105 protein-coding genes and 2 other RNA genes (1 of these 107 running past the window's edge) are annotated in these 115,343 nt (G+C 61.3%); 35 read left to right on the top strand and 72 right to left on the bottom strand.

The window, feature by feature from the left end:
- The 5 genes from ASE94_RS20095 to ASE94_RS20075 all read right to left on the bottom strand — a co-directional run.
- Positions 1-475, bottom strand: the 5' portion of a protein-coding gene (locus ASE94_RS20095; RefSeq protein ID WP_062631784.1) for a GNAT family N-acetyltransferase. It extends 8 nt beyond the left edge of the window; 475 of the gene's 483 nt are visible here — the first part of the coding sequence; its start codon is at positions 473-475; the stop codon falls past the left edge of the window.
- A 3-nt stretch (positions 476-478) separates the two neighbouring features.
- A complete protein-coding gene (locus ASE94_RS20090; protein WP_062631783.1) occupies positions 479-1,492 on the bottom strand; it encodes a DUF4424 domain-containing protein in 1,014 nt (337 codons plus the stop codon).
- 70 nt (positions 1,493-1,562) lie between these two features.
- Positions 1,563-1,892 carry a hypothetical protein gene (locus ASE94_RS20085; protein WP_062631782.1) on the bottom strand — a complete coding sequence of 110 codons (330 nt, stop codon included), beginning with the start codon at positions 1,890-1,892 and terminating at the stop codon, positions 1,563-1,565.
- Positions 1,889-2,683 carry a thymidylate synthase gene (locus tag ASE94_RS20080; protein ID WP_062631781.1) on the bottom strand — a complete coding sequence of 265 codons (795 nt, stop codon included), beginning with the start codon at positions 2,681-2,683 and terminating at the stop codon, positions 1,889-1,891. Before ASE94_RS20080 ends, ASE94_RS20085 begins: the two co-directional genes overlap by 4 nt.
- A 9-nt stretch (positions 2,684-2,692) precedes the next feature.
- Positions 2,693-3,265 (bottom strand): DUF1003 domain-containing protein, encoded by a 573-nt coding sequence (locus ASE94_RS20075; protein ID WP_062631780.1) that lies wholly within the window; start codon positions 3,263-3,265, stop codon positions 2,693-2,695.
- A gap of 146 nt (positions 3,266-3,411) precedes the next feature.
- Between ASE94_RS20075 and ASE94_RS20070 the strand changes: the two genes are divergently transcribed.
- Positions 3,412-3,636, top strand: coding sequence for a YdeI/OmpD-associated family protein (locus ASE94_RS20070; RefSeq protein WP_200913719.1), 225 nt, complete (start codon positions 3,412-3,414; stop codon positions 3,634-3,636).
- A gap of 59 nt (positions 3,637-3,695) precedes the next feature.
- Positions 3,696-4,949 (top strand): hypothetical protein, encoded by a 1,254-nt coding sequence (locus ASE94_RS20065; protein WP_062631849.1) that lies wholly within the window; start codon positions 3,696-3,698, stop codon positions 4,947-4,949.
- On the opposite strand, the gene ASE94_RS20060 is transcribed toward ASE94_RS20065, so the two are convergent.
- Positions 4,946-5,482, bottom strand: a complete 537-nt coding sequence (locus tag ASE94_RS20060) for a thermonuclease family protein (protein ID WP_082461342.1) — start codon at positions 5,480-5,482, stop codon at positions 4,946-4,948. The genes ASE94_RS20065 and ASE94_RS20060 overlap by 4 nt on opposite strands.
- Positions 5,483-5,607: 125 nt before the next feature.
- Here ASE94_RS20060 and ssrA point away from each other — a divergent pair.
- From ssrA to ASE94_RS20045, 3 genes are all read left to right on the top strand, one after another.
- Positions 5,608-5,964: a transfer-messenger RNA gene (gene ssrA, locus ASE94_RS20055) on the top strand.
- Positions 5,965-6,076: 112 nt separating this feature from the next.
- Positions 6,077-6,574 carry an SspB family protein gene (locus tag ASE94_RS20050; protein WP_062631779.1) on the top strand — a complete coding sequence of 166 codons (498 nt, stop codon included), beginning with the start codon at positions 6,077-6,079 and terminating at the stop codon, positions 6,572-6,574.
- A 13-nt stretch (positions 6,575-6,587) separates the two neighbouring features.
- Positions 6,588-6,812, top strand: coding sequence for a ribbon-helix-helix domain-containing protein (locus ASE94_RS20045; RefSeq protein ID WP_062631778.1), 225 nt, complete (start codon positions 6,588-6,590; stop codon positions 6,810-6,812).
- On the opposite strand, the gene ASE94_RS20040 is transcribed toward ASE94_RS20045, so the two are convergent.
- Together ASE94_RS20040 and ASE94_RS20035 are read right to left on the bottom strand one after the other, a co-directional pair.
- Positions 6,793-10,410: an AsmA family protein gene (locus tag ASE94_RS20040; protein ID WP_062631777.1), complete on the bottom strand. Its 3,618-nt coding sequence runs from the start codon at positions 10,408-10,410 to the stop codon at positions 6,793-6,795. The genes ASE94_RS20045 and ASE94_RS20040 overlap by 20 nt on opposite strands.
- 170 nt (positions 10,411-10,580) lie before the next feature.
- Positions 10,581-12,755 carry an esterase-like activity of phytase family protein gene (locus tag ASE94_RS20035; protein ID WP_062631776.1) on the bottom strand — a complete coding sequence of 725 codons (2,175 nt, stop codon included), beginning with the start codon at positions 12,753-12,755 and terminating at the stop codon, positions 10,581-10,583.
- Positions 12,756-12,948: 193 nt separating this feature from the next.
- Here ASE94_RS20035 and ASE94_RS20030 point away from each other — a divergent pair, with 193 nt between their 5' ends.
- From ASE94_RS20030 to ASE94_RS20020, 3 genes are all read left to right on the top strand, one after another.
- On the top strand, positions 12,949-15,339 hold the full coding sequence (locus ASE94_RS20030; protein ID WP_062631775.1) for a UvrD-helicase domain-containing protein: 2,391 nt from the start codon (positions 12,949-12,951) through the stop codon (positions 15,337-15,339).
- Positions 15,340-15,397: 58 nt separating this feature from the next.
- The gene (locus tag ASE94_RS20025) at positions 15,398-15,715 is read left to right on the top strand and encodes a heavy metal-binding domain-containing protein (RefSeq protein ID WP_061911014.1); all 318 of its coding nucleotides are present in this window, start codon (positions 15,398-15,400) and stop codon (positions 15,713-15,715) included.
- A 66-nt stretch (positions 15,716-15,781) separates the two neighbouring features.
- The gene (locus ASE94_RS20020) at positions 15,782-16,651 is read left to right on the top strand and encodes a 50S ribosomal protein L11 methyltransferase (RefSeq protein ID WP_061911012.1); all 870 of its coding nucleotides are present in this window, start codon (positions 15,782-15,784) and stop codon (positions 16,649-16,651) included.
- Between the two features lie 392 nt (positions 16,652-17,043).
- On the opposite strand, the gene ASE94_RS21605 is transcribed toward ASE94_RS20020, so the two are convergent.
- Entirely contained in the window at positions 17,044-17,178 is a 135-nt protein-coding gene (locus tag ASE94_RS21605) for a hypothetical protein (protein ID WP_280137179.1), read from the bottom strand.
- Positions 17,179-17,284: 106 nt separating this feature from the next.
- Here ASE94_RS21605 and ASE94_RS20015 point away from each other — a divergent pair, with 106 nt between their 5' ends.
- Complete coding sequence (locus ASE94_RS20015; protein ID WP_062631774.1) at positions 17,285-19,099, top strand: aminopeptidase P family protein; 1,815 nt, start codon at positions 17,285-17,287, stop codon at positions 19,097-19,099.
- A gap of 319 nt (positions 19,100-19,418) precedes the next feature.
- On the opposite strand, the gene ASE94_RS20010 is transcribed toward ASE94_RS20015, so the two are convergent.
- From ASE94_RS20010 to rsmH, 28 genes are all read right to left on the bottom strand, one after another.
- A complete protein-coding gene (locus ASE94_RS20010; RefSeq protein ID WP_062631773.1) occupies positions 19,419-19,913 on the bottom strand; it encodes a hypothetical protein in 495 nt (164 codons plus the stop codon).
- An 85-nt stretch (positions 19,914-19,998) separates the two neighbouring features.
- Positions 19,999-20,457, bottom strand: coding sequence for a DUF3828 domain-containing protein (locus ASE94_RS20005; RefSeq protein WP_062631772.1), 459 nt, complete (start codon positions 20,455-20,457; stop codon positions 19,999-20,001).
- A 35-nt stretch (positions 20,458-20,492) separates the two neighbouring features.
- Positions 20,493-21,773, bottom strand: coding sequence for a hypothetical protein (locus ASE94_RS20000; protein ID WP_062631771.1), 1,281 nt, complete (start codon positions 21,771-21,773; stop codon positions 20,493-20,495).
- Positions 21,774-21,786: 13 nt separating this feature from the next.
- Positions 21,787-23,988 carry an NAD-dependent DNA ligase LigA gene (ligA, locus tag ASE94_RS19995; RefSeq protein WP_062631847.1) on the bottom strand — a complete coding sequence of 734 codons (2,202 nt, stop codon included), beginning with the start codon at positions 23,986-23,988 and terminating at the stop codon, positions 21,787-21,789.
- A 154-nt stretch (positions 23,989-24,142) separates the two neighbouring features.
- Positions 24,143-25,813, bottom strand: coding sequence for a DNA repair protein RecN (recN, locus tag ASE94_RS19990; protein WP_062631770.1), 1,671 nt, complete (start codon positions 25,811-25,813; stop codon positions 24,143-24,145).
- 319 nt (positions 25,814-26,132) lie between these two features.
- Positions 26,133-26,807, bottom strand: a complete 675-nt coding sequence (locus tag ASE94_RS19985) for a class I SAM-dependent methyltransferase (protein ID WP_062631769.1) — start codon at positions 26,805-26,807, stop codon at positions 26,133-26,135.
- Between the two features lie 50 nt (positions 26,808-26,857).
- Positions 26,858-27,295 (bottom strand): NlpC/P60 family protein, encoded by a 438-nt coding sequence (locus ASE94_RS19980; protein WP_062631768.1) that lies wholly within the window; start codon positions 27,293-27,295, stop codon positions 26,858-26,860.
- Positions 27,296-27,302: 7 nt separating this feature from the next.
- A complete protein-coding gene (locus ASE94_RS19975) occupies positions 27,303-27,602 on the bottom strand; it encodes a hypothetical protein (protein WP_062631767.1) in 300 nt (99 codons plus the stop codon).
- 71 nt (positions 27,603-27,673) lie between these two features.
- Complete coding sequence (locus tag ASE94_RS19970) at positions 27,674-28,000, bottom strand: type II toxin-antitoxin system YafQ family toxin (RefSeq protein ID WP_244484239.1); 327 nt, start codon at positions 27,998-28,000, stop codon at positions 27,674-27,676.
- Positions 27,978-28,250, bottom strand: a complete 273-nt coding sequence (locus ASE94_RS19965) for a type II toxin-antitoxin system RelB/DinJ family antitoxin (protein WP_200913716.1) — start codon at positions 28,248-28,250, stop codon at positions 27,978-27,980. Before ASE94_RS19965 ends, ASE94_RS19970 begins: the two co-directional genes overlap by 23 nt.
- A 163-nt stretch (positions 28,251-28,413) precedes the next feature.
- Entirely contained in the window at positions 28,414-29,259 is an 846-nt protein-coding gene (locus ASE94_RS19960) for an outer membrane protein assembly factor BamD (RefSeq protein ID WP_156352238.1), read from the bottom strand.
- A 136-nt stretch (positions 29,260-29,395) separates the two neighbouring features.
- Entirely contained in the window at positions 29,396-30,343 is a 948-nt protein-coding gene (lpxC, locus tag ASE94_RS19955; RefSeq protein ID WP_061910994.1) for a UDP-3-O-acyl-N-acetylglucosamine deacetylase, read from the bottom strand.
- Between the two features lie 119 nt (positions 30,344-30,462).
- Positions 30,463-32,139, bottom strand: coding sequence for a cell division protein FtsZ (ftsZ, locus tag ASE94_RS19950; protein ID WP_062631763.1), 1,677 nt, complete (start codon positions 32,137-32,139; stop codon positions 30,463-30,465).
- Between the two features lie 352 nt (positions 32,140-32,491).
- On the bottom strand, positions 32,492-33,058 hold the full coding sequence (locus ASE94_RS19945; protein ID WP_062631762.1) for an NAD(P)H-dependent oxidoreductase: 567 nt from the start codon (positions 33,056-33,058) through the stop codon (positions 32,492-32,494).
- 107 nt (positions 33,059-33,165) lie between these two features.
- The gene (locus tag ASE94_RS19940) at positions 33,166-33,549 is read right to left on the bottom strand and encodes a helix-turn-helix domain-containing protein (RefSeq protein ID WP_062631761.1); all 384 of its coding nucleotides are present in this window, start codon (positions 33,547-33,549) and stop codon (positions 33,166-33,168) included.
- A gap of 30 nt (positions 33,550-33,579) precedes the next feature.
- Positions 33,580-34,893, bottom strand: a complete 1,314-nt coding sequence (ftsA, locus tag ASE94_RS19935) for a cell division protein FtsA (RefSeq protein ID WP_082461340.1) — start codon at positions 34,891-34,893, stop codon at positions 33,580-33,582.
- Complete coding sequence (locus ASE94_RS19930; protein WP_062631760.1) at positions 34,890-35,771, bottom strand: FtsQ-type POTRA domain-containing protein; 882 nt, start codon at positions 35,769-35,771, stop codon at positions 34,890-34,892. Before ASE94_RS19930 ends, ftsA begins: the two co-directional genes overlap by 4 nt.
- Entirely contained in the window at positions 35,759-36,679 is a 921-nt protein-coding gene (locus ASE94_RS19925) for a D-alanine--D-alanine ligase (RefSeq protein ID WP_062631759.1), read from the bottom strand. The genes ASE94_RS19930 and ASE94_RS19925 overlap by 13 nt, the downstream gene beginning before the upstream one ends.
- Before the next feature lie 160 nt (positions 36,680-36,839).
- The gene (gene murC, locus ASE94_RS19920) at positions 36,840-38,258 is read right to left on the bottom strand and encodes a UDP-N-acetylmuramate--L-alanine ligase (protein WP_062631758.1); all 1,419 of its coding nucleotides are present in this window, start codon (positions 38,256-38,258) and stop codon (positions 36,840-36,842) included.
- Positions 38,255-39,370: an undecaprenyldiphospho-muramoylpentapeptide beta-N-acetylglucosaminyltransferase gene (gene murG, locus ASE94_RS19915; RefSeq protein WP_062631757.1), complete on the bottom strand. Its 1,116-nt coding sequence runs from the start codon at positions 39,368-39,370 to the stop codon at positions 38,255-38,257. The genes murC and murG overlap by 4 nt, the downstream gene beginning before the upstream one ends.
- On the bottom strand, positions 39,367-40,530 hold the full coding sequence (locus ASE94_RS19910; RefSeq protein ID WP_062631845.1) for a putative peptidoglycan glycosyltransferase FtsW: 1,164 nt from the start codon (positions 40,528-40,530) through the stop codon (positions 39,367-39,369). The genes murG and ASE94_RS19910 overlap by 4 nt, the downstream gene beginning before the upstream one ends.
- Before the next feature lie 185 nt (positions 40,531-40,715).
- Complete coding sequence (locus tag ASE94_RS19905) at positions 40,716-41,507, bottom strand: DUF4394 domain-containing protein (protein WP_244484237.1); 792 nt, start codon at positions 41,505-41,507, stop codon at positions 40,716-40,718.
- A gap of 302 nt (positions 41,508-41,809) precedes the next feature.
- Positions 41,810-42,895, bottom strand: coding sequence for a phospho-N-acetylmuramoyl-pentapeptide-transferase (mraY, locus tag ASE94_RS19900; RefSeq protein ID WP_061910978.1), 1,086 nt, complete (start codon positions 42,893-42,895; stop codon positions 41,810-41,812).
- Between the two features lie 29 nt (positions 42,896-42,924).
- Positions 42,925-44,316, bottom strand: coding sequence for a UDP-N-acetylmuramoyl-tripeptide--D-alanyl-D-alanine ligase (gene murF, locus ASE94_RS19895; protein ID WP_062631756.1), 1,392 nt, complete (start codon positions 44,314-44,316; stop codon positions 42,925-42,927).
- Between the two features lie 178 nt (positions 44,317-44,494).
- Complete coding sequence (locus ASE94_RS19890) at positions 44,495-45,937, bottom strand: UDP-N-acetylmuramoyl-L-alanyl-D-glutamate--2,6-diaminopimelate ligase (protein WP_244484235.1); 1,443 nt, start codon at positions 45,935-45,937, stop codon at positions 44,495-44,497.
- A 3-nt stretch (positions 45,938-45,940) separates the two neighbouring features.
- On the bottom strand, positions 45,941-47,677 hold the full coding sequence (locus ASE94_RS19885; RefSeq protein WP_061910975.1) for a penicillin-binding protein 2: 1,737 nt from the start codon (positions 47,675-47,677) through the stop codon (positions 45,941-45,943).
- A complete protein-coding gene (locus ASE94_RS19880; protein ID WP_061910973.1) occupies positions 47,674-48,057 on the bottom strand; it encodes a hypothetical protein in 384 nt (127 codons plus the stop codon). Before ASE94_RS19880 ends, ASE94_RS19885 begins: the two co-directional genes overlap by 4 nt.
- Positions 48,054-49,055, bottom strand: coding sequence for a 16S rRNA (cytosine(1402)-N(4))-methyltransferase RsmH (gene rsmH, locus ASE94_RS19875; protein WP_062631755.1), 1,002 nt, complete (start codon positions 49,053-49,055; stop codon positions 48,054-48,056). The genes ASE94_RS19880 and rsmH overlap by 4 nt, the downstream gene beginning before the upstream one ends.
- A gap of 197 nt (positions 49,056-49,252) precedes the next feature.
- Here rsmH and ASE94_RS19870 point away from each other — a divergent pair, with 197 nt between their 5' ends.
- Genes ASE94_RS19870 through ASE94_RS19860 form a run of 3 tightly spaced genes read left to right on the top strand, consistent with a single transcriptional unit; the run spans position 49,253 to position 52,224 of the window.
- Entirely contained in the window at positions 49,253-50,749 is a 1,497-nt protein-coding gene (locus tag ASE94_RS19870; RefSeq protein WP_062631843.1) for a CHASE3 domain-containing protein, read from the top strand.
- Complete coding sequence (locus ASE94_RS19865) at positions 50,742-51,185, top strand: response regulator (protein WP_061910967.1); 444 nt, start codon at positions 50,742-50,744, stop codon at positions 51,183-51,185. Before ASE94_RS19870 ends, ASE94_RS19865 begins: the two co-directional genes overlap by 8 nt.
- A gap of 4 nt (positions 51,186-51,189) precedes the next feature.
- Positions 51,190-52,224 (top strand): histidine kinase dimerization/phosphoacceptor domain -containing protein, encoded by a 1,035-nt coding sequence (locus ASE94_RS19860; protein ID WP_062631754.1) that lies wholly within the window; start codon positions 51,190-51,192, stop codon positions 52,222-52,224.
- 139 nt (positions 52,225-52,363) lie between these two features.
- Here ASE94_RS19860 and ASE94_RS19855 read toward each other — a convergent pair whose 3' ends face one another.
- The 11 genes from ASE94_RS19855 to katG all read right to left on the bottom strand — a co-directional run bounded on the left by ASE94_RS19855 (position 52,364) and on the right by katG (position 63,354).
- Positions 52,364-53,644, bottom strand: coding sequence for a saccharopine dehydrogenase family protein (locus ASE94_RS19855; protein ID WP_062631753.1), 1,281 nt, complete (start codon positions 53,642-53,644; stop codon positions 52,364-52,366).
- 45 nt (positions 53,645-53,689) lie between these two features.
- Positions 53,690-54,790, bottom strand: coding sequence for a carboxynorspermidine decarboxylase (locus tag ASE94_RS19850; protein WP_062631752.1), 1,101 nt, complete (start codon positions 54,788-54,790; stop codon positions 53,690-53,692).
- Between the two features lie 175 nt (positions 54,791-54,965).
- Positions 54,966-55,148, bottom strand: coding sequence for a hypothetical protein (locus ASE94_RS19845; RefSeq protein ID WP_062631751.1), 183 nt, complete (start codon positions 55,146-55,148; stop codon positions 54,966-54,968).
- A 191-nt stretch (positions 55,149-55,339) separates the two neighbouring features.
- The gene (locus ASE94_RS21085; protein ID WP_156352236.1) at positions 55,340-55,495 is read right to left on the bottom strand and encodes a hypothetical protein; all 156 of its coding nucleotides are present in this window, start codon (positions 55,493-55,495) and stop codon (positions 55,340-55,342) included.
- 187 nt (positions 55,496-55,682) lie between these two features.
- An RNA gene (gene rnpB / locus ASE94_RS19840) (RNase P RNA component class A) lies at positions 55,683-56,066 on the bottom strand.
- Between the two features lie 45 nt (positions 56,067-56,111).
- Positions 56,112-56,858 (bottom strand): DnaJ family molecular chaperone, encoded by a 747-nt coding sequence (locus tag ASE94_RS19835; RefSeq protein WP_061910957.1) that lies wholly within the window; start codon positions 56,856-56,858, stop codon positions 56,112-56,114.
- Between the two features lie 114 nt (positions 56,859-56,972).
- Complete coding sequence (locus tag ASE94_RS19830) at positions 56,973-57,797, bottom strand: hypothetical protein (protein ID WP_062631750.1); 825 nt, start codon at positions 57,795-57,797, stop codon at positions 56,973-56,975.
- A 123-nt stretch (positions 57,798-57,920) separates the two neighbouring features.
- Positions 57,921-58,817, bottom strand: a complete 897-nt coding sequence (gene metF / locus ASE94_RS19825) for a methylenetetrahydrofolate reductase [NAD(P)H] (RefSeq protein WP_062631749.1) — start codon at positions 58,815-58,817, stop codon at positions 57,921-57,923.
- 4 nt (positions 58,818-58,821) lie between these two features.
- The gene (locus tag ASE94_RS19820) at positions 58,822-59,772 is read right to left on the bottom strand and encodes a metalloregulator ArsR/SmtB family transcription factor (protein ID WP_211200319.1); all 951 of its coding nucleotides are present in this window, start codon (positions 59,770-59,772) and stop codon (positions 58,822-58,824) included.
- A gap of 72 nt (positions 59,773-59,844) precedes the next feature.
- The gene (locus tag ASE94_RS19815) at positions 59,845-60,975 is read right to left on the bottom strand and encodes a DUF2336 domain-containing protein (protein ID WP_062631748.1); all 1,131 of its coding nucleotides are present in this window, start codon (positions 60,973-60,975) and stop codon (positions 59,845-59,847) included.
- A 153-nt stretch (positions 60,976-61,128) separates the two neighbouring features.
- Positions 61,129-63,354: a catalase/peroxidase HPI gene (katG, locus tag ASE94_RS19810; RefSeq protein WP_062631747.1), complete on the bottom strand. Its 2,226-nt coding sequence runs from the start codon at positions 63,352-63,354 to the stop codon at positions 61,129-61,131.
- 93 nt (positions 63,355-63,447) lie between these two features.
- Here katG and ASE94_RS19805 point away from each other — a divergent pair, with 93 nt between their 5' ends.
- Complete coding sequence (locus tag ASE94_RS19805) at positions 63,448-64,362, top strand: hydrogen peroxide-inducible genes activator (RefSeq protein WP_062631746.1); 915 nt, start codon at positions 63,448-63,450, stop codon at positions 64,360-64,362.
- A gap of 75 nt (positions 64,363-64,437) precedes the next feature.
- Positions 64,438-64,947, top strand: coding sequence for a nuclear transport factor 2 family protein (locus ASE94_RS19800; protein ID WP_061910945.1), 510 nt, complete (start codon positions 64,438-64,440; stop codon positions 64,945-64,947).
- Positions 64,948-64,952: 5 nt separating this feature from the next.
- On the opposite strand, the gene rarD is transcribed toward ASE94_RS19800, so the two are convergent.
- The gene (gene rarD, locus ASE94_RS19795; protein ID WP_082461339.1) at positions 64,953-65,903 is read right to left on the bottom strand and encodes an EamA family transporter RarD; all 951 of its coding nucleotides are present in this window, start codon (positions 65,901-65,903) and stop codon (positions 64,953-64,955) included.
- Between the two features lie 185 nt (positions 65,904-66,088).
- On the opposite strand from rarD, the gene ASE94_RS19790 reads away from it, so the two are divergent.
- The gene (locus tag ASE94_RS19790) at positions 66,089-66,538 is read left to right on the top strand and encodes a host attachment protein (RefSeq protein ID WP_062631745.1); all 450 of its coding nucleotides are present in this window, start codon (positions 66,089-66,091) and stop codon (positions 66,536-66,538) included.
- Between the two features lie 67 nt (positions 66,539-66,605).
- On the opposite strand, the gene ASE94_RS19785 is transcribed toward ASE94_RS19790, so the two are convergent.
- The 6 genes from ASE94_RS19785 to ASE94_RS19760 all read right to left on the bottom strand — a co-directional run bounded on the left by ASE94_RS19785 (position 66,606) and on the right by ASE94_RS19760 (position 70,717).
- Positions 66,606-67,466, bottom strand: coding sequence for an alpha/beta hydrolase (locus ASE94_RS19785; RefSeq protein ID WP_061910940.1), 861 nt, complete (start codon positions 67,464-67,466; stop codon positions 66,606-66,608).
- Positions 67,466-67,789: a hypothetical protein gene (locus ASE94_RS19780; protein WP_062631744.1), complete on the bottom strand. Its 324-nt coding sequence runs from the start codon at positions 67,787-67,789 to the stop codon at positions 67,466-67,468. The genes ASE94_RS19785 and ASE94_RS19780 overlap by 1 nt, the downstream gene beginning before the upstream one ends.
- A complete protein-coding gene (locus tag ASE94_RS19775) occupies positions 67,786-68,124 on the bottom strand; it encodes a hypothetical protein (RefSeq protein WP_062631743.1) in 339 nt (112 codons plus the stop codon). The genes ASE94_RS19780 and ASE94_RS19775 overlap by 4 nt, the downstream gene beginning before the upstream one ends.
- A gap of 125 nt (positions 68,125-68,249) precedes the next feature.
- Positions 68,250-68,618 (bottom strand): response regulator, encoded by a 369-nt coding sequence (locus ASE94_RS19770; protein ID WP_061910935.1) that lies wholly within the window; start codon positions 68,616-68,618, stop codon positions 68,250-68,252.
- Positions 68,611-70,056: a PAS domain-containing protein gene (locus ASE94_RS19765; RefSeq protein WP_062631742.1), complete on the bottom strand. Its 1,446-nt coding sequence runs from the start codon at positions 70,054-70,056 to the stop codon at positions 68,611-68,613. The genes ASE94_RS19770 and ASE94_RS19765 overlap by 8 nt, the downstream gene beginning before the upstream one ends.
- Before the next feature lie 94 nt (positions 70,057-70,150).
- Positions 70,151-70,717 carry a hypothetical protein gene (locus tag ASE94_RS19760; protein ID WP_062631741.1) on the bottom strand — a complete coding sequence of 189 codons (567 nt, stop codon included), beginning with the start codon at positions 70,715-70,717 and terminating at the stop codon, positions 70,151-70,153.
- A gap of 51 nt (positions 70,718-70,768) precedes the next feature.
- Between ASE94_RS19760 and ASE94_RS21295 the strand changes: the two genes are divergently transcribed.
- A complete protein-coding gene (locus ASE94_RS21295; protein ID WP_062631740.1) occupies positions 70,769-71,029 on the top strand; it encodes a hypothetical protein in 261 nt (86 codons plus the stop codon).
- 100 nt (positions 71,030-71,129) lie between these two features.
- Here ASE94_RS21295 and ASE94_RS19750 read toward each other — a convergent pair whose 3' ends face one another.
- The 4 genes from ASE94_RS19750 to ASE94_RS19735 form a co-directional block, all read right to left on the bottom strand.
- Positions 71,130-72,344, bottom strand: coding sequence for a YeeE/YedE family protein (locus tag ASE94_RS19750; protein WP_062631739.1), 1,215 nt, complete (start codon positions 72,342-72,344; stop codon positions 71,130-71,132).
- A gap of 94 nt (positions 72,345-72,438) precedes the next feature.
- Positions 72,439-73,344: a sulfurtransferase gene (locus tag ASE94_RS19745; protein WP_244484227.1), complete on the bottom strand. Its 906-nt coding sequence runs from the start codon at positions 73,342-73,344 to the stop codon at positions 72,439-72,441.
- 179 nt (positions 73,345-73,523) lie between these two features.
- The gene (ettA, locus tag ASE94_RS19740) at positions 73,524-75,179 is read right to left on the bottom strand and encodes an energy-dependent translational throttle protein EttA (protein WP_062631738.1); all 1,656 of its coding nucleotides are present in this window, start codon (positions 75,177-75,179) and stop codon (positions 73,524-73,526) included.
- A 118-nt stretch (positions 75,180-75,297) separates the two neighbouring features.
- On the bottom strand, positions 75,298-76,386 hold the full coding sequence (locus tag ASE94_RS19735) for a methyl-accepting chemotaxis protein (RefSeq protein WP_062631737.1): 1,089 nt from the start codon (positions 76,384-76,386) through the stop codon (positions 75,298-75,300).
- 262 nt (positions 76,387-76,648) lie between these two features.
- On the opposite strand from ASE94_RS19735, the gene ASE94_RS19730 reads away from it, so the two are divergent.
- Positions 76,649-77,998 carry a pitrilysin family protein gene (locus ASE94_RS19730; RefSeq protein ID WP_062631736.1) on the top strand — a complete coding sequence of 450 codons (1,350 nt, stop codon included), beginning with the start codon at positions 76,649-76,651 and terminating at the stop codon, positions 77,996-77,998.
- Complete coding sequence (locus tag ASE94_RS19725) at positions 77,995-79,341, top strand: pitrilysin family protein (protein ID WP_062631735.1); 1,347 nt, start codon at positions 77,995-77,997, stop codon at positions 79,339-79,341. Before ASE94_RS19730 ends, ASE94_RS19725 begins: the two co-directional genes overlap by 4 nt.
- 113 nt (positions 79,342-79,454) lie before the next feature.
- Here ASE94_RS19725 and ASE94_RS19720 read toward each other — a convergent pair whose 3' ends face one another.
- From ASE94_RS19720 to ASE94_RS19695, 6 genes are all read right to left on the bottom strand, one after another.
- Complete coding sequence (locus ASE94_RS19720; RefSeq protein WP_062631734.1) at positions 79,455-81,626, bottom strand: FdhF/YdeP family oxidoreductase; 2,172 nt, start codon at positions 81,624-81,626, stop codon at positions 79,455-79,457.
- Between the two features lie 67 nt (positions 81,627-81,693).
- Positions 81,694-82,629, bottom strand: coding sequence for a polyphosphate kinase 2 (gene ppk2, locus ASE94_RS19715; protein ID WP_061910915.1), 936 nt, complete (start codon positions 82,627-82,629; stop codon positions 81,694-81,696).
- 132 nt (positions 82,630-82,761) lie between these two features.
- The gene (locus ASE94_RS21290; RefSeq protein ID WP_156352233.1) at positions 82,762-83,547 is read right to left on the bottom strand and encodes a hypothetical protein; all 786 of its coding nucleotides are present in this window, start codon (positions 83,545-83,547) and stop codon (positions 82,762-82,764) included.
- A gap of 342 nt (positions 83,548-83,889) precedes the next feature.
- Positions 83,890-84,813, bottom strand: coding sequence for a response regulator (locus ASE94_RS19705; RefSeq protein ID WP_062631732.1), 924 nt, complete (start codon positions 84,811-84,813; stop codon positions 83,890-83,892).
- Entirely contained in the window at positions 84,800-88,174 is a 3,375-nt protein-coding gene (locus tag ASE94_RS19700; protein ID WP_062631731.1) for an ATP-binding protein, read from the bottom strand. The genes ASE94_RS19705 and ASE94_RS19700 overlap by 14 nt, the downstream gene beginning before the upstream one ends.
- Before the next feature lie 112 nt (positions 88,175-88,286).
- The gene (locus tag ASE94_RS19695; RefSeq protein WP_062631730.1) at positions 88,287-90,215 is read right to left on the bottom strand and encodes a phosphatase PAP2 family protein; all 1,929 of its coding nucleotides are present in this window, start codon (positions 90,213-90,215) and stop codon (positions 88,287-88,289) included.
- 226 nt (positions 90,216-90,441) lie between these two features.
- On the opposite strand from ASE94_RS19695, the gene urtA reads away from it, so the two are divergent.
- The 5 genes from urtA (at position 90,442) to urtE (ending at position 96,220) form a co-directional block, all read left to right on the top strand.
- Positions 90,442-91,749, top strand: a complete 1,308-nt coding sequence (gene urtA, locus ASE94_RS19690; RefSeq protein WP_062631729.1) for an urea ABC transporter substrate-binding protein — start codon at positions 90,442-90,444, stop codon at positions 91,747-91,749.
- A gap of 178 nt (positions 91,750-91,927) precedes the next feature.
- Positions 91,928-93,532, top strand: a complete 1,605-nt coding sequence (gene urtB, locus ASE94_RS19685) for an urea ABC transporter permease subunit UrtB (protein WP_062631728.1) — start codon at positions 91,928-91,930, stop codon at positions 93,530-93,532.
- A gap of 40 nt (positions 93,533-93,572) precedes the next feature.
- A complete protein-coding gene (gene urtC, locus ASE94_RS19680; protein ID WP_082461334.1) occupies positions 93,573-94,766 on the top strand; it encodes an urea ABC transporter permease subunit UrtC in 1,194 nt (397 codons plus the stop codon).
- Between the two features lie 3 nt (positions 94,767-94,769).
- The gene (gene urtD, locus ASE94_RS19675; RefSeq protein WP_062631727.1) at positions 94,770-95,519 is read left to right on the top strand and encodes an urea ABC transporter ATP-binding protein UrtD; all 750 of its coding nucleotides are present in this window, start codon (positions 94,770-94,772) and stop codon (positions 95,517-95,519) included.
- Positions 95,516-96,220 carry an urea ABC transporter ATP-binding subunit UrtE gene (gene urtE, locus ASE94_RS19670; RefSeq protein ID WP_062631726.1) on the top strand — a complete coding sequence of 235 codons (705 nt, stop codon included), beginning with the start codon at positions 95,516-95,518 and terminating at the stop codon, positions 96,218-96,220. The genes urtD and urtE overlap by 4 nt, the downstream gene beginning before the upstream one ends.
- A gap of 55 nt (positions 96,221-96,275) precedes the next feature.
- Here urtE and ASE94_RS19665 read toward each other — a convergent pair whose 3' ends face one another.
- Complete coding sequence (locus ASE94_RS19665; RefSeq protein WP_062631725.1) at positions 96,276-96,632, bottom strand: hypothetical protein; 357 nt, start codon at positions 96,630-96,632, stop codon at positions 96,276-96,278.
- A 259-nt stretch (positions 96,633-96,891) separates the two neighbouring features.
- On the opposite strand from ASE94_RS19665, the gene ASE94_RS19660 reads away from it, so the two are divergent.
- The 12 genes from ASE94_RS19660 to ureG all read left to right on the top strand — a co-directional run bounded on the left by ASE94_RS19660 (position 96,892) and on the right by ureG (position 104,997).
- Complete coding sequence (locus ASE94_RS19660; protein WP_244484225.1) at positions 96,892-97,563, top strand: urease accessory protein UreD; 672 nt, start codon at positions 96,892-96,894, stop codon at positions 97,561-97,563.
- Between the two features lie 11 nt (positions 97,564-97,574).
- Positions 97,575-97,877: an urease subunit gamma gene (locus tag ASE94_RS19655; protein ID WP_061910895.1), complete on the top strand. Its 303-nt coding sequence runs from the start codon at positions 97,575-97,577 to the stop codon at positions 97,875-97,877.
- 10 nt (positions 97,878-97,887) lie between these two features.
- The gene (locus ASE94_RS19650; protein ID WP_062631723.1) at positions 97,888-98,466 is read left to right on the top strand and encodes a HupE/UreJ family protein; all 579 of its coding nucleotides are present in this window, start codon (positions 97,888-97,890) and stop codon (positions 98,464-98,466) included.
- A 7-nt stretch (positions 98,467-98,473) separates the two neighbouring features.
- The gene (locus ASE94_RS19645; RefSeq protein ID WP_062631722.1) at positions 98,474-98,779 is read left to right on the top strand and encodes an urease subunit beta; all 306 of its coding nucleotides are present in this window, start codon (positions 98,474-98,476) and stop codon (positions 98,777-98,779) included.
- A gap of 102 nt (positions 98,780-98,881) precedes the next feature.
- On the top strand, positions 98,882-99,301 hold the full coding sequence (locus tag ASE94_RS19640) for a hypothetical protein (protein WP_156352232.1): 420 nt from the start codon (positions 98,882-98,884) through the stop codon (positions 99,299-99,301).
- Between the two features lie 102 nt (positions 99,302-99,403).
- A complete protein-coding gene (ureC, locus tag ASE94_RS19635; RefSeq protein WP_062631720.1) occupies positions 99,404-101,113 on the top strand; it encodes an urease subunit alpha in 1,710 nt (569 codons plus the stop codon).
- Entirely contained in the window at positions 101,113-102,243 is a 1,131-nt protein-coding gene (locus tag ASE94_RS19630; protein ID WP_062631719.1) for a tetratricopeptide repeat protein, read from the top strand. The genes ureC and ASE94_RS19630 overlap by 1 nt, the downstream gene beginning before the upstream one ends.
- An 86-nt stretch (positions 102,244-102,329) precedes the next feature.
- A complete protein-coding gene (locus ASE94_RS19625; protein WP_061910885.1) occupies positions 102,330-102,770 on the top strand; it encodes an MliC family protein in 441 nt (146 codons plus the stop codon).
- A gap of 20 nt (positions 102,771-102,790) precedes the next feature.
- Positions 102,791-103,261, top strand: coding sequence for an urease accessory protein UreE (locus ASE94_RS19620; protein WP_062631718.1), 471 nt, complete (start codon positions 102,791-102,793; stop codon positions 103,259-103,261).
- 3 nt (positions 103,262-103,264) lie between these two features.
- On the top strand, positions 103,265-103,921 hold the full coding sequence (locus ASE94_RS19615) for an urease accessory protein UreF (protein WP_062631717.1): 657 nt from the start codon (positions 103,265-103,267) through the stop codon (positions 103,919-103,921).
- Between the two features lie 2 nt (positions 103,922-103,923).
- Positions 103,924-104,349: a DUF3995 domain-containing protein gene (locus ASE94_RS19610; RefSeq protein WP_062631716.1), complete on the top strand. Its 426-nt coding sequence runs from the start codon at positions 103,924-103,926 to the stop codon at positions 104,347-104,349.
- 15 nt (positions 104,350-104,364) lie between these two features.
- On the top strand, positions 104,365-104,997 hold the full coding sequence (gene ureG, locus ASE94_RS19605; RefSeq protein WP_062631715.1) for an urease accessory protein UreG: 633 nt from the start codon (positions 104,365-104,367) through the stop codon (positions 104,995-104,997).
- 70 nt (positions 104,998-105,067) lie between these two features.
- On the opposite strand, the gene glgX is transcribed toward ureG, so the two are convergent.
- The 6 genes from glgX to ASE94_RS21545 form a co-directional block, all read right to left on the bottom strand.
- Positions 105,068-107,068, bottom strand: coding sequence for a glycogen debranching protein GlgX (gene glgX, locus ASE94_RS19600; RefSeq protein ID WP_062631714.1), 2,001 nt, complete (start codon positions 107,066-107,068; stop codon positions 105,068-105,070).
- A 10-nt stretch (positions 107,069-107,078) separates the two neighbouring features.
- Positions 107,079-108,710, bottom strand: a complete 1,632-nt coding sequence (locus ASE94_RS19595) for an alpha-D-glucose phosphate-specific phosphoglucomutase (RefSeq protein ID WP_062631713.1) — start codon at positions 108,708-108,710, stop codon at positions 107,079-107,081.
- Positions 108,691-110,151 (bottom strand): glycogen synthase GlgA, encoded by a 1,461-nt coding sequence (glgA, locus tag ASE94_RS19590; protein WP_062631839.1) that lies wholly within the window; start codon positions 110,149-110,151, stop codon positions 108,691-108,693. The genes ASE94_RS19595 and glgA overlap by 20 nt, the downstream gene beginning before the upstream one ends.
- The gene (gene glgC, locus ASE94_RS19585; RefSeq protein WP_061910869.1) at positions 110,151-111,422 is read right to left on the bottom strand and encodes a glucose-1-phosphate adenylyltransferase; all 1,272 of its coding nucleotides are present in this window, start codon (positions 111,420-111,422) and stop codon (positions 110,151-110,153) included. Before glgC ends, glgA begins: the two co-directional genes overlap by 1 nt.
- A 56-nt stretch (positions 111,423-111,478) precedes the next feature.
- Entirely contained in the window at positions 111,479-113,677 is a 2,199-nt protein-coding gene (glgB, locus tag ASE94_RS19580; protein ID WP_061910867.1) for a 1,4-alpha-glucan branching protein GlgB, read from the bottom strand.
- Between the two features lie 86 nt (positions 113,678-113,763).
- Positions 113,764-115,343: glycogen/starch/alpha-glucan phosphorylase (locus ASE94_RS21545; protein WP_244484218.1), on the bottom strand; the 1,580-nt coding region annotated here is incomplete at its 5' end.

The following is a 115,343-nucleotide window of genomic DNA, read 5'->3' as shown; positions in this document are numbered from 1 at the left end:
TGCCGAGCGCCTCGAGCGCTGCCCCATCGATGCGCACCTTGGTCCACTCGTCCTGCATGACGCCACCCTGGCTCTTGTAGAATTTGATCGAAGGCTCGTTCCAATCGAGCACCCACCACTCGAAGCGCCCGAGCTTTTCGCTGACGCAGCGCTGCGCCAGATGGACGAGCAGCGCCTTGCCGAGACCTTTGCCACGCAGGTTTGGGTCAACATAGAGGTCTTCGAGCCAGATGCCGTGGCGACCCTGGAAGGTCGAGTAGGTGTAGAACCAGAGCGCGAAGCCGACTGGTTTTCCGTCCCATTCGGCGATGTCGCAAAAAACCTTGGGCGCTGGACCAAAGAGATCACGCGCCAAATCGGCTTCGCTCGCCTCTACTTCATGCAAGAGCTGTTCGTATTCGGCGAGATCGCGCACGAATTGCAATATGATGGCTTCGTCGCCGGGAATGGCGGCGCGGATGACGAGGTTGGTCAAGGCTTACTGGTCTTCCTGGCGGACAAGGATCAGGACGTTGATCTCGTCTTCGGGGAAGAAATCGGTTTTGACCATTTCGAAGGTGGTCGGGCCGATCTTCTTGATATCGTCGCCGCAGAAGGAGACGAGATTGTCTACGCTGCCCTTATCGACGACGAGGCGGAATTTGCCGATGCTGCCGCCGGCCCAATTGCCGCCCGTCGTCAGGATGTAGGAAATCCAGCTTTCGGTGAACGGAGCGGACCAAAGATCCTTGGGGTCATTGAGCGTCTTGCGGACGGCGGAGCGGAAGCCGTCATCGGTGCAATAGCGCTCGCGATATTCGGCGCCGGGATCATAGCCGTCTGACGGTTCGGCGAGCATGGAAACGCCGACCGTGCCGCCGACGCTGGGTTTATAGCGATGTTCGACGGTGACGGTTTCGCCGGCTGGGAAGGTGGCGTTCCAGGTATAGGTGGCGCGATAGGACCAGCTTGGCCAGAAGTGCTTTTCCCAGCCCTGCCCCGCGTCATATTCGTCCGGGATGACCATGCCGAGATAAAGCAGGTTTGCCTTGTCCTCCTCGCTGAGCGCGTCAGTGGCGCTCATGGCTTCGTCGGTGAAGGGAACGATGGGCAGATCAAGCTGACGCACGAGCTTGGTGCGATCGACGCCGGCGGAATAGGCATATTCGTGAAGTTCGGCGTCGACGGGTTGGCCGTTGAAGGTCGTCTGGAACTCGAAGAGATTATCGGCCGGGCCGGTCGGGTAGGAAACGGGCGAGAACGGGTTCGGCACGATCTCGGGCATCGGGAAGGCGACGAGCACATCCTGATCGGTGTCGGAATTGTTCTTGAACGTATAGGTGACGCGAATTTCGTCCATGGAGATGAAAAGCTCTTCGCTTTCCATGGAGATATCGCCGTGCTGGACGAAGTCGAGCCCGCCCGTGGTCAGCACCGCGGAGGTGTCGTTGGCAAGTGCCGGCAGGCTCAGGCAACCCAGCGCGATGGCACTGGCAAGGGGACGGATCAGCACTGTCTCTCTCCCGAAAATCAAAGGCTTAGCGGCAAGATCGGACTCTCGCCCACAACATCCGGCAAGGGTTTTAGCCGGTTTCGCCGTCGCGGCGAAGATAGGCAAACCATTTTCTATCAAGCGCTGCGTCGAGGTCGATGCCGTGGCGCTGGGCGTAGAGAAGGAGGAAGGCGAGGAGATCGGCGGCTTCGTCATCGCGGCGCGCGGTGATCTCCGCGTCGGTAAAATCCTTGCGGCGGCCGCGATTGGTCAGGCGCAGATGCTCGGCGATGAGTTCGCCCAGCTCTTCCTGCATCTTGAGCGCATACCAATCGTCATCGCGCTGAACACCGGTCTCGGCCGCATACATGTCCGAGACACGCGCGACGAGGGTCGTAAGTTCAGCGAGCGAGCGGGTCATACCGCGACGTCGCCCTTGATATGCGGATGGGGATCGTAGCCTTCGAAGACAAAATCCTCGTAGACGAAATCCTCGAGCCGCTTGCGCTCGGGGTTCATGATGAGCTTGGGGAGCGGCCGCGGCTCTCGCGTGAGCTGCAGGCGTGCCTGCTCGAAATGATTGTTGTAGAGGTGCACATCGCCGAAGGAGTGGACGAAATCGCCGACTTCGAGCCCTGTCACCTGCGCCATCATGTGCGTGAGGAGTGCGTACGACGCGATGTTGAAGGGGACGCCCAAGAAGGTGTCGGCGGAGCGCTGATAGAGCTGGCAGCTCAGCTTGCCATTGGCGACGTAGAACTGGAACAGGCAATGGCATGGCGGCAGCGCCATTTCATCGACTTCGGCCGGGTTCCAGGCGCTGACGATGTGGCGGCGGCTATCGGGCTTGGTGCGGATCGATTCGACGACATTGGCGAGCTGGTCGATATGGCGGCCATCCGGCGCGGGCCAGGAGCGCCACTGCGAGCCATAGACGGGGCCGAGGTCGCCGTTTTCGTCGGCCCACTCATCCCAGATCTTGACGCCCCGCTCCTGCAGCCAGCGCACATTAGTCTCACCACGGATGAACCAGAGAAGTTCATAGACGATGGATTTGAGGTGCAGCTTCTTCGTGGTGACCAGCGGGAAGCCCTTCGAAAGGTCGAAGCGCATCTGGTAGCCGAACAGGCTTCGCGTGCCGGTGCCGGTGCGGTCCGACTTGTCGGTGCCGTGTTCAAGGATATCGGAGAGGAGCTTGAGATAGGGCTGCATGACCCTACCCTACTTCGATTCCACCGCTTTGAGATGCCCCTCGACAAGCGTCGTCAACAGTTCGATTTGCTGCTGCTGCTTTTCGATCAGCTCGCGCATCTCGGCATTGCGCATCTGGTCGAGCTTTTCGTGAAGGGCCATGATCTCGATCTCGGCCTTCAGATTGACCTCGTAATCGTGGGCGGAGACCTCACGATCCTTCGCTGCCTGCCGGTTCTGGCTCATCATGATCACCGGCGCCTGGATGGCGGCGAGCATGGAGAGCATCAGGTTGAGGAAGATAAAGGGATAGGGATCGAACGCGTGGGACATCAGCGCGACGTTGAGCCCGGTCCAGAGCACGAGGAACACGCCGAAGCCACCGATGAAGGTCCAGGAGCCACCGAAGGCCGCGACGCCATCGGCGAGTTTTTGGCCAAGGGTGAGCCGATCATCGAAGGCAGCGTTTGGATCACGCGCGAGGGTCTGGCGGCGGATGGCCTTTTCGACGGCGCGGCGCTCGGTGGAGGTCAAGGCACTGAAGGCCTTGCCCATGAACGTCTCGGACGCATGATTGATCTTGGCTGATTTGTCGTTGGACATGGAAAGCTCGCTGCCATGGGCGGTAGGTGAATACCGCGCGATACGCTGACGCGGCATGTCAGCATATCCGTCTTAGGATCAACATGAACCTGTGAAAGGAAAGCATGATGAGCCCGGTTTTAAGACCTCTGCGCAAACGCGAGGACATGCCTGACTTCGTGCGGCAGGCGCTGGAGGAGCATGGGCCGATGGATGCCTATGCGGCGCGGCCGAATTACCAGCGCAACGACTATCTGCTCTGGATCAATAAGGCCAAGCTGGACGCGACGAAGGAGAAGCGGCTCAAGCAGATGCTGGACGAACTCGAAGGCGGCGGCGTCTATATGAAAATGTCCTGGAAGACGGAAAGCGAAAGCCCTTCGAAAGAATGAGAAAGACTTGCGCTTTCGCTTTCTGCCGTTAGGCTCCCTGGCAATAAGTGGAGGTAGGCATGCGGTGGATTCTGATTATGGCACTCCTCGTCAGCGCAGGAGGGCCGGCTATGGCCGAAGGCAATCGCATCGACATTCAGCGGCCAGACGCGCCTATGCTCGCGGCGCCCGGCGATCTAGCGATCGGGGTGCAGACGATCGAGCTGGTGCATGAGGGGCAGCCGGATGTTTTGACCGGCAATGGCGCGACATATGACCGGCCTTTGACGGTGGAAGTCTGGTATCCAGCCGACCTCAAAGGTGTAGCGCCGGGTGGCGACTATCTCAATGTGCAGATGGCCAATAGCGACCAGAAGATCACGCTGCATGGCCAGGCGGTTCGCGATGCGGAGCCGCTAAAAGCCAACGGCCCCTACCCGCTCGTCATTCTCTCGCATGGCTATCCCGGCAATCGCTTCCTGATCTCGCATTTCGGCGAGAACCTTGCGAGCAAGGGTTATGTTGTCGCCAGCATCGACCACTTCGAAAGCACTTATGAAAACCGGCTTGGCTTTGCCAGCACGCTGGCCAATCGTTCGCCGGACCAGCTTTTCGTGCTCGATCAAATCGCCGGTCTGTCGGCAGGATCGGATGGCTTCCTCAGCGGTCTCGTCGATGCCGATAATAGTGCAGTCATCGGCTATTCGATGGGCGGCTATGGCGCAGTTTTGACTGCAGGCGCTGGTTTGGCGGAAGCCGCCAATAATACCGGCATGGCGCCTGCCGAAGCGCTGGCGGGTCTGATGGCCGGATCGGAGGCTTTCACCGAAAGCCGCGATCCGCGCGTCAAGGCCGTCATTGCTATTGCCCCCTGGGGTGCGCAGGTTGGGCTTTGGGACGAGGCAGGCCTGGCAGGGATCAAGGTCCCTCTCTTTGTCATGGGCGGCACGCTCGACGAGGTGTCGAGCTATGAAAGCGGCATTCGCCAGATTTTCGAAGGCGCGACCAATTCGGATCGCTATCTGCTGACCTTCCAAGGCGCGGGCCACAATGCCGGAGCGCCCATGCCGCCACCTGACGAGGCGACGCAGGGCGGACCCGGCAGTCCCTTCGAGCACTATGCTGATTTTGTCTGGGCCAATGCGCGCATGAACAATATCGCTCAGCATTTCGCTACGGCGTTCCTCGGGCTACACCTTAAGGGCGACGCCGCGATGAGCAACTATCTGACGGTCGATGCGGACGACTGGACCATGCAAGCGGGCGATCGCACCTGGCCAGGCTTTACGGAGCGGACGACACGCGGCCTCGTGCTCGAGCACATGGCGCCCTAGCCGGCGCACCAATCAAGCCTGCGGCCTTGCCAGGGATGGGCGAGGCCTTCGGCAATAAGCGTGTTGCCGATGGAGGTTCCACCCTGCATGACTACGCGAAGTTTGCGGCCATAGCGATCTTCGTCGCGATCGGCGGCTGCGAGCGAAAAGCCGCCACTGCTCAATATCTGGCTGAGGCGCTCGGCTGCATGATGGCCAAGGCGCGCTTCAGCCGCACAAGAAGGACTGCCGGTCTCGGGCGTATTGATGTCGGCGATGCGGATTTTCTCGCCGTCGAGCCAGAACGTATCGCCATCGATAACGCAGGTTTTCCGAGGGCCGCTGCCGCAGAGCGGCAGGCTGCGCGCGGGAACTTCGGCGACGATTTCGGCCGGCGGATCGAGAAGAAACGAGGCCAGGCCCGTATCGCGAAGGCTTGCAGTGACGCCAAGCGCGATCAACGCGAGCGCGAAGGCTAGGACCGAGCCATCGGCCCAGCGCGGCAAGCGGCGACCGATGCGGATACCGCCGAGGATTCGCCTGCCTGTTGCCATCTGCCGCCAATCCCACGGAGAAAACTGCGTGGTTTGGCAGATGGCATCGGCGGGGTGTACTTTGGGTTAATGCGGAAGGGTCTCAGGCATCGGTGCGAAACCGGATGGGCAAAAAATCACTCCCGCTATTTGCATCGCGCGGACGGCTCGCCTATATAGGAACTGCCCTTCGGGGATATGGCGATAAATGGTCATTGTAATAAACCTTTCGGACCCGGGGGCAGTACCCGGCGTCTCCACCATCTCCCCTCGCTGAGAGGAGCCAATGGGGACGAAACAGGATCGACGAGGGCGTAAAGAGTGTGCTTTTGCTCGGTGAGGTACCACCGTTATCGGTCCAAAACTTATAGTTGCAAATGACAACAATAAGGCTCCAGTCGCTCTCGCTGCGTAAGCAGTGCTAGCATTGGGAAATTAAGTCCTCCACCCTTCGCCGGGTGACAGGCGGGGTTCGCAGGCACCTGGCAACAGAAGCCTGCACTTTCACCCTTTTCAGCACGCTCGTGGACGCCTTTGTTCTTGAAAATTTCCAGAACGTGGGGCTGATATGGGCCGTTCGGGATTCTCCTGGGCAGCGACGCGTTAGGAAGTAAAATGGCCGAAGACCACATGCGATATGACATTCTCGCTCAGGAAGCCCTGCGCGGCGTCGTGCGCAAGGTCCTTGCCGAAGTCTCCCGCACCGGTCTGCCCGGCGAGCACCATTTCTTCATTTCCTTTGCGACCCGCGCGCCCGGCGTACGCCTCAGCGAGAAACTGCTGACCCAGTACGACAAGGAAATGACCATCGTGCTGCAAAACCAGTATTGGGACCTCAAGGTCACCGAAACCGGTTTTGAAGTCGGCCTCAGCTTTGACGGTATTCCCGAAACGCTGGTCATCCCCTTTGCCGCCATCAAGGGCTTTTTCGACCCCTCCGTGCAGTTCGGCCTGCAGTTCGACCCGGCCACCGCCCCGCGCGAAGATGGCTCAGTCGAAGACGAAGCCGATGCAAAAGCAGAGCGCGCCGAACGCGGCGAAGGCGAAGCCGACGGCGCTGAACAGACAGGCGAAAAGGTCGTCAGCCTTGACGCCTTCCGCAAAAAGCCCTGATATCTAGCCGAGGATGCAGAAGCGCTCCTTCTCCATCGCCGGCCACCGCACCTCCATCGCGCTTGAGGCCGATTTTTGGACGGCCTTCGAAGAGATTGCGTCGCACCGCAAGCTGAGCCTTGCTGCGCTCGTGCGCGAAATCGACGAGACGCGAGAGGCGGCGAACCTCTCCTCCGTTATAAGGCTCCATATTCTGCGCTGGTATCGGGACCGCGCCGCTACTGCGCCGGCTGATTGACCGGACTGCCGCTGAAAATGTTGGGCCGGAAGGTTAGATCGAGCGGCTGGCTCGGCGTCGTTGTTTCTGGCGTCATGCTGAAGGGCGGGACCGGGTTAGTCGGCGTGGTCTGCGGCTGCTGGGCTTCCTGCGCCTGACGCGCCGCTTCTTCGGCGGCAGCCCGTGCAGCCGCTTCCGCCGCAGCCTGACGGCGCTGTTCCTCGATCAAACGATTGCGCGCTTCGGCTGCCTCGCGTTGGCGCGCTTCGTCTTCGAGGCGGAGTGCCTCAAGCCGGTCGACCTCCAGCTCATTGGCGCGAACCTGAATTGCGGCAACGAGTTCGCTTGTGTCCACGGTGACCACCGGAGCCGGCAGCGTGCCGCTCAGGCGGGCGATAACGCGCGCGGCGTCGTTCTCGATCAGACCCGATGGGTCGGTGAAGTTGAGCGGGGTCAAAACGAAGCTGCCGTTGAGCCCGAGGGTTTCGAGCGCCATATCGACGCCGCCGGCGAGGCGCGCATCGGTGCCATCGACGATGAGATTGGCGAGACGCACCGTGCCGCCGGCAATGGTGAAGGCCGTGGTGGCGGTGGGGGCGGTGAAGGCGCCCTGCCCCAGCGACTGATCGATGAGAATGTTGAGCGCATCGGCGTCGATATTGAGGACGTCGGTCAATTGGGAGAGCGCGGGGTAAACGCCAGGATTAAGGCGATCTGCCGAGAGACCGGCGACGGTGAAGTTTCCTTCGCCGGCGAGGCCCGCCATTACGTCGGCAAGCGACGCGCCGGTGCCTTCAAAACTGGTGCTGGCGGTCAAGCGCCCAGAAATGCCCGCAGTCGTTGCCGCGGGCGCAATGGCTTTGACATCGACATTGTCGAGCGAAACGCGGCCGGTGATGGTGCGATCGGTCAAGGGGCCGGCACAGCATTGGGAGAGAGCGGCCGTAACAGCGCCACCGCCGATCGAGCCGGTAAGGTTGGACATCGCCAGGTTCTGCTGGTCCCAGGTCAGATCGAACGCCGCATTGGCGAGCGACGCGTCGCCGAGGGTGATGGCGCCTGATGTAACCGCGATATTGCCCCGGCTTGGGCGCATTGACGTCGCGACCGCGAGCGGACCATCAGGCCATACACCACTGCCGGGTACAAGCGCTGCAGGGGAAAACAGCGCGGCGGCGAGACCTTGGCCGGAGAGACGATCAAACTTCAGCGCCCCATCGACGCTCATGCGTTGCGCGACCTGCGTCAGGGTAAGGTCACCCGAAAAGGCTGAACCCGTGCTGGAGCCGGCAATGCCTGAAATCGAGAGCTTCTGGAGGCCGGTAAAGGTGACCCCCGCACTTGCTTCCATACCGCCAAGTCCGACGCCGGTGGCGCCGACGAGGGCGGCGAGACCCGAACTATCGCTGAGCGACGCATCGATCGTCCCCGCCCCGCTCAATTCGCCTGGCGGCAAGGCGGACACCGAACCGGCATAGGCCAGCATTTCCTCGCCATGACTGAGAGAAACGCGTGTGTCATAGGCGCCGGCCTGGTTGCGCTCAGAGTATAGGCTGACAAAGGCAGGGCCATCCGTTGCAAAGAGCGGCACATCGGCGCCGAGAATTTGGTCGGACAGCGCTGTGCCATCGGTGGCATCGAGCGAGCCGATGATGCGGCTGGGCGCGGTTGAATTGGCATCAAAGTCGAGCGAGAGATCGAGCTTGCCGGCGCCGGCATCGCCATTGAGCGTCAGGCGCTGACTGCCGGCCTCATCGCCCGCAGCCAAGACGAAATCGAGCGCGGCAGGCGCGGAGCGGCCGATGTTGGGGCGCCAGGACGTCGGAACATTGAGATAGGAATAGAGCGCGTCGAGCGCTGGAGCTGTGGCCTCGGACACATCGACATGACCCGATCCGGTCAGCGATGGCGCGGTGAGCGTGCCGGCGAGGTCGCCTTTGGCATCCACCGCGACGCCGCCGAGATCGCTGCTGACGAGTTTAGAGAAACTGATGCCAGTCGGCGACCACGCGCCTTCGGCGACGAGATCGGATGCTTGAAGGCCCAAGACCCTGATGGTTTGAGTATCGAGCGAAAAGCTGCCTTCGGGGAAGCTGATGGCAAAGGTGCGGTCTGTGCTGGGATCGGGCAGCAAGGCGCCGAGGATAGCGCTGTCGCCTTGGCCCAGATCATCGAGGCGGCCGACGAGATCAAGCCGGGGCTCGGTGCCAAAACCGAGCCGGATTTCGAGCGCATGGGTCTTGCCGTTAAGCGCAAGGCGACCATGTGAGAACCCGAGGGCATCGCCAGCGAGCATCACCTGACCGGTCAATTCGGCCGGCACATTGAAGAGCGGCGTATTTTCCTCCGGCTTGCGCCAAAGCTGGCTCAGAGCATCAAGGCGCTGGGTGGCCAGGCTAAGATCGCCGTTGAAGCCGACAACGCCATTATCGTTGCGCAGCGCGCCGGACAGATTGAGCTTGGAATTGCCGGGCAGTTCGGCTTGAGCCCGGGCAATGGTCCAGATCGTGCCATTGGTGCTCGCGTCGATCCGCACATTGCGCAAAGCCGTGCCGCGAAGGCCGATCTCGGCAAGGTCGATCCCGACTTCGCCAGGGATGGGCGGCAGCGGTGGCGCGGGCAATTCGCCCAGGAGCCGCACCAGCTCATAGGGCATCTGGCTGCCATCTTCGTCGGCATCGCGCGGGGGAAGCGTGAATGCGCCGCCCGAGACCACCGCTTCGAACTTATTGCGCGCGCCAAGCTGGATGCTGGCCGCGCCGGTGAGACGCATGCCCGCCCGGTTTTCATCGAGCATGAGCGTATAGCCATTGAGAACGACGCGGTCCGTCGAGGCAGTAACCTTGCTCTCGAGCACGAGATTGCCGCGGATTTGCTCGGCATTTTCCGCGACCGGCGGCGCCTGCTTCAAGACCATCGTGCCATCGAACTTTGGCGCGACGCTGGCCGTGAGGGCGCCATCGAGGGTCAGCGATGTACCTGCAGCGCCATCGGATATGAAAGCGGAGACGCGAGCGGAGCCAGATTCGTCGACGGCGGCGCTATTGAGCCTCAAGCTATAAGACGCACCGTCGTGGCTGGCATTGCCCTGGAACTGGAACGGGCCAGCGAAACTTGCCAGCCGCAAATCGCCGGTGATGCTGGAAAGGACATAGCTGTCGCCGGAGCGCTGATCGGTCAGCGTCATGCGGCCGCCCTCGATCCGGGCCTGTTCGAGCGCCACACCATCGCCTGCGCCCGACAGGTCGATGCCGCTGACAAGAAGACCGCTCTCGTCGAGCGCCAGATCGATGGTCGGGTTCTTTAGCGTCAGCGCCGAGAGATTATATTGGTCGCGGAGAAATTCCATCAGCCCGAATTGGGCTTCGACGCTGCCTATGGTGGCGACAGGCTTATCGGCGGGGCCGATAATGACATCGGAAAAGGCAAGGCGCGGGGCGGGCAGCAGCGCAAAATCGATATCGCCGCGAATGGTGACTTCGGTGCCGAAAACACCTTCGGCGAGCAGTTCCATGCGATCGCGATAATCGCCCCAATGGATGAAGCGCGGCACGATGAAGGCGCCGGCAAGCGCCAGGATCAGGACCAGACCAACGATGATATAGATGCGGTTGAGCACGGCTTCTCGGACTGAATGTCAGATTCCCGCGGGAAGTGTAGGCACTTACCGCCCTTGCGCAAGTGGAGGTGCCATAAATCCTCTCGCAGAATCCAGCCTATCGAGCTGTCTCCCGCACAAATGATGATGGCCGGACCATTGCCCGGCCATCTCAGCAGTATTGCGGCAAACTATTCGAGATCGATGGACCAGAAGAGGGTCTCGCCCGAGGAGTCGTCGGTGCCGTCATTGTCGGTGATGACAAAGCCCTTGCCGGTCGAGTCGACGGCAAAGCTTTCGACCTTATCGAGGACATAGCCATTACTGGACGCGAGATCGGGGATCAGATCGCGGACCAGTTCCTTGGTGACAACCGGCAACTCGCCACCGAGTGCCGCACCCTTGAGATCGGCAACCGGCACGCGATAGATGGCCTTGAGGTCAGCTTTGTCGGCGATCTGGTTGTCGCGTTCGACAATGTAGGCATAGTCGCCATGGACGGTGATTTCGCTGAGGCCAACCCAGCCGCCTTCCGGCGCGGCTTCGAGCGGATAACGGACGGCAGCCCATTCCTTGGTGGCTGGGGTGTAGGACAGGAGCTTCACGAAGCCCTTTTCGTCGTCGCCCCATTCGCGCTGGACCGCGACCCAGAGGGTCAGGTCTTCGCCCGAACCGATCGCAGCGACGCCTTCGGCACCAAAGCGCTTCTGGCCGGCGAGGAGATCGACCGGGAAGCCGACTTCGGCCTGAATGGCGCCTTCGGCATCGACGTGGATCAGCGCATGCGGCACGAGCTTGTCGCTGTCGCCTTCATTGGCGAGCCAGAAACCACCTTCGCCGTCGAGCGTGATGCCTTCAAGATCGAGCTTCTGGGCAGTTTCGCCCTTGCGGGTGATGACGGTCTTCTTGACGATGCGGGCAGGCTGGGCGGTCGCGTCGATTTCGTAGATCGCCGGTTCGCCATAAAGCACGCTATCGCTGACGGCATATAGAATGCCGGGCTTTTCAGCATCGGCAACGGCGCCGGAAATGGCGGCCCAACCAATCGGCTGACCGTCAGCGTCGAGATCGGAGATGAGCTGCGGATAGGCGGGTTCGCCTTCGCCGAGCTCATAGATCATGACGTGCGAGCCGGCGAGACCATCTTCACGCAGATCGGCTTCGTTGGCCGTCGCGAGGAGATTGCGTTCCGGAATGGCGACGAGGCCTTCGGGAGAAATGCCCGAGTGGACGGATTGGACGAATTCGGGCTCGGCACCGGTGTCCTTGTAGATCGCGATCAGAGAGGCGCGTTCCTCGGCCACGAAGATGTACTTGGTTTCGCCGAAGGTAGCGACTTCCAGACCCTCGGGCTCGACGCCCTTCTTGTTGCGGAAATCGGGATAGTGGCCGAGCTGGGCGGCATTGACGTCGAGCGCATTGCCCGAGTCGAAGGCGATCGAACCATCGCGATTGAAAATGGTGAAGCCGCGTGAGCCGCCGTTCCAGTCGCCTTCATTGGCAATGATCAGGCGATCATTGTCGAGCCATTTAACGGCATCGGGCTCACGGGGAACGACCTTGAGGTCGGTCGAGAAGTCGATCTTGCCATCGTTCTTGGTATCGACACCGGCAACGCCGGTTTCGCCCGCTTCGAAGCCGCCAGTGACGGTGGCCGTCTTGGCGTCGACGATGACGACGTAATTGTTTTCCTGCATGGTGACGGCGACTTCGTCATTGTCGTTGAACGAGACGAATTCGGCTTCGGCATCTTCCGGCGCGATTTTAGAGAGGCCGGTGAGCTCGACCTTCTTGATCCCGGCTTCGGTTACAGCGCCGTTGTCCAGCGTGACGAGGGTCAGGTAGCCCGAGGGGGCCTGCGGGATAGCGCCGTCGTTCACGTCTTCATCGCGCTCGTTTTCGATGGCGATGGCAAGGACGGTGTTGTCCTTGTTGTGGGCGATGGAATCCGGCTGGCCGCCGAGCTCGAATTCGCCATCAACCGACTGGCCGGCGATATCGACGACAACGAGCTTGCCCGACGGTTCAGTGAAGGATTCAGAGGTGTTGACGGCCACATAGGCCTTGCCGCCGATGACGGTGACGGAGGTGGGCTCGCCACCCATGTCCAGATAGCCGGCTTGCTTCGGGGCCTTGGCGTCGGTGATATCGACAAAGCCGATGCCGCCATTGGGGCTATCGGAATAGATCAGCGTCATGCCGTCGTCGGTGGCGGTGATGATTTCGGCCGAAGTGGCTTCTGCTTCGGGCGCATTGAGCGCAACCGGGAAGCTCGAAACGCGATTGAAGTATTCGGCGGCGTGCGCGCCGGCTGTCGAAAGCAGCAGCGCTGCGGTCAGCGCGCCAAGATGCTTGGAAGCATGCATTTGCGGGTCCCCTGTAAGATGCCCGCTTCGCTTATGGTCGGCGCAAAACAAAGCCATGACGGGCTTGTGACGTTTGGGTGACGATCCCGGCTTCTATACATAGTCGCCTCGCATCCCTATATTGCGACGAGAACAAAATGAGATTCGTCAAGCTCGCCGCGCTGCCCCTTGCGACGGTCTGAAAGATTTGCCCATGGTCGAACCCGCCCCTCTGCCCCGCCCCGCCGGCGGGCCGATCACCAGTCAATTGAACCGGCAACTGCCGGATTATCTGCGCGGGCTGAACCCCGAGCAGAAAGACGCGGTGATGACGACCGAGGGGCCGCTGCTGGTGCTGGCAGGAGCGGGCACGGGCAAGACGCGCGTGCTGACGACGCGCATTGCGCATATTCTCAACCAGCGGATGGCTTGGGGCAGCCAGATCCTCGCGGTGACCTTCACCAACAAGGCCGCCAGCGAGATGAAGAAGCGCATCCATGAATTCGTGCCCAATTTCGAGGGCCTGCCGTGGATGGGGACCTTTCACTCGGTTTCGGCGCGAATCTTGCGAGCGCATGCCGAACTCGTCGACCTCAAGCCGCAATTCACCATTCTTGATACCGACGACCAGATCCGGCTGATCAAGCAACTTTTGGCGGCGGACAATATCGACGAAAAGCGTTGGCCGGCCCGGCAATTCGCCAACATGCTCGACGGCTGGAAGAACCGCGGTTGGCTGCCCAAGGACGTTCCCGCTTCTGAAAGCGGTTACTTCGCCAATGGCAAGGGCGGTCAGCTCTATTACGATTACCAGGCGCGACTGAAGACGCTGAACGCCACCGATTTCGGCGATCTGCTGCTCGAGTGCATCCGGCTGTTCCGCGAAAATCCGGAAGTGCTCGCCGAATATCACCGCAAATTCAAATACATGCTGGTGGATGAATATCAGGACAGCAACACCGCGCAGTATCTCTGGCTGCGATTGCTCGCGCAGGGGAAGCCGGCACCGGAGGCCAATATTTGTGTTGTCGGCGACGATGACCAATCGATCTACGGCTGGCGCGGGGCGGAGGTGGACAATATCCTCCGTTTCGAGAAGGATTTTCCGGGCGCCAAGGTCATCAAGCTCGAGCGCAATTATCGTTCGACGGCCAATATCCTGAAAGCGGCTTCGACCCTGATCGCCTTCAACGAAGACCGGCTGGGCAAGACGCTGCACACCGATATCGCCGAAGCGGGCGAGCCGATTTCCTTCACGCAAGTCTATGATTCCGAAGAGGAAGCGCGGACGGTTGGCGAGGAAATCGAACAATATCAGCGTGCCGGCGAGCCACTCAATTCCATGGCGATCCTGGTGCGCGCCTCATTCCAGATGCGCGAGCTCGAAGAGCGGTTCATCACCCTTGGGCTGAATTATCGCGTCGTTGGCGGCCCGCGCTTTTATGAGCGCAAGGAAATCCGCGATGCGCTGGCTTACCTGCGGCTTGTCGCGCAGCCGGCCGATGATCTTGCTTTCGAGCGGATCATCAATGTCCCCAAGCGCGGACTTGGGGATACGACAGTGAAAACGCTGATGGAAACGGCGCGCCATCAGAATGTGTCCCTCCTCTCGGCGACGCGCATGCTGACGGAAACCGAGGAGCTCAAACCCAAGCAGCGGACGACGTTGCGGTGTCTTGTGGATCAATTCGACAACTGGGCCTATCGCGCGGAAAGCCTCGCGCCCTATCAGCTCGTCGAGCAGATCCTCGAGGAGAGCGGCTATATGGATATGCACTTTAGGCCTCTGTCTGAAGAGGATGAGCAGGCTCAGCGGGAAGGCAGAGTCGTAAAGCGCGTTGTAAAATCCGTGGAAGATCAGGGTCGGCTTGAAAATCTAAAGGAACTCAGCCGATCAATGGAAGACTTCGACACGCTTGCTGGATTCCTTGAGCACATTTCATTGGTGATGGATCGAGACAACGGAGCCGCCTCCGACGCTGTTACAATTATGACATTGCACTCAGCAAAAGGATTGGAATTTGACACTGTCTTTTTGACTGGCTGGGAAGAGGTGACGTTTCCAAGCCAACGTTCTTTAGACGATAAGGGAAATGCTGGCCTTCAGGAAGAACGCCGACTTGCTTATGTGGGAATCACCAGAGGCAGGAAACGAGTTCGCATATCGTCTGCGCAGAACCGTCGGATTAACGGGCTTTGGCAAAATACAATGACATCCCGCTTTGTAGACGAACTTCCCCCGGATGTGGTTGAGGTGACTGACAAAGGCTCGGCTTATGGCGGATATGGCTATGGCGGCGGGGCCACCTCGCGGTTCAACAAGGCCGATCCTTTTGAAAGCCTTTATGAAACGCCGGGCTGGCAGCGGGCGCGGGCCAATCAGGCCAATCGCAAGGGCGGCGGGCCGATGACGATTGAGGGCGAACTCGTGGCGCGGTCCGTCGATCTCGGCGGGCAATCGAGCGGCTATGCCGTCGGCGAGCGCGTGTTTCACCTCAAATTCGGCTATGGCGACGTGAAAAGCGTCGAGGGCAACAAGCTGACTATCGAATTCGAAAAGGCCGGGATGAAGAAGGTGCTCGAAAGCTTCGTGCAAAAGGGCTGAGCCCATTGCAGGCCGGACCACCCTTCCCCATCTGACATCAATTCAGATGGAGGACCGCATGATCATCTCGACCACACCGACGCTCGAAGGCCAGCCGATCCGCGAATATCTCGGAGTCGCGACCGGCGAAGTCATCGTCGGCGCAAATATTTTCAAGGACTTGTTCGCCGGCATCCGCGACATCGTCGGTGGTCGGGCCGGCGCCTATGAATCGACTTTGCGCAGCGCGCGCCAGGAAGCATTCCGCGAGCTTGAAGCCGAGGCCAAGCGGCTGGGCGGCAATGCGGTGGTGGGCGTCGATATCGATTATGAAGTCGTCGGCCAGAACGGCTCGATGCTGATGGTTTCCATCTCGGGCACCGCGGTTCGCGTCTGATCCGTCAGGATTGACTCGGCCGCTTGGCTGCAGCAACTAGGCGGAAAGAATAAAGGAAACAGCACCATGTCCGTCGATCAGCTCTCCGCGACGCTCACCAAGGAACAGGCCTATGCGCTTGTCGATGCCGTGATGGAGCGGGACGATCTGGCGCTCACGGCATCCGCGCATGAGATCGAAGACACCGGCGAATGGGTGTTCGAGGCCACCTGCGACAGCCCGCCAGACGTCGAGGCTTTCGGGCGGCTGGCCGAGATGGTGCTGGGCGGGACGGTCGACTTCTCGGTCGACCCAATCGATCCAGAAATCAACTGGGTTGCCAAGTCCTTGGAAGGTTTGGCGCCAGTGATCGCGGGCGGCTTCTATGTCTATGGTAGCCATGAGACCGCGCCGATTCCCGAAGGCCTGATCCCGATGAAAATCGATGCGGCTCAGGCCTTTGGCACGGGGCATCATGAGACGACGACGGGGTGTCTCGAAGCCATCGAAATGCTCCTGGCGCATACGACGCCCAAGGCGATGATCGACATCGGCACGGGCACCGGCGTGCTGGCGATTGCGCTTGCCAAGCGGCTGGGCGGGAAAATCCTCGCAACCGATATCGATCCGATCGCGGTGACGACGACCATTGAAAATGCTCAGGAAAATGGTGTTGGCGACAATATCGACTCGATCGAGGCGACCGGGCTCGACCATGTCGAAATCGCCGCGCGCGCGCCTTATGATCTGATCGTCGCCAATATTCTGGCCGGTCCGCTGACCGAGCTGGCGCCCGGCGTCGGCGGCATTGCGCAATCGGGCGGGACGGCGATTCTATCGGGGATTTTGAACACGCAGGCCGATGGCGTCATCGCTGCCTATGAGCTTGCGGGGTTCCATCTGGTGGATCACCTCAAGCGCAAGGACTGGACGACGCTGGTGCTGCAAAAGCGCTGAAACCGGTAGCATTCCGCTAACATCGAGGGCGCTTCGGCGCCCTTTTCGTTATGCGGATGCCGAAAGGCGAACCCCAGAAAAGCAAAATCCCCGAAGCGGACTTCGGGGATCGAAACGATCGTCGTTTGGTACGAGCTGCCGTTATGGGCGCTTGGTAACAGCGCCGATCAGCTGGTGCTGCATGCGGTAGCTAACCTGGCGAGATGCTTCGCGACCACGAGCGTCAATCAGACCACCCAGTGCGTTGCGGAAACCATTCTTGCTCTCAGTCATCTTTCACTCCATGCGACGAGAGGTCTATTGCCTATCGTCTGGTAGCTTTTTACTCAATTCCGGCGAGGTGTGTTAGGGGGCTAGCGACAGACCTGCCATGCCGATCATGCAGGGCACGATTAACGGCCGTTTACCCTATCCCGGTTCTTTCCATAATCGCGCTCGAACTGCGCCACATAGCGCTCCGCGCGACGCGTGCGGCCCTCGACCAGGGCAGTGAGTGCGCGGGTAAAGAGATTGTCGGGCTTGCTCATTTTCGTCTCCATCATTCTATAGCTAAGATAGGAAACAAGACGGTGGCGACCACCGCCAATCCGACAACAGAGCCATGCCGGGAGCGCACCCGGCTGAGGTATATCCATGACCACTTCCGCCTTCCCGCCCGCCAAATTCCAGAGCTTTGACGAAAAGTCCGACCCGAGCCAGGTGGCGCCACGGCTAGCGGCGCTGCGCAAGGCGATGAAGGCAGCGGGCGTCGACTACTTCCTCGTGCCCCGCGCCGATGCGCATCGCGGAGAATCGGTGCCAGCGAGCGAAGCGCGGCTGGCCTATGTGACGGGTTTCACCGGCTCGGCCGGTCTGGCGCTGGTGGGCACCAAGGAGGCGTATCTCTTCGTCGATAGCCGCTATACGCTGCAGGCACCGGCGCAGACTGACACCGCACTGGTCACCGTGCACGAGGTGGCTTCGCTTGCCATCGACGCCAAGGACTACGTGAAGAAGGATAGCGTTGTCGCCTATGACCCGTGGCTGCATACGCCAGGCGAAGTGCGCGACCTCACCGAAAAGCTGAAGGGCCATGCCAAGGTCGTGGCGCATGACAATCTGATCGATGTCGTCTGGGACGATCGCCCAGCCCCACCTGCTGGCCAGATCGAGATTCTGGGCCACAATCGGGCCGGGAAATCGGCTGCTGACAAGATCGCGGACTTGCAGAAGACGCTGAGCGACGATGGCGCTGATGCGGTGGTGTTCACCCTGCCCGAATCCATCTGCTGGCTGTTCAACATTCGCGGCCGCGATGTACCCAATACGCCATTCGTCCTTGGCTTTGCCGTGGTGCCGAAAAAGGGGGAGCCGACGCTGTTTCTCGATCCGGCCAAGGTGACGCCGGAACTGGAAAATGCGCTCGATGGCATCGCGGAAATCGAACCGGCAAAGAAGCTGACCAAGACGCTCGAAAAGCTTGGCAAGAATGGCAAGGCCGTACTGGTCGATCCGGCTTCGGCGCCGATTGCCATCGCCGATACGCTTAGGGATGCCGGCGCTCAACTGATCGAAAAACGCGATCCCGTCCTGCTGCCCAAATCGCGCAAGAACGAGGCGGAGCTGGCCGGGATGCGCGAGGCGCATAAGCTTGATGGCGTGGCGCTGGCCAAGTTCCTGCACTGGTTCGACAGTGAGGCGCCAAAGTGCGAGCTGACCGAAATCGGCATCGTGACTGCACTCGAAGCGTTCCGGCGCGAAGAGGAAAGCTGCGTCGATGCCAGCTTCGACACGATTTCCGGCGCCGGGCCGAACGGCGCCATCGTCCACTATCGCGTTTCGACCAAGACCGACCGGCGGCTCAATGCCGGAGAAATCATGCTGGTCGATAGCGGCGCACAATATCTCTCGGGCACGACCGATATCACGCGGACGCTTTTCACCGGCTCAGCGACCGACGAGCAGAAGGACCGCTATACGCGCGTGCTCAAGGGCATGATCGCGATCTCGATGGCGCGCTTTCCCAGGGGCACGAGCGGGGCGCAGATCGACGTTCTGGCGCGACAGTTTTTGTGGGCCGATGGCGTGAGCTATAGCCACGGGACAGGCCATGGGGTCGGCGCTTATCTCGGGGTTCATGAGGGCCCGGTGGGCATTTCCTCGCGCTATACGCTGCCGATCGAGGTAGGCAATGTGCTTTCCAACGAGCCGGGTTATTACAAGGCGGGTGAGTACGGCATCCGCATCGAGAACCTGATCGTGGTCAAGGAATCGGACTTTGCCGGTTTTTTGGAATTCGAAACGCTGACGCTGGCGCCGATCGATAAGCGGTTAATCGATTTGAGCCTGCTGACGGACGCGGAGCGTGCTTGGCTTAATGCGTTCCACCAGCAGGTTTGGGCGGAGATTGGGCCGAAAGTGTCGGGCGATGTGAAGGCTTGGCTGGAAGAGGCGACGGCGGCGATTTGAGGGGCTTTGGCTATTTCGCGAAATTTCACTGTAAGGCAACAGAGATTCCCGCTTTCGCGGGAATGACGCCGTGGGTGGGGAGATTCTCGATAGCTAGTCTGCCCACGGTTTTCCCTCGGGCGTGACCCGAGGGTCTCTCGCGCAGGCTCAAACGTTTGTGGCTCCCGCACTGGCCCTCGGGTCGAGCCCGAGGGAAGAATGGTGAGTGGGGAGAGGTGTGCTCTGGGGCACGGGCATCGTGGCTCACTCACCCCCTCCCGGCCTCCCCCGTCGAGGGGGAGGTGTTGGGCCGGTGGGTGAAACAATCGCAAGCCAGACGTCACATAGCATAGGGGTCGGCGGCGAGTGCCCAGCTGAGGAGCCAGGGGACTTCGCTGCCCAGTGAGGCGACGTCGTCGACTTTCCAGGTTCCGCTCTCTTCGACGAGGGAAACCGACAAGAGACGGGGCTGATCGAAATTGTGGTAGGTGACGGTCACAACGGCGCGGTCATCGAGGCGCATCGGCTCGCTGATGACGAGATCGAAGAGCAACGCGTTATCGTCGGGCAGAAACGGATTGAAATTGGGGTCGGCGACCGGCTCCAGCTCGCTGCTTAAGGCGGGGTTCGCCCCGGTCCCCGTATCGGCTGCCAATTGCGCGATGCCTTTGAGACGCTCCGAGTAATGGACCGTTGGGTCGCCCTTGGCGGCGCCCGGTTTGTAGCCATCGTAGATCGCCTGAACCAAAGCCTTAGGATCGGCATAGTTTTCTTCGGCCATGGCGGATTGGGCCATTGGCGCCAGGATGATCAACAGGGAGAGAATCGCTCTCATCGTGCCCTCGAGAAATGTGCGAGGACACGATTGCTTGGCGCTGGCGGCTGAAATGCGGCTGGCGGATTAAATCTTGGAAAGCCGCCTACTCTTGCGCGGCGGCAAAGATTTCGCTGAGGCGATAGGCGAATTCGCCGTTCTGGCCCTCGAGATCGTCGATGACCCAGCCGCCGTTTTCATTGACGAGGTCATAGGTGATTTCTACCGGCTCATCGAAATTGGTAAAGCTGACGACGACAGTTGCCGTATCGCCACCATAAACCGGCTCGCCGATTTCGAGATTAGCGATCTGATAATCCTGGCCATCGATATAGGGATCGAAGTCGAGCGCCCCCATTTCGCCTTCCGGGGTGCTTTCCGCATCGGCCTCATAGAGGGCATTGAGCGCGGCGGAGCGGAAGCTCTCCTCGTTTTCGGGGAAATCGTCGGTGAGATAGGGCGCGTAAAACGCTTCGAGCAGCGCCTCAGGCGTATCGAAGGGCTGGGCGGCGGCTGGCGCAACGAGCGCGAGAACGAGGCCGGACAGGGCAAGGAGGCGACGCATGAAAAACTCCTGTGGCCGACGATCCGGCCTTTTTCTCAGTTAAACCACAGCGCGAAAAGCGGCCAGTTTTCGCCAAAGACACGGTTAGCGGCCGCAAAACTTTCCGCGTCGGCGATCGGGCCCGGCTTGATATAGGGCAAGGCGCCCTGTCCGATGAACATCATGACGATGTCGGTTTCGGTCGCCGTGTTGAAATAAGCGGCGAGATCGAACCCCTGCTTGAAGCGCCAATGGGGAAGCAGCAATTCGCCGGCAAAAACCTTATCGACCCCATCAAGCGTTTCGCGCCAGGCCGCAACCATCTCCTCGGTGATGTTCATATCGGGGAAAATGGAGGTCTGGCTTGGAGATGGCAGCAGTTCTCTGGTGTCATCAGTCTCGGCGAGAATCGCGTCCCAATTTTTGCGTGACAGCGCGGGGATGGACTTGAGCCGATCGAGTACGCCGGCGAGGCGCGCGCTATCGCTGACCGGGAAACTCAGCGTGTGGAGCGCCGCGACCATATCGGCAATGCCGGTATCGCTGTCGCCATCGAGAAACAGAATGCCGCCCCGATTGTAGGCCTGCATGGGCAGACCCGCCTCGGGGAAGAAGCGATGGAAATAGGCATTGTAGAATTCGGTGAAATCGTGGGCCATCAGCCAATCGACGGGCGAGGCGACGACTTGGGTATAGCCGGCAAGCCAGAAGGCATCGGCGCGATCGAGGCCGACCGAGGTATCGGGTGCAGCGCTTCCGGTCTTGTCCTTGGTCTTGTGGCCTTCCTCAACCGGCAGCATGCCGTACATGCCAAAGGCTTCGAGCGCGGGGCCGGACAGCGTTTCGGTTTCGCCAACCGTGCCATCGCCATCGATATCGAAGCGGAGGCGCAAGGGATCGAGGAGGATGACATAATCCCCGGTCTCGCCCGCTTTCTCGAAATAGCCGCGCGCGGTATCGAGGGAGGCGACGGTGGCATCGAGATAGCCACGGAACTGATCATAAGTGAGCGGCTCGGGCTTGGGATTGGCGGGCTTGGGCTGGGTTGGTCCCTCGACGCCAAGGCCAAAAATCAGCGCTGCGGGCGTATTGCCGGGCGCGACGCCGCCATGGCGATACATGGCCTGGGCCAACGATTCGTAGGCAAAGACCAGTTCGCCGAGGCCGGCGCCGAAGCACGCTTCGGTATCGCCGGTGGCGCAGATATTGGCAAAGACCTGGCGCCCTTCGGAGAGTTTGCCCTCATAGGCGGCGGAGACGATGGCATCGCCGGTTTCGCTGGCGAAGGCCGGGGCCGACAAGAGGGTCAGTCCCAGGGCGATCCATGTCTTTCTCATCGTCTCTCCAAACCTATTTTCCGACGCGCGCGAACCACTCGTCTTCAGTGATGACTTCGACGCCGTGCTCCTGCGCGGTCTTCAGCTTCGAACCGGCGCCTGGCCCAGCAACCAGGATATCGGTTTTGGCCGAGACAGAGCCTGCAACCTTGGCGCCAAGCCGTTCGGCCATAGCCTTGGCTTCGGATCGTGACATTTTTTCGAGCGTGCCGGTAAAGACCACGGTTTTTCCCGCGATCTGGCTATCGGCAGAAACCGTGACGACATAGGGCTTTGGATGGACCTGAGCCAGCAGAGCATCGAGCACGTCGTCATTGCGCTCATTGCCGAAGAAGCTGACCAGCGCCTCGATGACCGTGCCGCCGATGCCGTCGACGGAGGGAAAGACCGTGGTCGGGTCCTCGGCGGCGGCGGTCTCCTTACCGACGCGGATCAGTTCCTCGATCGTGCCAAAGGTGCGGGCGAGGACTGCGGCCGTGGTTTCGCCGATATGGCGTATGCCGAGGGCGAAGATGAAGCGGTCGAGTTCGGGCTCGCGGCGCGCGTCGATGGCGGCAAAGAGCTTGTCGAGGCCTTCATAGTTTCGATCCTCCACGCCGCGCACATTCTTGCGCGTCTTGCCGGAGGCGGCTTCGCGGGCCTTTGCCTGCACCTCGCGGCGCTCGGCGAGCGCGCGCTGCACTTCGGGTCGGCGGTCTCGAAGGGTGAAAATATCCGCGGCGGTGCGGACGAGGCCGGCATTGAAGAAGGTGTCGATGTTTTCCGCGCCTAGGCCTTCAATATCGAGGGCGCCGCGCGAGACGAAATGACGGAGGCCTTCGACGGCCTGGGCCGGGCAGATCAATTCGCCGGTGCAGCGACGGCGCGAATCTTCCTTGCCGGTCTTTTCATTGACCTCGCGGACGGCGGGCGAGCCGCAGACCGGGCAGGTTTCGGGCATCGCATAGGGTTTGGCATCGGCCGGACGCTTGTCGAGCAGCACATCGACGATCTGGGGGATGACGTCCCCGGCCCGCTGGATGGTGACGGTGTCGCCGATGCGGATATCCTTGCCATCGCGGATGGGGAGGCCATTGCTGTCGCGGCCGGCGATGTAATCCTCATTGTGGAGGGTGACGTTAACCACGGTGACGCCGCCGACGCTGACGGGATCGAGCCGGGCGACGGGCGCCAGGGTGCCGGTGCGGCCGACCTGGATTTCGATGTCGCGCACCTTGGTGGTGGCTTGCTCGGCGGGGAATTTGTGAGCCACGGCCCAGCGCGGCTCGCCGGTGACAAAGCCCCAGCGGCGCTGTAGTTCGAGCTGGTCGACTTTGTAGACCACGCCATCAATATCGTAGCCGAGCGAGGAGCGCTGGTCTTCGATGGCGTGATAGTGGGCGATCAGTTCTTCGACCGTTTTGGCGCGGGCCATGAGCGGGCTGATGGCAAAGCCCCATTCGGCGAATTTTTGCACCGCGTCATATTGGTTCGGCGCCGGATCTTCCGTCGTTGCGCCCCAGGCATAGGCGAAGAATCTCAGGTTTCGGCTGGCAGTGATCGACGGGTCTTTCTGGCGCAACGAGCCGGCGGCGGTGTTGCGCGGATTGACGTAGTTCTGGCCACCAGCGGCGGCGGACCGCTCCTTGAGGGCCTGGAATTCGGCATAGGTCATATAGACCTCGCCGCGGATCTCGATGCTTTTGGGCCAACCGGTGCCGTGGAGCTTTTCGGGGATATCCTTGATGGTGCGCAGGTTTGCCGTGATGTCTTCGCCCACGGCGCCATCGCCGCGCGTTGCGCCGCGGACGAAGACGCCGTCTTCGTAAAGGAGCGAGGCAGAGAGGCCATCGATCTTGGGCTCGGCGGTGAAGGCGATTTCGAGCCCTTCGTCCTGCTTGAAAAAACGGCGGCCGCGCTCGATGAAATCGACGACGTCCTCATCGGTATAGGCCTTGGCAAGGCTGAGCATCGGCACGGCGTGGCGGACTTTGGCAAAGCCCTCGGCCGGAGCAGCGCCGACCTTGCCGGTGGGCGTATCGGGCCGGACGAGTTCGGGAAACGCTTCCTCGATCTCGTTATTGCGGATGGTCAGCGCGTCGTATTCGGCGTCCGTCAGCTCGGGCGCGTCATTCTGGTGATAGGCAATGTCGGCAGCGGAAATGGCTGCAGCCAGCCGTTCGAGTTCCTGGCGGGCCTCGTCTTCGGTGAGATCGGCTACGGACTTTTGGGACAGGTCGGACATGGCTCACTCAACTCTGGCTGCAGAACGGTTCTAGCCACGGCGACATTCGCGCGAAAGCGGGAATGACGATGGGTCACCAGAGATTCCCGCTTTCGCGGGAATGACACCATGGTGGTGGGTGGCGCAGCGGCGACCCAAGCAGCGACTATTTCACCGCGCCGAGCAATTTCTTGGCAGCAGCTCGGGCTTCGGAGGTGATTTCGGCGCCGGCCAGCATGCGGGCGACTTCTTCCTGGCGAGCGCTTGGTTCGAGCAGGCGGACATGAGTGCGGGTGAAGGCGCCCTCCTCCACCAGTTGCTTTTCGATCAGCAGATGCCGATTGGCGCGGGCGGCGACTTGCGGGGCGTGGGTGACGGTGAGCACCTGCACGGTCTTCGCGAGTCGGGCGAGGCGGCGGCCGATGGCATCGGCGACGGCACCGCCGACGCCGGTATCGATTTCGTCAAAGATCAGGACGGGTGCGGAGCCGCGATCGGCGAGCACCACCTTGAGCGCGAGGAGGAAACGACTCAATTCGCCGCCAGAGGCGACCTTGAGGAGCGGGCCGGCGGCAGTGCCGGGATTGGTCTGGACGTGGAAGGCAATCTGGTCGAAACCGGCCGCTGCGACGCGATCGCGCTCGATCTGGTGATCGACGATGAATTTTGCCGCGCCAAGCTTGAGATCGGGCAATTCGGCTTCGACGGCCTTGCTCAGCGCCTTGGCGGCCTTGGTGCGGCCGGCGGTGAGCGTTTCGGCGGCTTCGCGATAGCGGGCACGGGCTTGTGCTTCGTCGGCCTCGAGCGCCTTGAGGCGGCTTTCTCCGCTTTGCAGCGTATCGAGGTCGCCCTGGTATTTTTCGAGCACGCCCGGCAGCTCGTCACAGGTCACCTGATGCTTGCGCGCAGCGGCGCGGAGGGCAAAGAGGCGTTCTTCGACGGCTTCGAGCTCGGCTGGATCATAGGCCATCTGCCGCTGCAATTCGATCAGCGCTTCGCCAGCGCGGTCGAGCGTGACGAGCGAGGCATCAAGCGCTTCGACGATGGGCTGGAAAACTTCGCCGCCATTATCGAGCTTTCGCAACAGGCGGCGCATCAGGCCGGCGAGCGCTGGCGACGGGGCATTGGGGCCATTCAGGATCTCGTCGATCTCGACGAGATCGGAAGCGCCCTTTTCAGCTTGCTGGAGCTGGATGCGGCGCTCGGCAAGTTCGCCCTCCTCGCCTTCCGAAGGCTTGAGCTTGCCCAACTCTTCGACCGTGTGGCGGGCATAGTCCTCAGCGGCGACGGCTTCGGCGACCTTGGCCTGCTGCTCCTTGACCGCCTGCTGAATTTCGACGAGATCGGCCCAGGCTTCGCGCACGGCGGCAGCCGGCGCAGCGAGTTCGCCGAAGGCATCGAGCGCGGCGCGATGGGTGGCGACATCGACCAGCGCGCGATCGTCATGCTGGCCGTGGATTTCAATGATCTGCGTGCCGATCTTTTGCAGCAGCGAGGCGGACACCGGCTGGTCGTTGATGAAAGCGCGGGTGCGGCCATCGGCAAACTGAACGCGGCGGAGGATGACCTCTTCATCATCGGCAATGGCATTGTCGCGCAGCAGCGTCCGCGCCGGATGGCTGGGCGGCAATTGCACCATGGCGACGACCTGGCCGATGTCCTGCCCCTGCCGCACCAGCGAGGCATCGCCGCGCCCACCAAGGGCAAGCGTCAGCGCATCGAGCAGGATGGATTTACCGGCGCCGGTCTCGCCGGTGAGAACGGTCATGCCCTCGTCGAGCGCCAGATCGAGCTGGTCGATGAGGACGATATTGCGAACCGAAAGCGCGTTCAGCATGCGGATCTATCCAGGGCCTATCGGGCTTGCCTCATAGCATTTGAGGATCGCCCGGCGTCTGCGGCAATTCACTTTCGCACAGCAATGCGAACGGCAGGCATGATATCGAAAAAGAACAAAATGGCAACTGGAAGGTGGAGAGATTTGTGGGGGTGTGGCTCAGGCTAATGAATGAGGGCGCGGTGGACACCCCCTCCCGCCTCCCCATCAAGGGGGAGGTGTAAGATCGAGTTTGTGGCTCGGTCGGTTCACGACCACCGGCTCGGCACCTCCCCCTTGATGGGGGAGGCTGGGAGGGGGTGACATGCCGACTTTGAGGCTATTCCGCATACGCCACCCAGCCCCGGAAACTGAAGGCAGAATAGAAAAGACTGATATCGGCAAATCCTGCCTCGCGGAGCATGGCCTCTTCCTCTTCCGGCGCGAGGATGGTGAGGCGCGTGCCGATGGCTTCGCGGGCCTTGGCTACCGTCGCGGGATCGACATCGTCGGCCTGGCCATAAGCGACGTGGCGGGCAATCCAGCGAGAGCGTTCGGGCTCGGTCTGCGGGAAGCTGATATGGGCAAGGATGAGCGGAGCGCCAGACTTGAGGCGGCGGCGGAGCTGGCGGAGCGTTTCGAGGCGCTGCTCGCGCGGGATAAAGTGAAAGACCAGGAGGCTTGTCGCCGCATCGAACCGGCCCTCGGGCGCTGCGTCGATATAGCCCTCGGTCAGCGTGATGCGGCCCATATGCGCTGCTGCCGCATGGCGCGCGAGGGCGAGCATATCGGCGGACGGATCGACACCCGATAGGCGCCAGCCCGAGCGGAAATCGGCCAAGGCCTTGAGTTCGAGACCACCCCCAGCGCCGAGCACGAGGATATTTGCGTCTTCCGGCACAGTTTCCGCGAGGAGGAGGTTCATCATGCGGTGGATGCCGGCAAAGCCCGGCACCTGCCGCGGCGGGCCATCGGCATAGTGGCGAGCGGCTTCGGCATCGAAGAGTGCGGGCATGATAGCGTCCTAGCTGAGGGTGACCAGAGATAGGCGTGGCGGTGACGAAGTCAAAGAGCAAGCGGCGGAGTTTGATCCACCGAGGCCAGTACGCGCTTGGCGCCGATGAAGACGCGATAGCGCTCTGTGGTGACGAACCTCTCGATCGGCCAGATAGCTGGTGTTCCGACTGCCTTTGACAGGTGGATGGCTTCGCCTTTGCCGAGATAAAGGGCGACATGCGCGCCGTAAGCATCGGCTGTGGGCCCGAACAGCAGGAGATCGAGCGGCTCTAGCTCGGCTACCATCCGAGTATGGATGGTGTCGTCCCACAAGTCACTGGAGCGCAACGGCGGAAGGTCGAGCCCGAAGTGCTTGAGGACCGCATAAGCGAAAACCTGGCAATTGGCGCCGGTTGATAGATCAGTTGGATGATCGACCCCTGGATGGATCGCGCCATTGTAGGGAATGGTCAGGAAGCGGGCGGGAACATGAATTCGCTCTGCCATCCGTGCCTCATGCCAGCTTGAACAGTGCCTTTTGCAGCTCGCTGAGCAGGAGGGCAATCATTGCGGCGGGGATCAGCGTCAGGGCCGTGTCTTCGAGGGCACCGGAGAGGCCGGCGCCGTTGAGATTTTCGATGAGGTCGATGATCTCGTTGGTGAGCTGGAGAGTGACGACGATCGCCAAAGCGAGGAAGGGCCGCCGGAGGGCGAGGGCAAGACCGAGATAGAGGACGGTGCCGACGAGGAGGTGCAGCACCGGGTCGGTGAGACCGGTGGTATCCTTGATCAGCAATTTGGCGAAGTGCCACATGGCAAGCTCGGCGCTAGAGATAAGCCGAGGATGGACCAGAGAGATAAATATGAAGTGTTCGACGCCGACGCTTATTCGTCGAAGAGATCGGCGTGGGTGCCGGCGCGAACGAAGATCACTAGGCCAGTCTTGCCGGCATCGTCCAGCTTATAGGCTAGCAGAAAGTCGCCGCCAATGTGGCACTCTCGATGCCCGGCCCACCCCCCCTTGAGCGGATGATCCAGCCACTCCGGAGGCATCGGCCCATCGTTGGCAATCAACAAGATCATCGCCTCTTTGAGCCGATTAAGGTCGTAACGACCGGACCGAGAAAGGCGCTCCCAATCTTTGAGGAACGCCCTGGTATAATCCGAAGTTCTTGGCGGCTTCGCGCGCTTACTTTCCGCTGTTCTTTTCAAGATCAGCCATCAGTTTGTCAGCACTCTCGAAGCGTCCGATCGCTATTTGGTCGGCTTCGCTCATAGCCGCGCGCGTTTCGGCATTCGGCACTTTCAACTCGAACGGAAAAGCCTGTTCGACCACGACGCGCTTTAGGAAAAGGCGGACGGCATCGGAAACAGACAGCCCCAAAGCGTTGAGCGTTTCGGTGGCTCGTTCCTTCGTGTCGTCATCGACACGCACGTGGATCATCGAACTATGAGTAGGCATATCAGAACTCCTTGCGATCAATATGTATCTCAAATGAGATACATTCAAGAAGGTTCTCATGCCCCGATGTCTGAGCGAGGGAGTATGGGCTCACTGGTGTAACGAGCGTCAAAAAAACAAAAAGGGCCCCGAAGGGCCCTCTTCAATTCAAAAAATGAAAATCTCAGCTTTGGTGGGCGGCGAGCCAGCTGCCGGAGTTGAGCTGGGGAGCGAGGCCTTGTTTGCCGAGGAGGGCGAAGGCGCGCTTGTACCAGTCGCTGGAGGGGTAGTTGTGGCCGAGGACAGCGGCTGCGGACATGGCTTCGTTGGTGAGGCCAAGCAGCAGATAGGCTTCGGTCAGGCGATAGAGCGCTTCTTCGATGTGGGTGGACGTCTGCCACTTTTCGACGACTTCGCGGAAGCGGTTGATGGCGCCGGTATAGTCGCCATTGCCGAGATAGTAGCGGCCGACCGACATTTCCTTGCCCGCGAGCTGGTCATAGCCGACCAGGAGCTTTTCCTTGGCGTCTTTGGCGTGCTCGGAGTTCGGATAATTCGAGATCAGAAGATTGTAGGTGTCGATGGCATCGCGCGAGAGCTGCTGATCGCGGGTGATGTCCTTGATCTGCGCGTAATAGGACGTGCCCTTGAGCCAGAGGACGTAGGGAACGTCCTTGCCATTGGGGTACAGCGCCATGAAGCGATCGGCCGCGAGAATGGCTTGGTCGAACTTGCCCATGCGATAGTTCGCATAGACCTGCATCAACTTGCTCTTCTCGGTCAGCGCATCGCGCGGATGCTGACGATCGAGCTGTTCAAGCTTTTTGACCGCGGTCTGGAAATACTGGCGATCCATATCGTCCAGCGCGCCCTGATAGAGCGAGGCTGCGGGAACGATCGGTTCTTCCTTGAGCTTGGGTGGACCAAAGAGCCCGCCGCCCGCACAGGCGGTGAGCACGGCGGCGAAAAGACCCATGGCGGCAAATCGGGCAATCCGACCTGTCATCTGGCTTACAACGTTAACAGTCACGCAGTGCCCCGTTCTTCATTCATCCACAATCGCTTGCGGCGTAATTAGCAATTGGATCAAAACTGTGGCGCAGGCTGAGCCGCCTGCCCCGATCACCCTGCCCTTTCGGGCGCGTTTTGCGACTATCTCGCTGCGGTCAGCGGACGGACCGGAGATAATGACGTACGCCAAGACCCTCGGGCTGATCGTCGAAATTCTCGACTTCCAGCGGCAGATCCTCGGCGTTGACTATCTCATAATTGGCTTCGCTCGCAAAGAGACCGGCAAGCACATGCGCGTTGAGCGCGTGGCCGCCCTTATAAGAGCGGAAGCGGCCCCAGATGGGCAGGCCACCGAGCGAGAGATCGCCGATGGCGTCGAGCAGCTTGTGCCGCACGAACTCGTCTTCGTAGCGCAGGCCATCGGGATTGAGGACGCGGTCCTCATCGACGGTGATGGAATTGTCGACGCTCGAGCCGAGGGCATAGCCGGCCTGGCGCAGCGCCTTGGCGTCTCGGGCGAAGCCGAAGGTGCGGGCGCGGGACACATCTTCGAGATAACGGCGCGGCGTCCAATCGAAGATCATGCGCTGGCGGCCGATGACCTTGGAATCGAAGTCGATCTCGAGATCGAGCGCGCGGCCATTATAGGGCTCGAGCGCAGCGAAGGCATCATTGTTGCGCACGGTGACGGCGCGGATGATCTTGAGGAATTTGCGGTGGGCCGGCTGGGTATCGAGACCGACGTCCATGATGGCCGCAGCGAAGGGATGCGCGCTGCCATCGAGGATGGGGCATTCCGGGCCATCAAGTGTGATGAGAGCATTGTCGACGCCCATGCCGGACAGGGCCGAGGTCACATGTTCGACAGTTGCGACGCTGACGCTGTCGCCGAGGTCGAGAGTGGTGCACAGTGTGGTGCGGCTGACGCGCGAAAAATGCACGGAGACCGGCTGGGTAATCCGGCCGTCGCCCATATCGCGGCGGATGAGAAAGCCACTATCAGCCGGCGCTGGCCCGATGGACAGATTGACGGGTGCAGCGGTGTGTACGCCATAGCCCGAAAAGGTCACTTCACCGGCAAGCGTGCGCTGGCGTGTGGACATTTTTTTCATACTCTATTTACTCCACCCCAAGGGTCTCACGCTCGCACGACTGTTAGCCAAAAAAAACTCGGCGCGGAAGTCGCGCCGAGTCACGTTTACAGACTTGAATTTAACGGGTTCTAACCGTGCTTGCGGAGGAAGGCCGGGATTTCGAGGCTATCCTTCTGGGGTGCAGCGGCTGGAGCACGACCATGGTTATCGAGGTTGCCACGGGCGCCTTCGGCAGCCGGGGGAACACGCGAAGTCCTTGCGCCGCCTGCTTCAATTGCGCTGCGGGCAGCTGCATCATCGGCGGTACGAGCGACGGGTTCCTGACGCTGTTCTGGCTGCTGCTGACCGATGTTCAGGCCGACATTGGAGGCCAGACGCTTGAAGAGCGCACGGGCATTGCGGGGCTCTTCGACCTGACGATCCTGAGCCTGCTGTGTCTGGCGTGCAACAACCGGAAGCTCCTCGGTGCGCGGCATACGGCGATAACCGTCCGGACGGGCAGCGTGCGAGGGCACATAGACGCTGGGAATCGGCTTATCTTCGGCCATCGGAGCTTCTTCCGGCTCGGCCATCATTTCGGCAGCCGGGACATAGGGCTCGACCAGGATGCCGTCGTCTTCAGCCATGTGGTGGCTGTGCGCGGAGGCAGCGGTACGGTCGGCGACGAAAGCCTGAGCGACAGCCGATTCGACCTCGAAGCCGATGTCTTCCATGGCGACTGGTGCCGGCTCGGGAGCTGGTGCCGGAACAGCGCGGGACGGCTCGACCGGCACATGGCGGCGAACGGCGAGCGGAGTGCGCGAGGCATGCGGCTTGGCGGGCTCGAGAGCCTGAACCATGGTCGCGTCGGTGCCGGTGGCAACGACGGACACGCGGATCGTGCCGGTGAGATCGGGATCGTAGGTCGCGCCAAGGATGATGTTGGCGTCTGAGTCGACTTCTTCGCGGATGCGGGAAGCGGCTTCGTCGACTTCGTAAAGTGTGAGGTCCGGGCCGCCGGTGATGGAGATGAGGAGGCCGCGAGCGCCCTGCATCGAGACATCATCGAGAAGCGGATTGGCGATGGCGGCTTCGGCGGCGTGGCGGGCACGGTCTTCGCCGGAGGCTTCGCCGGTACCCATCATTGCCTTGCCCATGCCGCGCATGACGGCGCGAACGTCGGCGAAGTCGAGGTTGATCAGGCCCTCTTTGACCATGAGGTCAGTGATACAGGCGACGCCCGAGAACAGCACCTGGTCGGCCATCGAGAAGGCGTCGGCAAAGGTGGTCTTCTCGTTGGCAACGCGGAAGAGGTTCTGGTTCGGGATGACGATGAGCGTATCGACATGGCGGTGCAGCTCGTCGATGCCGTCATCGGCCAAACGCATGCGGCGATTGCCTTCGAAATTGAACGGCTTGGTGACCACGCCAACCGTCAGAATACCCTGTTCGCGGGCTGCACGGGCGATGACCGGGGCAGAGCCGGTGCCGGTGCCGCCACCCATGCCGGCGGTGATGAACACCATGTGCGAGCCGGAGAGGTGGTCGTTGATTTCGTCCCAGCTTTCTTCGGCAGCGGCACGACCAACTTCGGGGTGCGAGCCGGCACCGAGACCTTCGGTGACGCCGACGCCGAGTTGGATGATGCGCTGGGCCTTGGAGAGCGAGAGAGCCTGGGCGTCCGTGTTGGCAACCACGAAATCGACGCCGCTGAGACCGGACTCGATCATGTTGTTAACGGCGTTACCCCCGGCGCCGCCGGCACCGAACACGGTGATGCGGGGCTTGAGTTCCTGGATATCGGGGATCGTCAGATTGATGGTCATTTATGGCATGGCCCCATAGGTGGCGTGGTTGATTAAGATTTACCCGCCTATTCGTTAACCAGAGCCTAACAAGTGTCCCGATTGCGTTAAGAATGGCGCAAATTGCGAGACAGCGGCGTTACGCGTTTACGCGCCATTAACCGGCAAAATCGCCGGAAAGCCGCTTGAGAGGCTGGTTTTCAAGGTTAACTGGCCAAGGTTAAACGAGCGTGTGCGTCATTAACCACCAACGCAGTTATGATCGCCCTGCCCTCGCTCGGTGACCGGAATGTCACGAGGGTGAATCAGCCGGTTGATACTCGGCCGATTCTCTTTTGGGGCGCGTCGCCTCCCCGAAGAAGGCTTTATGAGCCTACGCCGCTCGCGCCGTCTTGAGGGCGTTGGCCCACCAGACGAGCTGGTCGAGCATGACGTTGGCGGCTTCGGTCAGATAGGGGAAGTCGGCAAAGGTCTTTTCGCTCTTCATCAGCGGCACGAGTTCGTTGGCGTTGATGTGGACCGCATGCTTGAGCGTCGCAATCTGGAGTTCGGCAAGGATCAGGCGCAGTTGTTCGACGGCCCGGGCACCACCGACGCCGCCATAGCCGACAAAGGCGGCGGGCTTGCGATTGTATTCGGCGTGCGCGTGGTCGAGGGCGTTCTTGAGGACACCCGGGATCGAGTGATTATATTCGGCAGTGACGAAGATATAGCCATCGAGCTCGGCCATCTTGGTCGCCCATTTGGCGCCAGCGGGGCCATCATCGTGGACTAGCGATTCATCGAAGAACGGCAGCGGATAATCGCGGAGATCGACGATCTCGATATCGAGGTCGCTGCGGCTCTCGGCGATGGATTGGAGCCACTGGGTTGGCTTGTCGGCAAAGCGAGCGGCGCGGGTGGTGCTGATGACGATGCCGATGCGCGGTCTGTTGGTCACTTGAGAATTTCCTGACTGGTGTTCAACCAGATCGGAAATGGTCCCTGCCCCAACCCATCCTCAAGACCGGGAGATTTTTGTTCGGCACGAACAAAAATGTCGGCCGGTCACACCTCGCGTTCGTCGAAGAGGCGGCGCGACTCGACGATGCCGTCCGTGTGCTGGTGGGCCCACGAGTGGATCGCCGCCAGCGGCTCCATGACGCTGTGGCCGCGCTCGGTCAGCTCGTAGTCGACGCGCGGCGGGATGGAGGCGGTGATATGGCGCGTAACGAGGCCGTCACGCTCGAGCGTGCGCAGCGTCAGGGTCAACATGCGCTGGGAAATGCCGTCGATACCGTCTTCAAGTTCGGAAAAGCGCTTGGGGCCGTCCTGCAAGCCGCCGAGCACGTGGAGAAACCACTTGCTGCTGAATTGGGCGAGCACGTCGACCGTTGGCCGGCAGAAATCGGGAACGTGGGCGGCGCGGTCTTTGAAGATGTGTTTGCTCATGGAGGCAAACTTAAGAGCGCCGGCCCGAGATTAAAAGCTCGTTCGCAGCCAATTGCCGACGCGGGCGATGTAACCATCGGTACCGGTGAGCTTACGGGTGCTGCGGGGCTCGGTATATTCCTGGCTGCAGACCTGCGGATAGACGAGCATGCCGGCAACGGTCGAGAAGGCCGCGCTCTTGGCGATTTCGGGAAGGCCAGCAATGCCCATGGGGCGGCCATTGCGGACATTGCGCGCCAAGGTGCGGCGCGCGACTTCTGGCAGGCCGGTGAGCTCGCTGCCGCCGCCTGTGAGGACGAAACGACGTCCGCACACATCCATCATCCCGGTCGCCTGCATGCGATCGCGGATGGCGGTGAGAATCTCTTCGATGCGCGGACGCATGATGCGGGTGAGGACCGAGCGGGCCACCTGCCCCGGTGCCTCATCGAGCGCGGCGCCGACGGGTTGAATGGCGATCATGTCGCGCTCGTCGGCCTGGCCGGGCAGCACAGAGCCATAAAGCGTCTTGAGGCGCTCGGCATCGGCGACGCTGACGGACAGCTGGCGCGCGATATCGAGGGTCAGGTGATGGCCGCCGATGGCGATGGCGTCGGCATAGACGAGGTGTCCGTCGTTAAAGACGGAAACGGTGGTGGTGGCGCCACCGAAATCGAGGCAGGCGACGCCGAGCTGGGCTTCATCATCGACAAGGCTCGCAAGACCCGAGGCATAGGGCGTGGCAACAAGCGCTTCGATCTGCAGGTGGCAGCGATGCAGCACCAGTTCGAGATTGCGCATGGCGAGGGTTTCCGCCGAGACCACGGCAACATCGACACCTAGCTTTTCCCCGACCATGCCCTTGGGATCGCGAATGCCCTTCTGGCCATCGAGCGCGTAACCGATCGGCAACGCGTGGATGATGGAGCGCTCGGGACGAACCGAGCGGGAATTGACGGCTTTGAGCACGCGGACGATGTCGGTCTTTTCGACTTCCTGGCCATCGAGCGAGACGGCGGCGGAGAAGGTTTCAGAGCCGAGACGGCCCGCGGTGACGTTGACGAGAACCGACTCAAGCGTCAGCCCGGCGGCGCGCTCTGCCATGCCGACGACATTGCGGATGGCATGTTCGGCTTTTTCAATATCGGTGACGACGCCGCTCTTGACGCCCGAGGACGGTCCGTAACCAAAGCCGATCACTTCGGCCCGGTGCGAACGGCCACGCAGGGCCTTGCCCTCGGCACGCGGGATGAGACGCGCGATGACACAGCAGATCTTGGTCGAGCCAATATCAAGCACGGCCACGAGGGTGGTCTTGCCGGGCTGAACGGCGCGGAGCCGTGATGTCATCGCATCGGTCATCATGATGGTTCGGCGTCTTCACGTTTGGTCGGCCGCACGGCCACGACGGAATCGACGCGTAGGTCGATTACGGTGAGGTCGCGATCCAACAATTGGTATTCGGCTTGATAATTGGACAGCTTACCAAGTGCCTGAGCCACGCCCTGCTCCGGCAATTGGATGCGCAATCCGGTTTGGTAGATCATGTCCCAGCGGCGATCGGCAATGCGCGACAGCGCAACCAAGCCATTCTGCAATTGGGGATAATGGTCGAGCGCCCGGATCATAACGAGCGCATCGTCGGCCGCGCCATCACCGATGACGAGCGGCAGGTCGCCATAGGCGCCGCCATCCTCGCCGATCTGCTCGCCGCCAGCATCAATGACGAAAGTGACCCCATCGACGCGCCAACGCGCGACCGGGGTTTTTTCGGTCACGACGACGGAGACGTCGGCAGGATAGGTCTTGCGGACCGTGACAGTATCGATGGCTGGCAATTCGGCGATACGCGACCGCGCGCTCTCGACATCGAAGGCCAGGGTGGATGTGTCCGGCATGATGCCGAGGGAATCAAAGATCGCCTGCTCGGAGGTCAGCGTCTGACCGGAAATGGCAATCTTGCCCACCGATAGGCCGGCTTCCGCAAACTGCACCTGAGCAAGGGAGCCGAGGGAGCTGACGCCAAGCCCGATATGGTCGCGAACCTGATAGATCGCCGTTGCGGCCACCATCAGCGCGAGCACCATACCGGTGCGGCGAAGCCCCGTGCCATGCAGCACGAGGGCACGATTAAAGCGATTGTTCACCCGCTGCAGCGGCGAGCGGCGTGCGGGGACAGGGAGTGTGCGGGGATCGACGGGACGGGCCCCGGCGAAAAAGGCCTCGCTCTTTACCTGTTGCAACTCGCATCCTCCACCAGCCAGGCGCACAACTCTTCATAAGAGTGGCCCGCATGGGCAGCTTGTTCCGGGGCTAGCGACACCTCGGTCATACCCGGCTGGGTGTTGATTTCGAGGAGCACCAGTTCGCCATCCTCACCTGCCGCGTCATTGTAGCGGAAATCACACCGCGTCAGACCTCGGCAGCCGAGAGCCGCATGGGCGGCTAGACTGAATTGTTGCACTTTGTCGTAAATTTTCGGTTTCAACTGAGCAGGTAAGATGTGGCGCGCGCCACCCTGGCTGTACTTGGCTTCGTAGTTGAAAAAGGTCAGGTCGGTGACGATTTCGGTGACGCCAAGGGCAACATTGCCCATGACGGCGCAGGTCAATTCCCGGCCGGGAATGAAGCGCTCGACCATCAGTTCTTCGCCGCCATTCCAATCCTCGCGGAGGATTTCCTGCGGTGGGTGGCTGGCATCGCCCTTGACGACGAAGACGCCGAAGCTCGACCCATCGGCGATGGGTTTGACCACATAGGGCGGCGCCATGATGTGGCTGCGCGCGATATCGCCACGCGTCGCGACGGTGTGGTCGGTGACCGGAATGCCCGCGGCCTTGAAGAGGATCTTGGCCTGGTGCTTGTTCATGGCAAGCGCCGAAGCGAGGACGCCCGAATGGGTGTATGGAATCTGGAGGAGTTCGAGCACGCCCTGGATATAGCCGCCCTCGCCGAAGGGGCCGTGAAGGGCGTTGAAGGCCACATCGGGCTTGAGGGCCGCGAGAACTTCGGCGACGTCGCGGCCGACATCGACCTCGGTGACCTGATAGCCGGCGCGACGAAGCGCGGCAGCGCAGCCCGTGCCCGTCATGAGGGAGACGGGGCGTTCGTTATTCCAACCGCCCATGAGAACGGCGACATGCTTGGTCATGGGGTGGCTCCGTTGGAGTTGAGCGTGGGGAACACCCCCTCCCAACCTCCCCCATCAAGGGGGAGGTGCAGGGACGGAGTTGAAGAGCAGAACGTGCCAAAGACTGGATGCGGCACCTCCCCCCTTGTGGGGGAGGCTGGGAAGGGGGAATTGCCTGAGCTCACTCGGCCTTTTCCCCCATCAACGCTTCCAGTTCACCCGGGAGCGCTGCGGCCCATTGGGTGATATTGCCGGCGCCGAGGCAGACGACATAATCGCCATCCGCGACCCGCGAGGCCAGGAGTGGCGCAAGCGCTTCGGGGCGGTCGATGACGCGGGCGTCGCGGTGGCCGCGGTTGCGGATGCGGTTGACCAGTTCTTCGTGGGTGACGCCGGGGATAGGCTGTTCGCCCGCGGCATAGATGGGGGCGACGATGACGGTGTCGGCGTCGTTGAAGCAGGCGGCGAAATCGTCGAAGAGGTCGTTGACGCGGCTATAGCGGTGCGGCTGCACGACGGCAACGACATCGCGGCGAGCCGACTGGCGCGCGGCGCTGAGGACGGCGGCGATTTCGACCGGGTGGTGGCCATAATCGTCGATGACGGTGACGCCGCCGACTTCGCCGGTCTTGGTGAAGCGGCGCTTGACGCCGGTAAAACCCTTGAGGCCCTTGCGAATGGCTTCCGCGGGGACGTGGAGCTGATCGGCGACAGCGATGGCGGCCGTGGCGTTGAGCGCGTTGTGGATGCCCGGCATGGGCATTTCGAGCCCATCGATACGAAGCTGGGTCTGGCGGATGCGGTCGCGAATCTCGACCGAGAAATGCTGCACGCCGTCGCGATTCTCAAGATCGATGAGACGCACATCGGCCTGCGGGTTTTGCCCATAGGTGATGACGCGGCGATCGCGGATTTCGCCGACCAGCGACTGCACGACCGGATGATCCAAGCACATCACGGCAAAGCCGTAGAACGGCACGTTTTCGACGAACTGGTGGAAGGCGCGCTTTACGCCTTCGAAGTCGCCATAATGGTCGAGATGCTCGGGATCGATATTGGTGACGATGGCGACGTCCGCAGGCAGCTTGATGAAGGTGCCGTCCGATTCGTCGGCTTCGACCACCATCCATTCCCCTGCCCCGAGGCGCGCATTGGTGCCATAGGCATTGATGATGCCGCCATTGATGACGGTGGGATCAAGATTGCCGGCGTCAAGGAGCGTCGCGACCAGCGTAGTCGTGGTTGTCTTGCCATGGGTGCCGCCGATGGCGATGGCGGTCTTGAAGCGCATGATCTCGGCGAGCATTTCAGCGCGGCGCACGATGGGCAGCGCCTTTGAGCGTGCGGCGACGAGCTCGGGATTATCCTTCTTGATCGCCGAGGAGACGACGACGACTTCGGCCTTGCCGAGATTATCGCCGTTCTGGCCGATCTCGACCTTGATGCCCATGTCGCGGAGGCGCTGGACGTTCGGGTTGAGCGACGCGTCGGAGCCCTGGACGGTGTAGCCCTGGTTATGCAGGATTTCGGCAATGCCGCTCATGCCGATGCCGCCGATGCCGATGAAGTGGACCGGGCCGATATTGCGGGGCATTTTCATGAGGCGGATTCCAATGTGCTGGTGCCTTGACCGGCGAGGCTTTCGGCAAGGTCTGCCAGCTTCTCGACGGCGCGGGGCTGCCCGAGGCCTTGTGCGGCCTGGGCGGCTTCGATGAGTTGGGTTGGATCGTTGAATAGATCCGTGAGGCGAGTGGCAAGCGATTGCGGCGAAAGCGCGGCCTGTTCCATCACCCAGCCCGCTCCACCCGATTCGACCACAAGAGCATTGTTCTTCTGGTCGGCATCGAGCGATCCGGGCAGCGGAATGAGGATCGAGGGGCGGCCAATGACCGTGAGTTCGGCAATGGTCGAGGCGCCGGAGCGGCCGATGACCAGATGGCTTTGCGCGATGCGCTCGGGCAGATCGGTGAAGAACGGCGCGAGTTCGACGCTGACACGCGACTGGCGATAAATCTTGGTGACGCGGTCGAGATCTTCCTGCCGGCACTGCTGCACGAGACGCAGGCGCGACCGGATGGCATCGGGCAGCATCGCAATAGCGTCGGGGACGATATCGGAGAGCGCGCGGGCGCCCTGGCTGCCACCGAAGACGACGAGATTGATCGGATCGGTCGCCGAGAGAGGCGGATAGGGCTTTGCGGCAATGGCGCGGACGCGATCGCGCACGGGATTGCCGGTGAGCACCTTGTCGATGCCCTGATCGTCGGCGAAGCGCGTCTGGGCGAAGCTGAGGGCCAGGATATCGGCGAAGCGGCTGAGGGCGCGATTGGCGCGGCCCATGACGGCGTTCTGCTCGTGGAGAATGCCGGGCACGCTCAAGAGGCTCGCCGCGATGAAGGGCGGAAAAGTGGGATAGCCGCCAAAGCCAATAACGGCGTCGGGCTTCAGCGCACGCAGAATGCCGAAGGATTTGGCGACGCCGCGGGCGATGGTAAAACTGGCGCCGGCGAACTTGATCGGGTTGGACAGGCTCGGCGTGGCCGAAGGCACCATGTGGATTTTCCGTGCGGGAAAATCCTGGCCATAGCCTTCGACGCGATGATCGGTCATCAGCTCGACGACGTGGCCTCGGCGCAGCAATTCCTGAGCGAGGGCCATGGCCGGGAAGAGATGCCCCCCGGTACCGCCGGCCATAAGGACGAAGGTTTTCATTCGGCTGGCGCGACCACGGCGCTGCGGAAGGATGGAAGGCCTGTGGTCATGCGCTCCTCGGGTTTGGTTCTCGTCATGGCCAGCATCAACCCCATGCCGAAGGCAACGGCGAGCATGGAGGTGCCGCCATAAGACACGAAAGGCAGGGTCATGCCCTTGGGGGGAATCAGATTGAGATTCACCGACAGGTTGATGCCCGACTGCATGGCAAACTGGATGGCGAGTGTGGACGCAGCAAGGCGGGCAAAAAGGCTCTGCTGGCGCTGCGCACCCATCATGGCGCGAAGCACGATGAAGCAGATAAGCCCGACCAGCGCCATGCAGAACAAGATGCCATATTCGCCTGCAGCGGCGGAGAAGACATAGTCAGCGTGAGCGTCGGGAATGAGTTTCTTGGCGATCGACTCACCCGGACCACGACCAAACCAGCCGCCTTCGGCGACCGACTGCAGCGCGCGGTCGATCTGATAGGTATTGCCGCCGCCCTCGGGGTTGAGGAAGGTATCGATACGGCGCGCGAAGTGCGGGAAGAAGAGATAGGCGCCGAAGAGCAAGCCACCGGCCGCACCGGCGAGGCCAAAGATGATCCACCAGGAAATGCCCGAGAGGAACAGCAGGACGGCCCAGGTGGCGAGGATCAGCGCTGTCTGGCCGATATCGGGCTGCAACAGCAGGCCGCAGACGATGACGAGCATGATCGCGGTCGCGATGAGGCGCCCGGGCACGTTGCGATGGATCATATATTCGGAAAAGAGCCAGGCGCCGATAATGGCAAAGGCCGGCTTGACGAATTCGGATGGCTGCACCGATTGGCCGACAAAGGTCACCCAACGCCGGGCGCCCTTCACTTCCGTACCGAAGCGCAGGGTCGCGTACAGCAGCAGCGTCATGACGATCAATGTACCGAGGGCGGCAAAGCGCGCCTGACGATGGGTGAGCAGCGATGTCGCGAGCATGACGGGCACGGCGAGCCCGCAGAACATGGCGTGGCGAATGACGAAGTGCCACTCGTTGAGGCCGATGCGCTCGGCCACCGGCGGGCTCGCCGCCAGGCTCAATACGAGGCCACAGATGAGGAGAAGGATCAGCCCGCTGAGCAATTCGCGGTCGATCGACCACCACCACTCGGCCAGAGGCGTCTTTTCAGCACGGGAAAACATCATCGGCTGGGGCCACGTACTCGATACAGATTGAATCGAACTGTACCGGCTGGTGGTTACCGATTTGGTAAGGGTCTCGCGTTTTGCAAGTCATAGTGCTGAATGTGAAAGAGGCGACCCGTAGGTCGCCTCTCTTACAAGCCAGTGGAGGACTGTCGGGAGGCCCAGCCCTCCTACGGGCGAGATCAGTTCCAGACGGCGATATCGGAAATGGTGCCGTCTACGCCTTCAATGGCGCCCTGCTCGGTGGCAGCGCCGGTCTCGAGATCGACCGTGTAGAGCGTGCTGCCGATCACGAGATAAGCCGTGTTGGTCAGGTCTTCCGTCGCGTGAATATCGAACGCGTAGGACGAGCCGCCATCCACACCAAGCTTGCCAATGGCCGCGAGCGTGCCGTCATTTGGCTTGGTCTGCTGGATCAGCGCGACGATGGTCGCATCGATGTCGTACATGGCCGTCGCTTCGGGCTTGCCGAACGAGTTGGTGTAAGCCGCTGCGACGATGGCCGGGGTTTCGCCGGCATGCATGTCGCCTTCTTCAAAGGCGAGCGAACCATCGACGGTCACGGCGCCATCATCGACATTGACGCGATGATTGGTGCCATCGGTGCCCATCAGGCGGAGACGATCGGCCATCGGGTTGAAATCGACGATAGCGCCCTCATAGCTCGGGAGCTTTTCGGAGAGCGTCGACTTGGCGGTCGCCGCGCCGGTTGCTGGATCGATCGTAACGACCTCACCGGCAAGCGTGACGCCATAGAGCAGTTTATCGGCTGGACGCTGGTCGATGCCGGCGAGGCCATCGGCGCCCGTCACGTCAACCGTGGCGCTGACGGCGCGGGTTTCGGTGTCGAAAGTCACGAGCTTGGTGCCATCGACAAGCGCGATGGCTGTGGCGGCCTGAGCGGCGCCGAGAGCGAGGCCGGACGTTGCAAGAGCAAGGGCGGCGACAAGGGAAATGCGGGCGGTAGCAGGCAATTGAGGTCTCCTCGTTAGGACACGGCCGAGACGCGCGGAATGCACGCCGGGCCCCGTGAGCAATGGGGGGACGATTGCTATCGTCATGAGAAGATACGGGAGGAGGAGGCAGAAGTTTCAGAGGGTGGAGGGATTTGACGATCACTGAGGCGTGATGGGGTGTCATGCGGTGATCGCCGCCGCCGCGCGCACCGGCTGTCATCCCCGCGCAGGCGGGGATCCATCTTGAGATCTCAGGATGGGCCCCGGCCTTCGCCGGGGTGACAATCGAGAATGGAAAAGTTTTGTGTGAAGCGAGAAGCTCAGCGCAGCTTGAGGCTCGACAAACCGATCAGCGCGAGGACAAAGGAAATGATCCAGAACCGGATGACGACCTGGCTTTCGGTCCAGCCCAGATGCTCGAAATGGTGGTGGATGGGCGCCATGCGGAAGACGCGCTTGCCGGTCAATCGGAATGAGGTCACCTGCACGATCACCGAAACGGCTTCGAGCACGAAGAGGCCGCCGATGATGGCGAGGACGATTTCATGCTTGGTGGCGACGGCGATTGTGCCAAGCGCGCCGCCGAGTGCGAGCGAGCCGGTATCGCCCATGAAAATCTGTGCCGGTGGCGCGTTGAACCAGAGGAAACCGAGGCCAGCACCGATCAGGGCACCGCAGACGACGGCAAGCTCGGCCGTGCCCGGGACGGGATTGAGGAAGAGATAATCGGCGTAGTTCTGCGAACCGACGAGATAGGCGATGAAGCCGAAGCAGGCCGCAGCAACCATGACGGGGACGATGGCGAGACCATCGAGACCGTCCGTGAGATTCACCGAATTGCCGGCTGCGACCATGACGAAGCCGCCGAACAAAATGTAGAAATATCCAAGGTTTATCGCGAGGTCTTTGACAAACGGAAACTGCAGCGAGGTGCCGTAGGCGCCCGAGGCGAGCTGGGAAATGGCGAAGGCCGCGATGCAGCCGATGGCGGCTTCGAGGAGCAAGCGCTGGCGCGAGCCAAAGCCCTTGTGGCTCATCCGCTTGACCTTGAGATAGTCATCGTAAAAGCCGATGGCGCCGAAGCCGATGGTGACGAAAAGCACCACCCAGACATAGCCGTTGGAAAGGTTTGACCAGAGTAACGTCGAGATGACGGCGCCCGAAAGGATCATCAGGCCGCCCATGGTCGGCGTGCCCTTCTTGGTCAGCAGGTGGCCCTGCGGACCATCCTCGCGGATCGGCTGACCGCGGCCCTGCTTGAGGCGCAGAAGCGCGATCATGCCGGGACCGAACATGAAAACGAAGAACAGCGCCGTGATCACGGCCCCCGCAGTGCGGAAGGTGATGTACCGGAACACGTTGAACGCGGCGAGGGTGTCACCCAGCTGGCCGAGAAAATAGAGCATGCTGTTCTTGATGTCCTACTTGAGGCGTCTTAGCGCTGTTGGAACGTGTCCTTGACCGCGGCGACGAGGCGCGACAGCCCGACACCGTTCGACCCTTTGACCATAACTGCGTCCCCATAGGCAAGGGTGGCGAGCAGCTCCGGCGTTGCCGCGTCGACCCCTGTGAAATGCCGGGAAAAAATCTGTTGCGGCAGTGCATCGGCGAGATGTGCCATGTTTGCGCCCACAAGATAGACGGCATCGGGCTGGGCAGCGGCAACGGATTGGGCGAGACCGGCATGAAGCGATGGCCCCGCTTCGCCAAGTTCGAGCATATCGCCGAGGACGACGACCTTCTTGCCGCCGGGCGCAGAGACCGTACCGAACACATCGAGCGCGGCCATGATGGAGGCAGTATTGGCGTTGTAGCTTTCATCGATGAGCAGCAGCGGCTTTTCGGGATTGCCGAGTAGGATGCGCTGACCGCGCCCGGGCTGCGGACCGAAACCGGCGAGCGCCTTGAGCGCAATGGCTGGATCAACGCCGGCAAGCGTCGCGACGGCGAGGGCTGCGGTGGCATTGCTCAACATGTGCCGCCCGGCGACGCCAATGGCGAGGGCATATCGTTCATTGCTGTTGACGACGGTGGCAAAGCTACGGTCCCCGGCGGTTTCCGCTTCAAGGATTTGCCAATCGACGCCGCGCGAAAAACCGAAGGTGACTATACGTCCGACGTCAGCGGCCTTGGCTGCGTCGATTAGCAGGCCAATCTGCGGGTGGTCGGCATTGATGACGGCGGCACCGCCCGGCTCGAGCCCCTCGAAGATTTCCGCCTTGGCGCGGGCGATGGCTTCGAGACTGCCGAGCTTTTCGAGATGGGCGGCGGCCACGGTGGTGATGACGGCGATGTGGGGGCGAACGAGTTGGCTGAGCGGCCGGATTTCGTCCGGTGCGTTCATCCCCATTTCGAAGACGCCGAACTGCGTGGCTTCCGGCATGCGCGCCAGCATCAGCGGCACGCCCCAGTGATTGTTGAAGCTCTTGATCGAGGCATGGGTCTGGCCCGCTGCCTCAAAGACCATGCGCAGGGCTTCCTTGGTGGTGGTCTTGCCGACGCTGCCGGTGACGCCGACGATCAGCGCACGGCTGCGGGCCCGTGCAGCGCGGGCGAGATCAACGAGGCCATCGAGCGGATCGCCAACATGGACGCGCCCTGCCCCATCGCCGCGGCTGACAAGCGCTGCGACTGCGCCGTTGGACAGCGCCGTATCGACGAAATCATGGCCGTCGAAGCGGTCACCTTTGATGGCGACGAAGAGCGCATCGGGGCCGATTTCGCGGGAATCGATGGTGATGGAATCGATGGATTTTGCGCTGACGGATTCGGCACGGCCCATGGTGGTGGCGAGAATGGCGTCGAGGGTGAAGAGGGGTTGGGTCATGACGCCTTCTGCGAATGAGGTGCAGCTACAGAGGCGGTATATAGCGTAATTTCGGCGATGGGCACCCCCACCTAGCCTCCCCCTGGTAGGGGGAGGAATCTGCCGGTGGCGCACAGGCATCGCAGCGCGCCCGATGCGTCCCTCCCCCTTCCAGGGGGAGGTCAGGCGGGGGTAGACCTTAGCCCTTGACCGCCTCGGCCACGACTTCGTGGTCCGAGAAATGGTGCTTGGTCGTGCCGATGATCTGGTAGGTTTCGTGCCCCTTGCCGGCGACCAGCAGCACGTCGCCCTTTTGGAGCGATTTTACCGCCGTTTCGATCGCCTTTTTGCGATCGGCGATTTCCTTGGCGCCCTTGGCTTCGGCGAGGATCTGCTTGCGAATCGAGGCTGCATCCTCGGTGCGCGGATTGTCGTCAGTGACGATCACTTCATCGGCGAGTTCGCTGGCGATGGCACCCATTTGCGGGCGCTTGCCCTTGTCGCGATCGCCGCCGCAGCCGAAGACGACCCGCAACTTGCCTTTGACATAGGGCCGCAGCGAATTGAGCGCAGTGCGCAGGGCCTCGGGCTTGTGCGAATAGTCGATGAAGATCGCCGCGCCATTGTGCTCGGCGACCAGTTCGAGCCGGCCGACGGCGCCGACGAGCTTGGGCAAGGCAGCAAAGGCATCGGCCTTATCGACACCCGAGGACATTGCGAGGGCCGCAGCGATCAGGGCGTTAGAGACCTGGAATTCGCCCGGGATATTGAGATGGAAATCGACGAGTTCGCCGATGTGCCGGATCTGCACGCGCTGACCATAGCCCTCGGGCTTGATCGACATGATCTCGATATAGGCCCCTTCCCGGCCGACGGTGAGCAGCGTCGCGTTGCTCGACAGCGCGGCGAACATGAATGGTTCGTATTCGGGATCATCGACATTGACGATGGCAGCGCCGCCATCGACCAGGAGATCGGAAAAGAGCCGCAGCTTGGCGTTGCGGTACTCGTCCATATCCTTGTGATAGTCGAGGTGGTCGCGGCTGAGATTGGTGAAGGCGACGGCTTCGAAATGGATGCCATCGAGACGGCGCTGATCAAGGCCATGGCTCGAGGCTTCGACGGCGACGTGATCGACGCCCTGGGCGCGGAGAGCGCGGAGGGCCTGGTGCAGCGTGCGGGAATCGGGCGTCGTCAGCGCGCCTTCGATGGTGCGTGTCGCGGTCTGGACGCCGAGCGTGCCGACGCTGGCGCCGGGAACGCCGGAATGGTCCCAGATCTGGCGCACGAACGACGCGACCGAGGTCTTGCCATTGGTGCCGGTGACAGCAACCGAAATTTCAGGCTGCGGCTCGAAAACGCGCGAAGCGGCGCGGGCATAGGAGGCGCGCACATCCTTGACGACGACGACGGGCACGCCCGGATCGCCTACCGGCATGATGTCGGTGACGATGGCCAGAGCGCCGCGATGGACGGCGTCGGCGATGAATTCATTGCCATGAACCTTATGGCCCGGCAGCGCAAAGAAGATATCGCCCGGCTCGATCCGGCGGCTATCAGAATTCAGGCCGAAGACGGTGCCCAGGCCCTTTTTGGGGCGAGCGCCCGAACCTTCGAGCAGTTGAGAGACGCTGATAGACACGGCTTAATATCCTTCTGGAAAGATCCGCCGCACTTCTGGCGGGACGATCGACTGGTCGAGCACTTGCGAGAAATCGGGGGCGACGCCGAGCATTGGCGCAACGCGCTGCACCACGCGGCCGGTCAGCGAGCCGGCATTCCAGCCGGCCGTGGTACCCGATTGCGGATTCTCCGCCTTGGGTTCATCCACCATGATGACCATGGCATAGCGCGGATTATCGAGCGGGAACGCCGAGGCGAAAAAATTGGTCACCTTGTTGGAAGAGTAGCGGCCATCGACGACCTTTTCGGCCGTGCCGGTCTTGCCGCCGACACGATAGCCAAGCGCGGCCTTGTTCATCTGCGAGCCGGAGCCGCCTGAGGAAATGGCGTTGAGGCGCATCAGGTAGCGGATTTCAGCGCTGGTTTCGGGCCGAATGACGCGCTCGTAGAGCGGCTCGGCCTGTGCAACGCTGCGCTTGTAGAGCGTGGGCGCGATATAGTTGCCGCCGTTGACGAAAGCGGCATAGGCCGTGAGCATGTGGAGCGGCGACACCGAGAGGCCATGGCCGAAGGACGCGGTGGCGGCGCCGACTTCGGAGAAATCCTTGGGGACGCTTGGGACGCGCATTTCGGGCAGCTCGAACTGCACGCGCTGGTCGAACTTCATGCGGCTCAAGAAAGCGCGGTAATTTTCCTTGCCCATGGTCTGCATGATGCGGATCGTGCCGATGTTGGAGGAGTATTTGTACACCTCCGGCATGGTCAGAATGCGGTGCTTGCCGTGGAAATCGTCGATGGTGAAGCGGCCGAAACGGACGCCGTAGCGGGCATCGAACTCGTCGGTGATCTTGGCCGTACCCTCATCGAGCGCACCAGCGAGCGTGACGGTCTTGAAGATAGAGCCCGGCTCGAAAATACCCGAGGTCACTCGATTGAACGTGTCCTTGACGAGCGCCGAGGCGGGATCGTTGGGGTTGAAATCGGGCAGCGAGGCGAGTGCGATGATCTCGCCGGTATAGATATCCATCATGACGCCAGCCGCAGCGATGGCCTGATAGCGCGTCATGGCATCGACCAACTGGTCGTGGAGAACGTGCTGGACGCGCATGTCGATGCTGAGATCGACCGGGGTCAGCGCATTGCCGCGCGCGAGGCCGAGATCCTGCAGCAGCGAGATGGATTCGTTGTCCATGGCGCGCTCGATGCCGGCAATGCCCTGGTTGTCGACATTGGTTGAGCCCAGAACGTGCGAGGCTTCGTTCATTGCCGGATAGAAGCGCTTGGATTCAGTGATGAAATCGACGCCGGGAATGCCGAGGCGCATCACCTGCTCTTCGATGGCCGGCGTCAGCTCCCGCTTGATCCAGACAAAGCCCTGATCGCCGGAGAGGCGATTGCGCAACCATTTTTCGTCGATATCGGGGAGGACGGTGCGGAGCTTGGTAACGGCTTCTTCGACATCGATGATGCGGCGCGGCTCGGCATAAAGCGAGGGCACGCGGATATCGACGGCCATTTCGAGGCCGTTGCGATCGAGAATCGGCGGACGGGTCGCGGTAATGGCGTCGCGGGTCTGGCCTTCGATGGTCGTATCTGTCTCGACCATGCCGAGCTGCACGAGGCGCCCGCCGACGGCGGCAAAGCCGAGCACGACCGCGAGCACCATCCAGCGGATGCGGGCCTGGGTGAGATTGACGCGCGCCTTGCGGACGCCGTCGAGAGAAATGGTTTGCGGGAGACCGTCAGCCGTGATCGTCATTCGATCCCTTCCAGTTCAAGAATGGCATCGATCGGGTCGATGCCGGCGTCGATCGCCTGGAACAGCGCATCCATAGCTGCGGTGTCGGGCTTGGCGGGGCGCATGGGCAAGTCGGCAAAGGAGCCGAACTGCTCCTGCTTCACCTGATCGATCGCCAATTCGGCCTGATGGCGGCGCACGATGGGCTCGACATAAGCGGGTTGGTTGAGCACGGCCCAATCGGCCTTGAGCACCGTCAGCTCATCTTCCTGTTCGGAAATATGCGACTGCAGCGAGGTACGCTCGGTTGCCGTGCTCTCGATCGAGAATTTGAGCATATAGACGCCAACCAGCATGACGATGCTGGTGCAGATGAGGAAAATATTGATGCGCCGGATCATGCGGCACCTCGCACGACCGGAACGCTCAGTTGTTCATAGGATGCTTCGCGCGCCGGGACATCCGTGCGCACGGCGCTGCGGAGAACCGATGAACGCGCGCGCGGATTGCGATCGAGTTCTGCCGATCCGGGCTTGATGGCCTTGGCCACCGGGTCCCAGCGGCGCGGCTCAAGCTGAACCTGCGGCAGGTGTCGGGACTGTGCCGGACCGCCCTTGTCGGGATCGAAGAAGCGCTTGGCGATTCGATCTTCAAGAGAGTGGAAAGTGACGACGGAAAGAATACCGCCCCCGCCGAGGAGGCGTTCGGCGGCGAACAGGCCCTCAACCAACTGGTCGAACTCGCCGTTGACGGCAATCCGGAGTGCCTGGAACGAGCGCGTTGCGGGGTGCGCGTCGCCCGGTTTGCGGCCGATGGCCTTTTCGATGATGCGGGCAAGTTCGAGCGTCGTCGTGATCGGCGCCTGCTCGCGTGCCGCGACGATGAACTGCGCGATGCGGCGCGATTTGCGCTCTTCGCCAAAGGCATAGAGGAGATTGGCAAGCGCGTCCTGCTCAAGCCCATTGACCAGATCGGCAGCGCTTTCACCCGACTGGCTCATGCGCATATCGAGCGGCCCCTCGCGCATGAAGGAAAAGCCCCGCTCGCTTTCATCGAGCTGCATGGAGCTGACGCCGATATCGAGTACGACGCCATTGATGGGCCCGTGTGGCGCGGCGAGCGTATCGAGTTCGGAAAATGTCCCGGGCACGAATTGGAAACGGCCGGGGAATTCGCCAGTGAGTCGGTCTGCATGAACTTTGACCGATGGATCACGATCGATCGCGACGACATCGGCACCCGCGAGGAGCAGAGCGCGCGAATATCCACCCGCGCCAAACGTGCCATCGACGACACGGCGGCCAGCCATCGGCGCGAACGCAGCCACGACCTCGTCCAAGAGGACAGGCACGTGAGGCGCATCGGATACCGGGGATTCGGGCAGGTTACGCTTGCCCATACTGACCTTAACTCCACCTTCGGTCGCAGCAACCGACCTTGCAAACAGTGGCTAAACTTGCACGACGACGCTTAAGATTCTGTTTCCCATGGCAAATGTCACGGGAGAACAAAGGGAAACCGGCCGCGAGTTAATCTACTATATTGCCCTCGCCCCCCATTCGGGCGATGAAGGTTAAAGCGTCACCGGAATTTTTTATGCCAATCACCAGCAAGACCTTCATCAGGTCCACAGCCGTGCTCCTGCTTGTCGGGCTTCTCTCCCTGCTCGGGATCGTGGGCGCGAATGTGTGGCTGGTCGAGCGCTCGCAAGGGTATTTCGACGAAGTCATCGAAGGCCGGATTGCGCGACGCGTCATCGTCGACCTGCGCACACAATTGCAGGACATGGAAACGGGGCAGCGCGGCTATATCATCACGCTCGACGAGGCCTATCTCGAGCCATTTGAAGAGGCCCGTCCTCTGGTCGATGCGCAATTGGCTCGTTTGGGCGAAATTCTCGCCCCCTACCCTGAAGCCGCCGCGCCATTCGCCCAGCTCAAGACGGACGTGACTTTCAAGATCGACGAAATGAACCGCACGATCGCCGAGGCCCGCAGCGGCAATCGCGACGCTGCGGTTGCGCTGATCAATACCAATGAGGGCAAGGAGGCGATGGATCGCAGCCGCGCCTTTGTCGATGGATTTATCGAAGCCATCGACGCGCGCCTGACCGAGGGCGTCGCCAATCAACGCAGCACGATCGAAGCCTTGCGCTGGGTCTCGATCGGCGGCGGGCTTATCATTCTTGTCGTCGTTTCAGGCGCCATCTGGGCCGTCATTTCCTACACTGCCGAACTCGCCAAAGCACGGCGCGAGGTGCAGGAAGCCAATACCGGGCTCGAACAGCGCGTACGCGAACGCACATCCGATCTCGGCAAAGCCAATGAAGAGATCCAGCGCTTTGCCTATATCGTGACACACGATCTGCGCGCGCCGCTCGTCAATATCATGGGCTTTACGAGCGAACTCGAGACCAGCATCGGCTCGCTGCGCACCTATATGGAAGCTAAGCCGGCCGATACCGACCCCTACTTTGCCGAGGCCAAGGAGGCGGCGACCGAGGAGCTGCCCGAGGCCATCTCCTTCATCCGCGCCGCGACGCGGAAAATGGATGGCCTCATCAACGCCATTCTCAAGATTTCCCGCGAGGGCCGCCGCCAGCTCAAGCCCGAACAGGTCGATATCCGCGAGCTCGCCGAAAATTCGAGCGCTGCTCTCCATCATCAGGTGGCTGAGGGCGAAGGCAAGATCGATGTCGATATCCGCGTCGGCAAAATCATGACCGACCGGCTTTCGCTCGAACAGGTGCTCGGCAATCTCCTCGACAATGCCATAAAATATCAGGAGCCGGAGCGTCCGCTCAAGGTGACGATCCGCGCCCGCCATGTGCCGGGAAACCGCGTCGAGATCGAAGTCGAGGACAATGGTCGCGGCATTGCCGACACCGACCATGAGCGCGTGTTTGAACTGTTTAGACGCTCAGGCAAACAAACCCAGCCGGGCGAGGGCATTGGACTTGCCCATGTGCGCACCATGGTGCGAAGCCTTGGCGGCGACGTGACGCTGCGCTCGACGTTGGGCCAGGGCACGACTTTCATCATCAACCTGCCGCGCGACCTGCGTAGCCATTTGGGGACTTCCGGCAATGAATGACGCACGGCCAGTCACGATCATCATGATCGAAGACGATGAGGGCCATGCGCGCCTCATCGAGAAGAATATCCGGCGCGCCGGTGTCGCCAACCAGATCGTGCCATTCACCAATGGCACCGAAGCCCTGGCTTATCTCCTCGGCCCCGACGGCACGGGCGCGGTCAACAAGGGCCGGCAGCTCCTGGTGCTGCTCGATCTCAACCTGCCCGACATGACCGGCATCGACATCCTCGAAAAGGTCAAAGGCAACGAGCACACCAAGCGCTCTCCTGTCGTCGTCCTGACGACCACCGACGACCAGCGCGAGATCCAGCGCTGCTATGACTTGGGTGCCAATGTCTACATCACCAAGCCTGTCGACTATGACGGATTCGCCAATGCCATCCGCCAGCTCGGTCTCTTCTTCTCCGTCATGCAAATTCCCGAAGCTGACTGAGATCATGCCAAACCGCACGCCGCATGTGCTTTACGTGGATGACGACCCCGGGCTCGCCCGGCTGGTCGAAAAAGCCATGCAGCGACGCGGCTATAATTATGATCACGCGACGAGCGGCGAAGAAGGCCTGGCGCTGATCCACAATGGCGGCATCGACGTCGTCGTGCTCGACCATTACCTGCCAACCGGCACCGGGCTCGACGTGCTCGCGCAGATCGCCGCGCTCGAAGACCGGCCAACGGTAGTCTATGTGACGGGGTCCGCCGAAACTGACGTTGCCGTCGCTGCGCTCAAGTCCGGCGCGACCGATTATGTGCCGAAAACGCTGAGCGAGGAGTTCATGGAACTTCTTCTCACTGCGATCGACCATGCCATCGACCGCGTGCGTCTCAACCGTGCCAAGGTCAAAGCCGAACGCGATATTCTCGAGGCGCGAGAACGCGCGGAAATGCTGCTTGGCGAAGTCAATCATCGTGTCGCCAATTCGCTGGCAATGGTGGCGGCTCTTGTCGGCCTCCAAGCCAATGCAGTGACCGATGCAGAGGCCAAACGCGCGCTCTCCGAGACGCAGGCCCGCATCCACGCCATCGCAGGCGTCCACCGCCATCTTTACACCAGCGACGACGTCCGTTCAGTGCAGGTTGCCGACTATATCAAGTCGCTGGTCGATGAACTTGAAGCCTCGGTGCAGCTCGAGGGCCAGACGGCGACGCTGCAGGTCGATGTCGAGCCTTTTACGATGTCGACCGAGAAGGTCGCGTCACTGGGCGTGATGCTGACCGAGCTCGTGACCAATGCGCTGAAATACGCCTATGCCGGACGCGAAGCGGGCGAAGTGCGCATCCACATGACGCGGCGCGAGGGCGTCGTGGAAATGTGCGTCGAAGACGACGGCATCGGCTGGACTGGCACGGGCAAGCCGCAGGGCACCGGCCTCGGCAGCCGCATCGTTAAGGCCATGGCCCATTCGCTCGAGGCCGAGGTCGCCTATGAGACGGCCGGTGGCGGGACGTGCGTTCGGGTAACGTTCAGCGCTTGAGGGGTTCTGCGGGTGTTGGTCCCCCCCTCCCGGCCTCCCCCATCAAGGGGGAGGTGTCACATCGAGTTTGACGCAAAATCTACTGAAAGCCGCGGGCGCGGCACCTCCCCCTTGATGGGGGAGGCTGGGAGGGGGTGACTTACGACGCCCCGAGACGCGCCTTCTTGGGCACCGGCAGCTTCTCGACCGCAAAACTGCGATCCCCAGCCCCATCGCGCAAGCGCGTCGGCAGGCCCATGGTTTCGAGCAATTCGAGGAACGGCACCGGCGGCAGTTCTTCGATATTGGCCATGTGGTGGCAATCCCACTCGCCACGCGCGACGAGCATGGCCGCGGCAATGGCGGGCACGCCAGCGGTATAGGAAATCGCTTGGCTGCCGGTTTCGGCGAAGGTCTCTTCATGATCGCAGATATTGTAGATCAACATCTCCGTCTCAGCGCCGCCGCGATGGCCCTTGATCAGATTGCCGATGAAGGTCTTGCCGCTATAGCCGGGCGCGAGCGAGGCTGGATCGGGCAGCACGGCCTTGACCAGCTTGAGCGGCACGACTTCCTGGCCTTCGGCGGTGACCACTGGCTTTTCGGATAGCAGCCCCAGATTCTTCAGGACGGTAAACACGTTGATATAGTGCTCGCCAAAGCCCATCCAGAACCGGATGTCCGGCACGCCGAGATTGGCGGAGAGCGAGTGCACTTCGTCGTGGCCGGTCAGATAGGTCTTGTGCGTGCCGACCACCGGCAGATCGTCCTCACGGCTGACCTCGAACATCTGGTTGGGTGTCCACTGGCTGTTCTGCCAGCTCCAGACCGTGCCGGTGAATTCGCGGAAGTTGATCTCGGGATCGAAATTGGTCGCAAAATAGCGCCCATGGCTGCCGGCGTTCACATCGATAATGTCGATGGAGTCGATGGCATCGAAATAGTGCTGAGCGGCGAGCGCGGCATAGGCATTGACGACGCCCGGATCGAAGCCAGCGCCGAGGATAGCCGTAATGCCCTTGCGCTCGCACGTTTCGCGATGCTTCCACTCGTAATTGCCATACCAGGGCGGCTGCTCGCAGACCTTGGACGGGTCTTCATGGATGGCCGTGTCGATATAGGCAACGCCCGCTTCGATGCTGGCGCGCAGCACTGACATGTTGAGAAAGGCCGAGCCGGCATTGAGGACGATCTGGCTCTTAGTCTGGCGGATAAGCGCCTTGGTCGCCTCGATATCCATGGCGTCGAGCTGATGGGCTGCAATCAGCCCCGGGCGCTTCAGAGCCTTGCGCTCGACGATGCCGGCGACGATGGCCTCGCACTTTTCAAGCGTGCGGGAGGCAATGTTGATATCCCCGAGGACATCGTTGTGCATGGCAGCCTTAACGGCTGCAACCTGCGCGACACCTCCGGCACCGATGATCAGAATGTTCTTTTTCAATTGGCACGAAACACCTTCTTGGTGGTGGATATTGCCCAGCCCCGATCAGGAGAGGCTGGAGACGTAATCGGCGTAACCGAACTCGCGAATGAGTTCGACTGCGCCATTTTCTCGTCGAATGGCGATGGCTGGCATGGCGACGCCATTGAACCAGTTCTTTTTCACCATCGTGTAGCCACCCGCATTGAGGAGGGAAATACGGCTCCCCACTTCAAGCGGTTGCGGAAAATCGAATTCGCCGAAGATATCGCCAGCAAGGCACGACTTGCCGGCGATTATGTAACGATGCGCACCCGCGTTTGGTGCCACGGCTGCATCCTGTCTATATACGAGCAGATCCAGCATATGGGCTTCGACGGCGCTATCGACAATGGCGATGGCCTTTCCGTTGTCGACGACATCGAGCACGCTGACCTCAAGCGAGGTGGTATCGGTCACGACGGTATCGCCCGGCTCGAGATAGACCTGGACGCCGAAGCGCTCAGAGAAAACGCGCAACCGCGCGGCCAATTCCTCGATCGGGTAGCCGGGCTTGGTGAAATGAATGCCGCCACCGAGGCTGACCCACTCAAGCCGCTCGAGGAAGTGGCCGAGCTTTGCTTCGATTTCGTCCAGCAGAGCCGAAAAGGCTCCAAGCGAGTCGTTCTCGCAATTGCAGTGGAGCATGAAGCCCGAGACATTTTTCATCGCCGCTTCGATACGCCCATGATCCCATTCGCCGAGGCGACTGAAGGCGCGGGCAGGATCGGCGAGATCGAAATGGGAATGGCTGACGCCGGGATTGACCCGCAGCCCGATCGGCAGATACGCCGCGCGATCGGCATACCGCTTTAGCTGAGACGAGGAATTGAAGATGATCTTGTCGGCATTGGCGATCGCTTCGTCGATCTCGTCATCGGACCACGCGACCGAATAGGCATGCGTTTCGCCAGCGAACTTCTCGCGTCCGAGCTTTACTTCGTTAAGCGAGGACGAGGTCGTGCCGTCCATGTGCGGAGCGATTTGCGGAAAGGCGGCCCAGGTCGCAAAGCATTTGAGCGCAAGCAGGCACTTGGCGCCCGATGCGGCACGGAGTTGGTCGATCAGCGCCAGGTTTCTCGCCAGCGCAACTTCGTCGATCAGATAATGCGGGGTGGCCAGAGGCATCGCGCTCAACTCCAACAGCGTGTGCCGCCGGATATGCGGCGGAAACCAAAGGCATCGCCATAAAGCGATGATCCGTCATGTGCAAGAGTAAGGCCTGCCGCACCCTGCCCTGCACACAACGAAAAGCCCCCAGACTTTCGTCGAGGGGCTTCCAAGGATGAGACGTCGAACGACCTTAGACGACGTTGATGATCCTCACGGGTTCAGCGCCCGTCGTAGGCGATAGACTCTCGGTGGCGCAAAGCGATACGTCCTTGAAATAACAATTGCTCGGGTCCGACACCGACGCAGCAAAGCTCGGCGCGGCAACAGAGGCACCGAAGGCAACGGCGATCAGAGTGGCGAGAACGATTTTCATAGTTGTTAGACCCGTGTTTGACTTAAAGCCACACCTAGGGCCGTCAATTTTCTAAAACCTTACCGGCAATAGAAAAATTGTCCGAGACGGCCCAGATCAAGTGGTCATGGTAAACCAAAGATCGAGCCGCCAGCGGACAGTTTCGGGCAATTGCCCGAAGCATAGATCACGTCAGCCGAAGCTGTGAGGACTTACGAGTTGTAGTCGGTGGTCGGCGAGAGCGATTCAGTGACGCAGAGCGACTTGTCCTTGAACACGCAGTTCGGGCCGGAGGTGGCGGCGAAGGACGGGGTGGCAACGCCGGCAACGACGAGCGAAGCGATTGCGAGAGCGATGATCTTCTTCATTTGGAGGTCTCCGTTGGTGTGTTGTTCACGAGACAGAGAATGCGCCGCCAGCATTGCATGAACATTGCATGACAGAGAAAAAGATCATTAAAATCATGAACTTACGGTAATACGCTGCAATCTTCGCGCAATGTAGATTAAGCCCGGTTCAGCCCCGAGGCGAAACTGTGGCATGTATGGAAGAGGCAACGCCAGTTGACCTATAAGCCGGGTTCTGTAGGGCCGCGTTGCCGCGACGTGGTGACCATTCATCTGAGGCGCCTGTTGCCAGGCCACTCGTGCAACCAACCCGGATGACATGGCCTCAAAACCGGCTGGGGCTAGCCCCGCGTCATCCCTATTTGGTCTTGCTCCCGGTGGGGTTTACCGTGCGGCCCCTGTCGCCAGCGGCCCGGTGCGCTCTTACCGCACCCTTTCACCCTTACCCCGGCATGCCGGGGCGGTTTGCTTTCTGTGGCACTTTCCCTGGGGTCGCCCCCGGCGGCCGTTAGCCGTCACCGTGTTTCGAAGGAGCCCGGACTTTCCTCCAGCATGAAGTTACCCTCATGCCAGCGGCCACCCGGTCAACTGGCGCGCCGATGTAGAGGGGCGCCCTGCTCCGCGTCAAGCGCGAAGATCAGGCAATCAGCGGCTGGGGCTTTGGCTTGGTGATCGCCTGATAGGCAAGGTTGATTGCGGCCATGCGCGCTGTCGCAACATCGATCAGCTCGCCGGGTACGCCCTTGGCGATAAGCCGATCGGGGTGGTGCTCGGCCACGAGCAGGCGATAAACCCGGCGCACCTCTTCGGGCGGCGCATCATGCGACAGGCCGAGCACGATATAGGGATCGACGCCCTCTTCCAGCATGACGTGCTGGGACGCAATCTGCTCGAACCTTACTTCGTCGAAGCCAAAGATCGAACTCACAGAGCGCAGGTAATCGAGCTCGGCCTCATGCACGAGCCCATCAGCCGTCGCGATAAAAAAAAGGCCATCAAGCACGTGCTCGAGTGTTTCCGGAGAATCCGAGAAAAACCGGGCCACCTTTCGGGCGTAGGATTCGTAGCCCGAGACATCTTGCTTGGCGAGATTGAACAGCCGTTCGACCTGCGGCTCCTGGCCCTTGGTGATCTCGACGGTCGCGTTGAACGCGCGCACCTCGGATGCTGTCACGGCACCATCGGCAACCGCCATCTTGGCCGAGAGCGCGATCAAGGCCAGAGTGAAGGCCGCATCACGGCCGCCCGGCAGCCAAGTGTCCGGATCAAGAATATTGGCGATGTGACCGACAACGCCGGTGCGCTGCGAAAACGAGCCGAGGAAGCTCGCCAGCTTGTGCCAGATATCCCGATTTTCTTCCGCTTTGCGTACGCAGCACAGCATGGGTCTGCCTTTTGTTGTCGCCGAGTCCGCCTCGGCGACGAGCGCGAATATTAAACCCAAGCAGATTGCCGGTCCATTGCGGCGATTGCATGCAAGCTGACCGGCTAAGACAGATCAGTACGGGAGATAGATAACGTCGTCCTCATAACGACCAACCGGCCGATCGCCCTGCGGCACTTGATCGAGCCAGACGCCGTTCGAATCGTATCCATATGCAGGAACAGGGGCGGGCGGCACGTTCTGCTGCACGGTATAATTGGCGGTGCTGCGACGATTGCGGTTGGCTAGAAAATCCGAGAGGGGGCCGGACTCCCAAGTGTTGAGATCATCCGCGGTGACAAAGTCATTCTGCGTCTGCTGTGCCTGAGGCAGGCTCGCTGGCGGCAAATTTGCCGGCACGGTCGGCTGATCGATGATCAGCGGCTGATTGGAGGCCAAAGGCACCGTAACAGGGCGCGGACGCATCGAAAGCGGCATCGGCATTGGTGCGGTCTTGGCGGGCAAGGCTGCAACCTGCTGATCTGGCGTCGTGATCGTCGGGCGGGCCGGAGTCGCAGTCGGCGTCGATGCCTGGGCCGGCTGGCTCGGCTGCTGGGTCGCAGGCGCCACTGCAGCAGGTTTTGCTGGCGTTGCGGCAACCGGCTTCGCAGGCGATGCAGGCGCGTCGCCGCCAGTGATATAGCTCGGCAGTGGCTTGCCCGATTGCAGCATGCCGCCGACAGGATCGGCATTGGCAACAGACTGCGGTTTCGTCGTCGACGTCGCGGCGGGCTTGGCCACATTGGCCACCGGCGCTTCGGCCTCGGCATCAACGACGGCAACGCTCGGCCTGCCGGAATTGCCAAATGATCCCGTGAGATAATCGGCGGTCGGAACGCCAATAACAAGCAGGGCACCGGCCCAGGCGAGGCCATTGGTCAGGCGGCGATCCAGTTTCATAAGTCTCTACGGCTCCGAATTCCGTCGCGATTTGCTCGCCGTTCAAGGCGAACTTGGTGGCCATTTTATGAACCACTGCATCACAACATATTGCCCGACTTAAGGTGAACGCCGTCTGAACGATCAGTCTGGACGGCGGCCGAGGAGCCGAGCGAGCGCCAGAACCAGGTTGGAACGGTTTAGCGTATAGAAATGAAATTCCGTGACGCCTTCGTCCAAAAGCTCGGTCACCTGCTCGGCCGCGACGGCCGCCGCGACCAGCGCGTGGGTCTCCGGATCATCGTTGAGCCCTTCGAACCGCTCGGCCAGCCAATCAGGGATGGATGCCCCGCACCGGGCCGCGAAACCCGAGATCTGCTTGAAGGAATGGATCGGCTGGATACCCGGCACGATCGGCGCCGTGATGCCTGCCTTACGGGCCCGTTCGACAAACCGAAGGTAATCGGAATTGCGGAAGAACATCTGCGTAATGGCGCGATCGGCACCGTTGTCGATCTTGCGCTTGAGATTGTCGATATCGGCTTCCCAATTGGGGCTTTGCGGGTGCTTTTCGGGATAGGCGGCGACGGAAATGTCGAAATCGCCGAGCTTCTTGATCCCAGCGACGAGATCGGCCGCGTTCTGATAGCCATCGGGATGCGGCACGAAGGGCTGGCCGACGCCCTCTGGAGGATCGCCACGCAGCGCCACGATGCGCTTGACACCGACCTCCTGAAAGCCGCGGATGACCTCGTTGATTTCATCGCGCGTTGCGCCAACGCAGGTGAGATGCGCTGCGGCAGGCACGCCGGCATCCGTCGTGATGCGCCGCACCATGCGCAGCGTGCGCTCGCGCGTCGAGCCGCCTGCCCCATAGGTCACCGAGACGAAGCGCGGCTTGAGCGGGGCAAGCTTGCCGATCGATTCCCAGAACTTTTCTTCCATCGCATCGGTCTTGGGCGGGAAGAACTCGAATGAAATCTGCAGGTCCGGACGCTGGTCGGCGGTCTGGCGGCTGGCTCGGCTTTCGTCGGCAATCATGGCTCTATTCCGTTTTCTCGCGGTCCTGGAGGTGCCAGAGGCACACGGTCAGGCCGTCCTTTTTGTTTTTGCTGGGAAACTCGCGGACCGATCGAACCTCTAATCCCGTGGTTTCGGCCCAGCCCGTCATCTGCTCGCGCGAGAGGCCAAGGCGGCGATGGGCGTGTTCGGTGCGCAAAAATTCGAGATCATGGGGCGCGAAGTCGACGATAAGGATTTCGCCGCCCGGCGTCAGCATGCGTCGCGCCTGAGCCAGCATGCGGCCCGGATCATCGAAATAATGCAGGACCTGATGGATGACCACGACGTCGGCAAGACCGACGGATGGATCGAGCGAGCCAATATCGCCCAAGCGCACCTGAGCATGTGCGAGCCCTGCGGCGGCTAGGCGCGAGCGGGCGACAGCGAGCATTTCCCGGCTCGAATCAACGCCGATGGCGCGCTTATAGGCCGGTGCCAGCAGTTCCAGCATGCGCCCGGTGCCGGTGCCGAGATCGAGCAGCAGATCGACCACCCGCCCGGCCATGGCCTCGAGCAAGGCGGCTTCCACCGCTTCTTCGGGCACGTGGAGTGTTTTTAACAGATCCCAGCTATCAGCGACCTTGGCAAAGTACGCGGTTGCCAGTGCCTGTTGGTCAGCTAAAGCCACCGCCTGCCGGTTGCGATCGCGGCTATAGGCGGGGTCCGTCGGGTCGATTCGGGCAACGAGCCAACGCGCCAGTTCCGCGCCGTCGCCGTGGGGTGCGAGGCCATAATAGGCCCAGGCGCCTTCCGCATGGCGCTGCACCAGCCCGGCATCGGCCAGAAGCTTGAGGTGACGGGAAACGCGGGGCTGCGACTGGTCGAGAATTTCCGTCAGGTCCTTGACGGAATGGTCGCCATCGGCGAGCAAGGAGAGAAGCCGCAAACGCGTGCTCTCCCCCGCAGCCTTCAAGATATTGACCAGACTAGACACGCCAGACGAACTCCGGATGATATAAAGATATCTTTATATCCGGTTCGTGCGGCGGGTCCAGCAGATTTTGTGCTAGGCGGACAGTGCTTGCGGCTCGGGTGCGGCATTCCGACGGCGGAAACCATGCGTGCGCCAAAGTTCGAATATGTTGCGCGCTTCAGCCTCGTCGAGCACCTTGAACCGGCTCGCCATCATCGCCTCGTGCTCGGGCGTGGGCAGATCACGCCAAGGCAGCGTGGGGGTCAAGGCGGTAAAGAGCTCGGCAGTAAAGCCGGCAGATCGCAGCGCTACGGTGATAGCGGCATAATCCTGGCTCGCGAGCCATTTGACGACGATCTCGGGCTGCACCCGCAGCAAAACCGAGATGGATGCCGCAACGTGGTGACCATAACCAAAGCGGGCAAACCGGGCCAAAGCCCGATCATCGAGCTGCCGGCGTTCGCTGAGGGCGCGCACCTGATTATAGGCCTGCTTCCACTCCTGCGAATTGAAGCCGGCGCGATTGCGCATGCGCTTATAGACAACGGCATTGATCTTGTCGGCGGTGACCGGATCGAAGTGACCCTCGGATTCGGCCAGCGTTTCAAGGACCTTGTCCGCAGCACTCTCGATCTCGCCACGCAGCGATTTCCAATCGATGTCCGAGCGGTTGCGCAAATCCTCGGCCAGGTCCGCGTGGTCGGCCGCGAGCGCCACCAGCTTCTCGAGCGTTGCGCGTCCGAGTTCAGCCTTGGCGTTGCGGACAAGCTGCAGCACCGACTCGGTTTCGCCGTGCTCGACGATGGCGGCCCCTACCCGCTCGGCCACGACTGCGCGACCGGCTATAGCGGCGCGGTGTGCCTCGGATTGATTCTGGATGATGTCGATGAGATCATCATCGCAGAGCACGTTGGAGAATTCGAGCAGCGGCCTTGCGACCTCGATGTCGTCATTGGCAAGCTTCAAGACCACCGTCGACGGCGCGCGCTTGAGCGGGGCGAGAACGCGCGCGACATGGGCACGCGCTTCAAGTTCGACCAGTTCGGCGAGAAGACAGAGCGCCTCGTCATATTGGGCAAGCTGCTGGTCATCGCAGCGGTCGGAAACGTAGCTGAACAGCCGCGCCATATTGCGGAACAGCTTGTCGCGCTCCGACTTGCCGTTTTCGCCGTTCAGCCTGCGAATGTTCGCGACGGCACGGTGCCCTTCCTCGAATCCACTCATTCTCTTCTCCGGGAGGGAAATACGATGAGTAGAAACGATGCCGCCAAATCTCCTTGGGATGGCTGAAAGGCAAGTCCGGCAATTAATTCAAATTACCGGAAGCTGAATCAAAACGCCCCGGACCAAGCCGGGGCGTCGAAGATTTTCAGAGGCTTAGCGGAGGTCAAACCGATCCGCGTTCATCACCTTGACCCAGGCCGTGACGAAATCCTTGGTGAACTTCGGTGCCGAGTCAGCCTGAGCATAGACCTCGGCAAACGCGCGCAACTGGGAGTGCGAGCCGAAGATCAGATCGACGCGCGTGCCGGTCCATTTCTGGGTGCCGGTGGCGCGGTCGTGGCCGGTGTAAACGCCCTCCTCGCCCGCCTTCGGCTGCCAGACGGTGTCCATCCCGAGGAGATTGAGGAAGAAGTCGTTGCTCAACACTTCCGGACGATCGGTGAGGACGCCATGATCGTTCACGCCAACCTTAAGGACGCGGAGGCCGCCAAGGAGAACCGTCAACTGTGGGCCGGTGAGGCGGAGAAGTTGCGCCTTGTCGACCAGCGCTTCCTCCTGCTGCATGAAGCAGCGGGCCTTGTTGTAGTAGTTGCGGAAGCCATCGGCCCGCGGCTGCAGCGCCTGGAACGAAAGGACGTCCGTCTGCTCTTCCGAGGCATCCATGCGACCCGGCGTGAACGGCACGGAAATATCCTGGCCACCCGCACGCGCCGCCTTTTCGATGCCGACGCCGCCAGCGAGGACGATCAGATCGGCCAGCGAGATCTTTTTGCCGCCCGACTGAGCCGCGTTGAAATCGCCCTGCACGCCTTCGAGCTTGGCAAGAACCTTGGCGAGCTGGGCCGGCTGGTTGACCTCCCAATCCTTTTGCGGCGCAAGGCGAATGCGCGCGCCATTGGCACCGCCGCGCTTGTCCGAACCGCGGAACGTGGCAGCGGAGGCCCAGGCTGTACCGACAAGTTCCGACACGGAAAGACCGGTGTCGAGGATCTTGGTCTTCAGCACAGCGATGTCGGCGTCATCCACCAGTGGGTGATCGACGGCCGGGATAACGTCCTGCCAGATCAGGTCTTCTGCCGGCACTTCGGGGCCGAGATAGCGGACCTTGGGGCCCATATCGCGGTGGGTCAGCTTGAACCAGGCGCGGGCAAAGGCATCGGCGAACTCAGCCGGATTTTCGAGGAAGCGGCGCGAGATCTTTTCGTAGATCGGGTCGAAGCGAAGCGACAGATCGGTCGTCAGCATCGTGGGGCGATGCTTCTTCGCGGGATCGAACGCATCGGGGATAACGGCATCGTCAGTCTTGGCGATCCACTGCTTGGCGCCTGCGGGGCTGGCCGAGAGTTCCCACTCATACTTGAAGAGGTTCTCGAAGAAGAAGTTGCTCCACTGAACTGGCGTCTGCGTCCAGGTGACTTCGAGACCCGAGGTGATCGCGTCCTTGCCGATGCCTGTGCCGTGCTTGCTTTTCCAGCCAAGGCCCTGGTCTTCGAGGTCTGCGCCTTCGGGCTCAGCGGCAACGAGCGACGGATCACCCGCGCCATGGGTCTTGCCGAACGTATGACCGCCGGCAATCAGCGCCACGGTTTCTTCGTCGTTCATCGCCATGCGAGAGAAGGTTTCGCGAATGTCGCGCGCTGCCGAAATCGGGTCGGCATTGCCGGCCGGGCCTTCGGGATTGACGTAGATAAGGCCCATCTGCACCGCGCCCAGCGGCTCTTCGAGCTGGCGCTCACCTGAATAACGGGAATCGCCGAGCCAGGTGCCTTCCGGACCCCAATAGAGTTCTTCTGGTTCCCACACGTCGGCACGGCCACCGGCGAAACCAAAGGTCTTGAAACCCATGGATTCAAGGGCAACGTTGCCGGTCAGGATCATCAGGTCGGCCCAGGAAATCCGGTTGCCGTATTTCTGCTTGATCGGCCAGACGAGGCGGCGCGCCTTGTCGAGGCTGGCATTGTCCGGCCAGGAATTGAGCGGGGCAAACCGCTGCTGGCCCATGCCGGCGCCGCCACGGCCGTCGGTGATGCGATAGGTGCCGGCGCTGTGCCAGGCCATGCGGACGAAAAGGCCACCATAGTGCCCGAAGTCGGCCGGCCACCAATCCTTGGAATCGGTCATCAGCGCGGTGAGGTCGGCCTTCACTGCCGCGAGGTCGAGTTTCTTGAATTCTTCGGCATAGTCGAAGTCCGGACCCATCGGGTTCGACAGGTCCGAATTGTTGTGGAGCATGCCGATATCGAGCGAGGTCGGCCACCAGTCGCGGTTGCGATGGCCACGACCCTCGCCGCCCCGGCCCTTGCCGCCATTACCACCATGATCGACTGGGCACTTGCCGCCTGACGCGTCGGCGGGAGAATTGGAAAAAGTGTCGTCCATGAGGGGGCTCCTATGCTGCTGACCGGGTTATAAGCAGGTGACAACCATTCGGCCAATCGATAATTCTTTCTCCACCGATAGGAAAAAGTAATCGTGACGATTACGCTCAAGCAGATGAAATACGCGCTGGCTGTGGCACGGACAGGGCATTTCGGGCAGGCCGCCGAGGAATGCGCCGTCTCCCAACCGGCCCTCTCGCAACAGATCCTGTCGCTCGAAACGCTTTGCGGGACACAGCTTTTCGATCGGTTGAAATCAGGCATCCGCCTGACCCCGTTTGGGTGCGATTTCATCGAACGCGCCAAACCTGCGGTAGCTGCTGCAGAAGCGCTCGATGACTTCGCCTTGCGCCGCGGAGGGCGGCTTGATCGGCCGATCCGCTTCGGGCTCATTCCCACGGTTGCGCCCTATCTGCTGCCGGAGATTTTTCCGGCGCTGACCGAAGCCCTGCCGCAGATCAAATTCACCGTCAGCGAGAGCCGCACTGAAGCCATGCTCGAAAGCGTGCAGAGCGGCGCGCTGGACCTGGCGCTGATCGCCTCCCTGCCCCCGCCGGGCGGACCCAAGCTGACGCTCTTTCCCCTGTTCGAAGATGCATTCGTTTTGGCGACATCGCAGTCGGAAATGCCAGATGGGCCCGTTTCGCTCGAGGCTCTCGAGCCTGGGCGTATTCTACTGCTCGACGAGGGTCACTGCTTTCGCGACCAGACTATTTCGGCCTGCCGCCTTGAAGGGGGGCGCTCGACCCGCACTTTCGCCGCGACATCGCTCTCGACGATCGTCGAATTCGTCGCCAATGGTCAGGGCGTGACGCTGCTGCCCCAGACTGCGCTGCGCAAGGAAGCCAGCGACCCGCGCATTGCGGTCCACCGGCTCGACGACCCGCAGGCCGGGCGGCAACTGGCTCTGGTTTGGCGCGAGGCAACCCCGCTGACGGACACATTTGAGCAGATCGGCCGGGTGATCCGCGCGGCACGCACGCACCCTCAGGTTCCTATTAGCCGGTAAAGTGCCTCCTTAACGAAGCGCCTCGTCATATCTAATTCTCTGCGTGGGTCGACCAATGCCGACACGGAGAGAACGATGAATTTGAAAACCAGCATGATGGCCATTGCCCTGGCCGTCACGAGCATCACCGGCGTAACCGCACTCCATGCTCAGGAAGCAGTGGTGGAAGCCGCCGACAAGGATGCGCTCTTTACGAGCACCGATCCGCAGCTCAACGCCAACAAGCAGGTGGTCTACGATATCTTCCGCGTGCTGCTCGAAGCCAACAATTGGGACAAGGCCGGCGATCTGCTCACCGAACGCTATATCCAGCACAATCCCAATGCCGCTTCCGGCCTCGATGGCGTCGTCAAATTCTTCACCGAGACGCTGAAGGTTCAGCCGACTGCGGTCGAGGACAAGATCAAGTCACCGGTCGTCTTCGTGACGGCCGAGGGCGATCTCGTGACCGTCGGCACAGTGCGCACCGAGGACGATCCAGCAAATCCGGGCCAGAAATACACCACAACCTGGTACGACACCTGGCGCATCGTCGACGGCAAGGCCGACGAGCACTGGGATTCGGCAACCAAGATGGCGTTCTAAGACCGCTAAGCGGCGGCGCGGTTGGCACCGCGCTGCCGGAAACTGTCATAGGAAAAGACCGCCAGGGACAGCCAGATCAGCCCGAAGCTGACAAGGCGCGTGCCGTTGAGATGCTCGCCAAACAGCATGACCGCCACCAAAAACTGGATCGACGGCGCGAGATACTGGAACATGCCGATGGTCGTTAGACGCAGGCGGCGCACCCCATAAGCAAAGAGCAAGAGCGGCACAGCGGTCGCCGGACCCGTCAGCACCAGCAGCGTCATCATGGTCGGATCGGCATGCGGTCCCAAACCCTTGGTCGCGATATCGAACGCCACATAGGCCAGTGCAAACGGCGCGGCGACCATGGTCTCGGCGAAAAGCCCGGACGTCGGACCCGATGGCGCGGTCTTGCGGAAGAAGCCGTAAAACCCAAAGGTCAGCGCGAGGCTGACGGCGATGAACGGAAATTTCCCGAGCCCAACCGCTTGGATGCCGATCGCCACCACAGCAATTGCGATCGCGATTGTCTGCAACCGGTTCTGCCGCTCGCCGAGAAAGATCATGCCGATGGCGACATTGACCAACGGATTGATGAAGTAGCCAAAACTTGCTTCTAGCACCTGCCCGGTCTCGACCGCCCAAACATAGAGCAACCAATTGGCGACAAGGAGCGCTGTCGAAAGCGCGATGATCCGCAGCGTCTTCCAGTTGGTCAGAAGCTGGCGCACTTCTCTAAATCCCGCACCTACCGCAAGAATGATCCCAAGCAGCACCAGCGAAAACAGCGTGCGCTCCGCAACGATCAGCACGGACCCGACGGAATCGAGCGCGCGGAAGAGGATCGGCAGGAAACCCCAGAAGAGGTAAGCAGCCAGGGCGGCGAGGACGCCATTACGGGTCTGGATGGGATCTGCAACCAAAGGCGCGGCCGTAGTTGCGGCGACTTCGGGAGCCTGTTCAGGCAAGGTCATGGAAGGACTCCGCCCCACTTGGGCGCCAGGCACACCTAGCAGCCAAATAACTGAGCCGCCAATCATAGTTTGTGATCGCAGCAACCGCCTTTGCTGATCGGAGGCGCCAACCTTTTGCCGTTTGGCTGCGTTTGGTGAGTGGTCCGTGCAATGCGGATCACACCAGATACTTGCAGGAGCAGCAGATGAAAAAGACCGTCACCTGGATCTTGATCGCCGATGGCACCCAGGCCCGCGTCCTCGAACACCATGGACCAGGCAAGGGCCTGACGACCATCAAGGGGCTCGATTGGTCCATCGAACCGCTCCAGAGCCAGGACATCGATAGCGACAAGCCGGGCCGCGGCCATTCGTCGGGCGGCTCTGCCCGTTCCTCCATGGAGCCCAAGACCGATCCGGCTCAGCACCGCGAAGCCGAATTCGTGCGCTCCGTTGCGGCCGTGCTGGATAAAAAGGCCCTCGAAGGCGCCTACGACCGCCTCGTCGTCGCCGCAGCACCGATCGCACTCGGTAATTTCCGCAAGGTGATGTCGGACCATGTGAAGAAAACGATCGTCGCCGAACTGGACAAGGACCTGACCAACATCCCGACCCCGGGCATCGATAAACATCTCGACGGCATCATCGCCGTCTGACGCAAAAGGCCGGAGTAAAACTCCGGCCTTTTCTTTATCTTTCAATCTGTTGGCTGCATGGGCGGATTCATTCCGGCAGCGGCTCCTCGCCCTCTTCATCCACATCGAATTCGCCTTCATCGCCCGCCAACGCATCGAGAAACTCCTCGAGCATGCGGTTGATCATGGCGGGCTGTTCGATGCTCGGAATGTGCGCAGCGCCTTCGAGAACGGCCGCGAACGAATTGGGCATGGTTTCGGACAAATGCTCATGCCGCTCGATCAGTGCGGTGAAATCCTCATCGCCGACGATCAGCATGGTTGGCGCTGTGATTTCCTGAACGCGCGGCCAGGCCTCCGGCTCGCGCGCGATCTGGGTCAGTTCGGGCTTTGCCAGCGCCTTGGCGTTCATATCGAGAAAGAGCTTCCGCGCCTCCCCGCCGACACGGCCGCTCTGTGCGCGCGGCCCGTCGAGCCACTCATGCGCCTGCACCTTGTTCATGAACTCTAGATCGCCCCGCTCCCAGGCGTCCTCTTCCACCATCTCGATGGCGCGCTCTTCCTCGGTGGCGCTCCATGGTGCGCCGGTGACCGATGTGCCGATCAAGACGAGGCCGATGACGCGGCCGGGATGGCGCAGGGCAAAATCTATGGCGAGGCCACCGCCGAGCGAACAGCCGACAAAAATGGCGGCGTGAATGTCGAAGGCGTCTAGAAGAGCTTCGAGATCGTCGACATGGCTAAAGGGCTCGTCGGGGCTGGTGCTGTCGCCATAGCCGCGCCGATCATAGGCAATCGCGTGCCAGCCACTCTCGGCGGCCACACGCATCTGTTCGTGCCACATGCGATTGTCGCAAACGCCGGCGTGAAGAAAAACCACCGGCAGGCCATCACCAAGCTCGACGCCGGTCAGTTCGGCGCCATCGATCTCAATACTGAATTCGTCCATTACCACGCACAGATTTGGGTTTCGGTCGCATCGCTCACCCAGCAGGCTGGATCTTCTTCGGAGCGAAAATAAGTCCCCGGCAGCGAAACACTGCGACCACCCGGCGCAAAGACAGCACCGGCATAGGCCTGACCATCCTCGATGAACACCTCGAAGGTGGGCTTGCCATCGGCGGAAATGCGGAAACTGCCTGCATCATCGGTGGCTTCGAAGTCGCAATCATATTCGCCATCATCGGTGGTGAAACAGCGCGCGTCTTTGGCGAAAGCACCCGTCGCCCCAGCGACAAGAACCACGAGGACGCAGGCAATCCGGCCGATCATTCCGACACCGCGGCGCAGAATTTCGTCTCGTCCTTCTGGGACTGCCAGCAACCAGCCTCATTGGCGAGCGGCGCAAATTCGCCAAGCTCCTCTGGCCGTTGACCCGGAGAGGCATCGGCGGCGATCAGATAGCCAAGGCCTTCGTTCTCGCTTACGGCTGCAAAGGCAAATGTCTGCCCATCGGGAAGGCCAAAGGTCAGGCCGCTACCGTCGGTTTCGACGTCGCAATCGAAGGTGCCAAAGCCGGTGAGCGAACATTGGCCGGTGGCCGCGAGTGACGGTGACGCGAGGGCAAGGCCAAGTGCAAGCGCCACCCCCGTCAAATAGATGTTCATGCATTCCCCCAGAACGCCGGATCTTCAAGGCCCGTTGAGCCTTAACTGTCGAGCTTATGGCAGAAATGGCAGCAGAACCAATGGGTTTTCTTGGATTTTGCGTCGAACGGTAAAAGCGAAGGCGACTATTGCTTGTCGAGCAGCGGTCCGAGTGCGCGTTCGACATCCTGCGGCGAATAGGGTTTGACGATAACGGCATGGCCCTGCCACTCGTCGGGAAGCCCATCGCGGCCATAGCCGGTGGCGAACAGCAGTGGCACGCCCCGCTCCGCGAGGATCTGCGCCGCTGGAAACACCGTGGTCCCGCCGATATTGACGTCGAGAATGGCCGCGTCGACTTCGCCGACCGTCTTTGCCAATTCGACAGCCTTGTCGAGCCGCATGGCCTGCCCGGCTACTTCGCAGCCGAGATCGGTGAGTATGTCCTCGAGGTTGAAGAGGACCAGCGTCTCGTCTTCGACGACGAATATCCGGCTTCCAGCAAATTTAGCCAAGGGCCAACTCCTGAGCGATGTAGGCGGCCGGCGGAATGACGAGGCGCGCGAAGATACCCGTGGGCTCATAGCGGACATCGAGTTGCCCGCCAAGTTCACCGGTTACGACTGTGTCGAGAAGTCGCGATCCGAAGCCACGACGTGACGGGGCGGATACGGCGGGGCCGCCGTTTTCGGACCACTCCAGAACCAAATTCTTTTCAGGATCTTCCCGCCACGACACCGCCACGACCCCATCGGGCACGGAAAGCGCACCGTGCTTTGCCGCATTGGTCGCCAGCTCATGCAACAGCAGGGCCAGCGCGATGGTGCATTTGGAATTGACCACCAGCTCCGGCCCGGCATAGTGCACCTGGGCGCCTTCATAGGCGCTCAGTTCCTGACAGACGAGCCGGCCGATCTCGGTATCGTGCCAGCTTCGGTCGCTGAGCATGCTGTGCGCTTTTGACAATGCCTGGATGCGCGCCTGAAACGCTTCCCGCGCTTTGATCGTATCGGCGGTGCTGCGCAGCGTCTGCGCGGCGATCGACTGCACGGTTGCGAGCGTATTGTTCACCCTATGATTGAGCTCATCGATCAAGAGACGCTGGCGCCGTGCCGCACGCACGGATTCCGTACGGTCCGTGCCCTGCACGAACACACCGGTGATCTCGCCCGAGGGATCGCGAATAGGGTGATAGGAAAAATCGAGGAACGTCTCCTCTGGCGCTTTGCCCTCGTCGCGCACCAGCATGAGCCGCGCGCCTTCTGCCTGATGCACATAGCCTTCGACGAAGACCCGATCGAGCAATTCGATAAAGCCCTGATCGCGCACCTCAGGCATCGCCTCGCCGACAGAACAGCCCAAAAGGCGTCGTCCACCGACTAGGCGTTGGTAGGAATCCGATGCAAAGGTGAAAACGTGGGTGGGCCCGGACAGAATCGCGAAGAACGCAGGCGCTTGCTGAAACAGCCGGCGGAAATCGGCATTGGCCGCTTCGACTTCGCGCGTGCGCTCGATCAACCGCGTCTCGGCGGAGAGCGAGGTAAACGGCACCGTCGCGGCGGCGCGAATGCGCGCGAATTCTGTGACATCGACCGTGTTCTGCATCACGTATTTCACGGAACCATCGGCATCGAGCACCGGGACATGCACTGCCGTCCAATAGCGGTTCTCGACTTCCCCGCCAGAGCTCCGCGAAATGGGATAGGCCAGATAAGCGAGCGTATCGGGCTGGCCCGTGGCCATGACCTTATCGATCGATGCCCTTAAGCGATCGCCGCTCTCTCCTGGATTTGGAAAAAGTTCGAAAACCTTTTGCCCAGCGATTTCGTCGAAGCTGCGACCGGTTGTTTCGAGATAGGCACGGTTTGCCGCGATGTAGCGAAGTTCTTTATCGACGACCATGAACGGGCTGGGGAGCACGTCGAATATGCGTGCGTAGTCAACCTCGCCCATGTGTACCCCATCCCCAGAAAAGCCACGCACAAACCACGTAGCCATTCGACGAAACGCCGAATCCGCGCTGCGGTTCCGCCTAGCGCAAGATTAATTAGACGCTGAAAGAGGACGTGACTTCAAGACTGCGATCGTTATGCACATCGGCATTAGGATGCGCCGCAAGGACTCTATCGCGCTCATTCAGCAGCCCCTCAATCTCCGTCTTGTAAGCGACGAGCACGGCGGTCAGCCAGCGATTGACGAGGTAGGACGGGCTGGGCATGGCCATATCAAAGCGGTCGAGTAATCCGACGATGGTAACAGCATCCGCCCAATCGTCACCGACGACCCACTGGTTCACCGTGAAGAGCCGCAACATCTTGCCGTTCTGATCGACGCCGACGGCGATGAGATGATGGATTGGCCCTTGCGCACCCTTGGGGCGGATGAAGCAATGAAAGTGGCCGTGCTCGCTTGAGCCCTCTTCCGCAGGGTGACAATGATAATACCACTGCGACCCGCTGACGGGATCGAACACATCGCCTGGCGGATAATGATCCCAGGCGGAGATGTCCGATACGCCGCGAAAAAGATCACTGAGAACGGTGAGACCGCCCTTGGCGAGAGTGCTCTCGCAATAGGCGATCTCCGCCAAAGCGCGATCCCTCTCGCTGTCCATCAGTTTGCGTCCACGACGAGCTCGGGCGCCTCTTCACCCTCAGGCTTCACCTTGGGTGGCGGCGGCGGCGCAACTTTTGCCGGTTCGCTCGTCTCGGCAACCGGTCTTTGCGCTGGAGGCGGTGGCGGCGGCGCCTTCTGCGGTGTTGCCTGCGGCACGGCTGGCGGCGGCGGAGGCGCAGCCTTCATCGGCGCCCCCGCAGCGCATGGAGCAGCGGACGCCCCGGCTGCACAAGGCGCGACGGCACCCGCGGCGCACGGCGCCGCGCCGGCTGCACAAGGGGCAGCCGAGCCGCTGCTCGCAGCGACCTGAGCGGATGGTCGCGCCGGCACAGGATTGGTCACATGATCATAGGCCACGGCAGCGGTAGTGACTGCGAGAGCCGCGCCGAAAAGCAGAGTGTTGCGCGTGCTCATTTCTTGGCAAATCCATCAAGACCAAAAACCGGCCGCATCCACACACCCGCGAACGAGCCGACAAAGGCCGCAGCGAACCACAGCCAGCCATGAAGGCTGCCCGTCGCGATACCGGAGAAAAGCGCCCCGATATTGCAGCCGAAGGAGAGGCGCGCGCCGTAACCCATCAACAAGCCGCCGATGATTGCGGCGAGCAAGGACCCGAGCGGCAGCTTGGCCTTTGGTGCGAATTTGCCGGCAACCGCCGCCGCCAAGGCCGCGCCCAGAACAAGGCCGAAATCCATCACCGAAACGCTATCGGCCAAAACACTCGAATTGAGCGCCTGCACCTGTGCGGGCCAAGTCCAAAACTCCCAGGTGCCGACCGGAATACCGACGGCCGAAGCGATCTTGGCGCCCCAGAGCCCAAAGCCATAGGTGATCGACCAGGGGTGCCCGGCCAAGAGCAGCGTCGCGATATTGAGAAGCGCCAGCACCAGCCCTGCCCCCACCAGCGGCCATGGGCCATAAAGAACCCAGTTCCAACCCTGCCGCGCTGGCGCCGGTTCGGCTTCGATCGAGCCGTGGACGCGTTTTTCGATCAGCGCCGTAATCAGGGCGACAAGCGCCAGTCCGGCAATCGTCACGGCGAGAGCAAAGCCTACGCCGAGTTCCGCGCCAAGGCTGATCGCGGGCAGCGCCGGCTGCTGCAACCAAAACGGCAAATGCGCCGTGCCCATCAGTGCACCGATGATAAAAAAGATCAGCGTCACCAGCATGCGCGCCGAGCCGCCGCCGACAGTAAAGAGCGTGCCCGAGCCGCACCCGCCGCCAAGCTGCATGCCAAGGCCAAAAATACCGGCGCCCAAAAGTACCGAGACACCAACGGGCGCCATCGCGCCGACCATGGATTGGCCGCCGATATTGCCTGCTGCGACAAGCGGGATCATGGCGAGCGCTGCAACGCCGATCGTCAGCATCTGCGCACGCATGCCGCGCCCGCGCTTCTCGACAACCATCCGCTTCCAGCCGCCGGTAAAGCCGAACGAGCCATGGTAAAGCGCGACGCCCAGCCCGCCGCCGATCAGGAACAGCGCGCCCTGACGCAGATCCACCTGCCAGGTGATGAAGGCAAAGCCGACAAGCAGCATGGCTCCGGCGATGAACAGAGGAGATCGATCCACCGCTGCTGGCGGCAGAAACTTGGGCAGGGATGCGGAAATATCGCTCATGATTCTCGATTATTTCGGGTCGTCTAAAAGGTTTGGATGCTGCAGCCTTGCGGTGCAACATCCAAATCCCGATCAGTGATGAAGTGTCGCGATCTTACTGGATCGGACGGGCCGGATCGGCAGCCCATTCGGCCATCGAGCCATCATACATGGCTGTGTTCTTGTTACTGCCGACTTCATGGAGCGCAAACCATGCGATCGACGCCCAGTGGCCGGTATTGCAGAAGACGATATTCTTCTCGTCCTTGCCAAGGCCTATCGCCTGTTCGAGCGCAGCAACCGTTTCAGGCTGCGCAAAGCTCGCAAATTCAGCGCTGTAGAGCTTGGAATGCGGCAGGTTGATCGCGCCGGGGATCGTGCCTTCGATCCGCACGACGGGGCTCTTCGACTGGCCCAGATACTGCGCTTCCGGACGTCCATCGATCAGCTTGGTACCTGCAGCCAGCGCCGCTTCCACATCAGGCGTCGTGGCGCGCAGTTCCGGACGCACATTGACCGGGAATTCGGCCTTGGCCGGCACAGCCGCTTCGGCAACGCGCTCGCCGCCCGCCGCATCATACTGGCGCCAACCGCCATCAAGGATTGAAACCGCGTCGTGGCCAAGATATTTGAAAGTCCAATAGACGCGCGTCGCACCGCCGAACTCAGACGAATCCGTGCCCCAGGGCAGGATGATGACATGGTCGTCGCCATCGATGCCGAGATCGCCGATCAGTTTGCCGATCAGTTCGGGCGGCGGGATCTGCGCGGGCACGCCCTGCACTTCGGTACGCCAGCCATAGCTCGCATAAGGCGCCACCGCCGCACCCGCCACATAAGGCAGATCGCCGAGATCGGTGCCTTCGATTTCGTCACGGATGTCGATGATTTTCACATTCTCATCGCCCGCATGCTCAAGCAACCACTGAGCCGTCACCAGCGGGGTAACATCCTGAGCCTGAGCGAAAACGGGAGCAGCAACGACAAAAGCAGCAGCAGCGGCGAATGATGCGAAACGCACGGCAATCCTCCAAGACATGAATTGGCAGGATACTAGACAGGCCGGGTCGAGAAAGCGACGGAGGACGGCCCAAATGTCTCGGCGGTAAGACAAAATTGGCCTAATCGCGCAGCCGACGATAAAAGATTATCCTCAGGCGCCAAAGAAAAAGGCGCGGTTCTCACCGCGCCTCTTGGTCATTACCGCGTCAGCGGCTTGTATGTTGCCCGCTTCGGGTTCACCGCATCGGCGCCGAGGCGACGGACCTTGTCGGCTTCGTAATCCTGGAAATTGCCTTCGAACCATTCGACATGGCTGTTGCCTTCAAAGGCCAGCATGTGGGTCGCGAGGCGATCGAGGAACATGCGATCGTGGCTGATGATCACGGCGCAGCCGGCGAATTCCTCGAGCGCCTCTTCGAGCGCGGCAAGGGTTTCGGTGTCGAGATCGTTGGTCGGCTCGTCAAGGAGCAGCACGTTTGACCCCGATTTCAGCATCTTGGCGAGGTGCACGCGATTGCGCTGGCCACCTGAAAGATTGCCGACCTTCTGCTGCTGGTCGCCACCTTTGAAATTGAAGGTGGACGTGTAAGCGCGCGAGTTCATTTCGCGCTTGCCGAGCATCAGCACTTCATCGCCGCCCGAGATTTCTTCCCAAACGGTCTTGTTGGCGCTCAGCGTATCGCGGCTCTGGTCGACATAGCCGAGGTGCACGTTTTCAGCGACCGTGACTGAACCGCTATCGGGCTGTTCCTGGCCGGTCAGCATCTTGAACAGCGTCGTCTTGCCCGCGCCATTGGGCCCGATGATGCCGACAATGCCGCCGGGCGGCAGCTTGAAGCTGAGGTTTTCGATCAGCACGCGATCGCCGAATGACTTCGAGATGTTCTCGACGTCGATGACGTTGTGGCCGAGACGCTCGCCGGGCGGAATGATGATCTGCGCCGTATGCGACTGGGTGCGGGCGTCGTTGATCTTGACCAGTTCGTCATAGGCCTTGAGGCGGGCCTTGGACTTGGACTGGCGCGCCTGCGGGCTCTGGCCCATCCATTCGCGCTCGCGTTCGAGCACCTTGGCGCGCGCTGCGTCCTCGCTCTTTTCCTGCGCAAAGCGCTTGGCCTTGGCGTCGAGATAGGCTGAGTAATTGCCTTCATAGGGCACGCCGCGACCGCGATCGAGCTCGAGAATCCAGCCCGTGACATTGTCGAGGAAGTAGCGGTCGTGGGTGATGATCAGCACGGCGCCTTCGAATTCACGCAGGTGGCGTTCGAGCCATGCGGTGGTTTCGGCGTCGAGATGGTTGGTCGGTTCGTCGAGGAGCAGCAGGTCTGGCTTCGACAGCAGCAGCGCGCAAAGCGCCACACGACGCTTCTCGCCACCCGAAAGATTGGTGACTTCCGCATCGCCCGGAGGGCAACCGAGAGCTTCCATTGCCACTTCGACCTGCGATTCCAGGTCCCACAGGTTCTGCGCGTCGATCTGGTCCTGGAGCTTGGAGGCTTCGTCGGCCGTTTCGTCCGAGTACTCCATCATCAACTCGTTATACCGGTCGACGATCGCCTTCTTTTCCTTGACGCCGATCATGACGTTGCCGAGCACATTCAGCGTGGGATCGAGCTGCGGCTCCTGCGGCAGATAGCCGACCTTGGCGCCATCGGCCGCCCAGGCTTCGCCAGAAAATTCGGTGTCGATGCCGGCCATGATCTTGAGCAGCGTCGATTTACCCGAGCCGTTCGGCCCGAGAATGCCGATCTTGGCATCGGGGTAGAAGGAGAGGTGGATGTTATCGAGCACCTTCTTGCCGCCCGCATAGGACTTCGACATTCCGTGCATGTGATAGATGAACTGGCGGGCCATAGGCGAAGAACCTCTTCGACGGTGTTTCGGGAGTTGGCGCCTATGTAGGGCAAGCAGCATTCGGGAGCAACGGGCACGAACCTGTCATTCCGCGCGATGATGCTCTGTATGGCTGCTTTCAGCCCCGGTCCATCCCGAGCTGGCGCCTCAGCGCGTCTTCGGATTCAGTGCGCTGCACGATGACGCCCCACCAGCCGAGGCCATTATATTCCTGATAGCCAAGCGTCTGGGCGAAGGCGACAATATCGCCATTGGTCGAGAGATAACTGCCGCGCTTGGCGCCTTTGTTTTGGAGGGAAAATGTGCTGAAGCGGTTTTGCGGCCGCGTGGTCGCGATGACGCGGCCCTTGGCATCGAGCAGCATCACCTCGGTGCGTTCGGCGACCTGGGGCGGCAAGGCGGCTTCGGTCTCGACGATAGAGCGGCCCTGCGCCTGCCAATCGAAATAGACACCGAGCGCACCCACCGCAGATCCGTCATTGCGGCCATTGCTGCGCACGGCGGTCGAATAGACCAGCACTTCGCGCCGATCGTGGTGCGGGCTTTCCATCACCTCGCCCACGGCATATTCGTCGCCCGCCCGCGTTTTCATTGCCTCGCGGAACCAGGTTTCGCGCGAGAAATCCGCGCCAACGATATTGCGCGAAAAGGCGGCATTGGCGCTGGCGATCACCCTGCCCCGCGCATCGGTCAGCACCAGATCGGAATAGACAGAATAGAAGCGGTTTATCGCCGCGAGCCGATGACCGGCAAAATCGCGCGCCGCAGCATCGTCACCCGACAGCGCCTGCCAGAACGCTCTGTCCGTCGCCCACCAGCGCACGTCCGCCGTGCGCTCATAGAGATTGCGGACGATGAGCTGGACGAGGGTCTGCGCCAGATCAGTCAGCCGTGCGCCTTCCATTTCCTCAACAAGCGTACCTGACATGGTCCGGCCCATACTGAGCCTTCCAGCCAGCACATCTTGAAACCGCGCCGCGATATCGGCGGCGCTATCGGCGAGGCGCTGTACTTCATTGGCAACGACGGCGAACCCCTTTCCCGCATCGCCTGCCCGCGCTGCCTCGATAATGGCGTTGACCGCCAGGAGTTTGGTTTGTTTGACGATCTGCTGATTACCGACCGAATAAGTATGCAGCTCGCGGCTGATGCCATCCATCACGATGCGCATGGCGCGTGGAGAAGCGGGGACTTCCGGCTTGGACATGGAATTCTCGGAACAGCGCGATGGACTGCAATTGAGTCTAACAACTCATGGTAAGCATTGCGTAAATATTTGTTCTATCCCAAATATTTAGCACGTCCAAGCCTGCCCGTTATTTGATCATCACGCCCAATATCTGCGCTCGTACACGTTCACGGCGATCACACGTGATCGTTTCTTAAGCAACGGGATTGCCGGTTGCGCTTGTGCCCGATCTGGATAACCTCGCCGCCGCCAAATCCACCGACGGAGAACGCGCCGAACCATGCACCGCCCGATGATTGCCCTTGTGGCCGCCCTATTCACGGCCCTGCCCGTGGCAGCAGAGGAAACTCCGCCGCCTACGGTGAGCCACTTCATGCTCGAAAATGGACTTGAACTCGTGGTGATTCCCGATCGGCGCGCGCCGGTCGTGACCCATATGCTATGGTATCGCACTGGCGCAGCCGACGATCCGGCTGGTCAGTCGGGAGTCGCGCATTTCCTTGAACACCTGATGTTCAAGGGCACGGCGAAATATCCGGCCGGAACGCTCGAAAGCAAGGTCAACGAACTCGGCGGGGAAACCAACGCCTTCACCAATGCCGATGTGACGGTCTATTTCCAGACCGTCCCGCCCGATGCGCTCGTCGAGATGATGGATATCGAGGCCGACCGCATGCGCAACCTCGTGCTGGCGCCCGAAGTGATTGATTCCGAACGTGCCGTGGTCCTCGACGAACGGCGCCAGCGCGTCGATTCCCAGCCCCGGACCATCCTTTCCGAAGCGGTCAACGCCACGCTTTACCAGAACCATCCCTATCGCATCCCGGTCATCGGCTGGGAACACGAGATCGAAACGCTGAGCCGCGAAGACGCGCTGGCCTTTTACGATCGCTTCTACGCGCCCAACAATGCGCTCGTGATCGTCGCTGGCGATGTCGAAGCCGAAGCCGTTAAGGCAATGGCCGAGACCACCTATGGCAAGGTCGAACGCGGCCCGGACCTGCCACCACGCCACCGCCCCGAGGAGCCACCTGCCACCACCAGCCGCACCGTCACCCTCGAAGACGCCCGCGTCTCGCTGCCGAGCTTTGCGCGCTCCTGGCTCGTCCCGAGCTATCGCCAGGCCGAAAACGGCGAGGCCGAGGCCCTCGACGTGCTCTCCGCCATTCTGAGCGATGGACCGCAGAGCCGGCTTTATCAAGCGCTTGTCGTCAAGACCGGCATGGCCGCTCAGGTCGGCGCCGCCTATGGGGGCAGCGCCCTCGACGATGGCACCTTCACGCTCTATGGCGTGCCGCGCCCTGGCAATACACTCGACGATCTAGAAAAGGCCGTTGCTGCCGAGGTGGACGATCTCATCGCTAACGGAATTTCCGAGGCCGAACTCGAACGCGTCAAAACCCGCTTCATCCGCAGCACGATTTTCGCTCAGGACGACCAGTCTGCCATGGCCCAGACCTATGGCACGTGGCTGACGACCGATCGCTCGGTTGAAGACGTCGCGCAATGGCCCGATCGCATCCGCGCGATAACGGCCGAAGAGGTCAAAGCCGTTGCCGTCAAATATCTGCGCCCTGCCGTTGCGGTGACGGGCTACCTATTGCCTCCTGCCGCGGAGACCAAGCCATGATCGCGATTTTCAAGAACACCCGTCGCGCCCTGCCCGCATTGGTGGCGCCGCTTCTCGCGCTAGCCCTGGCCGTGCCGGCCCAAGCCGAAGTGGCCTTCAAGTCCATCACCTCCCCCGGCGGCATCGAAGCCTGGATGGTTGAAGACTATACGGTCCCCATCGTCACCATCGGCTTTGCCTTCGAGGGGGGTGCTGCGCAGGACCCGACCGATAAGGTGGGCCTTGCAACGCTGATGTCCTCGCTGTTCGACGAGGGCGCCGGCAATCTCGACAGCGACGCCTTCCAGATCAAGCTCGACGAAGCCGGCCTCGAAATGGGCTTTTCGGCCAATTTCGACTATTTCGCCGGCTTTGCCCGCATGCTGGCCGATCAGAAGGATGACGCGACCGATCTACTGGCGCTGGCCGTCAACGAGCCGCGCTTCGATCAGACTGCGATCGATCGCATGCGCGACCAGATCCTGGCCGGTCTCGCCGCCCGCAAGCAAGACCCCGGCTATGCCGCGGGCCGACTGTGGAACGAAACGCTCTTCGGCAATCATCCATATGCGCGCCCGATAGAAGGCACCGAAGCAAGCCTGCCCACGATCACGGCTGACGACCTGCGCCAGTTCCACAAGGATATCTTCGCCCGCAAGACGCTCAAGGTCGGCATTGTCGGTGCGCTCGATGAAGAGGCCGCAGGCAAGATGATCGACGCGATCTTCAGCAAGCTTCCGGCTGAGCCAAAACTGGCGCAGGTTCCGCCCGCCCCCCTCAGCTTCGGCCAGGAGGTTGCGGTGGACTATCCCCTGCCGCAGACCTCGATCAACCTCGCCTATCCCGGCGTGGTCGAAACCGACCCGGACTACTTCCCGGCCTTCATCATGACCGAGATGCTGGCCGGCAGCAGCCTCCTCTCCGAACTCAATGTCGAAGTGCGCGAAAAACGCGGCCTCAGCTATGGCGTGTCCGGCGGCCTCGTAAACCTCTCCGAGGCACAGGCCCTCACGATCGGCACCTCGACCCGTCCCGACCAGGCCAACGAGGCCATCGAGGTAATGCGGACAACACTCGCCAAGATGGCGGCCGACGGTCCCGATCCGGCAGCGCTCGAACGCACCAAGCGCTATCTCGTCGGCGCCTATCCGATCAACCAGCTCCGCTCGTCCGTCGCTATCGCGACGACCATGGTCAGCCAGCAGATCGAAGGCCTGCCCCTCGACTATGTGGTGGAGCGCCAGCAATCGATCGAGGCCGTCACGGCTGAACAAGTCCAGGCCGTCGCCAAGCGCATTTTCGAAGCCGAGCCAAGCGTCCTGATCGTCGGCCCCGGCGCCAAAGAAGAGGACGCTGCGAAGTAGCCCAACCATCGGCTGTCACCCCGACGAAGGCCGAGGCCCATCCTGAGATCTCAAGATGGATCCCGGCTCAAGGCCGGGATGACACCCGGTGGCTTAGTGATGGTTAGATAACTCTACGCCGCCACAACACTCACCGGCACCGACTTGAACGCCGGCGTTTTGCTACGCGGATCGACCTCGGTGCCGATCAGCACATTGGCCTCCGGATAATAGGCCAGCACCGAGCCTGCCGGCAGATCAAAGCGCGTCGCGACGCCCTCCATCTCGCCCACTGAAGAGCGAACCCGCACCCTTTGCCCCTCGCTCAGTCCGCGTGCCTCCATGTCGCCCGCACTGAGAAACACGGCATAGCGTCCCGCCTTGCCGCGATAGCTGTCGGTTTCTTCGTAGATGATCGAATTGAACTGCCCCTCGCTACGCACCGAGGCGAGCATCAACTCCCCGGCCTGCCGCTGCGGGATCGGTGTCACCACGAAATGCGCGCGCCCGTCCGCCGTGCCGAACTCGGGCACATGCAGCACGCGATTGCGGATGTGGAATTCGCGCTTGGCGACATCGATGTCCGCCAGCTCTTCCATGCCCGGTACGATCGCAGCGATGGCGTCGCGCAGTTTGGCATGGCCCGAGAAGGCATAGAAATCGATCGGTGAACCGGGCAGCATGCGCTTGCCCAACTGCCCCAGGATCCAGCTTTCCGGCCGCACCGTGCCGATGCGCTCGATACCGCCATCGGAGAGTCGGACGAAATTGAACATCGATTCCTGCGTCGTCGGCTCCCATTCCTCGTCGCGCGCCGTTACCGGCAGGATCATCACTTCGCCCTCGCCCAACCCATGCACATGGCCCTGATTGAGCGTCGTCGTGAGAAAGAGCTTGAAGCCGATAGCGCCCATGGCGCGGGTCGAAAAGCGGGTATCGGGGGTCGCCGCCCAAAGATTGCCGCCCATGATCACGGCCGCATCGACCTCACCGGCCTCAGCCCGCTTGAGACAGGCCATGGTATCGAGGCCCTTTTCTTCCGGAAACCTGACGTTAAAAACCTCTTCCATGCGCTTGAGCACATCTTTGGCCAGCACAGGCTTGACCCCGATCGTGCCGATTCCCTGCACATTGGAATGCCCACGCAGCGGCAAAAGCCCGGCGAACCGCTTGCCGATCATGCCGCGGACAAGCGCCAGATTGGCGATAGCCTCCACATTGGCCGTGCCATGCACATGGTGGGTCATGCCCATGCCCCAGGCAAAGACAGCCGCCTTCGAGCGCCCATAGGACGCCGCGACGCGCTCGATGTCGCTTTGCGCAAGACCCGTGGCGGCAACCACCTCGTCCCAAGTCAGCGCCGAGATATCCTGCGCGAACGCCTCAAAATCCGCCCCGTGCCGAGCGATAAAATCCGCGTCCTCCGTCCCCTGCTCCAGCACCGCCTTCACCAGTCCCTTGAGGAGCGCAATGTCCGAGCCGATGCGCGGCTGCAGATAATCCGACGCGATCTCGCTGCCGCCTTTGAGCATGGAGAGCGGCGATTTCGGCACGGAAAACTTCACCAGCCCCGGCTCCTTGGCCGGATTGATGACGATCACCTGCCCGCCCCGCTCGCGGCAGTTCTTGAGCATGTGAATGAAGCGCGGATGGTTCGATGATGGATTGGCCCCGATGACAAAGATCAGGTCCGCGCCCGTAAGGTCCTCAAGCTCGACCGTCGCCGTACCCTTGCCGATCGTCGTCGCCAGTCCCTCGCTCGTCGCTTGATGGCAATAATAGGAGCAGTTGTTGACGTTGTTCGTCCCATAGGCCCGCGCCAGAAGCTGGAACAGAAACCCCGCCTCATTGGACGAGCGCCCCGACGAATAAAAGAACGTCCGCTGCGGATCGGTCTCGACCAGCCGATGCGCGGCATGATCAAGCGCCGTTTCCCAATCCAATGGCTCAAACCGATCCGATCCCGCCCGCCGAAATAGCGGCGTACCGAGCCGCCCCAGACGCTCCATTTCGCGGCCCGAGAGTTCGGCCAGTTCCGCAATCGTGTGCTGAAACACCGGCTCGGGAATGGCCGGCTGGATATCGGTCGATTGTGCCTGCACCGACTTGTTGCAGACCGAGGGAAACTCATCGAGTTCGTTGGTCATGCCGCCGTGCTGGCCGCCCATGCCATAGGCACAGGCCTTGCAGGTGTTCTTGGCCGTCAGCGCTTTGGCCGCCTTGCCCACCCCGATCTTGCTGATGGTAGAAAGCGTATAAAGGACCTTTTTCGGGCCACCGCCCACGATATCGCTGGTTTCGGCCAAAACCGGTCTCCGACTTGCTGCGCCAGCATTTTCGACTGTTCAGCCGGCGCAGGCAAGCCGTCGCGCTTTAGTAGATCGACTTCACATACATATCCTGCGGCACGGGTCCGCGGTGATAGTCAGGATGGCGGATGCGCTCGGGCAGCACGACTTCCTGCTTGGGCACTTCAGCATAAGGAATAGCTTCGAGAAGATGGGCGATGCAGTTGAGGCGCGCGCGCTTCTTGTCGTCGGCCTGCACCACCCACCAGGGCGAATCTTCCGTGTGGGTGCGCGCCAGCATGTCTTCCTTGGCCTTGGTATAATCCTCCCAATGGCGGCGCGATTCCATGTCCATGGGCGAAAGTTTCCACTGCTTCAGCGGATCTTGGATACGCATGCGGAAGCGGAATTCCTGCTCTTCATTGGTGATGGAGAACCAGAATTTTATCAGGATGATCCCCGAACGGATCAGCATCTTTTCGAATTCTGGCACGGTGCGGAAGAATTCTTCCAGCTCGTCCGGATTGCAGAACCCCATGACGCGCTCGACACCCGCGCGATTGTACCAGGAGCGATCGAACAGCACCATTTCGCCGGCCGCCGGCAGGTGCGGCACATAGCGCTGGAAATACCATTGGGTTTTTTCGCGGTCGGATGGCGCGGGAAGCGCGACGACGCGGCAAACGCGCGGATTGAGCCGCTGCGTGATGCGCTTGATCGCCCCGCCCTTGCCGGCAGAATCGCGGCCTTCGAAAATGACCGCAACCTTCAGTTTATTATGCACAATCCAGTCTTGCAGCCGCACGAGTTCGTGCTGCAGGCGAAACAGTTCGCGGAAATAGACATTGCGGTCGAGGGACTTACGGCCGGCGCGCTCGCCGTCTTCGGCTAAGGCTTCAAGCTGGTCGTCTTCGAACTGTAGTTCGAGTTCTTCGTCGAAACTGTCGGTGATCTCGGCGCGGATGCGGTTGAGTTCAGCCTCGAATTGCTCGAAACGCGCGTTTTGGTCGAAGTCGTTCACAGCGGGTCCCTCCGGGTGCGGCTCCATTGGCCACAACCGGATTGCAGTTTTGTGACAAGCGCCGCGCAGAGCCGTTATGCGGTCTTTCGCACCACTTGAGAAGGTGGGCCGCGCACGGCCCACCTCGTCGGATCAGTAAACGAACATCGTCAACTGGTTGCCGCGCTGCTGAACCGCAAACACACGATCGGTGTTGTAGGACGAGCGATCGAGAGACGCGCTGAGTAGGCTGTCCGAAGCAATGGCCGACCGCAGGTTCGACCCCTGCAGGGCGGCAGCAAGCCAGGCCTGCAGTTCCGGACAAAGGTCGACACGTCGGATCGTGACATTGCTGGCGCTCTGCCAGCTGCCGCCGATCTGCGTGTTGCGGATCAGGCGTTCGACCTCGCGCGGGTTGGTCCCGCTGCAGCTCGGCATGTTCCCGCCATTGGATGCAGACAAAGAGGGCGGGAACATCGTGCCCGGTCCACCAGGGTTACCGGGATTGCCAGGGTTACCTGGGTTACCGGGATTGCCCGGGTTGCCAGGATTCCCCGGGTTGCCAGGATTCCCCGGCGTTCCCGGATTGCCGATCGTCACGCCCACATTTGCGAGACTGCTACCGCCCACAGTGGCATTGGCTTTCACAGTATCGTTCAACAGGCCCGCATTGGCATCGACTAGACTATTGCCACCGACCCCGACAGTGGTCCGCGCGATATCGGAATGTTGGCCACCGACTTGAACATCGAGGACCTGATTTCCCCCGCCAACGCCAACATTGACGAGGCCGGTATCTGACGCGTCGCCGGAGCCAATCGTGATGAGAGCATTCTCACCACTGGCCCCGATGACACCAAGCAAGTTCTGGCCGTGTGCAGGTACTACTGCACTCGCAAGCAAGACCAGAGGAAGCAACGAAAATTTGGATGTTTTCATAACTCGTCTCCATCTTAGCGACCAATTGCCGCATAGAAGGGACGATTCAAATCTCCTTCTAGTTCCGCACTAACACTTACACAAAAATGAACTGGTTAACGATTTTAAGTATTGGAAATTTTAAAGTAAGACGCCGAACAAAAAAGGCGCGGAACCGAAGTTCCGCGCCCCATCGGGAGCTACAAGAAGGAGCGTCAGCCTCCTCGCCGCAACCGATTTTCATGCCGCGATAGCGATCGCGACGATTTCCCGTCCCGCGTTAATGGCGGTTCGTCTGCACAACGACAGATGTGTGGTTGGGTTCCCGCTAAACCGTTCACATGAATGGATCTGCGCGGATCGTTAGAGGTCGAGCGCCTGCATGGCTTGGATCGCTTTGATCGCCGCAGAGGCGCGATTTTCCACGCCGAGCTTGGCGTAGACCTGTTCAAGGTGCTTGTTCACGGTGCGTGGGCTAAGGCCCAAAATCTCGCCGATATCGCGGTTCGACTTCCCTCGCGCGATCCAGAGCAAAACCTCGCTCTCGCGCTGGGTTAGGCTGAAATGCTGGCGCAGATTGTCCTCTTGTCCGGCCACCTGGGCGCGCGACAGCCGGAACAGATATTCGGCCCCGCCGACGAGACCCAGAAACGAAAATTGCAGATTTGGCCCGCTCTCGATTTCGAGATCGAAACCACTGCCGGGCGCGCCGTCGCCGTGGTCGAGCAGCCAGCGCAAAAATCCCGGCGAGAGTCGATCGGCGCGGCCAAGATCGAGGCTCGAGCTTTCGAGCAGTTTTGTAGCCTGCGGCGTCGACCACAACACGGTTCCACTGGCATCAAAGGCGACAAGATGGCGCCCGGCCGCATCGAGCGCGATGCGCGCGCTTTGCGCCCGCCGTGCATTGGCAAGATGGACCCGGATCCGCGCCCGTAATTCATCGACATTGATCGGTTTGGCCAAGTAATCGACCCCACCGCTTTCGAGCGCGTGAACGATATGCTCGGTTTCCGTCAGACCAGTCATGAAGATAACGGGGACATGCGCCAGCGGCGCCATGGCCTTGAGCCTCTGGCAAGTCTCGAACCCGTCGAGCCCCGGCATGACTGCGTCCATCAAGACGACATCGGGCACCACACGCTGCACGATGTTAAGCGCCATCTCGCCGCTGCGCGCGACCAGCACCGTAACGCCCGAAGCCTCCAGCGCTTCGGTCAGAAAGCCAAGCGATTCCGGCGAGTCGTCGACGAGAAGGACAATATCCTGGTCTTTCTCAATGCGGCTCATGACCGACCCGCTCCAAGATATCGGCGTAGCCGTCGAAGTCGAAGGTTTCCATCCGCTTGAGCAGCGCCGCGACCAGCGGTGCATTGTCCGGCTCTTGCGCCAATTCCGCCAACTTCGCCTCTATCCCTCGCACATGCCCGATTTGCCCCAGATTGGCCAATTCGCGCAAGTGCTCGATCCCTGGAGAGCGCAGGGGCTTTTCCGCCTCCTGCACTGCCGATCCAGCCCCGTCATAGACCCAGTCGAGCGCCAGGTGCGCGTTGATCTTGTCGAGCAGTTGCGCAAGATCGAATGGCTTTGCGAGCGTATCACTGTGCCCGGCATCGGCGCTTGCCGGCCCCGCCCCGTCGCCAATATTGGCCGAAAGCATGACGATCGGCGCGGCAATGGCGCGGGCTCTGAGGGCCGAAACCAGCTCCCAACCGCTCATCCCCGGCATCCGAATATCGACGAAGAACATATCAGGCTCCGCCGCATCCAGCATATCAAGACATGCCGATCCGCTCTCCGCCATCAGCACCACAAAGCCAAGCGGCGACAGCATTTCGCGCACCAGCTCGCGATGATCATCATTGTCATCGACAACCACCACCGTCCGCGCTGCGCCCGTATAGCCCGTGATGCGTCGCGGGTCCGCCCGCCGCAAAGCCGGCCGCTCGACCTTGGACAGCATCAGTCGCGCCTGGAACCGGGTCCCCTCACCCACAGCACTCCTAACGGTGATCTCGCCGCCCAGTGTCTCGGTCAGCAGCTTGGTAATGGTCAGCCCCAGGCCAAGCCCCGGCGTAAACCGGTTATGCTCCGCCTCGCCCCGCACAAAGGGCTCGAAAATATGGTCGATATCGTCAGCGGAAATGCCGCTGCCGGTATCGCTCACCGTAAACGTCGCCACCTGCATGCGATAGCCGACGTCAAAGTTCACATGCCCTGACTGGGTGAACTTGATCGCATTCGACAAGAGATTGACCAAAATCTGCCGCAGCCGCTTTTCGTCGGTCCGCACATAAAGCGGCAGCGCCTTGGCGCGCGCATGCCGGAATTCGAGCCCCTTGGCGGCGGCTTGCAGACTGAACATGTCGACGATCTGATCGAGAAAATCCTGGATGTTGATCTCGTTGGAATAGACGTGCAGCCGCCCTGCCTCGATCTTGGAAATATCGAGGAGCCCATCGATCAGCCCAGACAGATGCTCGGCGCTGCGCTTGATGACCTGCACAGATCCGCGCCGGTTCTCCGGCACTTCGGGATCGCGCTCGAGGATCTGCGCATAGCCCATCACCGAATTGAGTGGCGTGCGAAGCTCGTGGCTCAGGCCCACGACATAGCGCGACTTTGCCTGATTGGCCGCCTCGGCCTTCTCCTTGGCCCGCTGGAGTTCTGCGTCTGTCTTTCCGTGCGCATCGATTTCCTTGAGCAGCAGCGTATTCTGCCGCGTGCTCTCTTCTTCGGCGACCAGCCGGCTATCATGCGCCAGCACCAGGAACCAGGTCATTATCCCCGCCGCCACCGCAAAGACGAAGAAGACGACCAAGAGCGTTCCGCCCACCACCTCTGCAGTCTCCGGCGCCGATTGGCTGGCGAAAGAATAAATAAGCGCCAGAATGCCGGCGAGGATCGCCGTGGCGATGCCCATGGAAATCCCATAGCGCCCGAGCCGCGTCTGCAGCTTGTCGATCGCCCATTGCGGCAACACGCTCGACGCCACCGCATGCGTCTGAGCCCGGAAATGCGCGTGCGGCTTGCACATGTCATGGCAGCGCGCATCGAGCGAACAGCACAGCGAGCAGATCGGCGCCGCATAGGCCGGGCACCAGGCCATGTCTTCGGGCTCGAATGGATGCTCGCAGATCGAGCAGGTCAGCGATGTTTTCGACTGCCAAGACTTTCGCGGTTTGCGCGCCAGATAATATTTCCCCTTGGTCGCCCAGGCGATGGCGGGCGAGGCAATGAAGCAGACGATAAGCGCGATATAAGGCGCCAGCGCCGCAGCCATTTCGCCAAAGGCACCAAAATGGGCCGCGAGCGCAATGCTCACCGAGAGCACCATCGACCCCACACCAACGGGATTGATGTCGTAGAGATGAGCCCGCTTGAACTCGATCCCCGGCGGCGCCAGCCCCAGTGGCTTGTTCACGAACAAATCTGCCGAAATCGAACAGAGCCAAGCCATAGCAATGATCGAGAAAATCCCCAGCGTCTCTTCAAGCAGCCGATAGATCCCGAGCTCCATCAGCAACAGCGCAATGGCCACATTGAACAAGAGCCACACCACCCGCCCGGGATGGCTATGTGTCAGCCGCGAGAAGAAATTCGACCACGCCAGCGACCCGGCATAAGCATTCATCACATTGATCTTGAGCTGGCTAACGACGACGAACACCGCCATCAGCATCAGCGCCACAAACTGATTGGGGATCATGTAGTCGAACGCCACGGCATACATGTAACCGGGTTCTGACGCGTGATCCGGCGACACGCCGGTCGACAGCGCCAGAAAGGCCAGAAACGATCCCGCGATCAGTTTCGGCGCGCCAACGACGACCCACCCTGCCCCAGCCAGAAAAATCCCGATCTTCTGCCGCCATTTCGGCGCCCCCTCGGCCGGCAGAAACCGCAGGAAGTCCACCTGCTCGCCGATCTGCGTCATCAGCGCCAGAATCACAGCCGATGCCGCGCCAAACTTGGCGATATCGAACGGCGAAATCGTCCCCGCCGCACCCTCCGGCTGACCCAGCCCGGCAAAGGCGCGCCAGAGATCGAACTTCTCCCAATCCATGAAGGCGATGAAGATGAAGGGCAGCACATTGAGCACGATCCAGATCGGCTGCGTCAGCACCTGAAAACTCGAGATCATCCTGATCCCATGCGTCACCAGTGGAATGACGATCAGCGCCGAGATGATATGCCCGATCCAGAGCGGAATGCCGAAAGCCAGTTGCAAGGCGCTCGACATGATCGAGGCTTCGATGGCGAAGAGGATGAAGGTGAAGCTCGCATAAATCAGCGACGTAACCGTCGAGCCGATATAGCCAAAACTCGCACCACGCGTCAGGAGATCGACGTCCACCCCATGCCGGGTCGCGTAACGCGAAATCGGCACGCCCACGAGAAGGATGGCGATCGACGCCACAAAAATCGCGATCAGCGCATTGGTTGTCCCATACGATAACGTAATGCTACCGCCTATGGCCTCCAAAGCTAGGAACGATATCGCCCCGATCGCCGTCTGCGAGATGCGATCATTCGAGAATCGCCGCGCCGATTTCGCGGTAAACCGCAGCGCATAATCTTCCAAAGTCTGGTTCGCGACCCAGCGATTATAGTCGCGCCGAATGGGAATGATGCGCTGGCGAGGAGGCATGCCTAAAGAAGTACCGAAGCCAATGATTGATTATCGCTTAGGCATTGTCTCGGCAAAAGCGCCCTTTGGCAAGCAGAGAAGAAGGGCCAGCGAACCGGCCCCTCTCCGGAGTTTACTGGGCAGCAGCCAGCGTGATGGCATCCGCGCTATAGGTCACTTCGACAGCCGCGCCATTGAGACGGACTTCGTCGAATGTGCCTTCGATAGCGCTTGCAGAAACCAGCGTAACGCCTTCTGCCGACTCGGGAAGCGTGATGTCGAGTGTCCCGCCGAGCAGCGTCAGGTTCCCTTCGACAGCCACCGCAGCTGCCTCGCCTGCAAGGCCACGGATCGCCAAACCGGCATCGTCGAGCACAGTCAGATCGCCACCGATGTCGACTCCCCTCGCACCAACTGCAAGCGTGCCGCCCGCGACATAGACGTCGCCCGCACCCAGCGCAGAACGACTTGCCGCGACGAGTTCGCCGCCTTCGACGACAACACCACCGGTAAAGCCGTTGTCACCCGTAAGGGTAAGCGCGCCGCTCCCTGCCTTGGTTAGCATGCCTGCACCGGCGATATCGTTGCGCCAGGTATCGCGGGCATTGAAGCCACCGAGGCTCGCATCCATGGTCACGGTGACATCGCCCTCGAAGGCACCATAGCCATCAGCCGCACGGATATAGTCGAGACGGCCAAAGCCCTCGGCATCATCCATCACCGGGAAACCGGCTGGCAGCAGCGTCGACTTGATCACCACGCGGCGCTGTTCGGCCGTGAGATACGGCTGGCGCGTTTCGAGGACAACCTCGGCACCGGCCGGCACGACATCCTTGGCCCCTGCGTCTGAAGCCACAGCCTCAAAGCCATAGGACTGGCGCGGCGCGACATAGGCGACGTTCAGCTCGGCGTCCGCAAACCGATCGTCGGTCAGCGGCCAAGCGTGAGCGGCCGTATAGAGCTCGGCCTCCGTTTCCGTGCCCGTCTGGCGGTAGAGCCAATCGAGAACTTGCACCCGAGCAGTGCTCTTCAGCTCGGCGTTGTCCGCAAGATTGAGATTATAGACGACAGTCGCCGTCCCCAGCATGCGGCCGCCGATCACGTCGAGTGGGGAATGCATGCCGGCGATGATACGGCTATCGCCCATCTCCACGGACCGCGTCAGTATCTCCTGAAAACGCTCCGGCACGAGATAGGCCATGGCCAGGCCGTCGCGCCAGGCTTCAGCCGTATGCCCACTCGGGAAACCGCCATCCGTCCCAGCCGAACCGCTCTTGGCCGGCTCGAGAGCGGGCACCACGAACACATCGCTGTCCCAACGCCACGGACGGCCATACTTGTAAAAGCGCTTTGCCGGTTCGGTCGAACCATCGGCGCTCATCGCATTGATGAAATCGACAGCGAGGCCAAGATCCTCATTGGCATCGGTCTCTGCTTCTTCGTCGCCGACGCTGCCGAGGCCACGATTATTGCCATGGTCATCATATTTGACGCTCGTCGCGTCCGGCTGCACCTGCGTGATCGTCGTGAACTGATGCGCGCCGTTCTTCCACGCGTCTGCAAGCGGGCCGAGCCCATCGAGCATGCTGATATTCTTACCGCGGCGGTCATCGAGATAGGCGCCGATTGCCTGCTGGGCGCTGCGCGACGCCGTCACCTGCACGACATAATCCATGTTGTGATCATGCACAGCCTGATCGAGGATTTTGCCATCGGTCGCGGAGCCTGGAATGCCGTCCCAATCACTTTTGACGATCGCGGGGCAATCGCCATTTGCCTCGGCCTCAACACCCGCATCGACCAGCAACGTCGACGGTTCCCAAACCTTCAGAAAGCCCGACAGCAGCCGCACGCCGGCATTGGTATCGACCGTTGCCATGCAGGCGTCGCTGCGCTGGTTGGTAGCGCCGGATTCGATATAGGCGGGGACGTTCTCAGCGGTCGGCGCTGTGCCTTCAAAGCCGAGACCTGTCGGCCGCGCTGGCGCATCCTGGGCCACGGCGCCCGTGGCCAGCAGCAGCCCCAGCGCGCTGGAGCATGTCAGGGTTTTGAGAGAAATCATGAATGGCCTCACTGAGTTAGGTTTCGCGGCCCGCCCATAAAGGTCTCATATGACAGCCATGCTACATCGTTTAATCAAAGTGGTTTTCCACCGCCCCGCGGTGCCCGTGCCGGCAGTTACGTCAATCGACGTATAGGGCGCGAAGCCGAAATCGTCTCAGTTGACCCCATCGAGGCGCCTCCCTTGGCTGTCTCCTGGGGCTCAACGAAATTAGAGGGACGAACACATGAATTTCTCGCGCGCCAAAAGCGCCTTGCTCGCTGCGGCACTTGCCGGCAGCCTCACCCTGCCAATGGTGCCTGCCCAGGCGCAGGACGACACCATCAAGGTCGGTATTCTTCACTCGCTCTCGGGCACGATGGCGATTTCCGAAACCACCCTTAAGGACACCATGCTGTTCCTCATCGAACAGCAAAATGCCAAGGGCGGCGTTCTCGGCAAGCAGCTTGAGCCGGTCGTGGTCGATATCGCTTCGGATTGGCCGCTGGCCGCCGAACTCGCTCGCCAGCTGATCGAAGTCGACGATGTCGACGTGGTTTTTGGCTGCTGGACCTCGGTCTGCCGTAAATCGGTGCTGCCGGTCTTTGAAGAACTGAACTCGCTGCTCTTCTACCCCGTCCAGTACGAAGGCGAAGAATCCCAGCGCAACGTGTTCTACACCGGCGCCTCCCCGAACCAGCAGGCTATCCCGGCCGTCGACTATCTGATGAGCGAAGATGGCGGCTCGGTGAAGCGCTGGGTCCTCGCCGGCACCGACTATGTCTATCCGCAGACGACCAACAAGATCCTTGAGCAGTACCTGCTCGACAAGGGCGTCGCCAAAGAAGACATCATGATCAACTACACGCCCTTCGGTCATTCCGATTGGCAGACCATCGTCTCCGACATCAAGGCCTTTGGTTCGGAAGGCAAGAAGACCGCCGTGGTTTCGACCATCAACGGCGACGCCAACGTGCCGTTCTATCGCGAACTGGGCAATCAGGGCATCAAGGCCGAAGATATCCCGGTCGTCGCCTTCTCGGTCGGCGAAGAAGAACTCTCCGGCTTCGATACCACCCCGCTCGTGGGTCACCTTGCTGCCTGGAACTACTTCATGTCGGTCGATACGCCCGAAAATGAAAAGTTCATCGCCGATTGGCACAAGTTCATCGGCTCGGACACCCGCGTCACCAACGACCCGATGGAAGCCCACATGATCGGCTTCAACCTCTGGGTTGCTGCCGTCGAAAAGGCCAAGTCGACCGACGCCGACGCCGTGATCGAGAACATCGTCGGCCTCGAAACGCCGAACCTGACCGGTGGCATGGCCAAGATGCTCCCGAACCACCACATCACCAAGCCCGTGCTGATTGGTGAAATCCAGGACGACGGCCAGTTCTTCGTGGTCTGGCAGACCGACGACCTCGTCGCCGGTGACGCCTGGTCCGACTACCTGCCGGAATCCAAGATGCTGGAAGCCGATTGGACCGCCCCCATCAACTGCGGCAACTACAACACCGAAACCAAAACCTGCGGCGGCACGCCAGCGCAGTAAAGGGGTCACACCCTCCCATCCTCCCCCATCAAAGGGGGAGGTGTAGGGCTGGTGACGTGGGCATGATCTAGCCCCAATCACAAATCTGCACCTCCCCCTAGATGGGGGAGGCTGGGAGGGGGTGGCGGCATACACCACCCCCTCAACTTCCTAAACCGCGACAAGGACTTCCCAAGCGATGCTGACTCAACTTCTCCGCCTGGCGCTACTCACCCTGTCGCTTCTCATTTCCACTTTGGCACAGGCCCAGACCACCGATATTCCCGCCCGCATCGCTGCCATGGGCGAAGCCAATTTGCGCGAACTTACCCAGATCGTGACTGACCTCGCAGCAACCGGCGACCCCGCCGTTGTCCCCGTCCTCACCGCTCTCGGCGACGGCAACCTTTATCTCGACGAAACCTCCGGCCGCGTCGTCATCCAGACCGGCTCCGCCATCACCGATCCTCTCACTGGCGAAGCGGTGGACCTCGGCGCCGATGCCGACCTCTCGCGCATTCGCGTCAACAACGGCCTCAGGCGCGATATTTCCGCGGCTCTCGGTGGCATGACGCTGATGAGCGACAATCCGCGCACCCGTCTCTCCGCGGCGCAGGGGTTCCTCGCCAATCCCGATCCGGCCGCGCTGCCGCTTCTCGATGAGGCCATTGCCGCCGAGACCGATGCCAATGTGCTCGGCGTCATGCAGACCGCGCGCGCCATCACCGTCCTATCGAGCGAAGACGCGTCAATCGAAGAAAAACAGGCCGCCGTGCCGCAGATCGTCTCCGGCGCCGGCCGCGGCGCCATCACCATCCTCACCAGCGCCCTCGCCAATGCGCCGGAGGCGGTGAAGCCCACCATCCAATCCGCCATCGCCGGCCTCGAACAGAGCCGCGCCGTTTGGGGCGCGCTGCAAAACGTCTGGTTCGGCGTCTCGCTCGGCTCGGTCCTACTTCTCGCCGCCATTGGTTTGGCCATCACTTTCGGCGTCATGGGCGTCATCAACATGGCCCATGGCGAAATGGTCATGCTTGGCGCCTACACCACCTTCCTGACCCAACTTGTCATCCGCCAGTCCTTCCCGGGCCTGCTCGATTATTCCCTCCTCATCGCCCTGCCCGTCGCCTTCCTCGTCACCGGCGCCATCGGCGTCGGCATCGAGCGCGGCATCATCCGCTGGCTGTACGGCCGCCCGCTCGAAACCCTTCTCGCTACCTGGGGCCTGTCGCTGATCCTGCAGCAGACCGTTCGCTCGATCTTCGGTCCCACAAATCAGATGGTCATCGCCCCGACCTGGATGTCCGGCTCGACCGATTTCTTCGGCCTCGCCATAACCTACAACCGCTTCTGGATCGTGATCTTCGCCCTCATCGTCTTCTTCATGCTGCTGCTGATCCTCAACCGCACGCCGCTTGGCCTGCAGATGCGTGCCGTCACCCAAAACCGCCGCATGGCCTCGGCAATGGGCATCCGGACACCCTTCGTCGACGCCATGACCTTTGGCCTCGGCTCGGGCATTGCCGGCCTCGCCGGCGTCGCCCTCACCCAGATCGACAATATCTCCCCCAACCTCGGCCAGAACTACATCATCGACAGCTTCATGGTCGTGGTCTTCGGCGGCGTGGGCAATCTCTGGGGCACCTTTGTCGGCGCGCTGACCCTTGGCGTCGCCAACAAGTTCCTCGAGCCCTATGCCGGCGCTGTTCTGGGCAAGATCCTGATCCTGGTGCTGATCATCCTCTTCATCCAGCGGCGTCCAAGAGGGCTCTTTGCGCTCAAGGGAAGGGCGATCGAACAGTGATCGAAATCCCGCCCTGCACTTCGACTTCCGGAGACATCGCATGCTGACCCAAGCCCTGTTCCGCGCCCTCGACAAAAAGGCCATCTGGGTCATCGGCATCTTCCTCGCCGTCGCTATCCTCGTGCCCATGGCGAACCTTCTGATCCCGCCCGGCCAATTCGGCCACGTCCCGACCTATCTCGTCTCGCTCCTCGGCAAATATCTCAGCTACGCCATCCTCGCGCTCGCGCTCGATCTCGTCTGGGGCTATTGCGGCATTCTCTCGCTCGGCCACAGCGCCTTCTTCGCGCTCGGCGGCTATGCCATGGGCATGTATCTCATGCGCCAGATCGGCACCCGCGGCGTCTATGGCAATCCGACGCTGCCCGACTTCATGGTCTTCCTCAATTGGAAGGAACTGCCCTGGTACTGGATGGGCTTTGATAATTTCTGGTTCGCCATGGCGATGGTCATCCTCGTACCCGGCCTCCTCGCCTTCATCTTCGGCTTCTTCGCCTTCCGCAGCCGCGTGACCGGCGTTTATCTCTCGATCATCACCCAGGCGATGACCTTCGCCCTGTTGCTTGCCTTCTTCCGCAACGACATGGGCTTTGGCGGCAATAATGGCCTCACCGACTTCAAGGATATCCTCGGCGCACCGGTCCAGGCCCAGAGCACTCGTGTCGCGCTTTTTGCCGCCACGGCCATAGCTCTCGCGCTTTCGGTCCTTGTCTGCTCGATGATAGTCAATTCCAAACTCGGCAAGGTTATGGTCGCCGTGCGCGACGCCGAAAGCCGCACTCGCTTCATCGGCTACCGCGTCGAATACGTAAAACTCTTCGCCTTCACGGTCTCGGCCATCATGGCCGGCATTGCCGGCGCCCTCTACGTACCGCAGGTCGGCATCATCAATCCCGGCGAATTCGAGCCCGGCAATTCCATCGAAGTCGTCATCTGGACCGCCGTCGGTGGCCGCGGCACCCTGATCGGCCCGATCATCGGCGCCATCGTCGTCAATCTCGGAAAATCCTGGTTCACCAGCGCCCTGCCCGAATTCTGGCTCTTTGCCCTCGGCGCCCTTTTCATCTTCGTCACGCTGTTCCTGCCCAAGGGCATCGTCGGGCTCTGGAAGCAGCTCTTCGGCAATCGCCGCAAGCCCGAGCCGGCTGCTCCGACCCCGACCCAATCCGCTGACATCGAACGCGGCGAAGACCCGTCGACTTTCGACACCCCCCAACCCCGTCCGGCGGAGTAAGCTATGAGCAAAGCCCAAGATACGATGCTCTATCTCGACGGCGTCTCGGTTGCCTTCGACGGCTTCAAGGCCATCAACAATCTTTCGATCATCGTCCGCCCCACCGAAATGCTGGCTATCATCGGCCCCAACGGCGCGGGCAAGACGACGATGATGGACATCATAACCGGCAAGACGCGTCCTGATGCTGGCGATGTGATGTTCGATGGTCGCACGGACCTCACCAAGCTAGACGAAGCCGCGATTGCCAATCTCGGCATCGGCCGGAAATTCCAAAAGCCGACCGTGTTCGAGAGCCACACAGTGTGGGACAATCTCGAAATGGCGCTGAGAAAGCCCCGCGGCATCTTTGCGACGCTGTTTTACACCGCCAGCGACGACGACGTGGCCCGCATCACCGAAATCCTCGAAACCGTTCGTCTCCTCCACCGCAAGGACGAGCTAGCGGCCAATCTCAGCCACGGCCAGAAACAATGGCTCGAAATTGGCATGCTGCTTGCACAAGATCCTAAGCTCCTGCTCGTCGACGAACCCGTCGCCGGCATGACCGACAGCGAAACCGAGGAGACCGCGAAACTGCTGCGCGAAATCGCCCAAACCCGATCCGTCGTAGTGGTCGAGCACGACATGAGCTTCGTGCGCGAGCTCGGTTCGCGCGTCGTGTGCCTGGCCGAAGGCGCCGTTTTGGCCGAGGGCTCACTGGACCAGGTCAGCGCCAATCCCGTCGTGATCGAAAGGTATCTTGGACGATGACCGCAGCCCTTTCGATCTCGACTATAAATCTTCACTACGGCGCAGCGCAGGCGCTCAAGGGCGTCTCCATCGACTGCCAGCCCGGCAAGATCACCGCTGTCCTTGGCCGCAACGGCGTCGGCAAGTCCTCGACCCTTCGCGCCATCACTGGCATCAACCACATCTCGTCGGGCGCCATAACTTTTGGCAGCGACGTGCTTAAAAAAGCGCCACCCTATAGACGCGCTCGCATGGGCATCGGCTATGTGCCGCAGGGTCGCGAAATCTTCCCGCTGCTGACGGTCAAGGAAAACCTTGAAACCGGTTATGCCGGCCTCGCCCGCAGCGACAGAAACGTTCCCGACTACATTTTCGAGCTGTTCCCGGTCCTGAAATCCATGCTTGGTCGACGGGGCGGCGATCTCTCGGGTGGTCAGCAGCAGCAGCTTGCAATAGGCCGCGCCCTGGTTACCCGACCCAAAGTTCTGGTTCTCGATGAACCCACGGAAGGCATTCAGCCATCGATCATCAAGGATATCGGCAGAGCCCTACAATTCCTCCGCGACGAAAAGGGCATGACCATTCTCTTGGTCGAACAATTCCTCGATTTCTGCCGCGAGATCTCCGACGACATCTACGTCATGGACCGCGGTGAAATCATGCACAAAGGCCCGGCGAGCGATCTCGATAGGCCGGACGTGCGCAAACACTTGATGGTATAAACAAAAAGGCACCTGACCGAAGTCAGGTGCCCGAAAGACGCTGATGAGCGAACTTTTACTTGGTGAAGCCGCCAGCGGTGCAAGCTTCCAGCGAGATGGTGTCGAGGTCGATCGTGGTCGTAGCGTTAGCAGTTTCGCTCACAGCCGGAGTGTTGGCAGCGGCAGTATCGCCAGCAGTCGTGCTGGATGCGCCATTGGTGTCAGCACCCATACCACCGGTTACTTCACCGTCTTCAGTCGTTGGGGCGAGCGATTCAGTGGACGAAGCGTTTGCAAGCTGGTCACAACGCTGCTGGACGGCCGGCTGGTCTGCTTCGGAAACAGCGACGCCATTGATCATCATGCCCTGGGCAAAAGCAGCGCCAGAGAAAGCAACGGTAAGAGCGAGAACAGAAAGAGCGGACTTGATCATTTATAACCCTCTTGAAAATTCTTTATGAAAGAGCGCTTGCTCGCCTAAATAACGGGGCTGAGGCCAGATCGTTGCAATGAATTTCGCCGTAAAGCCAAATTTAGAGGCAGTTCGTCCAACGTCGCATATGCAACGAGCGCGGGGCATTGGGCGCATTAAAACCAAACAGCGCGACGGCAAGACTTGCCTCGATACGCTTTTCCAAGAAGGCTGCGGCAAGATACGTTTGCCTCATACGCACTCCCAAGCACTCGAAGCCGTGCTGATAAATACAGCGGGCGGTATTACTGGCGGGGACCAAATTGATTGGTCCGCCGAAGTTTCGCCCCGCGGCAAACTGGTCGTCACCACTCAGGCCTGCGAACGCAGCTATCGCTCGACCGGAGATACGGCGCTTGTCCGAGCCAAACTCCGCGTGGGCGCGGGCGCTCATCTCGATTGGCTGCCGCAAGAGACAATCCTGTTTGCTGGCAGCAAACTGAGCCGCACACTCGACATCACGCTGGAACCTGCTGCGACGCTGACGGCGATCGAGGCGGTCCTTCTCGGCCGCGATGCCATGGGCGAGGAAGCCCGCGATGCCATGTTCTCCGACAATTGGCGCATCTATCGCGGAGACCGCCTGCTCCATGCCGAAGCAACCCGCCTGACGGGCGATGGCAGCGAGCGCGATGGTTTGTCCCTGCTAGACGGCTGCCGAGCGTTCGCCTCCATTCTCCATGTGGCCACCAATGCGGATATGGCCAACATCGTATTGGACCGCCTTCGCCTTCAGCACACCGGAAAAGACATGATCGCGGCCAGCGCCAATGGCGAACGTCTCGTCATCCGCGCCATGGCGCCAACTGGGCTTGCCTTGCGCCGCCTTATTGTACCAACTCTGCTCGAATTGACCGGCGCTGGCGATTTGCCGCGTCTCTGGCACCTTTAGGAAAACGGCCGATGAACCTGACCCCTCGCGAAAAAGACAAGCTGCTCATCGCCATGGCCGCGATCGTCGCGCGCAAACGACTCGAACGCGGCGTAAAACTCAATCATCCCGAGGCCATCGCGCTGATCACTGATTTCGTCGTCGAAGGCGCCCGCGATGGTCGTGCCGTATCCGAACTGATGGAAGCCGGCGCCCATGTGATCACACGCGCCCAGGTCATGGAGGGCATTGCCGAGATGATCCACGACGTCCAGGTCGAAGCCACTTTCCCAGACGGCACCAAGCTCGTCACCGTTCACCAACCCATCCGCTGAAGAGGCACAAATGTTCAAGCGCGCGCTGATCGCTCTATCCATCCTGGCGGCCGCCACCATGCCCGCCTTTGCTCATCTTGACCCCGGCGAACATGGCTCCTTCGCCGCCGGCTTCAGCCACCCCCTCTTCGGCCTCGATCATATCCTTGCCATGGTCGCCGTCGGGCTCTGGGCCGCCATGCAGGGCGGCCGCGCGGTATGGATTGTTCCCGCAGCCTTCGTCGGCACCATGGCCGTCGGCTTTGCCGCTGCCATTGCTGGCGTGCCCCTACCCTTCGTCGAGCCCGTCATTCTCGCCTCGGTCATCTTCATCGGCATCGCTGTGGCACTCGCCCTCCCAGTCCCGACCGCAGGCGTCGCGGCAATGGTCGGCTTCTTCGCTTTCTTCCATGGTCATGCTCATGGCGGCGAGCTCGGCGAAGCAGGCGCTTGGCAATTCGCGCTGGGCTTTGTCATCGCCACTGTTGTGCTGCACCTCGTCGGCATCGGGGCCGGCCTTTCGCTCTCCCGCTTCGGTGGCAAGGCACTAGGTCGCATCGCTGGCGCAGCGACCGCGCTCGGCGGCCTGTGGCTCGCTTTTGCAGCGTGAGGTCGGCATGATCCCCGGACAAATCATCACCGCCCAAGGCACGATCGAACTCAATGCAGGGCTCGAGCAACTGACCCTCGAAGTGGCGAACACCGGTGACCGGCCGATCCAGGTCGGCTCGCATTACCACTTCTATGAAACCAATGCCGGCCTCCGCTTTGATCGCGAAAAGACCCGCGGCATGCGACTCGACATTGCAGCAGGCACCGCGGTGCGTTTTGAACCAGGCCAAGCCCGCGAAGTGCGGCTCATCCCGATCGGGGGCGACCGCCAAGTTTTCGGCTTCCGCCAAAAGATCATGGGCGCGCTCTGATCATGCGTGGTCGTCTGGGCATTTTCCGGTCTTCGCCGTGGCAATCGGCAGCGATTGATGGTTTAAACACCACCAATTCCACTGCCATTTGCCTGGATGACCATGACTGCCCAGACCAAAGACAACGCCGCCCGCAATGCCGAATTCAAGCAGCGCTTTACAGCGGTCGTCAGCGACATCGTGACATCGGGCGGCGAGGACGGCCAAGCCATGGCCATGATCGGTCATCTGGCCTCAGATATTGCCGCCAGCCTGCAGCAGCAAAATTGGGTCACTGCGAAAGCCAATATGACATCAGAGGTCTACAACGACCTGCTGAAAATCTTCGAAAAGCGCGGCAACGAATACCATCAGGCGGACAAGACCAAGCACGCCTATGCTATTCAGGCGCTCGCCATGTCGCTGATCGCGGCGACCATGCGCTCGGATACGCAAATTGCCGAGGGCGAGAAAATTCTCGATGCCATCATCGATCGCTCGGTCGCGGTCTACCAGACTCAATCTCGCAAGACCGCACACTAACCGACTCTAAAATCACAGCTTTCACGCAGCGTAGACGCACGGCCAAACTTGGCCGGGCGCGTTTGCCGTTGCCGTCCCGTTTCTCCTGATCCCGGAGCCGCCATGCCCGCCCGCATTTCCCGCGCCACCTATGCCGACATGTACGGTCCCACCACCGGCGACAAGGTGCGCCTGGCCGATACCGAACTTTTCATCGAAGTGGAGAAGGATTTCACCACCTATGGCGAAGAGGTAAAATTCGGCGGCGGCAAGGTCATCCGCGATGGCATGGGCCAGTCCCAGCGCACCCGCGCCGAGGGGGCCGTCGATACCGTCATCACCAATGCGCTCGTCGTCGATTATACCGGCATCTTCAAGGCCGATATTGGCCTCAAGAACGGCCGCATCGTCGGCATAGGCAAGGCTGGCAATCCGGACACGCAATCGGGCGTCGACATCATTATCGGCCCCTCGACCGAAGCCATTGCCGGCGAAGGCAAGATCCTGACCGCTGGCGGCATGGATGCCCACATTCACTTCATCTGCCCCCAGCAGATCGAAGAAGCTCTGATGTCGGGCGTCACCACCATGCTCGGCGGCGGTTCGGGCCCGGCCCATGGCACCCTTGCCACCACATGCACCGGCGCCTGGCATGTCGAGCGCATGATCGAAAGTTTTGATGCTTTCCCGATGAACCTGGCGCTGGCCGGCAAGGGCAATGCCTCGGTCCCTGCCCCACTCGTCGAGATGATCCTTTCCGGCGCCTCTGCGCTCAAGCTACACGAGGATTGGGGCACGACCCCCGCCGCCATCGACAATTGCCTCTCGGTCGCCGATGAGTATGACGTGCAGGTAATGATCCACACCGACACGCTCAATGAATCCGGCTTCGTCGAAGATACGGTCGGCGCCTTCAAGGGCCGCACCATCCACGCCTTCCACACCGAAGGCGCCGGCGGCGGCCACGCCCCCGATATCCTTAAGGTCGCGGGCCTCCCGAACGTCATTCCCTCTTCGACCAATCCAACGCGGCCCTACACGGTCAACACCATCGCCGAGCATCTCGACATGCTCATGGTCTGCCACCACCTCGATCAGTCGATCCCCGAGGACGTCGCCTTCGCCGAGTCGCGCATCCGCAAGGAAACCATCGCGGCCGAAGACATTCTTCACGATATGGGCGCCCTTTCGGTCATCTCCTCCGACAGCCAGGCCATGGGCCGCGTTGGCGAAGTGCTGATCCGCACCTGGCAGACCGCCGACAAGATGAAGCGCCAGCGCGGCAAGCTAGCCGAGGAAACTGGCGACAACGACAATTATCGCGTCCGCCGCTACATCGCCAAATACACGATCAACCCCGCCATCGCCCACGGCCTCAGCCAGCACATCGGCTCGGTGGAAGTCGGCAAGCGCGCAGACCTCGTCCTCTGGAACCCGGCCTTCTTCGGCGTAAAGCCCGAAATGGTCATCCTCGGCGGCTCCATCGCTGCCGCACCAATGGGCGACCCGAACGCCTCGATCCCGACGCCCCAGCCTATGCACTACCGCCCGATGTTCGGCGCCTTTGGCAAACTGGTCAGCCGTTCCTCGGTCACCTTCATATCCCAGGCTGCTCACGACGCTGGCCTCCGAAACCGCCTCGGCGTCGACAAGGACCTCCTTCCGGTTCAAAACACACGCGGCGGCATCGGCAAAGCCTCGATGAAGCTCAACACCGCCACCCCCAATATCGACGTGCACCCGGAAACCTACGAAGTGCGCGCCGACGGTGTACTTCTCACCTGCGAACCAGCTACGGTGCTGCCCATGGCGCAACGATATTTCCTGTTCTGATGAAGAAGCCGACCGGCACACTCAAAGGCCTCCCCACCAACCCTATCCTCGCCCTCCGCGCGACCGAGCTTCTGGCCAAGGGCGAGGAGCTTGAGCGTCAGGGCAAGATTGCCGATGCCGCGCGGCTCAGCGCCGAGCTCGTCAATGTCGCGCCTGACCTGCCGCAGGGGCACAAGCTCATGGGGAGCCTTGCCATGCGGACGGGCGCGGCGGAAATTGCCGCCGTTAGCTTCCGCCGGGCCCTTGCACTGCAGCCCCGTTCCGCCGAACTCCATATCGCACTGGCTCAGGCGCTGCTGGCGCTAAAGCAGCCGCAAGACGCGCTCGACCTTCTCAACAAGGGTCGGACGCTGCATCCAAATGATGGCGGCATCTTCCGCGAACTCGCCCAGGCCCAGCTCGATCTCGGCCAAAGTGACGCTGCGCTAAAGAGCTTCTCCCGCGCCGTCAAATTGCAGCCCAAGGACCTCTACGCCGCCCACATGGTGGCCGCGCTGTCCAACGAAGGCGCACCCGACACGACCTATGTCGCAGAACTCTTCGATTCCTACGCCGAAACCTTCGATGAGCATCTGACTGGCAAACTCGAATATCGCGTGCCGCAGGCCATTGCCGATCTTCTGGCGACGAACAATATCCAAACCGGCCCGACCCTCGATCTCGGCTGCGGCACCGGCTTGATGGGCGCCGCGCTACCGCAGTCAGCCCACCCGATCGACGGCATCGATATCGCGCCCAAAATGGTGGCGAAGGCCGAAGCGCGAGGGCTCTACCGCCATCTCGTCGTCGGCAACGCCACAACGGTTCTCGCTGCCAATGACGTCCTCGCCGGCCCCTATGCCCTCGTCGTCGCGACCGATGTGTTCATCTATATCGGCGACATCGAACCGCTGTTTCAGGCGCTCATGCCGCGCCTTTCACCCGGCGCTCACATCGCCTTCTCCATCGAAACCCATGACGGCGACGGCATCGCCGTCCGCTCCAGCGGCCGTTTCGCCCACGGCGCCGCCTATATTCGCGACCTCGCGGCCCGCCATGACCTCACCATCATTGCCGAGCGCGATCAGCCCATTCGCCTCGAGCGCGAAGTGCCGATTCCCGGCGCGATATTTCTCCTGCGACGGGCCTGATCGACGTTGCCAGAACATCCGAACACCATGATTGTGCGATTGAGTTCGACACGGTTCGACATCACGACATCATTGGAGGGAAGACCATGATCTCAGCGCGCACAATTCTCGCCGTCGCCTTGCTCAGCCTCGGCAGCGCTCCGCTGCTGGCTCAGGACACGACCGAAGCTCCGGCCGAAGCCGCGCCAGCCGCGGTGCCCGTCGCGCCGCCTGCAGCGGTCGCCGACATGACCCTGACCCTTTCGAGCGCCAGCGACATCGAGCGCACCGTCGCCATCTATCAGTGCGACAATGGCGAAGGTTTCCGCGTCCAATATATCAACGCCGCGCCCAATTTCCTGGCGCTCGTGCCGGTCGAAGGCGAAGTCCATGTCTTCGTAACGACCGTATCCGCGTCCGGAGCCCGCTATGTCTCTGGCCCCTATGAGTGGTCGACCAAGGGCGATGACGCGACACTCAGCGATCTACAGGCCGAAGAAGGCGCCCCGCCGCTCGCCACCTGCCTTGCCGCCAGCAACACCCCGTAATTTCCAAGGATAAGCCGTCCATGCACCGTGCCGTCGCCCATCTTCCTGCCAATCACGGCCGCGGCGCCCCCATCGACACGATCACCCTGGCGCATGACGAGCGCCGGGTGCGCCGCAAGCTACTGACCGGAAAGAACGGCACCGAGGTCATGGTCGACTTCCCCAATTCCGTCACGCTCGACCATCAGGGCGGCCTCGAACTGGAAGACGGCCGCATCATCGAAGTGCTGGCAGCGAAAGAAATTCTCTACGCTGTGACTGCAAGTGACGCGGCTCATCTGCTGCGCCTCGCCTGGCATATCGGCAATCGGCACACCCCCGCCCAGCTCGACGCCGACCGCATCCTCATCAAGCGCGATCACGTGCTCAAGGGCATGCTCGAAGGCCTTGGCGCGAAGGTGACCGACGTCACCGAACCGTTCTTTGCCGAACATGGCGCCTATCACAGCCACAACCATGCCGAACCCGGCCATGCCTTGCTCGCGCGGTAAACCGTGAGCGCCGATCTCCAGAAACTTCTTACATGGCTCTCGCCGGCCTTCCCGGTCGGCGCCTTTGCCTGGTCAGCCGGCCTCGAAACCGCGATCGTCTCCCGCGCGGTGCATGATCGCATAACGGCACAAGACTGGATCAGCGGCGCCCTCCTTCACGGCGCGCTGCGCACCGACGCCATCCTCATGGCGCACGCCCACCGCGCTCCGCGCGACCCCAAAACCGTGCGCGATCTCGCCGATCTTTGCCTCGCCCTAACCCCAGCCCGCGAACGCCACGCCGAAACTACGATGACCGGCAACGCCTTCGTTACCGCTGCTACGGCATGGCCCGTCGACCCGCCGCTCGACCTCCCAAAACCCTGCCCTTATCCCATTTCCGTCGGCGCCCTTGCCGGCGCGCATGCCATTGCTTTGCGCGACACACTCGTCGCCTATCTCACCGCGACCGTGCATAGCCAGGTCTCGGTCGCCGTCCGCCTCGTGCCCATTGGCCAGACAGATGGCCTTGCCATTATGGCTGCGCTTGAACCACAGATCGCCCAACTCGCCGATCTGTGCCAGCATGCCACACTGGACGAAATCGGTAGCGTCGCCTATGGCGCCGATATCGCCCAGATGCAGCACGAAACGCTGCCCACAAGGATTTTCCGCTCGTGAACATGTTCATCGCGTCCCTCCTGTTCATTGCGCTTTTCACGGTTTCGCTCGCCCATTTCGTCTGGTCGATTGGGCGCACCTGGCCGATCCGCAACGAAAAGCTCCTGGCCCAGACCGTCGTCGGCTTCCGCGATATCGAACGCATGCCCCCGCGCCTCGCCTCGCTCGCCATTGCCCTCGCCACGGCCGCAGCCGCTATCTACGCCCTGGCGCTGGCCGACCATGATTCCGGCGGCACACTTCTCAATCTCGGTGGCTTGGCTTTCGCGGTAGTTTTCCTCGGCCGCGGCATTCTCGGCTACACCGCGAAATGGGCCGAGCTGACGCCCGAACCCAATTTCCGCCTCAACGACCGCCGCGTCTATTCCCCGCTATGCCTCGCCATCGGGCTCGGCTTTCTCGCCCTCGTCGTCCTGCGCTTTCTCTGAACCCCGGAGCATTTCATGACCAAAAGCCTCAACGGTCCCCTTCGCATCGGCATCGGCGGGCCAGTCGGCTCGGGCAAGACGACCCTCTGCGAAATGCTACTCAAGGCCATGCGCGAGCGCTATTCCATGGCCGTCGTCACCAATGACATCTACACACGCGAGGACGCGCTGATCCTCGCCCGCGTCCAGGCGATTTCCGAAGACCGCATCGTCGGCGTCGAAACCGGCGGCTGTCCCCATACGGCCATCCGCGAAGACGCCTCGCTCAACCTCGCGGCGATCGACGATCTCAACCGCAAGTTCCCCGATCTCGACATCATTCTTATCGAAAGCGGCGGCGACAATCTCGCCGCGACCTTCTCGCCCGATCTCGCTGACCTCACGATTTATGTGATCTCGGTCGCCCAGGGCGAAAAAATCCCGCGCAAGGGCGGCCCGGCCATCTCTCGCTCGGACCTGCTGGTCATCACCCACACCGACCTCGCGCCCCATGTCGGCGCCAGCCTCGAGGTGATGGAAAGCGACACCCAAAAAGTCCGCGAAGGCCGTCCGTACGTCTTCACCGATCTCCTCCGCCGCGAAAGCCTCGACCAGATCATTGGCTTCATCGAAAAGCACGGCGGTTTCCAGGCGATGGCCGCCGAATAGCCGCCACCCCACCCCCAGATCGTCACCCGGCGAACGCCGGGGCCCATCCTGAGCTTTCGTAACTCGGTCGTTACGGCCGAACCAGCGCCACGACCGACCGCGGCCCCACCTTCGCGACGCTCTCGGACACCGAGACCTCAAATCCCGGATCCGACTGGATGCCCAGAACCCAACCGCCCTCCGGCAGCCTGGCCTCCAGAGGATCGATCCGTCGGTTGAACCACACCAGCACCTCGTCACCCTCATAGCGCAGATGCATGCCGAGCACCGAGGCGCCGGCATCGTTCCAGTCGCCCTCGGTCATCTCGCGCCCGTACGGATGCAGCCAGACGACATCGCGCACGCTGTCATTATCCTGACCGGTAAAAAACGCGTCCGCGCTCAACGCCGGATGCGACTTGCGAAAGCTATTCAGCGCCGCGACGAAATCCACCAGCGCGCCATCGGCATTGTCCCAGTCGAGCCAGGTGATCTCATTGTCCTGCGCATAGGCATTATTGTTGCCCTGCTGTGTGCGATAGAGCTCATCGCCCTGCTGGATCAGCGGCGTCCCACGCGAAAAGAGCAGCGTCGCGAGGAGCGCCCGGACGTCGCGGCGCCGCGCGGAATTGATGCCCTCGTCCTCGGTTTCGCCCTCGACGCCGCAATTCCACGAATGGTTGTTGCCGTGCCCGTCGCGATTGTTCTCGCCATTGGCCTCGTTGTGCTTGTCATTGTAGCTGACGAGATCGCGCAGCGTAAAACCGTCATGCACCGCCAGCATATTGACGCTGTCGCTCGGGCTCCGGCCCGGCCTGTTGAAAACCTCTGCCGATCCAGAAAGCTTCCCCGCCAGCGCTCCGATCTTGTAGGACTCGCCCTTCCAGAATGAGCGTACCTCGTCGCGAAACGTGTCGTTATGCTCCTGGAATTCGGGCCCGAATTGTCCCAAGCCATAGCCACCCGGCCCGGGGTCCCACGGCTCGGCGACAAGAATGCACTGGCTCAATACCGGATCGGCCTTGATCATCCGCAGCATTTCGGCATCAGGATTGAAACCGGGATCGCGGCCCAAAATTGTCGCGAGATCGAAGCGGAAGCCTGAAACGCCAAGTTCTTCCACCCAATAGCGGAGGCTCTCGATGACGAGCCGCTGCACCGCCGGATGATCGCACCGCAGCGTATTGCCGGTGCCGGTATCGTTGACCAGCACCTTCTTCCCATCGACCTCAACGAAGCGATAATAGGTCTGCGCGTCGAGCCCCATCATGCTCAGCATCGGCCCTTCGGCATCGCTTTCGCCGGTGTGGTTATAGACGACGTCGAGGATCACCGAGATGCCGTTCTCCCGGTAGAGATCGGTCATCACGCGCAATTCTTGCGGCCCGCGCGGCGCGAGGCGCGGGTCTATGGCGAAATAAGCCACGGGGTTATAACCCCAGGCATTGGTCAGCCCCAGAGCCGGCAGATGCCCTTCGTCGATCCACGCGGCCACTGGCATCAACTGCAAGGTGTCGACACCGAGATACTTGAAATGATCGATTACACGTTGCGTCGTCAGCGCCGCGATCGTGCCGCGCAGCGGCCCCTGCACGCTCGGATGGCGCATGGAGAAGCCACGAACATTGAGCTCATAGAAAAGCCCCGGTTGCTCCCCGCGCGGCAAGGCATTCTCATTGCCATCCCCCACGACGATAGTCTTGGGGATCAGCGGCGCCGTATCCACCGCCTCTTCACGCCGCAACCGCAGACGCGGCGAACGAACAAAGACCCGGTCGAGCCGCCGTGCATAGGGATCGACCAGCAGCTTTTGCGGATCGAAGAAGAACCCCTGCTCCTCGTCATACCTTCCATCCGCGCGCAACCCATAGCGGGCTCCGGCGCCAATGCCGGCAATCAGGCCAGCCCGAATATTGTCCTGGTGCACGTCAAGTTCGACCCGCGCGATTTCCTGGTCCTGCTCGTCAAACAGCGAAACCCAGATGGCGCTGGCCGTTTCGGAATAAACGGCGAAATTGACGCCGTTTTCGGTGATGGTGGCGCCGAGCTTCGCAATGCTCCCGGCGCCCGGAACGAGTGTTGGTTCGCTCAACAAACTGGTCTCAGGTGATCACGCTCGGCTCGGTCCGGCCGGTACGCTTCTGGATGCCGGCAAGCTTTTCGATGATCGCGATCAATGGCGCCAGCGCCTCCTGCGTATCTAGATCGTGCTGGCCATCGGCAGGCTCATATCGCTCGAGATAGACACGCAATGTCGCCCCGACCGTACCTGTGCCCGAGAGGCGCAAAACGATGCGTGAGCCATCCTTGAAACCGATGCGAATGCCCTGCTTGGCGCTCGTCGATCCATCCACCGGATCATGATAGGTAAAGTCGTCGGCATAGGCGATTTCGAGCCCATCAATCACCTGGCCGGGCAGGCTCGACAGCCGCCCGCGCAGATCATCGACCAGCGCATTGGCGATGGCGCTATCGACCTCTTCATAGTCGTGGCGCGTATAGTAATTGCGGCCATAGGTCGCCCAGTGCTCGCGCACGATCTCGTCGACACCCTGCTTGCGCACCGCGAGAATATTGAGCCAGAGCAGCACGGCCCAAAGACCGTCCTTCTCGCGCACATGGTCCGAGCCAGTGCCGGCGCTTTCCTCGCCGCAGATCGTCACGCGACCGGCATCGAGGAGGTTACCGAAGAACTTCCAGCCGGTCGGAGTCTCGTGCATTTCGATGCCGAGCTTCTCGGCCACACGATCAGCCGCTGCGCTCGTCGGCATCGAGCGCGCAATGCCCGCGATCCCGCCCTTATAGCCCGGCGCCAGATGCGCATTCGCGGCTAGGAGAGCCAGCGAATCCGATGGCGTCACGAAGCGGTTCTTGCCGATAATCAGGTTGCGATCGCCGTCCCCATCCGAGGCCGCGCCGAAATCCGGCCCCTCAGGGGTCATCAGCAGGTCATACATATCCTTGCAATAGACAAGGTTCGGATCGGGGTGTCCGTCGTTGAACGACGGCGACGGCACGCCATTGATCACTGTCCCGGCAGGCGCCCCGAGAATGCCCTCGATAATCGCCTTGGCATAAGGTCCGGTCACGGCATTCATGGCGTCGAACGTCATGGTGAAACCAGACTTGAACAGCGCCCGGATCGCGTCGAAATCGAACAGCGTCTCCATCAGCGCGGCATAGTCCGTGACCGGATCGATCACCTCCACGACCATGTCGCCGACCTGCTGCGTGCCGATCTTCCCGAGATCGATATCAGGCGTATCGAGCGTCTTGTAACTGTCGATCACCTTGGTGCGGTCGAACACCGCATCGGTGATCTTTTCGGGCGCCGGTCCACCATTGCCGATATTGTACTTGATGCCGAAATCGCCTTCCGGCCCGCCCGGATTGTGGCTGGCCGAGAGCACCAGCCCGCCATAGGCCTTGTAGTGCCGGATGACATGGCTGGCTGCCGGCGTCGAAAGCAGACCGCCCTGACCGACCAGCACCTTGCCGAACCCGTTGGCCGCTGCAATGCGGATGGCCTTCTGGATGGCGACATCATTGTAATAGCGCCCGTCGCCGCCGATCACCAGGGTCTGGCCGGCAAAGCCCTCGAGACTGTCGAAAATCGCCTGGATATAGTTTTCGACGTAGTTTAGCTGCTGATAGACCGTGACGCGCTTGCGCAGGCCCGAGGTCCCCGGCTTCTGGTCGGCATAGGGCGTGGTCTTAATCGTCTGCAGTGTCATCGCGTTTCAGTCCAATCAGCGAAGCATAGAGTTCGGCATAGCGGGCGGCGCTGGTTTCCCAGCTCACATCCGATTTCATGCCGCGTCTCTGCATTTTCTTCCAGGTTTTATCGTCCGCAAAGAGCGCCAGCGTGCGCCTTATGGCATTAGACAAGGCGTCTTCGCTCGGTGGCGCAAATTGCACGCCCGTCGCCACTTCCGCCTGCAATGCGGCAACATTGGCGTCGATCACGGTATCATTGAGCCCGCCGACGCGGCTGACTAGCGGAATACAGCCATAGCGCAGCGCATAAAGCTGTGTCAGTCCGCATGGCTCGAACCGCGAGGGCACGACCATCACATCCGCCCCGCCCTGCACCAGATGGCTCAATTGTTCATTATAGCCGGTAACGAGACCCACCCGCCCAGGATGGCGCATCGCCGCCCCGCGCACGGCATTCTCGAGCTCGGCCTCGCCCGAACCCAGCACCGCCAACTGCCCGCCACCCTCGACCAGAAGGTCGATGGTGTTGACGAGGAGGTCGATCCCCTTCTGCCAGGTCAGGCGGCTGACAACCGCGAAGAGTGGCCCGGTTGATGGCTCAAGCCCAAACGCCTCCTGGATCGCGGCCTTATTGGCATTGCGGCCCATCAGCGAATTGGCGGTATAGGTTGATTTGAGGCTCATATCCGTCGCCGGATTCCACGCCTCCATATCGATACCGTTGAGCACACCGAACACGGTTTCCGAGCGATTATTGAGGAGCCCATCGAGCCCCATGCCGAACGCTGGCGTGCGGATTTCAGCGGCATAAGTCGGCGAGACAGTCGTCACGACATCGGCGCATTCGACGCCGGCCTTGAGATAACCGACCCCGCCATAATATTCGACCCCTTCGACCGAGAACGCATGCTGCGGCAGGCGCAATTGCGAAAAGATGTCGTAGCCATAGGTGCCCTGAAACGCCATATTGTGGACCGTCATCACGGTTTTCAGCGTCGAGGACGGGCCATATTTGACATAGGCCGGCACGAGCCCCGCCTGCCAGTCGTGGGCATGGATAACTTGCGGCTTATAGCCTTCGACAAGCCCGAGGCCCAATTCCGAAGCGACCCAGGAGAGCGCAGCAAAGCGCTTCCAGTTGTCCGGCCAGTCCCACCCTTCCGGCCCCACATACGGATTGCCCGGCCGGTCATAGAGCACCGGCGCATCGAGCACGATCAGGTCCATTCCATCGACGCGCCCGGCCAGCAGCCGCCCCGTGACCCCGAACAGGTCATCGAAATGATGGACCTCGCGCGCCGCGCCCAGCTTGGCCATCACCGCCGGATAGCCGGGCAGCAATGTTCGCATCGAAACGCCGTTTTGCGCCAGAGCCGCCGGCAACGCGCCGGCGACGTCAGCAAGACCACCCGTCTTGATGAGCGGATAGACCTCGGAAGCGACCGAAAGGACTTCGATCATCGATCGGCCAGATAGCGGTTGACCATGGCCTGGGTGATCAATGTCACGCCCTCTTCCGTGCGGCGGAACCACTTGGCATCGAATTCCGGATCTTCGCCCACGACGAGACCCGCCGGAATATTGACGCCGCGGTCAATGACGACCTTTCTCAGCCGCGCATTCTGCCCGATATCGCAATAGGGCAGCACGACGGCCTCATCGAGGGCCGAGTAGGAATGCACGCGCGACCCCGTAGACATCAGCGTGCGCTGCAGATGGCCGCCCGAAATGATGCAATCGCCCGAAACCAGCGAATTGACTGCGGAGCCGCGACGTCCGTCGAAGTCGTGCACGAACTTGGCCGGCGGCGTAATCTCGGCATAGGTCCAGATTGGCCAGTCGCGATCATAGAGATCGAGCTGCGGATTGATGTCGGTGAGATCGATATTGGCTTTCCAATAGGCATCGACCGTGCCGACGTCGCGCCAATAGGAAACCGTCTCGTTGCTCGAGCGCACGCAGGAGCGCGGGAATCGGTGTGCCCAGGCCGTGCCGTTCTTGACGATATAGGGAATGATGTCCTTGCCGAAATCGCGGCTCGAACCTTCCGTCGCCGCGTCGCGACGGAGCTGTTCCATCAGGAAACGCGTCTCGAAGACGTAAATACCCATCGATGCCAGAGCCATATCCGGCTTGTCCGGAATACCCGGCGGATCCTTGGGCTTTTCGACGAAATCGACGACGCGATCGCGCCCGTCGACATGCATCACACCAAAGCCCGTCGCTTCCATGCGCGGCACTTCAAGACAGCCGATGGTCACGTCGGCGCCCGTATCGACATGCTGCCGCAGCATGATCTCGTAGTCCATCTTGTAGATGTGGTCGCCGGCCAGGAGCACGATATAGCGCGGACCATAGTCCTCGATGATATCCATGTTCTGATACACGGCGTCGGCCGTGCCCGCATACCACATGTCTTCCTTGACGCGCTGGCTCGCGGGCAGCACGTCGAAGCTTTCGTTGCGCTCGGTGCGCAGGAAGTTCCAGCCACGCTGCAGGTGGCGAATGAGGCTGTGCGCCTGATATTGCGTCGCCACCGAAATGCGTCGAATGCCCGAATTGATGGCATTGGAGAGCGCGAAGTCGATAATACGCGACTTGCCGCCAAAATAGACGGCGGGCTTGGCGCGCCGGTCGGTCAGTTCCATCAGACGCGTGCCGCGTCCGCCAGCCAGAACATAGGCCATAGCCTCACGCGCCAATGGCGACGGTGCCCGATAATCAGCCATTCACTTCCTCCACTAGTGCCCGCCGCTCCCGCGGGACGTATTCACTCGATAACGTGTTATTCAGGCTCGTATTTCAGGAAAACTGTCGCCAGCGGCGGCAGGAAAACTTCCATTTCTGCAGGCAGGTGTCGGCCTTCGACCGGATACGCGGTCACAGCGCCCTGGTTGCCGGTATTGCCACCGGCATACCAACCCGCATCGGTATTGATCCGTTCAACCCAGCGCCCGGTCAGCGGCACCGGCACTTTATAGCCGCTGCGTGGAACAGGCGTCATATTGGAGATGACGACGACGGGGTCGGCGCCTTCGGCCTTTCTCAGCCATGCAAAGACCGTATTGGTCTGGTCATTCCCGATCAGCCATTCGAAGCCATCCGGCTCGCAATCGCGCTCGTGCAAGGCGGGCAGGCTGCGATAGGCCGCATTGAGATCGGCCACGAGGCGGCGCATCCCTTCGTGCGGCGCTGAATCGAGCAGCCACCAGTCAAGGCTGCGGCTCTCGGTCCATTCTTCGCGCTGCGCAAATTCTTGGCCCATGAACAACAGCTTCTTGCCCGGATGCCCCCACATGAAGGCGAGATAGGCGCGCAGATTGGCAAATTGCTGCCAATCGTCGCCCGGCATCTTGGTCAGGAGCGCACCCTTGCCGTGCACCACTTCATCATGGCTGAGCGGCAGGACGAAGTTTTCGCTGAAGGCGTAGACTAACCCGAATGTCATATCGCTGTGGTGATAGCGGCGATGGATCGCGTTGCGGCTCATGAACCGCAGCGTATCGTTCATGAAGCCCATGTTCCACTTGAACCCGAACCCCAGCCCCCCCGCATAGGTCGGCGCACTGACGCCCGGCCACGAAGTCGATTCCTCGGCAATCATGAAAGCGCCGGGGAATTGCCGGTAAACCTCGGCATTGACGCGCTGCAAGAAAGCGACCGCATCGAGATTCTCGTTTCCGCCATGCTGGTTTGGCACCCACTGCCCCGCCTGCCGCGAATAATCGAGATAGAGCATGGACGCCACCGCATCGACGCGCATGCCGTCGATATGGAACGTCTCGAACCAATAGAGCGCGCTATTGGTCAAGAAGGCGGAAACTTCCTTGCGCCCAAAATTGTAGATCGCGGTGTTCCAGTCAGGATGATAGCCCTGCCGCGGATCGGCATGCTCATAGAGCGCGGTGCCGTCAAAATGCGCCAAGCCGAATTCGTCGGTCGGGAAATGCGCTGGCACCCAATCGAGAATGACCCCGAGCCCCGCCTCATGCGCTGCGTTCACCAGCCGCGCAAATCCAGCCGGATCGCCAAAGCGCGCCGTCGGAGCAAACATACCCGTCGGCTGATAGCCCCAACTCGGATCATAGGGATGCTCGCTGACCGGCATGAATTCGAGATGGGTGTAACCCATATCAGCGGCATAGGGCACAAGCTGCTCGGCAAGCTGGTCATAGCTCATGAACGAGCCATCCGGCCGCCGCCGCCATGATCCCAAATGCACTTCATAGATCGACATGGGCGAGCGGCGCCAATCGCGCTTCGCCCGTTCTTCCATGTAGCGATCGTCTGTCCACGTAAACGGCGTCGGATCAGGCACGACCGAAGCATTGCGCGGCCGCAGTTCAGCCTGCCGCGCCATCGGATCGGCCTTTAGTGGCAAGACCTGCCCGTCGGCGCCGACAATTTCATATTTATAGATCGTCCCAGTGCCCAGAACCGGGATGAAGACTTCCCAGATCCCATCGCGATTGCGCATCGGGTGACGGCGGCCATCCCACTGGTTGAACGGCCCGACGACGGAAACGCGTCTCGCATTGGGCGCCCACACCGCAAAATGCGTCCCGTGGATGCCCTCGAATTCCATCTCGTGCGCGCCGAGCTTGTCGAAGAGTCTGAGGTGGCTGCCTTCCTTGATATAATAATCATCCATCGGCCCAAGCACGGGGCCGAAGGAAAACGGATCGAACACCGTCCAGACGCCGCCGGCGTTCTTGGCCTCGAACCGGATCGGCTGGCGCGCGTCGATGCTCACCTTGCCTTCGAAAAAACCACCGCCATGCCGGGGATAAAGATTGCCGAGCGGCTTGTCGTCGAGCGTGAAGGCCTCGACTGACTCCGCATGCGGAATAAAGGCGCGCAGCACCCAGTCCCCGCCTATCTCGTGCAGTCCGAGAACGCCGAAGGCATTGCCGTGGCGACCCGCCACGATGTCTTCGATATCCCTGCCCTCAGCCTGCCAAGCTTCTTTTGCCACGCCTTGCATCCCCCCATGACCAGCCAAATTCATTCAGGTGGTCGTCATTCGGTAAGGCCGCAGAGCGAAATTCGATCCGCGGCCTGACTTATTTTTCAAGCCGTCTGCACATCCCAGATGTCATGGGCATATTGCCTGATGGTCCGGTCGGACGAGAAGAAGCCCACATTGGCAGTGTTTCGGATGGCCATGGCATCCCAGCGCGAGCGGTCGAGCCAGGTTTTCTCGACCTTGGCCTGAGCGTCCCAATAGGCGTCGAAATCGCGGGCCACCATGAACCAGTCATGGTCGCGCAGCCCGCCGATCAGATCGCGATAGCGGTTCGGATCGTCCGGCGAATAGACACCCGAGGAGATCGCGTCGAGCGCCTCGCGCAGCCGGTGCGTGCTCTGGAGCACCTCAGCCGGTGCCTCGCCCTTCGCCCGCTTTTCATCCACCTGCTCGGTCGTAAGACCGAAGATGAAGATGTTGTCGTCCCCGACTTCCTTGTGCATTTCGACATTGGCGCCGTCCATCGTGCCGATGGTCAAGGCGCCATTGGCCATGAACTTCATGTTGCCGGTGCCCGAAGCCTCCATGCCCGCAGTCGAAATCTGCTCAGACAGATCGGCCGCCGGCACGATCAGTTCGGCGAGACTGACATTGTAATTGGGCAGGAACACCACCTTGAGGAGCCCGCGCACCGCCGGATCATTGTTGATCACGCGCGCCACGTCGTTGATCAGCTTGATGATCAGCTTGGCATTCCAGTAGCTCGGCGCCGCCTTGCCCGCGAAAATCTTGACGCGTGGCACCCAGTTCCGTTCCGGATGCGCCCGGATTTCATCATAGAGCGCCACGGCGTGAATGATGTTGAGCAATTGCCGCTTGTATTCGTGGATGCGCTTGATCTGCACGTCGAACAGCGCGTCGGCCGAAACCTTGACGTTGACACGGTCCTTGATGAGCTTGACCAGCCGCTCCTTGTTCGCGTGCTTGACGGCCGCAAACTGCTTCTGGAAACCGGGATCCTGCGCATGGGCGTCGAGCTGATGCAGCTTCTCGATGTCGTCGAGGAATTCGGGGCCGATGCGCTCGGTGATGAGCTTGGTCAGCCCGGGATTGCACTGCATCAACCAGCGCCGCGGCGTGATGCCGTTCGTCTTGTTGTTGATGCGCTCTGGATAGAGTTTGTGCAGATCGGCAAAAACCGTCTGCTTCATGAGTTCGGTATGAAGCGCGGACACGCCATTGATCGAGTGCGAGCCGACGAAGGCCAACTGCCCCATGCGGACGCGGCGCCCGCCATGCTCGTCGATCAGCGATACATTGGCGACCTGCTGGTCGCTGAATGACGCCTTGGCCCGCGCTTCGGTCAAAACCGCAGCGTTGATCTGGTAGACGATCTGCATGTGCCGCGGCAGCAACCGCTCGAGCAGCGCCACCGGCCAGCTTTCGAGCGCCTCGGGCAGAAGCGTGTGGTTGGTGTAACCAAACGTGCCCTTGGTCAGCTTCCATGCCTCTTCCCACTTCAGGCCATTCTCATCGACGAGAATGCGCATGAGCTCGGCCACGGAAATGGCGGGGTGGGTATCGTTGAGCTGGATCGCGACCTTGTCCGGCAGCGAACCGAGATCGCCATATTGCTGAAGATGCCGGCGAACGATGTCCTGGAGCGATGCGCAGGAGAAGAAGA

This window comes from Devosia sp. Leaf64 (assembly GCF_001421945.1).
Lineage (GTDB): Bacteria > Pseudomonadota > Alphaproteobacteria > Rhizobiales > Devosiaceae > Devosia.
This window is presented reverse-complemented; position numbering and strand designations above follow the sequence as displayed.

What these genes read in the sequence shown, in the direction of transcription:
- ASE94_RS19730 (WP_062631736.1), top strand. Translation starts at nt 76,649, where the DNA reads ATGCACCGCCCGATGATTGCCCTTGTGGCCGCCCTATTCACGGCCCTG.
- ASE94_RS20085 (WP_062631782.1), bottom strand. Translation starts at nt 1,892, where the DNA reads ATGACCCGCTCGCTCGCTGAACTTACGACCCTCGTCGCGCGTGTCTCG.
- glgC (WP_061910869.1), bottom strand. Translation starts at nt 111,422, where the DNA reads ATGGCTGATTATCGGGCACCGTCGCCATTGGCGCGTGAGGCTATGGCC.
- ureG (WP_062631715.1), top strand. Translation starts at nt 104,365, where the DNA reads ATGACCAAAAGCCTCAACGGTCCCCTTCGCATCGGCATCGGCGGGCCA.
- ASE94_RS19655 (WP_061910895.1), top strand. Translation starts at nt 97,575, where the DNA reads ATGAACCTGACCCCTCGCGAAAAAGACAAGCTGCTCATCGCCATGGCC.
- ASE94_RS19610 (WP_062631716.1), top strand. Translation starts at nt 103,924, where the DNA reads ATGTTCATCGCGTCCCTCCTGTTCATTGCGCTTTTCACGGTTTCGCTC.
- ftsZ (WP_062631763.1), bottom strand. Translation starts at nt 32,139, where the DNA reads ATGACCATCAATCTGACGATCCCCGATATCCAGGAACTCAAGCCCCGC.
- ASE94_RS19800 (WP_061910945.1), top strand. Translation starts at nt 64,438, where the DNA reads ATGAATTTGAAAACCAGCATGATGGCCATTGCCCTGGCCGTCACGAGC.
- murC (WP_062631758.1), bottom strand. Translation starts at nt 38,258, where the DNA reads ATGAAAATGCCCCGCAATATCGGCCCGGTCCACTTCATCGGCATCGGC.
- ASE94_RS19885 (WP_061910975.1), bottom strand. Translation starts at nt 47,677, where the DNA reads ATGACGATCACGGCTGACGGTCTCCCGCAAACCATTTCTCTCGACGGC.
- recN (WP_062631770.1), bottom strand. Translation starts at nt 25,813, where the DNA reads ATGCTGAACGCGCTTTCGGTTCGCAATATCGTCCTCATCGACCAGCTC.
- ASE94_RS19595 (WP_062631713.1), bottom strand. Translation starts at nt 108,710, where the DNA reads ATGACACTGCAGACGATTAAGACCACGCCCTATGCCGACCAGAAGCCG.
- ASE94_RS20020 (WP_061911012.1), top strand. Translation starts at nt 15,782, where the DNA reads ATGTCCGTCGATCAGCTCTCCGCGACGCTCACCAAGGAACAGGCCTAT.
- rsmH (WP_062631755.1), bottom strand. Translation starts at nt 49,055, where the DNA reads ATGGGCAAGCGTAACCTGCCCGAATCCCCGGTATCCGATGCGCCTCAC.
- ASE94_RS19780 (WP_062631744.1), bottom strand. Translation starts at nt 67,789, where the DNA reads ATGATCGGCCGGATTGCCTGCGTCCTCGTGGTTCTTGTCGCTGGGGCG.
- metF (WP_062631749.1), bottom strand. Translation starts at nt 58,817, where the DNA reads ATGATTGCCGACGAAAGCCGAGCCAGCCGCCAGACCGCCGACCAGCGT.
- lpxC (WP_061910994.1), bottom strand. Translation starts at nt 30,343, where the DNA reads ATGTCCACACGCCAGCGCACGCTTGCCGGTGAAGTGACCTTTTCGGGC.
- ASE94_RS19985 (WP_062631769.1), bottom strand. Translation starts at nt 26,807, where the DNA reads ATGCCCGCACTCTTCGATGCCGAAGCCGCTCGCCACTATGCCGATGGC.
- ASE94_RS19695 (WP_062631730.1), bottom strand. Translation starts at nt 90,215, where the DNA reads ATGATTTCTCTCAAAACCCTGACATGCTCCAGCGCGCTGGGGCTGCTG.
- rarD (WP_082461339.1), bottom strand. Translation starts at nt 65,903, where the DNA reads ATGACCTTGCCTGAACAGGCTCCCGAAGTCGCCGCAACTACGGCCGCG.
- ASE94_RS19700 (WP_062631731.1), bottom strand. Translation starts at nt 88,174, where the DNA reads ATGCCTCCTCGCCAGCGCATCATTCCCATTCGGCGCGACTATAATCGC.
- murG (WP_062631757.1), bottom strand. Translation starts at nt 39,370, where the DNA reads ATGAAAACCTTCGTCCTTATGGCCGGCGGTACCGGGGGGCATCTCTTC.
- ASE94_RS19735 (WP_062631737.1), bottom strand. Translation starts at nt 76,386, where the DNA reads ATGTCCAAGCCGGAAGTCCCCGCTTCTCCACGCGCCATGCGCATCGTG.
- ASE94_RS21290 (WP_156352233.1), bottom strand. Translation starts at nt 83,547, where the DNA reads ATGAAAACATCCAAATTTTCGTTGCTTCCTCTGGTCTTGCTTGCGAGT.
- ASE94_RS19790 (WP_062631745.1), top strand. Translation starts at nt 66,089, where the DNA reads ATGAAAAAGACCGTCACCTGGATCTTGATCGCCGATGGCACCCAGGCC.
- ASE94_RS21605 (WP_280137179.1), bottom strand. Translation starts at nt 17,178, where the DNA reads ATGAGCAAGCCCGACAATCTCTTTACCCGCGCACTCACTGCCCTGGTC.
- ASE94_RS19760 (WP_062631741.1), bottom strand. Translation starts at nt 70,717, where the DNA reads ATGGACAGCGAGAGGGATCGCGCTTTGGCGGAGATCGCCTATTGCGAG.
- ASE94_RS19830 (WP_062631750.1), bottom strand. Translation starts at nt 57,797, where the DNA reads ATGAAACTGGATCGCCGCCTGACCAATGGCCTCGCCTGGGCCGGTGCC.
- urtB (WP_062631728.1), top strand. Translation starts at nt 91,928, where the DNA reads ATGCTGACTCAACTTCTCCGCCTGGCGCTACTCACCCTGTCGCTTCTC.
- ASE94_RS19665 (WP_062631725.1), bottom strand. Translation starts at nt 96,632, where the DNA reads ATGATCAAGTCCGCTCTTTCTGTTCTCGCTCTTACCGTTGCTTTCTCT.
- ASE94_RS19775 (WP_062631743.1), bottom strand. Translation starts at nt 68,124, where the DNA reads ATGAACATCTATTTGACGGGGGTGGCGCTTGCACTTGGCCTTGCCCTC.
- ASE94_RS20025 (WP_061911014.1), top strand. Translation starts at nt 15,398, where the DNA reads ATGATCATCTCGACCACACCGACGCTCGAAGGCCAGCCGATCCGCGAA.
- ASE94_RS20015 (WP_062631774.1), top strand. Translation starts at nt 17,285, where the DNA reads ATGACCACTTCCGCCTTCCCGCCCGCCAAATTCCAGAGCTTTGACGAA.
- urtA (WP_062631729.1), top strand. Translation starts at nt 90,442, where the DNA reads ATGAATTTCTCGCGCGCCAAAAGCGCCTTGCTCGCTGCGGCACTTGCC.
- ASE94_RS20065 (WP_062631849.1), top strand. Translation starts at nt 3,696, where the DNA reads ATGCGGTGGATTCTGATTATGGCACTCCTCGTCAGCGCAGGAGGGCCG.
- ASE94_RS19815 (WP_062631748.1), bottom strand. Translation starts at nt 60,975, where the DNA reads ATGAGTGGATTCGAGGAAGGGCACCGTGCCGTCGCGAACATTCGCAGG.
- mraY (WP_061910978.1), bottom strand. Translation starts at nt 42,895, where the DNA reads ATGCTCTATTTTCTCGGCCAGCTGGGTGACACCCTCGCCGCGTTCAAC.
- ASE94_RS21085 (WP_156352236.1), bottom strand. Translation starts at nt 55,495, where the DNA reads ATGAAGAAGATCATCGCTCTCGCAATCGCTTCGCTCGTCGTTGCCGGC.
- ASE94_RS19910 (WP_062631845.1), bottom strand. Translation starts at nt 40,530, where the DNA reads ATGTTTTCCCGTGCTGAAAAGACGCCTCTGGCCGAGTGGTGGTGGTCG.
- ASE94_RS20005 (WP_062631772.1), bottom strand. Translation starts at nt 20,457, where the DNA reads ATGCGTCGCCTCCTTGCCCTGTCCGGCCTCGTTCTCGCGCTCGTTGCG.
- ASE94_RS19785 (WP_061910940.1), bottom strand. Translation starts at nt 67,466, where the DNA reads ATGGACGAATTCAGTATTGAGATCGATGGCGCCGAACTGACCGGCGTC.
- ASE94_RS19980 (WP_062631768.1), bottom strand. Translation starts at nt 27,295, where the DNA reads ATGGCAGAGCGAATTCATGTTCCCGCCCGCTTCCTGACCATTCCCTAC.
- urtD (WP_062631727.1), top strand. Translation starts at nt 94,770, where the DNA reads ATGAGCAAAGCCCAAGATACGATGCTCTATCTCGACGGCGTCTCGGTT.
- ASE94_RS19880 (WP_061910973.1), bottom strand. Translation starts at nt 48,057, where the DNA reads ATGATCCGGCGCATCAATATTTTCCTCATCTGCACCAGCATCGTCATG.
- ASE94_RS19765 (WP_062631742.1), bottom strand. Translation starts at nt 70,056, where the DNA reads ATGGGCGAGGTTGACTACGCACGCATATTCGACGTGCTCCCCAGCCCG.
- ASE94_RS19645 (WP_062631722.1), top strand. Translation starts at nt 98,474, where the DNA reads ATGATCCCCGGACAAATCATCACCGCCCAAGGCACGATCGAACTCAAT.
- ASE94_RS19850 (WP_062631752.1), bottom strand. Translation starts at nt 54,790, where the DNA reads ATGCCTCTGGCCACCCCGCATTATCTGATCGACGAAGTTGCGCTGGCG.
- ASE94_RS19940 (WP_062631761.1), bottom strand. Translation starts at nt 33,549, where the DNA reads ATGAGCAAACACATCTTCAAAGACCGCGCCGCCCACGTTCCCGATTTC.
- ASE94_RS19640 (WP_156352232.1), top strand. Translation starts at nt 98,882, where the DNA reads ATGACTGCCCAGACCAAAGACAACGCCGCCCGCAATGCCGAATTCAAG.
- ASE94_RS19835 (WP_061910957.1), bottom strand. Translation starts at nt 56,858, where the DNA reads ATGCTGTGCTGCGTACGCAAAGCGGAAGAAAATCGGGATATCTGGCAC.
- ASE94_RS20035 (WP_062631776.1), bottom strand. Translation starts at nt 12,755, where the DNA reads ATGCATGCTTCCAAGCATCTTGGCGCGCTGACCGCAGCGCTGCTGCTT.
- ASE94_RS19705 (WP_062631732.1), bottom strand. Translation starts at nt 84,813, where the DNA reads ATGAGCCGCATTGAGAAAGACCAGGATATTGTCCTTCTCGTCGACGAC.
- ASE94_RS19965 (WP_200913716.1), bottom strand. Translation starts at nt 28,250, where the DNA reads ATGCCTACTCATAGTTCGATGATCCACGTGCGTGTCGATGACGACACG.
- ettA (WP_062631738.1), bottom strand. Translation starts at nt 75,179, where the DNA reads ATGGCCCGCCAGTTCATCTATCACATGCACGGAATGTCGAAGTCCTAT.
- ASE94_RS19925 (WP_062631759.1), bottom strand. Translation starts at nt 36,679, where the DNA reads ATGACCAAGCATGTCGCCGTTCTCATGGGCGGTTGGAATAACGAACGC.
- ASE94_RS20030 (WP_062631775.1), top strand. Translation starts at nt 12,949, where the DNA reads ATGGTCGAACCCGCCCCTCTGCCCCGCCCCGCCGGCGGGCCGATCACC.
- ftsA (WP_082461340.1), bottom strand. Translation starts at nt 34,893, where the DNA reads ATGATGACCGATGCGATGACATCACGGCTCCGCGCCGTTCAGCCCGGC.
- ASE94_RS20060 (WP_082461342.1), bottom strand. Translation starts at nt 5,482, where the DNA reads ATGGCAACAGGCAGGCGAATCCTCGGCGGTATCCGCATCGGTCGCCGC.
- ASE94_RS20070 (WP_200913719.1), top strand. Translation starts at nt 3,412, where the DNA reads ATGCCTGACTTCGTGCGGCAGGCGCTGGAGGAGCATGGGCCGATGGAT.
- ASE94_RS19870 (WP_062631843.1), top strand. Translation starts at nt 49,253, where the DNA reads ATGCCAATCACCAGCAAGACCTTCATCAGGTCCACAGCCGTGCTCCTG.
- ASE94_RS20075 (WP_062631780.1), bottom strand. Translation starts at nt 3,265, where the DNA reads ATGTCCAACGACAAATCAGCCAAGATCAATCATGCGTCCGAGACGTTC.
- ASE94_RS19750 (WP_062631739.1), bottom strand. Translation starts at nt 72,344, where the DNA reads ATGAGCGATATTTCCGCATCCCTGCCCAAGTTTCTGCCGCCAGCAGCG.
- ASE94_RS19620 (WP_062631718.1), top strand. Translation starts at nt 102,791, where the DNA reads ATGCACCGTGCCGTCGCCCATCTTCCTGCCAATCACGGCCGCGGCGCC.
- ureC (WP_062631720.1), top strand. Translation starts at nt 99,404, where the DNA reads ATGCCCGCCCGCATTTCCCGCGCCACCTATGCCGACATGTACGGTCCC.
- katG (WP_062631747.1), bottom strand. Translation starts at nt 63,354, where the DNA reads ATGGACGACACTTTTTCCAATTCTCCCGCCGACGCGTCAGGCGGCAAG.
- ASE94_RS20080 (WP_062631781.1), bottom strand. Translation starts at nt 2,683, where the DNA reads ATGCAGCCCTATCTCAAGCTCCTCTCCGATATCCTTGAACACGGCACC.
- ASE94_RS19625 (WP_061910885.1), top strand. Translation starts at nt 102,330, where the DNA reads ATGATCTCAGCGCGCACAATTCTCGCCGTCGCCTTGCTCAGCCTCGGC.
- murF (WP_062631756.1), bottom strand. Translation starts at nt 44,316, where the DNA reads ATGACCCAACCCCTCTTCACCCTCGACGCCATTCTCGCCACCACCATG.
- ASE94_RS20000 (WP_062631771.1), bottom strand. Translation starts at nt 21,773, where the DNA reads ATGAGAAAGACATGGATCGCCCTGGGACTGACCCTCTTGTCGGCCCCG.
- urtE (WP_062631726.1), top strand. Translation starts at nt 95,516, where the DNA reads ATGACCGCAGCCCTTTCGATCTCGACTATAAATCTTCACTACGGCGCA.
- ASE94_RS19865 (WP_061910967.1), top strand. Translation starts at nt 50,742, where the DNA reads ATGAATGACGCACGGCCAGTCACGATCATCATGATCGAAGACGATGAG.
- ASE94_RS19630 (WP_062631719.1), top strand. Translation starts at nt 101,113, where the DNA reads ATGAAGAAGCCGACCGGCACACTCAAAGGCCTCCCCACCAACCCTATC.
- ASE94_RS19860 (WP_062631754.1), top strand. Translation starts at nt 51,190, where the DNA reads ATGCCAAACCGCACGCCGCATGTGCTTTACGTGGATGACGACCCCGGG.
- ASE94_RS19725 (WP_062631735.1), top strand. Translation starts at nt 77,995, where the DNA reads ATGATCGCGATTTTCAAGAACACCCGTCGCGCCCTGCCCGCATTGGTG.
- ASE94_RS20045 (WP_062631778.1), top strand. Translation starts at nt 6,588, where the DNA reads ATGCAGAAGCGCTCCTTCTCCATCGCCGGCCACCGCACCTCCATCGCG.
- ASE94_RS20050 (WP_062631779.1), top strand. Translation starts at nt 6,077, where the DNA reads ATGGCCGAAGACCACATGCGATATGACATTCTCGCTCAGGAAGCCCTG.
- glgB (WP_061910867.1), bottom strand. Translation starts at nt 113,677, where the DNA reads ATGCAAGGCGTGGCAAAAGAAGCTTGGCAGGCTGAGGGCAGGGATATC.
- ASE94_RS20010 (WP_062631773.1), bottom strand. Translation starts at nt 19,913, where the DNA reads ATGAGAGCGATTCTCTCCCTGTTGATCATCCTGGCGCCAATGGCCCAA.
- ASE94_RS19650 (WP_062631723.1), top strand. Translation starts at nt 97,888, where the DNA reads ATGTTCAAGCGCGCGCTGATCGCTCTATCCATCCTGGCGGCCGCCACC.
- ASE94_RS19845 (WP_062631751.1), bottom strand. Translation starts at nt 55,148, where the DNA reads ATGAAAATCGTTCTCGCCACTCTGATCGCCGTTGCCTTCGGTGCCTCT.
- ASE94_RS19975 (WP_062631767.1), bottom strand. Translation starts at nt 27,602, where the DNA reads ATGTGGCACTTCGCCAAATTGCTGATCAAGGATACCACCGGTCTCACC.
- urtC (WP_082461334.1), top strand. Translation starts at nt 93,573, where the DNA reads ATGCTGACCCAAGCCCTGTTCCGCGCCCTCGACAAAAAGGCCATCTGG.